The following is a 115,343-nucleotide window of genomic DNA, read 5'->3' as shown; positions in this document are numbered from 1 at the left end:
CCGTCGTCATCGACTTTCCCGGGAACTTAACGACGCACTCATCCGGTGACGAGGGGAGCTACGGAGGCGTCCGCTCGTGGATTGCGAGTCTAGACAGACAGGAATGGATTGCCGTTCCGCAATATAATCAACCCCTCATCCGCATCCAGCGAGACGGGACGACGTCTCGAATCGACTCCTTGGAATCACCACATCGAGCGGACCTTGTATCATATGATGCCAACCGAGACGTGATGCTCTGGCGTGATTCGTACAAAGATGAATGGGCGTTGACGGATCTTAAAGGAACGGTCAAAAGGACGTATCCGGTCATTTCGGGACAACGTCTGATATTAGGGACGAACCTTGATGAATTGATTGCATTCAACACGTCCGACAAGTCGATTACACACCTCTCACTCGAGACGGGGGAGGAACTAGGAAAAACAACGTATCCGAATGAATCGTTGTCCATCGACTTTGAGTCGAAGACGGATCGACTCTTTATGAAAGGCTCGAATCATTTGTACGTCTACGATTTAGCAACCCGAACCATTCAAACGCTCAACTTGAACAGGCAAGTCCACTATGATATCACGTCACTCGTCTATCACGATGGGCTTTACTATGGTGTGACGTTTAATGATTCGATGGTCACGATTGATTTAGTGGAAGGTCGCATCACGGAGACGAGTTTGCGCACGCGCAATACGAATAGCCAGTTCGATTTGATCGAGAATGGGTACTTCGTACAAGACGAGCAGTGGATCCTGTCAATCGAAAGTTTCGGGAAAAAGCCGAAAGAAATGTACACGTGGTTGAAAGCTACTGGCAACTCGGAAGAGGGGCATACGTGGCTCAGTCATGCGTATCAACTCATGGCGACCGTCACAACCGTTGATGGGACCGAGCATAAGCTACCTGTTGCTGAATTGCCGACGGATATGACACGAGTAGAGTCGGCGCAACAGTTCGCAGAGGGATATACCATTCCATCATTTGACCAATCGTTCTCCTCAACGGTACATGTCGCCATGTTGAAAAATTGGAGATTGTTTAAACCGGTCACACAACTCCCACTTCAAGTGGACACTTCTTTTGCCAATGGGGCGGTCGGAGATATCAAGGGAACGACTGTACCAAATGCAACAGTATATATCTCCTGTGAGAAAGCGGCATATGCCACATGTGCTGGTCCGGTACAGGCTGATGAAGCCGGTCGCTTTACACTCTCGAGCGGGATCATCGAAGGAAACCAGACGATTGAGTTGTATGTTTCTGATACGTGGGAATACCGTGAGGCGACAAAAGCATCGGTGAAGCAGAAGTTTGTAATCGGACAGCCGGTCATCAACGACCCGACGAAAGTTCTGACAGATACACGAATTGAAGGGGTGTCCGTCCAGACTGAACCTCACGCAAAAGTGGAAGTCCGTCAATTGAATTCTAAAACAGATTTTACGGTGAAAGAAGTCGAAGCAGACGAGAATGGGGTCGCGCAATTGACGACGTATGATTCCAGCCAACCTTGGTCGTACCGTGTCTTCTTCCGTGTCCTTGGAACGGAACGTCCTTACGAGATGGTGTATGTCACGAAAGACTATCCAATGCCGTCTATCGCATGGACGAAGCTTCCAAAGACAGGAGATACGACGATCACCGTCTATAACGACAAGCTCGATCCGGTATTGGCTGTTTCACGTGATGGAAGAGCAGAGTCGGCGAAACGGTTGACAAAGGGTCTCAACGTCATCAACTTGAAAGAACCATTACGGGAAGGACAGACCATCAAGCTCGTGGCCAGCTTCCGTCCTGAACTCGCCCAGACGTTTGAGAAAAAAGTGACGAGTGACGCCCCGAAGACCTTGACGGTGAAGGACGTTCTCCTCACGTCATCATCCGCGACGTTCACGTTGACACACGATTCAAACACGGATATCTACTTCGCGACGTCAAGCGGCACTTCATTCTATTCGCGTGTAGTGGGGACGAACCGATATCACATTCCGGCAAAACCGGGAACGACGGTCGTCATCCATTCCGCATACGGTTCAAAGAAAAAGACGCTCACATATAAGCTGCCGAGTGCGGCGATTCCATCGGTGACCTTGACGGACGAACAGACGAAACGGGTCGGGAAGACGTTGCCGAATGCGACCGTGACGCTAAAGAACGGTTCGAAAGTCATCGCGACGACGAAATCGAATGCGAGTGGGTCGTATACGCTCACGTTCAGCCGTCCACGTACCGGAACGAAGCTCTATTTCGAGGCGAAGTCGGGAATTCATCGTGATGCGAAATCAGTTGTGGTCAAGTCGGGGATCCGTCCGACAATCAGCACAGGGACTATCCGATCGACGACAAAATCGGTAGCAGTGCGTACGAACGTCCCTTATGGCACGGTGTATGTTTACAAGGGAAGTAAAATCATCGCTAAAAAATCAATCGGCTCCACGACGACAAACGTCTACATCGGATTGCAGCGACGTGGGACGAAACTGACTTTCAAAGTGGTGACACCAGCCAACCGAACGAATCAAACGACTAAATCAGTCTATTAATCGAGGAAGGTGACTCTTGCAGTTTTGAGTCACCTTTTTTAAGTTTGGTCAATTCCCTTCATTATTTTCTGAAAATTGTCGATAGTATAGAAAATACTGCATGATTGAGAGGGGAATACATAGATGGAATGGAAATCAACATGGTCTAAGGCACTCAGCCGGATCAAACGAAAACCGACATGGACGTGGAAACCGACACTCAAATGGAAGCGTAGAGAGAAGCGTGAACGCACGACATCTTTCGGAGCGAACGTCGGGAAGAACTTGACAATTCGTCAAAAATTGTGGGGACTCGTTCTTATATCGCTTGTCATGGTCATTGGCGTCGGCGGATACGCGCTATTTTCAATGAGTGACGCGAACCGTCAAGCAGATGACATCGTCAACAACTGGAATAAAGGGCTCGATTACGCTCACGAACTTAATACGCTCGCCGCAAACTACAGAACGCTCGAGCTCGACCATATCGTCTCAGATGATGCGACGATGAAAGAAGAACTCATGACGCAGATGAAAGAGATTCGTGATGAGATCAATACGATTGCACCGAAGTATGAAGGACGTGCTGTAAACGCAGAGGACAAAGAGCTATTCAATAACTTCTCGCGTCAATGGGAGATGTATCAGCGCGTCTCCGACAACATGTTGACATTCAGTTCGACAGGCAACACGGGGATGGCACGTTCATATTATGATGCTCAATCACAATCGACATATGATAACTTCACACAAAAATTAGCCAATCTTGTCGACTACAACTCAGAAGGGTCACAACGTGTCGGTCAAAACATGGAACGAGAATTCATGCAGTCCCTTATGGCGTTGATTGCCGTGACGGTCGGGGCCGTGGCGATTCTCTTATTCCTAGGGTTCAGTTTGTTACGTTCAATCATTCGACCGATGCAAACGTTGCAGACACGCTTTGATGAACTCGCGACACAAGGTGGGGATTTGACGATGACGATTCCCGTCACGTCAAACGATGAAATCGCACAAGTCAGTCGTTCGTTCAACACGTTCCTCGCGACACTTCGTGAAATCATGATCGATGTCGATGAGACGGCAAAAGTCGTTCTCTCGTCTTCTAAAGACGTATCAGCCGAAGTGACGCGACTCAGTCACTATATGGAAGAGACGTCTGGAACGGTCGAAGAATTGACGGCGGGTATGGAAGAGACGGCGGCCTCTTCGCAAGAAATGAGTGCTTCGACGACAGAGATGGGCAGTTCGATTGATTCTATCGTCGACTTATCGAATGAGAGTGCCGATACGGCGAACCGTGTCGAGACACGGGCGCATGCGATGCGTGAACAAGCCGTCGTCTCGAAGACAGAGGCTGTGACCATCATTGAGAAGAAACAAGTCGAGCTCGCGGAAGCCATTAAAGGGGCCCAATCGGTCGAAGAGATTCGCGTCTTGACGACGGCCATTCTCGCAATCGCCGACCAGACGAACTTACTCGCACTGAACGCGTCGATTGAAGCGGCACGGGCAGGAGATGCCGGACGCGGATTTGCGGTCGTCGCATCGGAAATTCGTAAACTTGCGGAGAACTCACGTCAGACGGTCAACGAGATTCGTGACGTATCGAACACCGTCATCGATTCTGTCGAACGACTCAATACGAGTTCGGAGGACATGTTGACCTTCTTGAACACGAAAGTCATCGCAGACTACGATCGTCTCGAAGATGCTGCGACGCAATATGAACAGGACGCGACGGTATTCGGTGAGACGGCGAAGACGTTTGAAGGCAAGGCCCTTCAACTTCGTCACATGACGGACAACATTCTCGGTGTGATACAGGAAGTGGCAACGACCGTGACAGAAGGTGCGGACGGTACGCAGTCGATTTCAGAGAAGGTTCAGCTCTCGGTCGAGCGTTTCAATGATGTGCAAACGAAGATGGATGAAACTGAGAAACGCGCGACAGAACTATCGAATCGTGTGGCACAATTCAAGCTATAAGCAAGTCTCAGAACCAGGCAGATGTCTGGTTCTTTTTTATGAATTTTTTGAAACATTTACAGTTCAGATTTTTTAATAAGGGGTCAATGTGTTAGATAATTTCAAATTGTTGGTACAAATTAGGCGGTCTCGTCCGATAAAAAAAGAGCAACACATCATCATAGAGAGAAAAAGAGGTGAAAGAGGACTTGTTCCTCGAAAGTAGTGAAAAAATTGCAAAAAAATTGACGTTAACCCAAAAGTTGTTGGGCGCTGTTGGAATGGTTTTAGTTTTAGTGGCTTTCGGAATGTTATACAATTTGTCGTCACTTCACAATGCAACAAGCCGATACGAAGAAATGATTGCAAAAGATGTTATGCGAATGAAAGCGGCTGACGCACTATCACTCGGAATGACACGTCAAGCTTACGGGTTGAGAGGGTACATGTTAAATCAGGATTCGTCTCATTTAGACAAAGAACGATTGGGCTCGACTGGAAAAGAAACGGCATTACGTGAGTTGATTACGTTGGCAAATTCAAAAGAAGAAAAAGAATCCTTTGAAAAACTTCTTGAGTTTGCTCTTAACTACGACGAACTATCAGAAGAACTCGTAGCGGCGATCGATGCCGGGAACGAAAGAGAGGTGGATCGTCTCGGACTTGAAGAAATGCCGGATGTTACTGTTTTCATCACTGAGCAAGGTGAAATGATTCAAGAGAGTACAGCGGCTGACATGCTGACGAAAAAGGACGAACTTGAACAGTATAGTAACAAAGCGCTGTATTACGCGGCAATCATAGCAATCGTTATATTTGTCATGACGACACTAGCCGGATATGGACTGTACGTCATGGTGACACGACCGCTTCGTCAGTTAGCGAAACAAGTGGACATTGTGGCCCAGGGAGATTTGACAGGAAATGATTTAATGGTTTACACGCAAGACGAAATCGGGCAATTGATGACCGGCTTCAATCGCATGAAAGGGAACTTGCGCGAACTCATTGAACGAGTCACACAAAACGCACAAGAAATCACAGCCCAGTCGGAAGAACTGTACGCAAGCACGGAAGAGATGGCCTCGCAGACAGAGGAGACGACACGTCTCATCGATCGTGTCGTGGAAGACACGGTCGCGCAAGCTAAAGAAGCGACAGGAACGTCTCAAGCTGTAGCTGCTGCAGATGAAGGGATCGGACGGATTGCCGGTTCAATCGGCTCGATTGACGATGACGTATCACAGAGTTTGAAGCTAGCCGAAGAAGGTGGCGCGACGATGACCCAGGCGAAAGACGAAGTGCTCGCACTGGAACGGGAGACACGTCTGACAGGAGAATCGATTTCGGAACTGAAGCAACAGTCCGATGAGATTGCCCTTATTACCGAGGTCATCCAATCGATCACGGACCAGACGAACTTATTGGCATTGAATGCGGCCATCGAAGCGGCACGTGCCGGCGAACAAGGGAAAGGCTTCGCCGTCGTCGCAGAAGAAGTACGTAAACTTGCCGAGCAGTCGAAACAGTCGGCGACACAAATCGCCGGGTTGATCGAGTCGATTCAAGCACAGTCGAATGCCGTCCTCGACCAACACGTCGTCAGTGCGAAACGCGTCGAGACGAACACGTTATTGCTCGAACGGGCGACACGTGCGTTCGAACAGATCGTCACGCAGCTCGAGACATCGGTCGACAATACGTCACACATTCGTATCGCCTCGCATGAAATTGCAGAGACGACGAGACAAGTCGCGACATCTTCTCTTCAAATGTCACAAGACAGTGAAGGGATGGCCAACACGATGCGTACGGTCGGCGAGACAGCTGATTCCCAACTCGCCATGATCCAAGAGTTGAACGGGGTCGCCGAGTCGCTCGGCAATATGACGAGTGACCTGCAGACGTTGATTGGGCGGTTCACGACTTAAATGGTTGCAACATGGACGTAATGACTCAAATGTTCTAACATACTTATCATAATCAAAAAACCACCGTTTTTTGATAGTGAATAAACGAACGGCATACGCTGCGTTACAGTTATTTTTGATCCGAAACGGATATAAACTGAGATTAGATGAGACAGAAGCCATTCTGTTTTGTGTTCGACGGCGACAGAATCAATTGAAATTTCGCAGCTCGCAATTCAAATCGAAAGGTACTGTATCAAGAAATAAGACGCTCCACTAAAGTCCTGTCTCTTCGGAGTCAGGACCTTTTTGTTCACATCGAAACGATTCGTCATCCAAAAAGTAGGGAATGAACAACAAGGTAAACGACAAAAAGGAGTGGATCATATGAAGTATACGGTCATTACAGGTGCTAGCTCAGGAATCGGGTATGAAGCAGCGAAACTACTAGCCGAAAAAGGAAAGTCGCTCGTGCTCGTCGCAAGACGAAAAGAAGAGCTCGAGTCGCTACGTGATGAAATCAAATCCATCGCGCCTGATTGCGATGTCATAATCAAATCGACCGATCTGTCTTACAGCGAGAACGTCTACGGACTATATGAGTCGCTCGCGGACCTCGATATCGAGACGTGGGTCAACAACGCCGGGTTTGGGGATGCCGGACAAATCAAAGATGTAGATTTAGGTAAGATTGAGAATATGATTCGTCTGAATATCGAGGCGCTCACCGTCTTATCGAGTCTATACGTCCGGGACTATCACGACGTCGAAGGGGCGCAACTGTTGAACGTGTCGTCTGTCGGGGGATATCGCATCGTCCCGAATTCGGTCACATATTGTGCGACGAAGTTCTTCGTCAGTGCATATACGGAAGGACTCGCACAGGAATTGAAGCAGAATGGTGCCAAACTTCGAGCGAAAGTGCTCGCACCGGCCGCGACGGAGACGAGCTTCGCCGACCGGGCACGCGATACGGAAGGATTCGACTACAGCGAGAACGTCGCGAAGTATCACACGGCGCGGGAGATGGCAGAGTTCTTATATGACTTACTCGAAGGGGACGAAGTTGTCGGGATTGTCGACCCCGAGGATTATTCGTTCAGCCTACGCGGACCGATTAAACCGTATGCCGGATAAACAAAAACATCACGCCGTGCTGGCGTGATGTTTTTTATGACGTCGGTACAGAGTAACCACCCGTGAAGCGGTGGGTCAAACGACGTGTCCAGTACCGCATCCGGAGGCGCCATACATAGAGTTGTGACGTATTCGGAAGGACGACGTTGTTAACATATTCTGCGAACATATGACGGAACATATGTCCCTCACTTTTGTCATAGGTCGCACTCCACATCCCGTGGTTCTCGACTTCGAGTAGCATCCAAATCATCTCTTCAGTGAGCGGGTCTTCGTCTGCGAGCTCGGCTGAGAGGGCAGCAAAGCGCTGGCTGCAGATGGCGGCATATAAAGAATGGGCGTGTGGATTATGTGGGTTGGCGTTCAAATAGCCACTCGCCGTTTTCATGAGTTCATCGACCATGTCGAGGGGGATATCATCGTATACTTGGAAAAATTCGAGAAGCATGGGTACCGTATCAGGACCTAATCCGGCAAGTCGGACATAATGCATGACGTGCAGCCCGGCTTCTCCGTAGAATTTTCGGTCAAAGTAATGAATCGCGATAGCACGGTGCATGATCGGTACGTCCGGATAGAGCTCGACACCACGAATGAAATGTTGTTCTGCCTCGAACGTGAATCCCGTATCTTCACTGACGATGCCGTTCAGCATGTGAAGGATATAATGATCACCAAGTTCGCTTGCTGTATCGAGCCATTGTTTGGCTTTTGCGATGTTACCATCACGGATATGTGGATACGCGCGCATAGCAGGAAAGAATGGATCATTCGGAAAGGCAGTCTCGCCACGTGTCGCTAATGCATCGATTGCTGCAACGTTATACTCGTCAGTCAATTCTGCGAGGAGCATCATCTCAAGGAACGTGCGTTGGAACTCTGGGGTGTGTATATCGATGGTTTGTGTCATACGGTGTCCTCCTCACAAGTACTGGTGTCGCTCTATTATACTTGTTCTCGAAACGAGGGAGTAGCATCTTTTGCAAAAACGGGAAATGGAAAGTATAGCCGGGAAGGAGGGGATGACATGGCGACGTTCACAGGGTATATCGCAGAGGTGATGGAGGGGAAAATCAGGGTCACTCCGACTCGAGAGGCGGATCCGTTTGATGGGATCGTGTTTCATCTGGAGGAACACTTTTCTGAAGAGAAACCGTTTCTCGTCGGTCAATCTGTAAGAGTCGAGCATGATGGGCAAATGACGCGTTCCTTGCCACCGCAAACGACGGCGCGTCGGGTCGATGTGTTATGATGGGGACGAGGTGAACGATATGGGACAACGGAATTTTTTGTGGCTCGGAGCCGTCATCGGCTTCAGTGCTCTCGTCGTCTGGTTGTTGCAAGATGCGCTCCCGTTTTGGGCGTTGTCGATTCTACTTCTCGGACTCGGTGCGGTGCTCGGCAATCTCCAACGACGTTTCACACGCGACGAATAACAAGCACTCCATCATTCAGATGGGGTGCTTGTGTCGTTTTCTTTTTCAATCGGATCTTCCGGAGTGTCTTCGATAATCGAATCTTCCTCACCACTTGGTTCGAGCGTCGTCGGTTCTTCTGGCTCCGCTGGCTCTTCCGGTTCGGCCGGATCCTCTGGTTCCGTTACAGGAGGATCGTCTTCGATCGGATCTTCCGTTTCTGGTGAATCCGTCGGTTCCTCTGGTTTACTCGGTGGTTCCGCAGGTTCTTCCGGCGTCACTTCAGGTGTCGTCGGTTCCGTTTCTTCCACGACCTCTTCTTCAACTTTTTCCTCAACCGGGACTTCCGGTTCAGTGATAGGCGGTGATTCGGGTGAAGTCTCTGGAACGCTTGGCGTTTGCGGAATATAGACAGGTTCGTCGGTCAAGTCAGGCGTGACGGGCTCAACCGGTGCAAGTTCGACCGGTGGTGGAGCCGGCGCATCTTTTTCGATGAATGTTCGAACGTCCCGTTCAAATAATGCGGTCGGCAAGGCGATTCCACGTAAATGGATGGCAACGATTCGCCCGGATGCCGAAAGGAGCGGACTACCATACCCATGGCGTGGCAAATCAAAGTTCCGGATATAGCCGTTCTCAGCAAAAGTGACTGTGCCGTTGATTCGTTCTTTCATCGTCAGCGTCGTCAGCGTCTCGTCCTCCGCGGCGATGGCTTGCGTGAATAAGAATGGTGTATGTTCGGTCTCTTCGATGCGAACGACGGCAATCAGATTCGTGCGACCGACGACGGTACCGGAGACGGCCACTCCGTCATGATACATGATGATGTTCGTCAAACCGGCCACGTTCGAGGCGGCCGTGACGACATCGCGTGAGCTCACCAAAAATCCCGTCCCGTAACTGACGGTGAAAAGGCTCTCTCGCAACGTATCGAAGTCGACGGGTGTCGTTTCATCAGCGGAAACGGTATCTTCGCCGATTCGTAAGTCGACTTGGTCTGCGAGCGAGTCAGTCGAATGTAACATATCTGTGAAATAGGCGTGTCCGATGTAGGTGACAAAAGCAATGAGTGCGATAGCGAATGGGGTGGCAAATAACCAAATCGTGCGACGTGAGCGACGGCCACACGTCGGACAGACCGTTTTCGATCGTGTCTTCTTTCCGCAGTGGGGACAAGTCACAGGGGCACCTTCTTTCTAAAAAGTTCGATGCTATGCTTATTCCTTCATTTGGAAAGAGGTAAACAAAAATTTTGGAGGGTACCACGATCGAACGTTCATGATAGAATCATCAAAAGGTATAGGGGGAAATCCATTGAAATTCATCATCTTATTCGGTCCGCAAGCCGTCGGCAAGATGACGGTCGGGCAGGCGCTCGCTGATAAAACCGGACTGAAATTATTCCATAACCATATGACGATTGACCTCGTCGGGCCGTTCTTCAATTACGGGACGCCTGAAGGGAAGCGACTCGTCCAACACTTTCGCCAAGAACTGTTCGAGGCGGTCGCCAAGAGTGATTTACCCGGCATGATTTTCACGTTCGTCTGGGCGTTCGATATGCAGGAGGACTGGGATTACGTGAAGAAGGTGACGGACTTGTTCGAGTCACACGGGGCGGACATTTACTACGTCGAGCTCGAGGCCGAGATAGAGGAACGCCTTGCGCGCAATATGACGGAGAACCGCCTCACGCATAAACCGTCGAAGCGTGACATTGCTTGGTCCGAAGCGGAACTGAAGCAGACGGCAACGATGTACCGATTGAACTCACGTCCGGGGGAATTAGACGTCGAGCATTATCTCCGGATCGATAACACGAACTTAAGTCCAGAGGAGACAGCGGCACAGATTCAACAAGCATTCGACCTATGAAAAAGCGAGTCCCCACATGGGAACTCGCTTTTGTCATGCCCACCAATCGGGGCGTTCATAGTCGACCAACACCTGTTTTTCGAGGAGGCGTGGTACGAGGTATGAGGTGGCGTTTGGAAGACGATCATCGAGGTCGGCCGGATGGACCATCACTTCGATGGATCCTCCTGGTTCGATGGCATCGAGCGTCGCATGGGAGACACCGTCCGCGTAGAACTGATCACTGAACCGTTCGGTCACCCACAAGTCCCGGCGCGTCCCGAGATTCGTTAAGGCCCGAAACGTTGTGTCGTATTCTTCAGCGAGGCGAATGATGACGTCATGGAGGACCGGCCAGCCGTGAATGTGATGGTGGCTGTCGAGATGGTCGAGTGGGAGTCCTGTCGCAAGAAACGCTTCGATTTGGGCTTTCCACTCGAGATAGACGAGCTCCGGGTCAGGCGAGTCTTCAGTCAAGAAGCGGCTCGTGTAGCGGAACGTGCCGTCTTCTTTCGTGAGAGGGGTACTCGTCTCGGCGAGCGGCTTGCCCCAGGACAAGACGAGATGGACCCCGACGCGGAGCGACGGATGTTGGTTCGCGAGTCTGACCGCTTCTTCGACGGCATACCCGTTCATGATCATCGTCGCCGAATTGACGATTCCATTCACATGACTGTCGAGCGTGCCGGCGTTCACACCCGTCGTCAATCCAAAATCATCGGCGTTGACGAGAACGAACGTTTTAGGCATTGACGAGACCGAGTGCCTGGTCGAGGACCAGGTCCCCTTTCATCATTCCATACGCCATGTTGTCGATGACCGCCACCGGGACGTCGACGGACGATTTGATTTTCCCTTCGAGGTAGCGGACTTGTGGTCCGATCAAGATGACGTCGACGTTCGTCTGTTCTTTCAAACGAGACTCTGGAATCGCGTCAATCGATGCATCGAGTCCACGTGTAGCAGCTTCTTTCCGCATCTTTTCCACTAAAATTGATGTCGACATTCCTGCCGAGCAGACGAGTAAGATGTTCATGTCGTTTCCTCCAATCGATTCAAACGGGTGATCATATCAATCATTTCGACGGCGAGCTCTTTCACAGTCATCGCCGTCATAAGATGGTCTTGCGCGTGGACGAGGAGGACGCTCATGTCGCTCGTCGTCCCCCGTGCCTCTTCTTGTAACAGTTCAGTTTGAAGTTTATGAGCGTCTAAGAAGGCCGCATCGGCTTCTTTCAACTTTGCCGTCGCCTCGTCCGCCTCACCGCGTTTCGCAGCAGCGATGGCCTCGAATGCAGATGAACGGGCATTTCCGGCATGCAAGATAATCATAAACGAGAGTTCTTGGATGGTTTCGGTTTTCACGAAATCTTTTCTCCTTCCTCAGCTGTAGCTTTATTTTTATTGATTTCGGCGGTCATCGCTTTCGCTCCTGCCATGACGAATGGAATATACATCGCTGTCGCAATCGACAAGTTGACGATTTGAAGCAAGATACCGCGGACGCTACCGCCTGTTACCAAATAGCCACTGATGATCGGTGGCGTTGTCCAAGGGACGATGGCGACCGTCTTCGGAACCATGCCTGTCGAGAGCGCGACGTACGAGATGATCGTGAGCGTGACCGGTACTAGGATAAACGGTACGAGCATGATCGGGTTCAATACGATCGGAAGACCGAAGATGACCGGTTCGTTGATGTTGAAGAGACTGGCTGGTGTCGACAGTTTTGCCACTTGGTGATACGGGTGATTCCGTTGTTTGCGGACGACGATGAAGATGGCGAGTAAGAGTGCGAACGTCGTACCCGATCCACCCATGAAGACGAACGCATCCAAGAACGGTTTTGTGACCGTGTATGGTACATCAAACGCCGACGTTCCGGCTTGGAAGGCAGCCAAGTTTTGCTCGATGAGCGGGAGATAGACCGGTTCGATGACCGAGCCGATGATGTTCGTCCCGTGAAGCCCGAAGAACCAAAGGATGTGGTTCAAGAAGGCGATGAGCAAGGCAGCCGGGAGTGAGTCGCCGAATCCTTGGAGCGGTTGTTGGATTGCTTTAAAGATGACTTCAAATACACTGAGTTCGACGACGAGCGTCATGAAGAGCTGGAATCCTGCGACGACCGTCAAGATGATCATCGATGGGATGAGCGCTTGGAATGAACGAGTGACCCCACCTGGTACACCTTCTGGCATCTTGATCGTCAGTTTTGTATTGATGAGGTAGCGGAACATTTCTGTGACGGCAATCGATACGATGATGGCGACGAAGAGCCCTTGTGCACCGAGCCATGCGAAGTTGAGACCCCAGTCAGCCGTGACCGGTACGAGCATGATATATGAGGCGAGCGACAAAATACCCGCCGCGAGCCCGTCAATCCCGTATGAACGGGCCAAGTTATACCCGATCGAGAAGGCGATCAGGAGCCCGAGTATCGCGAAGGACGCGTTCCAAATACTCCCACCGAGTCCTTGCCAATTGCCTTCGCCGAACATACTGTTCATCGACCCGACGAAGTCGAGTGAGAGACCACCGATATTGACGGCTGGGAAGTTGTTGATGAGGACCGCGAGCGACCCGACGATGATGAGTGGCATGACGGAAACGAATCCGTCACGGATGGCGACTAAGTGCCTTTGGGACCCGATACGTCCCGCGATTTCAATAAACTTGTTCATGAATAGACCTCCTTCTTGAATTGGGGTAGGTACGCCTCGTGCGCTGTGAACAGCTCCTTAAGAAGCGGGTCGATCCGTTTCTCGTCCTGGATGAGCGGGTTCATGAGGCAGGCAAGATAGGCGTCCTCGTACGTGCCGGATACAGCCGCTTGGATGGCGAGCTGTTCAAACGTTTTTAAGTTCGTGATGAGTCCACGGATCGGGAGCGGCAACGCGCCGATGGAGATGGGGCGAGGACCGGACTTCGTGATGACGGCGTTCACTTCGATGACCGCATCGTCTGGTAAATCCCGAATTGTGCCGTTATTGAGCGTGTTGACCGTCTGGATGTCACCGCGGTCGTTGTGAATCGAGTCCATCAAGTTGCAGGCGGCGTCTGAATAGTAGGCGCCTCCACGTTTTTCAAGCTCTTCCGGTTTGACGGCGAGATCGACGTCTTTGTATTTCTCGAACAATTGCGCCTCGACTTGTTGCACGACTTCGGCACGGGTGCCGTTTTGTTCGTACGCTTCGAGGTCTTTTTTCAACACATCTTTCGTCTGGAAGTAGTACTGGTGATACGGGTTCGGTAACATGCCGAGTGACGATAGGAACGATTCGCTCCAACCGAGACCGACGATGTTCGCCGGCGAGTAGTCGTTGCCTGCGTTGAGCGAGGCGAGGACGTCATTCGTCCGGTCCACCCCGTCGACCCATACGTGACGGCCGAAGACGAAGTGGTTCAATCCGATAAATTCAATCGCGACTCGTTCGACAGGCGTCTCGAGAATCTCAGCGACCGAGTTTCGCATGTTGAACGGGATGTTGCAGACACCGATGACCTTCTTATGAGATGAGTGCTTGAGTACGGCCTCGGTGACGATGCCCGCCGGATTGGTGAAGTTGACGAGCCAGGCATCCGGACAAATCTCGGCGACTTCGTTTGCCAAGTCGATCAAGACAGGGATGGTACGGAACGCTTTGAATAATCCACCTGCGCCGTTCGTCTCTTGCCCGATGAAGCCATGCTTGAGCGGGATGCGTTCATCGAGCGCGCGTGCCTTCAGTCCACCGACCCGAATCTGTGTGGATACAAAATCTGCGCCGACGAGTGCGGCTCTTCGGTCGAGCGTCCAACTGAGTGTGATTTCAGCGTTTGACTTCTCGATCATCCGCTCTGCGAGACGACCGACGATCTCTAGTTTCTCCCTCCCTTCTTCGATATCGACGAGCACGATCTCCCGAACGGGGAACGTCGCTTGCCGATCGATCAATCCTTCGATGATTTCCGGGGTGTAACTGGATCCACCGCCGATGATGACGACCTTGACTGCCATGGTGCCAACTCCTCCTTTTGAAAGCGATTTCTTTTTGTCGTAACAAATATAACAAATGATACAACTTACTGCAATATAAAAAATACAAATGATACAAATTAGTTTTTGTATTTGCATTTGTATGATTGCTGTATCACAATAAAGGAACCAACCTAACGTAAAGGAGATGGAGATATGTCGCAATCGACGCTCCAAACCGCAATCAAGGATGAACTGTTGTCCCGCATCAAGAGTGGGCACTATAAAGAAGGGGAAAAATTTCCGACCGAGTACGCGCTTTGCGAGGAGTTCGATGTGAGCCGGACGACGGTACGGGGTGCCCTCAACCAGTTGACGACGGAAGGGTATCTGGTCCGTCAACAAGGTCGCGGGACGTTCGTCGCCGGGAAGAAAGTACAACAGACGTTGTCGTATACGCCGAACAACTATGCGGCACAGCTCGCCGTTCAAGGGAAACGTGGGCAAGTCGCATTGATCGACATCTCGGTCATCTCGGCATCAGGTCAAATCGCTTCTGTGTTTGAAGCGGAAGACAACGCCCCGATTCAAAAGATTGAGCGGATCCGTCATGCGGACGGCGAACCGACGCAGTATGAGGTCTCGTTCATCCCGTGGCAAATCGCACCGGGGATCACGAAGGAGCAGGCCGAGCATTCGCTCTTCCGGACACTGGCGGAGGTCCACGACGTTCATGTCGCGAAGACGACGGAGGCATTGGAGATTGCCTTAGCTGACGAGAAGGTGAGTGCGTTCCTCGACTGTCCACTCGGGTCGCCGTGCTTCCATATCGAGACGGTGACAGAGGATGAGTCGGGACGAGCGATTGAATACTCACGCTCCTACTTCCGTGGGGATAAGACGAGCTTCGTCATCGAACGGGATTATAACTAACAAAAGCGCCCGACTGTTTCGTGTGGAAACGGTCGAGCGCTTTGTTCGTTTCACCTATAACAAAAAGATTCATGGTCATTTTGAGTGTAAATGACTATGTTTAAGGATAAATGAACATGTTTAAACACGATAAACATGTTCATTTTGTTCTGAGATGACTATGTTTATCAAGGAAATGAGTACGAAATGAACACATTATACGGACAAGGGATTTCAAAATGTAACTCGAATGTTGGATCGATGACATAATTCGAAAAGATGGTCTAGCGTAGATTTTATTTGTATAACATTTATTCTCCGTCCAATTCTTTCATCATCTCTTCAAATAAGATCGCTTTCGGTTCCTTTTGATAATGATGCATCGTTTCGTGATATCGATTTACGTCTCTTTCGTTTTGAATATGTTCAATCATCACATCGCGAATGAAAGTAGACAGGTGCAGCTGTTTCGCTTCTACATATTCCTTGATGACTCTCGCATCTTCTTCATTGAGATGGATATTTATAGTTTCCATCACAGACACCCCCTTAATCTGATTATAACCGATTGTATACTGCATTCTGGACCACCTCATCCGCTCTTTTCTGTACACTAGAACCAGGAGGCGAGAGAAGCATGTCAATCATTGAATTCAAAGATGTGAGTCATCAAGACATCCTGCACCATGTGTCCGGGACGTTTCGGGAAGGACGGGTCACGACGTTCGTCGGACCGAGCGGCGCCGGCAAGACGACGTGTCTGAAGCATATCAACGGATTGCTGTCACCAGACACGGGCACGATTCTATTTAAAGGGGAAGACATCGCGGAGATGGACATCCTCGAGCTACGAAAGAAAATCGGGATGGCGTTCCAAAGTGCACCGATGATTCAAGGGACGGTGTACGACAACTTGAATCTACCGAAAGCCATCTTCGACGAAACACTCGACCGTGACCGAGCCGCTGAGCTATTGCATCGTGTCGACTTGAGTGAGGCGCTCCTCGACCAACCCGTCAAATCACTGTCGGGCGGGGAACGAAGTCGGGTCGCCATCGCCCGGACGCTCGTCAACAAACCAGACGTGCTCTTGCTCGATGAGATCACGGCGAGCCTCGATTACCGGACGGTGAAAGAAATCGAGCGACTCATCCGAAAACTGCAACAATCATATGGAGTGACCGTCATCTGGATCACCCATGACCTTGATCAGGCGCGGCGGGTAAGTGACGACATGTGGTTTTTGAAAGATGGGGAATTGCTTGCGTATGGGGACGCATCGTTCATCGATGAGTCGGACGATCCCGTCATCCAAAGATTCGTCAGGGGGGAAGATTGATGTCATATATTGAACTCGCGACGGCACTCATCTTCGTCGTCATCCCACTCGCCTTGACGCTCGTCCTACGACTTGGACTCGAGCGTGATATTATCATCGCGACGGTCCGCTCCATCATTCAACTGTTGATCATCGGCTATATCCTGACGTTCGTCTTTGAGAGCGACAGTCCCATCTTCATGCTGTTGATGATCTTACTCATGATTGTCGCCGCGACACAAAACACCCGACGGAAAGGGGACGGGATTCCAGGCATCATGTGGATCATCGTCTTGACGCTCGTGACGATCGAAGCGCTGACAATGGGACTCCTGCTCGGGCTCGGTATCATCCCATTTGAGCCGGAAAAAGTCATTCCAATCAGCGGGATGGTTATCGGGAACAGCATGGTGTTATCACTCTTGTTCTTGAACAAGTTCAAAGACGAGGTCGAGCGGAGTGATGACGTCATTGAACTCATTCTTTCACTCGGCGGCACACCAAAAGTGGCCATCGACAATAGCTTGAAGAATGCGATTCGCACGAGCATGATCCCGACCGTCGAGGCCCAAAAGACGATGGGGCTCGTCCAGCTACCGGGGATGATGAGCGGTCTGATTATCGGGGGAGCCGACCCGATGGAAGCGGTCCTGTACCAACTCTTGATCCTCTTCTTGATTTTGACGACCGCCTCAATCTCGGCGACGCTCGTCGGCTATCTGGCGTACCCGCGTTTGTTCAACGAGAAGATGCAGTATATCGGACTGACCTATCGGAAGGGGAAATGAGCATGATCACAGGGATTCATCATGTGCAGCTCACGATTCCAATTGGAGCGGAGCGAGAGGCGAAGGCGTTCTATTGTGAGTTTCTCGGTCTACGTGAAATCGAGAAGCCGGAGTCACTGAAAGGACGTGGCGGATTTTGGCTTCAGGTCGGCGACCGTTCCGTCCATGTCGGGGCAGAGGACGACGTGGAACGACAGAAGACGAAAGCGCATATCGCATACGCGGTGACGGATTTAGGTCATTGGAAGGAAGCGCTTCGAGTTCCGAGACCCGTTCGGCAATCGGGTCGAGATGATTCAAGCACTCTGACGAAAGGGAGCATCCACTGCGGATGCTCCCTTTGTCGTTCTTCAAGAAATACCGAACAGGCGAGTCACTTGCTCCCATTCGGACGGATAGGCGTTGCTGCCATGATGCTCATGAATGAGTGTCCCGTTCGTGTATACGCTGAGGCTCCACTGTGTGCCGTCTAGCGTGCGAACCCCTTCGAGTTCTTCGAAAACGGTTGGCCACCAATTCGTTCCAAGCAGGTGAAACGCGACGCGCATCTGTTTCGCTTCCTCTCCCTCGTAGTATTCGAATTCAAAGGGCTCGGTGATGGATCGGTCGGATCGCTCGATGTGACGAAGGACGGTGCCCCTCTCAAAAAAGGTGATTGTACTCACATCATACGTGCCGAACCCACCGACGCGGAAGATGACCTCGACCATCGATTCCTGAGGACGACCGGCCGCCTGAAGGGCGCGCTTTTGGAGCGGATGTTCGACGAAAGAAGAGGGAATGTGATAAAGGGCGCGAAACGTTTTGTCTTTCATGAAACTTCAACCTTTCCCGGGTATAAGATGCCCCAAGTATAGCGGAATCTTCTGATCGAGGTAGACAAAATAAAGGACAAGGTACGAAAAAAGCACCTCCTGAAGAGATGCTTCGTTGTCAATACACTTCGTACGTCTGTCCAGTCTGCGCGCCTTCGACGCTCTTCACATAGGCGAGGGCGACCCGTTCACCCGGTACCGCCTCGTAACCACGGAAATAAGGACCATACGAATCGAGTGCTTCGACGAGGACGTTCGGACTGACGTGGTTGATGCGGATACCCCGTGGCATCTCAATCGCTGCACCGGTCACGAATCCTTTGATCGCACCGTTCGCCAGTGCCGCCGATGCACCTTCCTTGATCGGATCGTCCATCAAGATTCCGCTCGTCAATGTAAAGCTGCCGCCATCGTTCACATAATCGAGCCCGAGAAGGACGAGGTTGACCTGTCCTTTGATCTTGCTGTCGATACTCTTCTGATTATCTGCCGGCGTCATCTCGGAAAGCGGACCGAAATGCGTGCTGCCCGCCGTACTGATGACCGCGTCGACCCGTCCGACCGTCTCATACATGTGGCGGATGCTGTCTTCAGAAGTGAGGTCGACTTGCACGTCTGCCCCGTTACGCCCAGCCCGGATGATCGTATGTGTTTTCTCCAACTCTTTCGCGACGGCCTGACCGACCGTGCCGCTTGCCCCAACGAGTAAAATATTCATGTGAAAACTGCCCCTTTCGTCACGCTTAGATTCCACTTCAGAGTAGCGGATGACGAGGACGTTCTGCAATCAAGTTGCCTCTGGCGGGACGACCGTACCTTGATGGAATCGCATCTTCCAACGTCCGTCCACGAATACCCAAATCGAGCTGCGGCGTGTTTCGCGCTTCAGTATCGGTTAAACGAGATGATACGTCACCAAAACGTGACCTCCCGTCAACGGATGCAGCGTGAATTCGGATAACACGGCCTCGATCGGGTCGAGCTGGAGTGTCGTCTGATTCCAATCTTGATACAGCAATCGTCCCGAGCTACCGATTTCAAAGAAGTCGTCGGTCAACAGTTCACGCAATCGCTCCGTCGACTGCCTGACTTCCGTCGTGAGTAACGCTTCTTCTAGTGTTTGAAGATGATCTGCCCACTCGTTCATGTTACGACTGCCTCTCTTCGTTGATTCATCACGATGACGCCGAGGACGATCAACAAGAGACCGATTCCGTTCAACGCCGAAAGAACTTCCCCGTACACGAACACCCCGATGAGTCCTGTCGCCACCGTCCCGAGTCCAGCCCAGATGCTATAGGCGATACTGAGTGGAATCGTCTTCAACACGATGCCCATGAGGGTGAACGAGGCGGCGAAACTGACCAAGAGGATGACACTCGGCACAAGGTTCGTGAATCCATCCGACAGTTTCAACATCGACGTCCCGAGTACCTCAAATCCGATAGAAAAGAACAGTAAAAGATAGGCTTTCATTTCGATTCACCTCACACTTTCATCAAGACGAGCCCGATGATGACGAGCCCGATCCCTGCAATTTTTTGACGACTGATCTGTTCCCGGAAGACGACGAATCCGATCACCGCCGTGAGTGCCGTCCCGACCCCGCTCCAAAACGCATATGCGAAGCTGAGCGGAATGGTGAAGAGGGCGAGTGACAACAAATAAAACGCCGTCCCATAACCGAAGGCGACCCCGAGAATCGGAAGTCGGCTCGTCGAGGTGGCGTTTACTTTCAACATGCTCGACCCGAACAGTTCTGAGGCGATGGCCCCGACCAAATAGATGAATCCCATATTACAATCCTCCTTGAACCAACTCGTCACATGCCTCCCGAATGAGTGTCGCCGCACGGTCCTTGAACGATTCGCTATACCCATACAAGACAGCGAACCAAAAGCCGTCACAGAGGAGACGAAGTTTTAAAATCGCATCCTGGTCCGGTCCATCTGCAGTGAATCGCTCGTTCCAACCGGTCGACACGTCACTCCAGATCGATTCGCTCGTTGCATCCTCTTGTGAGGAGATGAAGACGGCGACGAGGTCCATATCTCCGTGATCGACATCATCCAATGTGGCCTGTGCATAGGCACGGGTGAACGGGTACGGACCGTCCGATAGATGGGCAGTGATTCGTTTCTCGAACGTCTCGATGGCGAGCTCGTTCATCTGACGCAACAAATTGGCCTTGCTGTCGAAATGATAGAGGACACCGGCTTTCGTGATGCCTGCTTTCGTCGCCAATCGTTCGAGCGACAACTGACTGATCCCGTCCTCTCGAATCATCTGGGCGGCTGTTTGTAGCAACAATTGTTTTTTATTCATGATCAAACACCTCACTTTACTATACTGACCGTTCAGTAAAGTCATCCTATCAAATATTGATTGAGGTTGTCTAGCGAAATGATGGATGGAATAATGTGGGAAAGGGGGAGCTGACATGGGTTCACATTTGATGCATCTCGTCATCGCGAACGAGATGTTGCCAGCATTATCAGAGGTGGACGAGGTCGCATTTTTGCTTGGAAGTCTTGCACCGGATGCAACGACGGAGAAAGGAGATTCGCATTACTATGCGGGGAGACATGATGATTTGTCACGTCGTCTCGATCTCGAACAGTACTGGCGTGATAGTGAGGATGAGGAGATGTCATTTCGACTCGGTTACTACGCCCATCTCGTCGCGGATGAAATCTGGTTGCAGGGGTTTTATAAAGGTTGGTTGAAAGAGCTCATCATCCAGGACCCGTCAAAACAAGCAGCCTATTATGCGGACTTTGATGCGTACAATACTCGTCTCTCGGACCGACTCGGGACGTTCGATTTTGAACGGCTGAAAGGAAATCCAGAGCTCGTTGAACTGGTCGAGAAAGTCGAGCGGGACGCCGCGATGACGGAGGAGGGGACGTACACGATGTTCCTCCCGCACCAGTTCGATGGCTATGTGGATACGTGTGTCCGCCGTTGCCTGGAGATGGTCAAACGGAAGCGGGCGATGCGCGTATGAACAAGCGATACGCACCGTTATATGCGACGCTCGGACTATTTATTTTGACAATCATCACTTTCTTCACGCTGAACGGCCGGGTATTTCCGAACCTCGAGTTGATGACGGTCATCTGGGTATATCTGGCGATTGACATCGCCTTGTTCGCCACGTTGATATGGGGTCTGTTCATGAAGGATCGAATCATTAAAATCTACACGCTGCTTGCGACAATCGGATTGATGATTCCATTGTCGATTTGGACTTTCTTGTTGCTGTTGGCGAACGGGATCTCGGAGGCATGAGTGGGATGGAACTGCCTAAACCAACTCCATTTTTGATGCGCCGCGTGCCGTTTTTCATCTTGTATGCCCTTTGCGGTCCGCTTGCGCTTCTCATCTTGATTATTTACTGGCGGGACACACCGACTAACGATCGAGGACCGTATTTATTTTTCTCGGTCGTGTTCTCGCTGTTCTTCATCACGAAAATCATACCGGACGGATTATTGAGGATCGTGATTTTCTCAGCGACGTATACGCTCGTCTTATTTGTCACATATATCATTCTCGATCGAAAACGAAATCGTCATGACAATGAGTGACTTTGAAAGTGGACCTCTCCGCTTTCTTTTTTTGTGTGTGCATCTATGGAAAGAAAAATTTTCCTATCCGAATGTTGTCAAATTGGCATTGCGTATCTTAATTTTGTTTGTTATGCTACTTGATGAAAACGACAATGATAATCATTATCATCGATAACGAGAGTGCGATACTAGACATACATAACCAACGTGGCTCGTTTTTGGTGCGAGGATCATTGAAACTTACATACAGAGGAGATGGATGAAGTGGGGAAATTCAAGATTTCACTCATGTTGACGTTGCTCGTCTTCGTACTCGCCGCATGTGGCGGAACGAGTGAGACGAAGAAAGAAGAAAACGTCGACGGCGCAACAAAGACAGAGACGGTCGAGATTACGGATGCACATGGCACGATCGAGGTACCGGTCAATCCGGAGAAGGTCGTCGCCCTGGATAACCGGACGTTCGAAACATTGGCAGCATGGGACATCGACTTGGTGGCGGCACCAATCGGACTCCTTCCGGCTGATTCACCATATGCATCAGACAAAGACATCAGTGATGTCGGCATGCACTTCGAGCCGAACTTAGAGGCGATTGCGGGAGTTGACCCGGACGTCGTCATCGTCGGTCAACGTTTCGCGGATTACTACGAGGACATCAAAAAGTTGGTACCGGAAGCAGCGGTCATCGATTTGAACATCGAGATCCCAGAAGATTCAGGTACACCGGGTGAGATTTTAGTCAAAGGATTGACAGACACGACGCTCACACTCGGAAAAATCTTTGACAAAAACACAGAAGCCGAAGCCATCGTTGCTGACCTCGACAAGTCGATCGAAGACGTGAAAGCGGCATACAACGGAGAAGATACAATCATGTCGGTCATCGTATCGGGCGGAGACATCGGGTTCTCAGCACCGGTGACGGGACGCGTGTTCGGACCGATGTACGACATCTTCGGATGGGTCCCAGCCCTTGAAGTCGAGAAGACGACAGGTGACCACGAAGGTGACGAAGTATCCGTCGAAGCCATCGCGGAAAGCAATCCGGACTGGTTGTTCGTCCTCGACCGTGACGCACCACTAGGTGACGCAGAAGGCGCAGTACCAGCAGAAGACGTGATCGACAACGCACCGGCGCTTCAAAAGACGACGGCTGTGACGAAAGAGCAAATCGTCTATGCCCCGAAAGACACGTACTTGAACGAATCGATTCAAACGTACGCGGAATTTTTCAACAGTGTCACGGAAGCGCTCGCGAAGTAAGGTTCCGTCATGCAAAAACCATTGACAGCCAGGGTTGAGACGATGTCTCAGCCCTCCTTTTCTAGATTGTGGACGAAGTCGTTCGTGTTCACCGTGATCATCGTCCTCGGTTTGGCGGTGCTGTCGCTCTTTACCGGGGTGTACGATCTGTCACGGACAGACGGCTTCGATATGTTTTGGATCACCCGAGTCCCACGGACGGTCGCCCTCATGCTGACGGGTGCGGCGATGGCGATGGCGGGGCTCGTCATGCAGCTCATCACGCAAAACCGACTCGTCGAACCGACGACGACGGGGACGCTCGAATGGGCGGGTCTCGGACTGCTCACTGTTTATTTACTCGTACCGGCACCGAGCCTCATGATGCGGATGACCGGGGCAATCGTCTTCGCATTCATCGGGACGATGGTCTTCTTCTGGTTCTTACGTTCGGTCAAACTCCGTTCGTCGCTCATCGTGCCGATCATCGGGCTCATGTTAGGGGCGGTCATCTCCGCCGTCTCGACGTTCCTCGGTCTGTTCTTCCGGGCGAGCCAGGCGATCGAGGGCTGGTTCGTCGGTTCGTTCGCCTCGGTACAAATCGGGCGCTACGAGTATCTGTGGGTCATCATCGTCGTGACGGTGCTCATCTTTGTACTGGCGAATCGCCTGACGCTCGCGGGGCTCGGGGAAGACATCGCGACGAGCCTCGGCGTGAACTATAACCAGCTCATGATGATGGCGACGGGGCTGATCGCCTTATCGGTCGGTGTCGTGGCGACGGTCATCGGGAATTTACCGTTCCTTGGACTCATCGTCCCGAACCTCGTCTCGATGTTCCGCGGGGATGATTTGCGCAGTAACCTGCCATGGGTCTGTCTTGTCGGGATGGGGGCGATCCTCGTCAGTGACTTGATCTCACGGACGATCATCATGCCGTTCGAACTCCCGGTCTCACTGATTCTCGGGACGGTCGGGGCAATCGTCTTCATCATGATCTTGATGCGACAACGGAAGAAGGGAGGGGTTCGATGAGTACGGTCATGGAACGAGACGGTGTCGAAGTATCAATCGGGGAATTGAGAGAAGAACGTCATGCTTCAGCGTTTCAATCGAAACGGGCGAGCAGGCGCTATTGGCTCTTCTTAAGTGCCTTCATTCTCGGCGGACTGTTGTGTGCGCTCGGGCTTCTCCTTTATAACAATCCGGTCCCGATGGACTCTCCGTCATTCGTGCCGGTCGTGGAACGGCGAATCGTCGCCATCGTCACGATGTTGATTGCGGCACTCTGTCAAAGTCTTGCGACGGTCGCATTCCACTCCGTGACGAACAACCGTATCATCACGCCATCGCTACTTGGATTCGACGCGCTCTATTCGACGATTCAGACGAGCATGGTCTTCTTCTTCGGGGCCGGGGCGTTGATCGGCTTCTCGGGGACAAGCGCCTTCTTGACACAGGTCGGCCTCATGGTGACGATGAGTCTCCTCCTTTACGGATGGCTCTTGTCAGGGAAATACGCCAACCTGCAGCTCATGCTGCTCATCGGGATCATCATCGGGACGGGTCTGAACTCGGTGTCATCGTTCATGCGCCGCATGCTCGCCCCGTCCGAGTTCGATATCCTGCAGGCGCGGCTGTTCGGTTCGGTGACGAATGCCGACGTGGCGTACTTTCCCATCGTCATCCCGATCGTCGTCATCGCCGGGACACTCTTGTTCCTGTTCTCGAATCGATTGAATATCGTCGCACTCGGTAAGGACGTCGCGACGACGTTCGGGGTGAACCATCGGAGGAGTGTCATCTACACGCTCGTCCTGATCTCACTCCTCATGTCCGTCTCGACGGCGCTCATCGGGCCGCTCACGTTCTTTGGATTCTTAGTCGCGACGCTCAGCTATCAGGTCGCCTCGACGTATGACCATAAGTACGTCTTTCCGATGGCGTTCGCTCTAGGGTTCTTCGTCCTGACGAGCGCATATTTCTTTATGTATCACATATTCCAGACGCCAAGTGTCGTCTCCGTCATCATCGAACTGTTCGGTGGACTCATCTTCTTGGCCGTCATTTTAAGGAAGAGGTCGCTATGATTCAAATCGAACAAGTCAAAAAATCGTATACAGACGACGTCCACATCGGACCGCTCACGCTCGACATCCCGAAAGCCGGGTTCACCTCACTCATTGGACCGAACGGGGCGGGCAAGTCGACGACGCTCATGATGATCGGACGGTTGCTCAACTTAGACGAGGGGCAGATCCAAGTCGCCGGGATGGACGTGTCGAGCACGAAGTCAAAAGACTTGGCAAAAATCATCACGATCCTGCGTCAAGAGAACCACTTCGTGACGAGGCTCACCGTCCGGCAACTCGCTGGGTTCGGCCGTTTCCCGTACTCGAAAGGACGCCTCACGAAAGAGGACGAGGCGATTATCTCGAAATATATCGACTTCCTCGACTTGACCACGCTCGAGAACCGCTATCTCGACGAGCTCTCAGGGGGACAAAGGCAGCGTGCGTATGTGGCGATGGTGCTCTGTCAGGAGACGGAATACGTCCTCCTCGATGAGCCGCTCAATAACTTGGACATCGCCCGCTCGGTACAGATGATGGAGTATTTGCGTCACGTCGCCGACGAGTTCGGACGGACGATCGTCACGGTGCTCCACGACATCAACTTCGCGGCGAAATATTCGGATCGCATCTGTGCGATGAAAGACGGGCAGATTGCTGCGTTCGGAACGGTCGATGAAATCATGGACGCGAAGATTTTATCCGATATTTTTGAGACGAAACTGGATATCATCGAAGGTCCGTATGGGCCAATTGCGGTGTATTAACGAAAGGGAGGATTCACATGAAAATTGACTGGACACCAATCACCAAAGTAGTGGCGGAGGCACCGGATACATACACGTTCCATCTCGCCATGCCACCTGAATTTACGTGGCAGGAAGGGGCGCACACGCATCTCGCGCTCGAAGGGTTCAACGCCGGGGATATGCCGGACCGGAGCCTCGTCCGCCATATGTCGATCTCGACGTTGCCAAACGAAGGGGCGATCGGGATCACGACCCGCATCAAATCCGAATGCTCGACGTTCAAATCAATCCTTCGCGACATGGTACCGGGGGACAAGGTTGCCTTGTTCAAGACACATTCGAACGTCCCGCTCGAACGGAGTGGGAAGAATGTCTACTTGTTATCGGCTGGGGTCGGACTCGCGACATTCCGTCCGGTCGTCCTCGACTATTTAGCGAACAGGGAAGGTGTTTCGCATCTCCATTCGTTGAACGTCGACTCGTCGAAAGCGTATCTGTTCGGTGACGTCTTCGAATCGAACGAGCATTTCACCTCGGAGTTCGTCCCGAGTCGGAAAGACTACTATGAACGCGTGGAGATGATGGCATCCGACAAGGACGGCTTGTTCTATATCGTCGGCAGTGATGAGCTGTTGCGTGAAACGATCCAGGTGCTCCGGTCGAACGGGGTAGCATGTGACAACATCAAGCTCGACAAGCATGATTTTCAGCGAGAAGACTTTTTAGGCTGACACTCAAACCGGGGACACGTGCCCCGGTTTTTTCGTGCACAGTTGGACGAAGCGCTCGAAGATGCCACGTCCGTCCGGCGTCCCAATCGACTCGGGGTGGAACTGGACACCGTACGTCGGATGGGTCGGGTGTTCGAGTGCCATGATGACGCCGTCTGTCGTCTCCGCCGTGACTGTCAGTTCGGTCTCTTGTACGACGAGCGAGTGATAGCGCATGACGTCCATCGACAATCCTTCGAAGAGGACACCAGGAACCGTATTGATCCGTGAGACTTTGCCATGCATCACCTCGTTCGCCCGTCCGACGATCCCGCCGAACGCCTCGGCGATGACCTGGTGACCGAGACAGACCCCGAGAATCGGGATGTAACCGGACAGTTGTCGCACGACCGCGAGCGAGACACCGGCGTCTTGTGGACCACCGGGACCGGGGGAGAGGATGATGCCGTCCGGGTTCATGCGACGGATTTCTTCTATTGTATGTTCATCGTTCCGGATGACACAGACGTCACTGAAGCGGGCGACGTCCTGATAGACGTTATACGTGAACGAATCGTAGTTATCGATAAGGAGAATCATGCGAACACCTCCAAAAGGGATTTGGCTTTATGCAGCGTCTCTTCATATTCCGATACAGGGTCCGAGTCATAGACGATGCCGGCGCCGGCTTGAACGTGGGCCGTGTCACCTTGGACGACCATCGTCCGGATGGCGAGGGCGAAGTCGAATCCACCACGGACGTCGAGATAGCCGACCGCCCCGGCGTACACTTCCCGTTTCACCGTCTCGAGCTCGTCAATCAACTGCATCGCCCGAATCTTTGGAGCCCCGGAGACGGTACCGGCTGGAAGACAGGCACGGAGGGCGTCGATTGGCGTCACATCGTCACGTAAATCCCCTTCGACTTCCGAGACGAGATGCATCACGTTTTTGAATCGTTCGAGCTCGATGTGTTTCGGGATGGTGACTGTACCGACTTTGGCGACCCGTCCGATATCGTTTCGTCCGAGATCGAGGAGCATCCGGTGCTCGGCGAGTTCTTTCTCGTCCTTTAGAAGTGACTCCGCGTGACGCATATCTTCCTCGACCGTCTTCCCACGAGGGCGTGTCCCGGCAATCGGATTCGTCGTCACTTTGCCGTTCTCGACGCGGACGAGACTCTCCGGGGAGGCCCCGAGGACGATTGCTTCCCCGAGGTCGATGTAGAACAAGTACGGACTCGGATTTTGTTTCCGTAGCGTCCGATAAAAGTGGAACGGGTCCCCGGTGAACGTCGCGTCGATTCGTTGCGACAAGACGAGTTGGAACACCTCGCCTGCGAGGATTGCCTCTTTCGCCTGGAGCACACGGTCGATGAATTCATCCTTCGGTGTCAAAATCTGCTCGCTCGTCCGGACGACCGGTTCGAGGGCGTGCGTCTCCGGTGTCTCGAGCTGTACGCGGATGGACTCGAGTCGCATCGTAGCATCCGTCTCACTCGTATCAAGCAAGATGACCTGTTCTTCGAGGTGGTCGTATAAGACGACCGTCTCATAGCGCTGGAAGAGGGCGTCCGGCAAATCACGCGTCACGGTCGGTGTGTTCGGGATCGGTTCATACACCCGAAGCAAGTCGTAGCCGATATAGCCGACGGCACCGCCGATGAACGGGTACGGGGCAGTGAAGTCGTCACGGGTGATGCGTTCGGATAAGGCATGGAGCGGGTCGTCCGCATAAATTGTCCCTGTTGCATCTGTCACGTCGTTCCCATCGACCAGGATCGTTTCGACCGGATTCGCAGCGATGATCGAGTAGCGGCCATGTTTGCCTTCCGCGCGACTCTCGAGTAATACCTTTCGTTCACCTTGCAGTCGGTGGAAGATTGCCACCGGTGTGAGTTCGTCACCATTGATCATAAGTTGTTGCATCCACATCTCCTCCTTAAACTAAAAAAATCTCCCCGTCCCGCATGCCCGATCGGACATGAAGGACGAGGAGATTCCCCCGTGTTGCCACCTTCGTTGAAAGACGCCTTGTCTTCCCACTCATCGCGAACCATCATTCGCTGTCCCCGATAACGGGAGGACCCGTCAGAGCCTACATGTCGGTCTGAACGCTCAAAAGCCCATTCACGCAAGGCACGACACCGGTTCGCATCGACCACCGGCTTTCTGAAGACGTCCCTTCGCGCTACTCTTCTTTCTCATCGCGAGTTCGTATGAATGTTATCGTTACTTTAACGGGATAAAGATGCATTGTCAAGCATCATTTGACCGAAGGGTGCTCCACCTGACGTTTGCCGATGAACGTGAACGTGATCCCCAACGCCAGGAGGGGAAGGAACCACCACTTTGTAAAGAAGAAGAGGGTGCCCCGATACATGAACCACTCTAGGACTCAATAGGCGAAAAGCGTGATCAAGGGAGCGGCGTACAAACGCTTCAGGCGCAGTGCGATGGCGACCCCTAGTCCGATTGTCAACGTTGGGACGATCACGAGTTGCCATAGGAACGGGTCGATATAGTGAAACATGGAGTGTCCTCCTTTAATGATGAATCACGACACATCAGGCAGATTTCGATGTTTTGCGTGGGCCGACGAGCACGAACGAGACGAAGAGCGAGAAGAATGCGTTGATGATTGTGAATGAACTGAACGACTCTATACTCAAGAAGCTCTCGTTGTAATACACCATTGCCATCGTTTTTTCGATGATTCCATTCAATAGGAGGGTCACAACTGGACCAATCCAGAACCGTTTCGTTCTCCAAGCAGTTAGGACACCGATCCCGATTGTCAAAATCGGGACAATGACGAGCTGCCATAAAAATGGATCAATAAACTCAAACATGGAGATTCCTCCTTATAACGATTTGTACCCGAGGAAGTACGGACGCCACATCGGGTCGTGCACCGAGTTGATTTGAAGCATCTCGCCCCCGGCATGGATGAAGAACTCGTCATCGAGCATGATGCCGATATGGGACGGACCGGATTTGTACGTGCCGGCGAAGAAGATGATATCCCCGCGACGACCATTCGTGACGCCCGTCCGTTTGTTCTTGAAGTGTCCGCTATACCAATAGCCTGACACGTTCGTGCGACCGCCGACTTTCCCGGCCTGATTCGTCGCATAATGGATGAGACCGGAACAGTCGAACCCGCCGTTCAGCGGTGACTGCGAGCCCCATGTGTATGGTGTCCCGAGATGTTTCACGGCGGCGTTGATCAGACGCTCTTTTTGCGAGGTGTCGCGTTTCTTCAACAAGGCGTCCTGTTTGATGCGGACGTCTTTTGTCTTGACGTAGACGGGGCGCCAGTCGTACTGGATGAGATACGAGTCGCCACTCTTCCCACGTGGGTAGATGCGACGTCCGGCATCGAGATACCCGATCGGACGGCTGTCGTTCGGGTTGGCATAGAACGGTGTCTTTTTCGTCGTCCCGTAGTGGGCGGCCGTATAGACGCTCGCCGGTTGGATCGCCTTCGGTTTCGTCTCGGCGATATACGGGTTCAACACGTAGACGCGTTTCCCGGACGGAAGACGGACGTGCCAGAAGTCGGCATCGATCGAGCGAAGCCCGACGAGTTTCGTTCCGCGTGGCAACGTGCCTGCCGGACGACCGTACGCGACGTCAGCCGAGAAGTACGGTGTCCCGTTGAACTGCGTATAGAAGACCGTTCCTGCCTTCGGTTTCGCGGTCGGTTTCGAGACGGCGAGGTAGCCCGTCGCGACATAGCGATACGTCCCGTTCAGACGGATGCGCGTGTAGTATCCACTCGTCCCGAACGTTTCGACGACTTGTCCACGCTTCAAGGAACCGACTTGTTTCACGACAGACGTCGAGGCGTACACTTCGACCTCGTTATAACGAGAGTACCGCATGCCCGTCGATTCGAAGCGAGGCGGTTTTTTCGTGCTCGTCACGCTCGTCGGGATGAAGTAGTAGTTGCCTTGCGTAAAGATGCGGGTATAGTTGCCCTTCGTCCCGTAAATGGTGACGAGTTGTCCGCGCTTCAGGCTGAGAGATGTCTTCGAGGACAGGACCGTCCGTGCGTAGACCGGCGTGTCTTTCGTGATGTATCGTTCACCCGTTTTGAGCGGTGCCGGTTTTGTCGTGCCGAGCGATTTCGTCTCGACGAACAGGAACTGGCCGCGCGTATAGATGCGTGTGAAGTCGCCGTCCGTCCCGTAGATGGTGACGAGCTGACTTCGTTTCAGCGACCCGACGACTTGTTTCTTGTCCGTGTCCTGATAGATGTTGATCGCGGCGAGCGCATAGCGGCTGCCTGTCTTCGTGTAGCGTGGCATCTTGTCTGCGAGCACGTCGCGTTTCATGTAGACGTATGCGCCGTCCTTGAAGAGGCGGGCCATGTCTCCGATGGTGCCATAGACGCTCGTCTGTTCACCGCGGACGAGGGAGCCGATAATCTTGCCGGACGCATCGGTGTAAGGCGATGTCGTCAAGACGAACTGGGTGCCCGTCTTGATCGGACGAGTGCTCGTCGCCTCAAGGGCGACATAGCCGAAGCCGTCCGCCGTCTCGATACGAAGCATCGAACCGACGACCAAACCGTCGAGCGTCTGCCCGGCTTCGAGTTCAGCGATTGTTTCCCCGTCTGGAGCGGATAAGACGACCGCGCCTGCTTTCGCGTAGCGGGTCACTGCTTCCGGCATCGTCTCCCCGAGGGCGTCACGGGCGACATACGTCCCGTCCGTCGTGAGAAGGCGATCGCCTTCGAGGTCGAAGACGTCGACGGCTGTCCCGATTGGGAGTGTTGCGACCGGATTGCCGGCAGCATCGAGCGTATCCGTTTCCGTTTGGATGTAACGTGTGACGGCGTGCACCAAGGCGTCATTTCGGACGAATCCGTTTTGCGCGTCGACCGTGACTGACGTATGCGTCTCGGTCACGTTATGGATCTCGACTCGTTGCGGCTCATCCGTCACGAGTAGGACGATCGATTCCTCCGGGTCGGCATAGAGGGTCGTGCCGACACGAAACATGGCATCTGACCCGACCGCTTGAGCGGTGAGTGTCCAAGAGAATGTAAAGAGTAAGAGCAAACTGAAGATTCGTTTCAACATTTCCACCTCGATTCATGAAATTTACAGTTTTTAGTATATATGTAGTCGATGTGAAATAGGTTGCATATTTCGATAAGAGGGAAATGATTGAGTCATTCGATGTTCTGCATTCCACTCGTTCGCTGTTCGTCATCTGTGCTATGATGGACGGGGAAAGGAAGGGACAACTATGGAGACACTCAACATGAAACAACTTTCTGACGACCGGTCGGCCCATCAAGTGGCCGGCGATCTCGACGCGATGCGGGCGCTCATGCACGACTCGTTCCGATATGTCGATTCGAGCGGGCGTCAGTTCGATAAAGAGACGTTCTTGGACCAGTACGTCGACCCGACGGCGATTCAATGGATCGCACAGGAGACGGTGACGTTCGACGAGACGGTACGCGGCGACCTCGCCGTCGTCCAACTCTTGTTAGAAGAAAAGTTCATCCTCGGCACGAACGCGTACGAAGGTCGCTTCTGGATGCTTCATCTTTATACGAAAGAAGATGGCGTCTGGTTATGGCAAGGCGGACAAGCGACGATGATCAACGAAGGATAATAAGCGTTTAGACACTCCACATTAAGGGAGTGTCTTTTTTATTAAATGAAGGAAATGTGAATTTGAAAAATATATGCCTATTTTAGAAAAATTATGTACCTTTTTGAAAAAGGACAGATTATAATAATTTTGTAAACGATTGTCATTATTCCTGAGGAGGACCCAAATTCATTATGAAGCAACCAAAATATGCAGCTCTTTTCTTAGCGACTACGCTCGCATTCGGAGGAATCATTCCTTCAACAGTCGTCAACGCGGAGACGACTGAAGACGTCACAGCACCTGACGCCCCTGTATTATCAGCACCACTCCACACGTCGAACTCACTCACGATCACAGGTGAGGTCGCAGCGAAAGCGGAGATCATGATCAACAGTAAGACGTACGTCCGTACGATCTTAGAAGGTGGCGAGGCCATCTTTAAGATGTCCCCGCAGTCAATCGGCAAAGTGATCGATGTCCGTCTCGTCGACTCGAGCGGCAACATCAGTGAGACGACGCGTGCGATCGTCGCAGAAGACCCGGAAGCACGTCCTGACGCACCGGTCATCAAACCGTTGACGGAGACATCGCGCGAAGTGCGTGTCCTCGGGGAGCCGGGACAATACGTCGAGCTCACGATCGGCGACAAGACGTATAAAGGGAAGTTCGATGCGAACGGTCTCTATCGTCGTGGGATTGTAGCTCAACCTGCTTACTCGTGGCTCTCAGCGAAGACGGTCACGACGAAAGGCGCGACGAGCGACGTGTCAAAACGTAGCGTCTACAAAGACCGGTACGCACCAAAACCGGCAACGTTGACGAAATCGGTGACGGCATCGATGCGTGGCGTTTACGGTAAGGCAGAACCATATTCGACGGCCATCGTCACAATCGGCAGCAAAACGTATACGGCACCGGTCATGTCACACGGTGGGTTCATCGTCCCGATCCCTGCTCAAAAGATGGGACAGAAGATGTCACTCGTCATCCGCGACGGTGCAGGCAACGTCAGTAAACCAAAAGCGATCACGGTGCAACATGCACTCTATCATGACTTCCATCGCTTTTATATTGAAGGTGTGAAGCTCACGTTCCCGAAAGCGACGTTCTATGCGAACTCGGAGACGAAATATGCGGAGACGTTCACGCCGTTCTTCTTCGGTCATCCGACGAAAGCGGGCATGCAGTTCCTTCTCAGTTATTATGCGGAAGATGGAGAACTTGCTGGATTTGAAAGCTTCAAGCTTCGTGTCGGCAAAGCGACATATACGCAAAAAATCGATGAGCTCGATGTCGGCTACGTGGAGCATGAAGACGGTTCAATCGAAGAATCGACATTCTTCGTTCCGAATGCGAAACTCATCAACTTCGTCGACAAGTATGTCCGTCCGGAAAACCGGATCGTCGTCACAATCGAAGGTAGCGAATTCGACCTCGAGTTCAACTTATCAGGTGCGGAAAAACGCGCCTTCATCCAATCGCTTCAATACGCAGGTTACTAATTGAAGGACCGGTGGAGATACCGGTCTTTTGTATGCGAAGATCTCTCTCGTTATAGGAAGAAAGACGATTCGACGAATGGGTTGAAACATTGTCGAAACATTTTTGTTACATTTTTGAAACATGAACCGATAAATACCGTAGAACGATGTGGGGCATATGCTCCAGAACAAACGAAAGAGGGGAAAACATGAAAGCACGATTCAAGCAGTTCGTGGCGATGGTGACGGTTCTCGTCCTCGTCCTCTCGTTCCTGCCGCCAGCACTCGCTGACAGCGGAGACGGGATGATCAATGCCACATTACTCACTCCGGGGGAAGCCCTCGAGTTCACGACCGGCACGGACCCGGTCAACACGTATTGGTTCAAGATGGAACGAGAGACGTCCGCGATGACACATATGGAAGTCACGTTCGAATCTTCGAAGCTCGCGAACATCAGCGTCTACCCGAGTGCCGACATGGCGGCGAAGGATGAGACGTTCGACCGTTACCGCGCGAGCGCGACGAAGGAAGAGGAAGAACAGACGGCCAAGATCGACTTCCCGTTCGCATGGGAAGGTCCATACTACATCAAGGTCGAGTATATGCCGATGGAACTCGGCGAAGAGATGATGGACATGCCGACAGAAGAGGTACCGGAAGGCGAAGAGCCACCGGCACCAGACCTCTCGATGTTCGCGTCCGACATCAAGCTCGTCGTCAACCCGGTCAAACTCCCGGTCAAATACGAGCAGGTCGGCGGCGACATGTGTGCCGTCGAATCGATCGTCCAACCGGCACCGGAACGTGACTCGATGCTCAAGCTCATCCGTCGCGTCCAAAGTGAAGTACTCGGCACGTCACAGGAAGGTCGCGACTTGTCGGCCCTTTACTACCGTGCCTCACCGTATATCGTCAAGGCGATCACGTTTGACGGCGAGAAGCGCAAAGCAGCACTCACCGACTTGAAGACGCTCCGTCCGTTGTTGACGGCACTCGTCGACAAGAAGGCGTATACGCTCAAAACCCAGGACGCCTCGGCGATCAACCGTCTCCACGCCTTGGTCGACGCAAGCGTACCGACCGCGTTGCAAGGCGAAATCGGCGAGATCGCGACAGCGCTCGAGATGGACTCGCTCGCCGGGACCCCGGTGACGGACCTCTTCGGCAAAATCGGAATGACGATCCAAACGGACGGCAGTGACGCACCGCGTTACATCGTCAAATACAAATCGTCACCGAGCACGTCGATCGGCAAGATGAACGCGATGAGCGACGTCTCGGCCGAGCGCATCGCCATCGGGAAGCCGTCTGACTACTTCGCGCTCGTCGATGTAGAAGAAGCGTCGACGAAGATGCAGGCACAGGCGAAGTCGACGCTCGAGTCGGACCGTAACGTCGAGTATATCGAGCCGGTCCAGACGTATCAGTCGTTCGCGACCGACGTCAGCCTCGACTACCAATGGGCGATCAACCAGAAGTCGGTCCTCGAGCCGTTCGCGAATGCAGGGATCGGCCTCGACAAGTATGAGGCGTTGAACTTGCCGAAACGGTCGATCAAAGTGGCCGTCCTCGACACTGGGGTCGACCATCGTCTCCTTGACCTAAAAGGCAAGGTCGATGTCGCAAACGCGAAGAACTTCGTCGACCCGAACGGGGAAGGCGACGCGATCGATGACCACGGTCACGGGACACACGTCGCCGGCGTCATCGGCGCGACACGTGACAACGGCGTCTCGATGCGCGGGATCGTCCCGAACGTCTCGATTCTGCCGGTGAAAGTGCTCGATGCGGGCGGTTCTGGCGACACGGACCAAATCGCACTCGGGATCAAGTATGCAGTCGACGCAGGGGCGAAAGTCATCAACATGAGCCTCGGCGGCAACGAGAGCCGTACGCTCGGTTACATGTTGAAGTATGCGTATGACCGTGGCGTCGTCATCGTGGCGGCGACAGGGAACGATGCGCAGTCACGCGTATCGTATCCGGCATCATCGAAATATACGATCTCGGTCGGCGCGACGAACGCCTTCGGGATCGTCTCGGATTACTCGAACTACGGTATCGGTGTCGATGTCGTCGCACCGGGCTCGAAAGTGGCGAGTCTCATACCGGACGGGAACGTCGTCTATATGGACGGGACGAGTATGGCGACACCACATGTCGCTGCAGCCGTCGCGCTCCTCAAGTCGTATCACCCGGATCTTTCGGTCGAAGACGTACGGACGCTCTTGCAGCGGACGGCGGACCCGATCGCCTTCTCGGGGGGGGACGCACCGTACGACCCACGCATGAGTGACGGGTTCGAGTATGTGTTAGAAGAATTGGGCATGACGCTCCCGGTGTATTACAACCCGGTGAGCGGATTCGGGAAGGCGAACGTCTACCGCGCCGAGTCGATGCTCAAATTGAACGCCTCTGGCGCGAAAGCACAGGACAACTCGTCGACGTTCAAGGCGAAAGTCGCGTCGGGGACAACGGTCCGTGTGTATAAAGGAGAGAAGTTGATCGGACGAGGCACGTCGAAACAGACGATTGCGGCCTTCTCGATTCAACCGCAAAAAGCAGGAGTGGTCCTTCGCGTCGTCTATACGAACGGGAAGTATGAGACGAGCGAACGCGTCGTCGTCAAAGCCGGCGCACGTCCAGGGCAACCGAAAGTGAACACGCTCCGTTCTTTCGCGAAGTCGGTCACGGGTCGCGGCGAAGCCGGGATGCGTGTCGTCGTCCGCAACAGTAAGTATCAGTTATTAGGACGCGGAACGGTCCTTCCGAACGGTACGTTCTCTGTGAAGACACGTGCGCTCAAAAAGAGTGAGACGATCAACGTCCACATCGAGGACTTGAAAGGTCGCCCGGGCAAGATGACGAAGGTGACTGTACGATAAGACTATATGATAGAAGAGAGACGGGTATGCCGAGTGATCGGGATACCCGTTTTTTGGTCTTTCGAGGAAATGAGCAAAATAAAAAGGGGATGAACCCCTTTTTGTCAGTAGGCGATTGTCTCGCCTCTTTGGGTGTAGGAGAGATAGACGTTCGAAGCGTTGATGAAGTCGATATCTTGTTTGGTGTAAGGGGTATCAAGCTCGATCCATCCTTCCTCGACTTGATACAAGATCACTGCATGCGTGACTCCGTCCCCGATGATGGCGTTGTCGATTCCGGCCAAGTCGTAGACGAGCGACTTGACTTGTGCACCCGCATCGCAGTCTGTTTTGCGACGGAATAAGTCATCGTAGGCAGACTTGACGCGGTCATCCCCGACGACGGCGTCTGCTTCGTATTTAGAGCTCAAATGAATATAGAAGCGATGGACCCGGTTCATTTTTTCATAAGTTTTGAACGAGATGTCGCCACGAAAGACATGTTCTAATGACATCTCGGCACTCAAGAGACCCGCATTGTCGCGTGAACGAAACGATGGGTCGTTCCGGTCTTTCGTCCCTCTCTCGCCGTCTAAGACGCGATAGACGTATTCATCAAGACCGAACTCAGGCGAATCATACTTCGCATCAAATTCCGCCTTCACCCGTTTATAGACCGCATCGTACTCTGCCTGCGTATCGACCCCGTATGTGTGACTTCCATATACCGTCCGAGAGATTTGTTTGTTTGAAAGTGGCGTACTTACATATTTAGAAGGCAGCCAACCGGTCTTCCCGCCGACGCGCACGCGGGACCACTTGCCATATTCCCCGGTCTTGACGGCGCGATCTCCGAAGCGGACCATTGTGATCTGTTTTCCTTTCGTCGACCACGTCGAGAACAAGGAAGTCGTTTGTTTCACGAGATGAGTGTCAGTCGAGGAAGGTACGGCTGGCATGAGCGCATCTGACGGGACCCATCCCGTTCTTCCTTTATAGGTGATTTTCGTCCAACTGCCGGACGTCGCATTTTGATAGACGGTCGTACCGAACGTGAGCGGGAAGACGAGCTTCGCCTGCTTCGACCGTGAGGCGTACACTTTCGTATATTCCGTTGTCACACGTTCAGTCGTTGCGGTCACCGATGAGGATTTGGCTTGAACGGTTAAATCGAGTGAAGGGACGAACCCGTTCGGTGAGAGGACGAGACATCCGATCAATCCGAACGAGATGGATGCTTTTATTAAGTGTCGCATAGTGGAATCTCCTTTAAGTTTTCATTGATTTCAGTATAGGGCAATCTATGACAAAACATCTGTCACGTTTCAGACGAAAAGGGAACCGTTTTTTCAGTTTCTCGTGACGGGATCAGCGATAAACGAATCGAACCAGTTCAAAAATCTTAGATAGGCAAATAGTCCCCGCAGCCATAATCAATCCGAACCAGCCATCTGTCCCCTTGTAGTTGGAATAAGGAATGATATTTTGGATAACTTTGGTTTTGTGAAAGAGGTCAATGATTTTTAATTTGGAAATATGTATGGATTAGAATGGACTTTAAAAATCGATATTGTAAATTAAATACTATAGTCAATTAATGGTATAAAAATGGTTTTCAACGAGTATTTTTGTCTAAATCGCATAAAATCAACAAAAATCGACTCATTTCGACATTTCCAAAATAGGTAAATCTAAAAATGAATTAAACTAAAATCTCCAAAATTCAAAAACGTTACCATTTTTGCGAAAAAAACGCTTGTGTCGCTTGGAAGTGTTATGTATATTATGGATGTAAGGTTTTCCAAGAACAGTCTTGGTAATTTGTGCAAGATGATTCTTGAAAAGACTTCTACCGGGGGAGAACGCCTGGTCTATAGAAGAGTCGGTTACATAAACATTCGTACTTTATTCATTGTTATGGATACATGACTCCGAACGAGATCGGTTGGGCAAGGACGGTAGAAAAACCTATCTACCTAAGGGAGGATTTTCATCAGATGGCTAAGAAGAAACAATTCGTTACTGCAGCGGCAGCGTTCGCAGTAGCAGCATCAGCAGTAGCGCCTGCAATTACGGCAGACGCAGCAACAAAGACAGTACGTCTTTCATCAGATTATGTACGCGTAGGGGACCTCGACGCGACACTCGACAAAACTTACAACGGTGGAGAAATTCACTGGTACAAGTCTTCAGTAGACTTGAACAAACTCGGTGTATTCCAAACTGCTAAAGGTTTTGTTAAAGGCCAAGGCATCCGTGTTGAGAAGCGCGTCCGCGTCTTGAACCACGCACAAGAAATCAAACCGACTTCTGAGTTCGTATTCGAGCAAGGCGTTCCTGTTTCAGGGATCCGCGTTCAACCTGTACTCTTCGCTGACGGCGTAGAATACATGAAGCCACTCTTCGTAGCTGGTTTCGAAACTGAAGAAGTTGGAGAGTTCGAAGGAACACTCACTTACTCAAACAAAGCTTACGGTACTGTAACGAAAACTGTTAAGTATAAAGTAGTTGCTACTGAAGTTGAGATCTCTAACGTATCTTCTTCAGTTGACCAAGCTGCTGAAGTTCTCTCAGTTAACGCTGACGTGAAGAACCTCAAAGACGGTGAAAAAGTTGAACTCGTTGTTTACCCAGGTAAAGACACTTCAGCTACACCAATCAAAGAAGAAGCAATGGTGAAAGACGGCAAGTTGACTGTTTCTAAGAAACTCCCTGCTGGTACTCACTCATTCCAACTCGTTTCTGGTGATGTGAAAACTGAAATCATGGACTTCACTATCGAAGCTCCAATGGTTAAAGAAGTTAAGGCGATTAACTCTAAAGAGTTGACGATCTCATTCAACAAACCTGCTGACAAAGCAACTCTTATTGACTCAAATGGTTTGTTACTTTCTGGAAAATTAACAGCTACAGGCATTGACACTTCAAACGTAACTTTGGATGGAGCTCGTGCTTCACTTAGTGCGGATGGAATGACATTGACATTGGCTCCAACTTCTGGATCATTCAATGGTAAGTATGTTGTACGTCTCCTTAACGAACAAGTTAAGACGGCAGCGGGCGTATTCTTCGCTTCATACACTTCACCAGTATTCACTGCTGAAGATACAATTCGTCCAACATTCGCTGGTGTTACTTACAAAGCAACTGGTGAAGCGGTATTCTCATTCAGCGAACCATTAAACATTGACGCTGCAGCAGTACGTACTGCTCTCACAATTACAGGTCCAACATTCGTTGATAAGACAGCGCTCACTGTCGAAGTTGCCGATGATATGAAGTCATTTGCGATTGTATTGCCTGAAGCAATGACTAAAGATGCTAACTACACATTTGCCCTTACAGGTTTGAAAGACTTTGCAGGTAACATCATCAACCCTAACCCAGTTACAGCTAATGTTGTTAAAACTGTACGTGACGATGTGAAACCATCAGCAACTTCAATTGTTGCAACTGATGTTAACAAAGTTCAAGTAACATTCTCTGAAAAAATCCGTCCTTACTCGTCAACTGATACGGATAACAATGCAGTTATCACTGCTAGCAATGCTACAGTAAACCCTGAGTACGTGTTGGATTCAACTGGAACAGTTGCAACATTTACTTTGACAGGAGCTGGAACAGAAGCGGCAGCATTACGTACTGTAACTGTCACAGCTGCTAAAGACTTGGCTGGTAACCCGTTATCTGCTAACTTCTCACGTTTGATTCAATTCGCTGTGGATACGGTAGCACCAGGCTATGTTAGCCACGAAGTAGTAACTGAATCTGGAAACCGTTACCTTGTTGTGAAGTTCAATGAGAAACTTCGTTCAGACATTGGTACGTTCACTGGATCATATGTTGATTCGAACAGCATCACTAAATCTTTAACTGGAGTTGGTACTCCTGTTCTCGCAACTGATGAAATGTCAGTCAAGATTCCACTTTACACTGGAACAGGTGAATCTAAAGTTGTTGCTCCTGCTGGTAACTACACTCTTAACTTGTCTACTGGATTCGTTGAAGATGTTAAGTCTGGTGCTGCTGAAGGTAACAAATCTGTTGCACGCTCAATCACGTTCACACTTGGTGGCGTAGTTGACAGCACTAAACCGGCAGTGGTTGGAAACTTAGCTCAATCAGCAGATAACAAAAAAATCACTGTTAACTTCGATCGTGATGTTACAGCTGCTACAGCACTTAACCTTGCTAACTACTCAATCGATGGAGTATCATCACCATTCTCTGGAGCAATCTTCAAAGGAGATGCACGAACTGTTGAGTTGACATTACGTGACGGAGCTATTGCAACAAACGGATTCCGTAACTACACAATCCAAAACGTTGCAACTGCTGCTGGTTCGGTAATGGAAGTGAAAAACGGATCGTTTGAATTCAAAGAAAACATTGCTCCAACACTTACTTCGGCTCGTTTAATTGCTGAAGATAAGATTGAAATCACATTCAGTGAAGCATTGACACAAACGGCTGTCGGAGGAGACTTCGAAATCTTCCAAGGTTCTTCAACTGTCGCACTCGCTGAGACTACTGAAGTATTAACTGCTAACAAAGTCGTCGTAACTTTAGGTGCACCACTTACTTCGGTAACTGGTTTGGTTGTTAAACCAGAATCAACAATTGATTTGACTGACCTTAACGGAAACCTTGTTAACTTCACTGGTTCAGTTAACGTAACAAACTAATAAAATCAATTAGTTTGTTAGCCCCACCTTCTTAGTTGAAGTGTGGGGCTTTCTTTTTCAAATATATATTATTCCTCTGATACACCCTGATCATCGCTGCTCAGGGTGCTTTTTTATGTCCAAAGGAGGAAAAACAATGAAACCGAATCAATCAGCAAAGCGTGTCGACATCGTCAGCATCAAACTCGTCAAAGAAGGGAGTGTCCGCTATAAGGGCCGGACCATCCACAGACCGGATGACGGCTATACACTCATGAAAGAATTCTTGGATGGGCTTGACCGTGAACACTTCCTCGTCGTCAGCCTCGACACGAAGAATCAGCCCGTCTCCGTCAACGTCTGCCATATCGGGAGCCTGAACGCGAGCCTCGTTCATCCGAGAGAGGTGTTGAAGGTCGCAATCCTGTCGAACGCGGCCGCTGTGATGGTGGGACACAATCACCCGAGTGGGAGCACGGAACCGTCACGAGAAGATCTCGAGGTGACGAAACGTCTGAGAGAGGCATGTGAACTGATGGGCATCCATCTGCTCGACCATCTGATCATCGGTGATGAGACTTATTTATCGCTTCGAGAGAGTGGTCATCTATGAACTCATCGGAAGAAGTACGAGACTGGTTATTCGAAACGATACAGGCATCAGGGAAACGACCGATAGAAGACACATGGTCGATGGAGGCGTTCACGCTTTACCTCGACGAGGTCGACGAGATGTATGTACCGTTGTCACTTCGAGAAGGGTTACCCGAGCGACTATTGTTCGAGACGCACATCGTGACGGATGAGGTTGGAGAAGAGTGGACAGGATTCGTCGGAAGAAGGGTCTCGGATAAACAAATCGTGTTACGTGTGTTGATGTGCGGCGAAAAGAAGCCACTGGCGAAACGAGAGGAGGGATGACATGACGACATTTCATCGATTGATCATCGACGGGGAGACGTACTATCGGGAAGTGAACGAGTCGACAGACATGTATCACGGCGAGCTACTCGAACAGGAGGAGGTGATCGAGATCCTTCTTGCCGAACATGTCTCACAAGAAATCGATGTGGACGGGGACAAAGTGCGCCGCTATATCGAATCGATCCCGACACCGCTATACCGACAGGTGACCCGTGACTACCTCGATCATCTCGAGCGCATGGTCGAATCGTACAACTGAGCTCACGACAAAAGTGCCACAGGACGACCCAAAACTCACGACAGAAGTCGTCAAAAGGTGAGCGTATTTGGAAAAGTGATGGACCCGAAGGGAAGGGGACGCGTTCTCATCGACCAGACTCACGACAGAACAATAGAACTGTCGTGAGTGGGAAAGGGGGTGAGGCGTCGATGTGGGAGCGTATCTTGGTCCCGGTGCTCGTCACGGTCATCACGGAGTTGGCAAAAGAGGCGGTCGAGGGTGACTGGGCGAAACGATTCAAATGACGATATGGACGCGGGGCTTTCGTGCCCCTCCGTCCGTGAAAGGAGGATATCAGATGATTGAAGATTTTAAGGTATGGCTTGTCAATCGAGGTCTGGCCGAGAAGACGATCGAATCATACACAAGCGACGTAAGAGGATACTATCGATTCTTGAAAGAGAAAATAGCTAATGAAGCACAAGGTCATGAGCTTACACGTTTCCACTTTCTACGCTATCGGGACGAACTCGTCGAAGAACGAAGGGCGATTACCACAATCAATAAGAAGATCAACAGTCTGAAAGTATACAACGACTACCTGAACGAGACGGGGATGATTGAGGAGGCGTGTATCGATTTGAGACGTGACCAGATAAGGATGGCATCAGGGAGTGACCATCAAGTGACGGCGCTCAGTGAAAGAGAAGTCGAGCGTCTCCTTTTTTTCCTCGAGGACACGAAGAAAGTAAGCATCCGGAACAAGTTAGCCGTCTATCTACTTCTCTATACCGGCGTCCGTGTGACGGAACTGGTCAGCATCCGTTTAAACGATATTGACGGTCTGACCCATACCTTAACGGTGCGAGGGAAAGGCGGAAAGGTGCGAGAAATCAGCTTGAGACACGACGTGATGGTGTTGATTGACCGATATGTGAAGGGCGAGCGGATGCTGTCACGTCATTCCGAAAGCCAATATTTACTTCTCAGTCAACGAGGAGGAAGACTACATCGGGACGCGATACGTGATTGGCTAGCAAAAATAACGGATGACGTCGGGGTACAACATCTTCACCCGCATCTATTTCGTCACACGTTCGCGACGCGGCTAATAAGAAAGGGAGTTGACCTCACGACGGTCAGTCGATTGACAGGACATGCCTCGGTCAATATGACAGCTAAATATTATATTCAAACGACTAAGGAGGAGAAGCTAGCTGCTGTAGAGAAATTGTGATGTGACCAGTGGCCGTATAAAGTTTACAAAAAGGGGTTGTCCCATCATGAATAATCATCGCGAAAACTTAAATGAAACAAATAATCTGGAAGTCCAACGTCAAGCTCTCGAATCCATCAGTTTACTTTTGAGTGGGAATGTGACATCAAGTATGCTTCATGTAGAAAAGTTTTTTGATTTGATTAGTAAAGTCGAGAATCCGACAAGATTGTTGCTACTTCAAAATCTTTTACCAGAACTGATTAATAAAGTCCCTGGGCTCGAAGTTGAAATTGTGCAGGAATACGTTTTCTTTTTAGAAGCTTCCAAGGGAATAATGGAAAATATGAATGAAACTACGATATCTTTACGTAAATTCGCAAAAGAATATATGGATAGATTAGATCCGAATCAAAAAAAAGATGATGATATACACAAATTGAAGAACAGAGAATATGAAAAAATTTGGCGGTTGTTTACGTCCATGAATTACAAGAATATTGAGAATTATGAATTCAGGAGACTTAAAGAACTAGAAATGACAAAGTCACCAGATGAGGCGGAGAGACGACGAGCGAAAATTCAAAGGAAGGAAGGAGTGAAAATTCTACCATCCCAATTGCATGAATTAAAAACATTTACGGAGTTGAAACTTGGAACGATACAAAATGAGTCGATTGAACTGACGTACAAGCGATTCATCACTGAGAAGGGAAAAATAAAGAAAGTATCATTTGAGCAATTCGAGGAACTAACGTTGTTCTTGCGTGAACGCATCGAGAAGGATTTTGAAGTAGCGTACAAAAACATACAGTACTATAAGCTTGAAAACAATATGGGTTTTGAGACAGTCAACGCAATAGCTAAGTCAATAGAAGAAAATATGTTGAACGCATCCGAATCTGATAAAAGACGTGCGATTATGGATCTGTTGCAGGTCTTGTTAATCCCAATCCTGACTTATCGTGAATCATATATCGACCTTTACTTTAAGGATAAGAGTACAGACAAAATAGTGTGGAAAAAGAATATTTATCTAATTCTATACGCCATTATGACTGTTGTCCATATCAGAAAGTGCACAAATAGTCTTGTCGCCTTGAAATCCGATTCATGTGATATGAAACGATTTAAAACTATCTATTCGATTGACTCTATCGCTAATGGCTACCGTCCGAACCAGAAAGAAGAGAATTTTGGCGACTTTAGTCAAAAGACCTTTCAACTGGTCATGGAAGGTATACAGGAGTATAAAAACCTTAATCATAAGAGAATGAGCAAGAAGAATAATATTTGAACGAATTGATGGTCTAGTCTCTTATAGAGATTAGACCATTTTTAAAATGATAAAAATTTTTAAAAAATTAGCACCCTTTAACCCGAAATTTATTAAAAATTCCAAAGAGCCAAGGGTCTATCACTCCTTTAATATTTAGAGCAAGAACTGACAAAAGACTCGGTTCAATAAATGATAAGGGAGCAATTCAATTATGAAATTCTCAAGACAACAGCAAGCATCATTCAAATTACCGGAAGAGGGGCACTACGGCGCGACCATCATCGACATCAAAGAGGTCGAGCCAATCAATAACCCGATGTATGGGGAGACGGACCGGGTCGACGTGTACTTCGACCTCGGAAGTGGCTATCGTCTGAAGAAGAACATGCTGGTGTATGCGGGGGGGAACTCGATGTTCGAGAAACTTGTCGACTCGACGCTCGGGGACGTGGAAGAGATTGATGTGACGGAGCTCGTCGGACGGACCTGTGGGGTCGAGATTGAGCACAATGTGCACAAGGGGAAGACGTATGCCAATGTCGTGGATGTGTTCAATGATGCATGGTTCGAGAATTATGACGAACAAGACGAACTGCCAGAATGAACACATGGGATGGAGGGGAGCAAAGCGCCTCCCCGTCCACTCTAAACGACGGAGGGAACAGGAATGCAAAACACAGCAAATGTGACAGGCAAGTATATCAATCGAGAGGATATCGAGCATGGCCAACAATATAAAATCAATGATTTCATGCTCAAACCGACGGGGCTGTATATCAAGGATGAGCAAAGACCGACAGGGGAGCGATGGCTATGTGACCCGTTGTTCATCAGCGAGACGGTCCAAAACCTCGACACGAAAGACGTCCATCTCGGGCTCACCTACCTCTATAAGGGAAGCTATCAGAACATCGAAATCGGGATGGGGCAGATTTCTCCGAACGAGCTGCAGAAGCTTATGGCGAAAGGGGTCGACCTGCCCCACGAGGCGGTCCGGCTGATCGCGACGTTCTTACGGAAGCAACAAAAGTTCGCACCGCATCGGGAAAAGTATCATCTCGTCGGCTGGCACAAGCATGAAGGCGACAAAGGTGAGCTAGTCTTCCGACACCATCACATGATCGGGCAAGGCGGCGTCCTGAGACCCGAGAACGACAGCGAGAACGGCAACTATGAACTGGCCCCGAAAGGTGAGCTAAGGACATGGTGCGAGATGGTCCGGACGCATGTCAGGGGACATGCCCCGCTCGAGGCGATCCTCGCGACAGGGTTCGCATCGGCCATCGTCGGATATCTGGCACGCCGTTATGACGATGTGGACACATTCGTGACGCACCTCGCCGGGAACAGCACGCAAGGGAAGACGACCGCTGCACTGCTCGCGGTGTCTCCGTTCGGGATGCCGTCGCAGCGTAAGAAGGGACTCGGCAAGACATGGAACGGGACGACGAACGCACTCCTGAACATGCTGGGAGGGAATTACGGTATCCCGATCGTGCTCGACGAGCTCTCGATGAACAATACCGAATCGTTGACCGACGTCCTCTATGTGCTCGCCTCCGGGCAGGAGAAGTCACGACTGACCGACACCATCCAACAACGGAAACAGGGGACATGGGCGCTCGGCATCATCTCGACAGGGGAACAGTCCATCTTCGCACGCACCAACCGCAACATCGGGCTGACGGTGAGGATCTTTGAGCTGTCACAGGTGCAATGGACGCTATCAGCACACCATGCGGACGCGATCCGTGGGGTCATTCAAGACCATTATGGACACGCTGGACAGACGTTCATCGAGAACATCCTTCAAGTAGGACATGAACGAATCGACGAGACGTGGAAGCGATGGCAGGAAACATGTAAGGACGCGCTCGTGGACACACCATTTCGGGACCGTGTGGCGAAGAAGTATGCCATCATCTTGACGGCGGCGGAACTGGCGAACGAGGCGCTTGATATCGACCTCTCGACGGAACGTATCCTCGGTTTCCTGAAAGAACAGGAGGAGACGGCGAACGACCAACGGGATATCGGTCTGAAGGCATGGAGACAAATCATCGAACGTGTCATCGAGCACCAGAATCACTTCAAGGTCGAGGGGCGACGACATGATAACCAGAAGACATGGGGAAAAATCTTCGACCGGGAAGACCACTTCGAGGTCGCGATCTTGAAATCTGTACTGGAACGACATTTGAAAGAGCTCGGCTATGACGAACCGAAAGTGGTGCTGAAGGAGTGGCGCGCAAGAAGGTGGTTGCTGACGGAGGGGGACCGACCGACGAAACGGACGCGGATCTTTGAAGCAGACGAGACGAGCGAACGGAAGGCGGCTCTCGGACAGAGTCGTGTGCCACGAAAGTTGGAGGACACGACCTATAACCTACGGGTTGAGCGACAAGAGCTCGAGGAACTGATGTGAGCATGGGCATGTAACCAAATAGGAGGCAACGGAATGAGACAATCAAACGAGACGAACGACCTGTTGTTCGGACAGGCGATACAGGACTTCTTGGACTGGGCGAAACGGAAAGGGATGCGCGAACAGACGCTGAGAGGATACAAGGTCGACATGAACCAGTTCCAACGGTGGCTCGCGATTGAGTGGAACGGTCCCATCTTCGTCGATGAGGTCGAACTGAAGGACATCGAGGGGTTCATCGACTATCTGGCAAAAGAAAAGAATAGCAAACCGCGTACCATCAACCGGAAGATCAACGCCCTGTCGACGTTCTTCAAGACGATGCGCAAGAAACGTGTCATCGACGAGAATCCGATGGAGGACTTCGAGCGAATAAAAGTGCCTCATAGCGAACGGGTGTATCTGACAGGGGAAGAGATCGAACGAATCATCCAAGCGGTCGACCATCCCGTCCTCCATTACTTCGTCCTGATGATGGCCTATACAGGTATCCGAGTGAACGAATGTATCCATCTGACGCTCGACGATGTGAACCTCGAGGAGCGCTATATCGACGTCATCAACGGGAAGGGCGGAAAGAACCGACGTGTCCCGATGAACGATCGACTGGTCGGACACATGCGTGACTACCTCGAGACGTCACGGCCGGAGACCGACTCTCTCTATTTCTTCGCACTGAAACGGACGGGGACGGTGAGCGAGCAGTATGTGAACCGGGTGCTCAAAGAGGCGACGGAGAAGATCGGCTTCAAGAAGCACGTCACGAGCCATATCCTGCGCCATTCGTTCGCTAGTCATCTCGTCAAACAGGACACGCACGTCGCGGTCATCCAACGACTGCTCGGGCATGCGGATGTCCGGACGACCTCTGTCTATATGCATGTGCAACAGGACGACCTTGCGGACGCCATCAATCGAATCAAATTTTAAAGGAGGTCGTGCGAATGGATGCGAGTCAGAATGTGAGCTACGACGATCCGAAAATCCAGAAGACACTTGAGCTACTCGAGTCAGGTAAGACGAAGCAAGAGATCGCGGATTACTTCGGTCATGGCTGGTCGGGCGTGGATATGTATTTTAGACGGAAAGGGTTCCGATGGGACGGCAAGACATTCATCCCTCGAACCGAAAAGAAGACGAGCGCACAGGAAGAGTCGAAACATCTCGCGACCAAGGCGGGACAAGTCATCCGTCAATTGAATCAGAGTGAGAAGAACATCCGTCAAATCGCGAGACGGAACGGGTTCGAGACCGTGGACGAGCTCGGAGAGTACATGCTTGGCCAAGGATATCGCTGGAACAACGAGATCGAGAACTATGAATATACGGAAGTCGCGAAGGTCGAGAAGGAGAGAACAGGCCCTCGATATGAAGATAAGACGAGTACGATGGACGATCAATACGTCGAGCTCCTTCAATTTCTCGCATCCAATCGGGAGAAACTCGAGGCATTGCTCGGAGAGACACAGGACGGGACATTGCCACGTTATCGGTTCAGGGGGGCAAAGGCGAACAAGACGCTCGCCTTCCCGACCTCTTTGATGACCCTCTTGAGTGACTTCAGCAACGAGTTCAATGTGACGCAACGTGACGTCGTTGAGGTGGCACTTGCGGAATTCTTTATGAAGTACGGTTATGCAGAACAGCTCGACGGGGCACTACGAGGATAGCAAGGGAGACCTTGCTATCTTTTTTTTGAGACAACGTTTGAAAAGCCGACCACGGACTTAATTAGGTTACTGACGACGATGGATAGGCAATGACCGGCTTCAAACGTCGCGAGCATGAACGTGAAGAGCGTCAACACGTCAATCTGTTGGAATCCCTTATGTGCATAGAAGTAGATTAATCCTGCCAAGAGCCCGTAGCCGAATAGTTTTAATATGGTGAAGGCAAGATGACTTACAGCATCAAAATCCATCTTCTCTTGTGACAAGGTCACTTTTAACAAGACACTGAAGATCGTGAAGATTACGGTTAAGATTAAAAAGTAATCCAGTAGGCTAACGTCGACTTTTAATATTTCTTCTGTGTTCATAACACACGTCCCTTCCATCGAATTGATATTTAGTAGACTCTTCAAAAAGGATAACGATTCCGCTTTGTTTCTGAAATGCCTATTTTGAAAAACGGGGGGAATGCTTTTGGAAGCGCTCGTTTCAACGAATAGGGATGATCACGACGGTTATTTAAAGATACGCCTTGGGTCTGATGGGGAAAAGGGGGAAATGCCGTATGATGGACGTACAAGACGAATTACATAACGACAATTGTTGCTTCAATAGCGTTCAAACAGGGACGTGATATAGCCCTTAGCACTTGGTCCAGATGACGAGTTTCTTCTATATAAGATGAACGCATGCGGAATGTGGCGTTTGTACGATAGGTCTGAACTAAGATTCAAGGTGCTCATTTTAATGAACAAGGAGAGGTAGACACATGGGACACTTCAAAAACGAGGACATCAGCAAGTTCATCCAAGACCGAATGACATGCAAGCACGAACGGATGAGAAAAGAATATCTCGGTGGGATACAGACCGGCGACCGGGAATGTGAAGACTGTGGGATGACGTTTTCACCAGCTGAATACCAAAAGATGAGGGCCGCCGAATAACGGCAAGCCCTCGATTTGAACTAGGTGTCAAATCACGTAATAGTAACCTGCAATCTCAGTCTTACAAAGTAATCGATTTGTAGGACGAGTTGCTAGGATTTCAAGACGTTCTGCGACAAGCGCCTTAATCTCTTGATCGGTGAACTGCTCCATCTCGAGGAATACACCGCATGAATCAATCGATATAGGAGCTAGCCCGCTATACTCATTTTCCCCAAAAAGGTTGGCAACGTTAAATGACACGTTCTTTCCGTCGAGTAACAAAGCTGTGGAGATGATCACCTCGTCTACTCTCTTGACGACCTTTGACTTTAACAAATCGCTGTACTTTCGTAGCTTTTTCATCTAATTTCCCTCCTTTCTCTGTATTTCCGCAACAAATCTTATACAGCAGGAAATGTAACGGATATGACTATATCCACACTGCCTTTCCTTTTCCCAACATCAATTTAGAAGTGGGTATTTAAAACTTCATATCGCATTCATAAAATCAACTCCCATATTGTTTTTCAGCCGCCAATCACTGCTCCCAGTGGGAACGATATTGAACAACTGACTCCTCTATAATTCATCTCGCGATTCATCTCAAAAAATACTGAATTCTCATAGAATTTTTGTTCCATTCACTATTTTTTTCTGAACTCCCTCGTGTTTTAAACAATTCAACCTAGAAAACAATGGCAGTCACCCTTCCGTTTTCTTCTTCTCTCAAAATATTATTCAAAGCCACATTTACTTGAACTATCGAGTGCTAATGATGAGAACAGAAACTGATTCGATTCATAAGACGCTGGACAAAGAATTCGTTATCATGAGGATAAAGATTCGATTTGTGGAGGTAAGATGGAATGCAATGTTGCACGATGTGCTTTAGTAATACGAATATCCAAAGTTATATAGACGAGTATGATGAGATTGGAACTTGCGACTATTGTGAAAGTGAGGGAGTTGCAGTACTCGAGGTATCTGCATTGGGAGACTACGTCCGAACCTGCCTTCAGAAGGGGTATGAAAATCCAAGTACCAGTGATGTTCCTTATCCTTTGTTGGAGTCAAACGTGCAAACGGTCATGGAAGTTTTAGACTGCGAGGAAGATATCTTTTCGGAAAAACTGGACTGGGATATTAGAACGCAGCTTGTATCGGCTTTGCTGAATGAAAGTGCGCCATCCTATCGAGATATTGCACAAGGAGCCGTTGATGAATTTATAGATGAAGAAACTGAAGTTGTTTTGAAAGGTGTGCTTTATGGAGGTGGTGATTTTTATTTTCATACGTGGGAAGGATTCAAAGATCTCGTCATGCACGGAAATCGTTTCTTTGATTTGTCCGAAAACCAAGTGAGAGTAGATATTCTAGAGACTTTTGGTTCATTTTTCAGTGAAATGGAAATGGAGTTGAATGAAGGGAAAACGCTTTTTAGAGCTCGAAAAAATATGCCGAGCGGGTTAGATATATTAGATAGAATCGAACCCGAAATTGGACCACCACCTGCAAATAGGGCTATTGGACTGAGGATGAACCCGACAGGTATATCCTATCTATATCTGGCTGAAGACATAAAAACATGTAAGGATGAAATAAAAGCTGATAAAGATGAGACGATAGGAGTTGGACAATTTGAAATTATTCAATCACTGAGGTTGATAGATTTAAGTCGGGTCCCGAGACTAAAAAACACTTCTATCTTTTCACCGGATTACAATCATGAGTTGCACTGGGTGCGTTATTTCTTGAAGCACTTTTGTGAGGAAATATCAAAACCGGTCGAAGAGAATCATGACCTTGAATATGTGCCGACACAGCTTCTGTGCGAGTATATCCGGTTCAAAGGATACGATGGTATTCGATATCGAAGCAGTTTGACGAGGAAAGACTGCTATACCTTGTTCTGTGGACAACAGAAACAAGGTGTTACAGATTGTTCTAAGAATGCTTTCATCAAAGATTTCAGGGATTGGGTTAAGCTCGTAAAATTCCAACAATATGAGATCAAGACTGTCGATATAGAAAGTGTCACGACATATAGTTCAACGGGGAGCGGGAGGATCTCCCCGAATTAAGAACTATGGTTATCAAGGAGATGCCCGATTCCCCGAAGTCCCGATGTACTTAGGAGCGTTCTTTCTTCATGTCTTTAAGTGATACGGAGATAGTCAGTTAACCCCACGGACTCTCTTTGAGTCCTGTGGGGTGGGGATTTCGGGATAACGGGATTTGGAAGTGAGGCTTGAAATTTAATCTATGTATAATAGGGGTACAAACGGGAAGACGGGATGAGAATTGATTTTTTCTTTGTCGAGATTCACTCGTTTTTTCCTATGCTCGTCAACAAATCATATGGATTTCACTCGCATAAAAACCTATTTTGTCTACGGATGATTGATATTACTCAAGTTTCGGGAGGTGAATGGGGAGGGAATTGCTCGTTACATTTAGGCGATTAACGCTAAAGAAATCGTCATCAAATTTAACAAAGCTATCGACAAAGATGGAATCATCGAAGCCACTGGAGCTAACGCTGGTACTCTTGTTGATAACAAGTTGGTAATCAACTCACTTGACAGCTCAGCAGTTACAGCTAACTCTGCTATCGCAACTTTGAGCGCTGACAAAATGGAGCTTACAATCAAAGCTTCTGGCGCTGAGAAGTTCTCAGGTCGTTACGACATCAAACTTGCAAAAGGTGATGTGAAAACTGCTGCTGGACAAGATATCGCTGCATATTCTGAAACAATCAAAATCGAAGATACGGTTGCTCCGTCAATCGTTGGTACAGAGCAACTCACTGCTAGCACAGTAAAAGTTAAGTTCTCTGAGCCTATCGCTGATCTTGGTGCTGTTACGTTCAAAACAGCTTCAGGCGCTACAGTTTCAGGCACAGGAAATGGAGTAACCCTTTCTTCTGCATTCGTCGCTGGTTCTAAAGAAGTAGTATATGTATTGGGTAGCGATGTAGCTGCTAACTCTGTAGTCACAGCTACATTTGTAGGCGCTAAAGATTACGCTGGTCTTCTTCTCTCACCTAACCCTACATCTGTATCACTCACTAAAGGTGCTGCTGATGGTACAAAACCAACTGTTTCTGAAATCACTCCAGTAAGCCCGGTTAAATTTGCTGTTAAGTTCAGTGAGCTAGTCTCAGACCTTGCTGCAGCGGACTTCACAATCACAGCTCAAACTGGATCGGCTACAGTCTCGAACATCGAGCAAGACGAGACTGACAAGACTAAGTACTACGTAACATTGTCTGCTCCAATCCAAGGATTGACAACTATCGCTCTTGCAAACCAAGCTGTTACTGACATGACTGGTGAACGAAGTGAAGCGGTTAGCCGTATCGTCACATTTGCACAAGATACAGTTGCTCCAAAAGTGGACAGCGCTGTTGTTGTTCGCGGAACAGATAACAAAGAATACTTGGAAGTGACATTCTCAGAAGAGGTAACTAAAAAGTCAGGTCTAGATAACTTGGCTGTTTCAGGATCGAAAACAGCAGACTTCGTTACTTCTACGTTGACTGGTTACAATGTTGCTGCTTCGAATCTTGTTCCTGTTTCAGGGTCAAAAACTAAATTCCGTATCGAACTCGCTCAGTTGTTAACTGGTGTTGATACTGAAAATGCTTCTTACAACCTTACTATCACTGGTAAAGATGCAACTACTACAAATATTGCTTTGGTAGAAGATGTTGTAAACTTAGATAGTTCAGCTTCATTCCAAGCACAATTCACACGCTCTAAAGATGGTACAGTTGCTTCGACTAACAAAGCAACTATCAATAAAGATGAAGATAACGATGGTACAGTGACAACTTCTGAGAATGGTATTGTAGTCAGTGGGAACAACACTGTTACAGTAATGTTTAATGGAGAGTTAGACGGCGCTTCTGCAGTTAACGTAAACAACTACAAGATTGATGGCGCGATTGTAGAGAAAGTTGTTCTCAATCCTGCTACAGGTACTGCACCTAATGTTAAACAAACTGTAACTCTCACATTGAAAGATGGTTCAAACTCTTACACTGGAGCACGCTATGTTACGGTTAGCGGTGTGAAAGCGAAAAATGGTCTCGCTATGGATGAGTACAAAACTACTGAATCATTCAATGAGAATGTTCGTCCTGTAATTACAAGTGCTAAACTTGTTGGACTCGACAAAGTAGTTGTTACTTTCTCTGAAGGACTTGCTGCAGCTGGTGCTACTTCTACTGACGATTTTGAATTGCTCATCGGTGGACAAAAAGTTTCATCTAATGACTTGGTAACAACTCCAGTTGTTTCTGCTGATGCTAAATCATTAGAATTGACTCTCGAAGGCAATGTTACTGCTGCTAACGTTCAAAGTGGATTGACTCTTAAAGTTCTTGACACTATTGATCTTGAGGACTTGGCTGGAAACTTTGTTTCTGGAGGACAAGTAACAATCACTAATTAATAATTTTCTCACAGCGTCCCATCGTATGATGGGGCGTTTTTTTATTTTCAAATATATATTATTCCTTTGATACACCCTGTCCATCGTGGATCAGGGTGCTTTTTTTATGTCCAAAGGAGGAGAAACGATGAAACCGAATCAACCTGCAAAGCGTGTCGACATCGTCAGCATCAAACTCGTAAAAGAAGGGGGTGTCCGCTATAAGGGGCGGACCATACATCGACCGGATGACGGCTATACGCTCATGAAAGAATTCTTGGAGGGGATCGACCGGGAGCATTTCCTCGTCGTCAGTCTCGACACGAAAAATCAGCCCGTATCCGTCAACGTCTGCCATATCGGGAGCCTGAACGCAAGTATCGTCCATCCTAGAGAGGTGCTGAAGGTCGCGATCCTATCGAACGCGGCCGCCGCGATGATCGGGTATAACCACCCGAGTGGAAACACGGAATCGTCACGAGTAAATCTCGAGGTAACGAAACGTCTAAGAGAGGCATGTGAATTGATGGATATCCATTTGCGAGAACATCTGATCATCAATGATGAGACGTATCGCGCACTTTGAGAGTGAGTAGCTATAAGCTCACAGTAGAAAAAACAGATTCAACATTTGTAGAGAATCATGTTCGATATGATGAGCTTTTGATAAACTGAAGAGGAGTTGAAAATATTGTAAATGGTATGGTGATGATATGGGATGGATCCAATCAGTACGTCGATTCTTTATGATACGACGTGTCTTACCGCATTTGAAACATGACGTGAATGTTTTACAAATCGGCTTGGACAATTTGAAGGAGCAGATTAAGGTGTGGGAATCTTCTAAGTCACTCATTTCTCCAGAAGAAGTGATGCAGGAGAAAGGACGCTTTCATCATGTTTATGAACTAAGTGAGCGAGGATTCCTACTAGATGAAACGACACACACCAAACTGAAACATGAGGACGGTTCACTCCCATCTTCAGTCGTTTCATTGAATACGGCGTACGTTCGTTTATCAGGTGAGTTGTTGAATGTTTGGCGAGAACTCGATGAACGGGTCGAACGGATCAATCAACGACTCCGTACATATTATGAACAAATTGCTTCTTTTCAACAAGACGTCGAAGCGGCGCGACGCCACTATATCGGGGACTCATTACGGAAACGACTTCTCGGTGATTATCGAGACGTATACGACTTCTTCAAGGATGACTCTATTCCAGAAGCGACTTCGTTCATACAACTTTATCGAGGCCTTAATCGACAGGTGGAAGACTGGAATGAAACGTATGTGACCGAAGAGTTGAAGCGCACCCAATCCTTCTTTGACTCAATCGATGGGAAGTCGCTCGATGCCCAACAACGACGTGCGGTCATCGTCAATGAGGATGCGAATCTCGTCGTCGCAGGTGCCGGTTCGGGGAAGACATTGACAATCGCTGCAAAAGTGAAATATTTGGTTGAACGAAAACAAGTACAACCTCATGAAATCTTACTAATTTCGTTCACTAAAAAGTCAGCCGAAGAGATGAAGGAGCGAATCTGCGAACGGCTTCATATCCCGGTGGAGGTTAAGACGTTTCATGGGCTCGGGATGGGGATCATTGCCGATGGTCGAAAACAAAAACCTCAAGTCGAGGACGAATTGAAAAAAGTTATCCGTGATTATTGTATGCATCAGTTCTATGAACATCCGCATCGTATGAAAGAACTGATCGACTTCTTCGGTTACTATTTCTACATTCCAAAAGGGATTGAAGAGTTTGATTCGGCCGGGGAATATCACGACTACAATAAGCATGTGGATTTAGAACCGCTACGCAGTAAAGTATGGAAATCCCTCTCAGCTGCTGAGATGATTACCGCACAACAAAGACAGAAGATCACGATTCAAGAAGAGAAGGTCAAGAGTCTCGAAGAGGTCATGATTGCGAACTTCTTATTCTTGAATGGCATTGAATATGAATACGAGCAGAATTACCCTCATCAGACAGCGACTCGGTATCATCGTCAGTATCAACCAGACTTTTATCTGCCAGAATACGATTTGTACTTAGAGCACTTCGGAATCAACCGGAACAATCGCGCCCCTTGGCTCAGTCCAATAGAGGAACAGAAGTATCTCGACGGTATGGAATGGAAACGACAGCTGCATCATGAACACGGGACGAAGCTGATGGAGACGTATTCATATTACCGGCAAGAAGGGAATTTGTTAGATCAACTACGGTTGAAATTATTGAAGCAAGGTGTCGTCTTCCGGGAAGTGGACCCGAAAGTAGTATTCGAAAAGTTATATCGTACGAAGCAAAAGAGTCATTTCAACGACTTCGTCGATTTTGTGTCGAGCTTTCTTCAATTGTTCAAATCGAATCATTATACGGAGTCTCAATTTGATATCTTCGTACAGAGTTTAAATAAGAAGGACTTGTTTCATTATCAACGCGCACTTCTCTTCTTCCGTCTCGTCAAACCGATGTACCGGATGTATGAGGATCATCTACGACGAACGAACAAAATCGATTTCAATGACATGATCAACGAAGCGACTTCGATTGTTTCGTCCGATGCTGTTCATTTGCCGTACAAATACATCATCATCGATGAGTATCAGGATATCTCCGTCAGTCGCTATCGTCTGATTGAAGCCATCCGGAAGAAGACGGGATCAACCGTCATGTGCGTGGGAGATGACTGGCAGTCCATCTATCGGTTTGCGGGGTCTGATTTGAGTCTGTTCACCGATTTTGAACGTTATTTTGGCAAGAGTGCTCTTCTTAAAATTGAGAACACGTACCGCAACTCACAACAATTAATCGATATCGCTGGTCGATTCGTGATGAAGAACAAGCATCAAATCCGAAAGAACCTCTCTTCGGGAAAACGATTGGCTACACCTGTTCGCGTGATGGGAATCAAGGGGAAGAACGACTTTGAAATCGCCTTACGTAGAGCGCTTGATCAAATCGTTCAATCACATGGTCCGGAGTCGGATGTACTGCTCGTCGGACGGAATAACTTTGACATCAAGTCAATTGAGGGAAGCGCTTCGTTTCGAGTGAAGCATTTGAAAGATGAAGTGCAAGTGACCGACCGGACGCATCCGAATCTTCGAATCTCCTTTTTGACGGCTCACCGTTCAAAGGGACTTGAAGCAGAGAACGTGATCTTGATCAATACGGCAAACAGTAAGAACGGCTTCCCGAATAAGATCATGGATGACCCGTTATTGTCATTCGTCCTTCAGAAACAAGAAGAGTTGGAGTTTGGGGAAGAACGTCGTTTGTTCTATGTGGCGTTGACACGGACGAAACATACGACGTATGTGCTGACGCCGGATGACCGCATGTCGACGTTTGTCCAAGAGTTGATCAAGGAGCAACAAGTCCCATATGAGATGGGAATCGAGGAGGGCAAGAGCATACGGAATAATCCAAAATGCCCTCGTTGTTTAGATGGTCACTTGGTCATTCGTGAACAGACAAACCGAAAGTCAACGTTTGTCGGTTGCAGTCACTACCCAGGTTGCGACTATACAGCCAATCATCCAAGTATTATTCATGATCCGATTGTCTGTCTCTCATGCAGAGGATATCTTGTGCTACGGAACGGGAAGAATGGTAAGTTTTATGGATGTTTGAACTTCCCGCTCTGTAAACATACGATGGAACGAGAAGATGTGGAGCAGATGAAGCGGGTTGAGAAAAGAATGAAATGAAGGGAGGGAATCGCCGATGGCGGTTCTTTTCTTTTGATATTTGAACTACGAATTAAGAGGTGGGAGAAATGTTTGAGGGGTCGAAATATCAATTAAGATGAATTCTATGATATATGCAATCGATGTGGTAGGTCCCAAACCATCAAGAGGGACTGAATTGGGTTTATCTTTGTGCGTTGCATTCGTGAGACTTGATATTGGATCAAAAGCAACGATGGTAGTGGAGCTTAAAAGTTTCGTGGTTACGGTGTTCAGTCTCAAAAAAACGACAATCAAACAACTAAACGCCCAATCGTTAGTCGAACTCAAACGGGTTCGTCTTTTATGTGTCTGAGCATTTTGTCACTTCCTGTCGAACGAAAGACCTATATCCGACACAATTAATTCCCCTTTTTTATTAAAAACAAACAGAATGTTTGTTACAATAACGTTACACTAATGTTAGATATAGGTATTAATTGAATTCCAATCCATAATACAATGTTCTGTTTCCACACAATTCAAGTGAAGGAATTGGAATATTGAATCAGTCTACTCATCTATTACGAAGGAGCTGTGTCCATTGAACGATGTTCTCTTCTATGTCTTATTGTTGCTGGCGCTTCCGACCCTCGGTTTTATCTTAAATTCGTTTGTCACCCTGTCACGATTTGTGAAACAGCGGATCCATCGTCGTTTCCCATTCACGGAGCAACTGTCCTTCCGTTCGAAATGATGAAAGATTATTGTCTATTTGCCTGTTCTTGACAGATTCCGCTAGATCCTCTCACGCCACTTACGATGAGGGGTTTTACGCATTCATTTCAGCACATTCATTCCCATAAAATTTAAAAATCAGACATCGTCCACGCATCCCTTATGCTAAGGTTGAAGCGTAAGACTTCACTGATAATGGCAAAACTACGCGAAAGCGAGTGACGCAAAGCTATAGGGCCTGTAAAATGGCAGCCAGTTTCCAAAGGAGGTTCGTCTCGTGAAGAAATTCTTCGCAGGGATGTTGGTATTGTTGTTCGCACTGATTGTGGTGCGACCTGCCGTCGCAGATGCGGCGAGCGCGCGTGTCGATACACGAACGGGGAAAGTCGACGTGTACATCTCAAATAAGGACAAAGGATCGTTCAAGTTCGAGGTGCGACAAGGCAAGCAGGTCCGTACTTACGATGTCTATAGAGGGAAGAATCATTTCAACGTCAACTATGGGAATGGGGACTATTCATTCACGCTTTACCAGTCATCGGACGGGAAACGCTATAAACGCGTCTACCGCCTTCAGAAAACGGTCCGCCTCGTCCATTCGACGGCACCGTATCTTCATTCCACCCAAAATGTTTCCATTGATTCTGCGACGTCGCGTCTCGCCTCGTCGTTGTCACGCTCATCTTACTCCACTTCGACACAAACGCTCGTGACGAGCCGTCACGTCAACCGACTCGTTGACTATGACGACAACAAGCTCATGAAGCTCTCATCGACTTATCTGCCGAATAACGCCGACACGATTCGGACGAAACGGGGGATCTGCTATGACTTCGCGTCACTAAACGCAGCACTCCTTCGTGCCCAAGGCATCCCGACCCGTCTCGTGATGGGGACGGCGAAAGGCGTCGACGGCTATCATGCGTGGAACGAAGTGTTCGTGAGTGGCAAGTGGCGTGTCATCGATGTGACGCGTGACGTGACCGAGCGACGGACGACGACGTATCGTATCACCTCTGACTATCGTGCCACACTCTATGACTGAATGGCGACCAAGGTCCCTTCCGAGAAGGTGGCCTTTTTTTGGTATGTTCTTTGAGGCGAATCTCCTTGTTCAACGTTTGTGATGTCTGCAAACAAAGACGCAGGAGGAAACGCACATGAAACGATGGTTATCCATGGTCTTGACCATATTGCTCGTCATGCAGCCGTTCGCTGTCTCGCGAATGGCGTACGCGGAAGGGGACCCGGTCATCACGGACCCGCAGCCACCGGACAGCCCGGTCATGACGATCACCGACAATATTTTGAAATCGTACACGATTCGGACGACGACAACGGAAAACGTTGAGGTGAGTACGGTCACGACCGATTCGATCGTCGAGATCAACTACAATTGGGCGATCTCGAACGGGCACAGTTACACGGACGGGTCGACGTTCACGTTCCAGATGCCGAGTGAGTTGAAGGTGTATGACGCGGTCACGAACGCACCGCTCAACTTCAACGGGCAGTCGATGGGGACGTACTCGCTCGCCCTCGACGGGACGGCGACGATGAGATTCAACGACAACGTCTACAAATACTCAAACATCGAAGGGACGATTCAAGCCCTGACACAAGTGAAAGAGACGACCGAGATCTCCGAAGAGCGGACGGTCACGATCACCCCAATCGAAAACCAGCTCTCGCAAACGTTACCGGTCGGATTGAAGACGCCGGGGAAAGACATCACGAAAGCCGGTGTCGCCGACCGACCGTACAACCCGAGCTCGATCGAATGGACGGTCGAGTTGAATAAAGGGCTGAAACAGATTGAGGATGCCCGCTGGACGGACGTGATCCCTGCAGGTCTGGCGTATCGCGCCGACAGCATGGAAGTGACGCGGCTCGTCATGGCGATGAACGGGAGCGTCATCCGTGAAGAACCAGTGACGGGGCTCACGGTCGACACGACGGATGGTCTCGCCATCGACTTCGGGACGATCCAAAACGCTTATCGCCTCACCTTTATCACGGATATCCTCGATGAAGAGGTGGCGACGTTCAACAACGTCACGAACCTCGAAGGGACGTCGTTCGATAAGGCGACGGCCTCGGCGACGGTTGCTGCCGGACGAGGCACGGAGCTCGAGAAGCGGACGGACGGCTATGACGATGTCACCCAGACGATCACGTGGGAGTCAGACATCAACTTCCGTCAACGGAATATGGGCTCGCTCACGGTGAAGGACTTGTTCACCGACACGCATGAACTAGACGGGCTCACGTTATATGAAGTGACGCTCGATGCCAATGGGAACATTGCGAATCGGGTAGCCGTTCCCGTGACGACAAGCAAAATCACGGACACAGGGCTCGAAGGGTTCACGTTCGACCTGCCGAAGAACGGGACGGCGTATCAGCTTGAGTATACGACCCGGGCGAAAAATCGCGTCGTCTCCTCGGGCAACGTGACGAACACGATCGAAGTGAACGGCTGGAAGAGGTCGGCGACTCGTTCGATCGGACAAGCCGTCTTACGAAAGACGCACAAAGCGCCCGATTATGCGGCGGAAACAATCGAGTGGACGCTCGAGTTGAACCGGGACAAACGCGTGATGAACGATGTCGTCATCACGGACACGTTCCCGAACGAGGGCTTGACGTTCATCGAGGACTCGCTGACAATCAGTGGATTGACGAAAGGGACGGACTACACGGTCACGCCTGACGCGAACGGCTTCGCCATCCGTTTCAACGTGCAATTGACCGATACACATGACATCACGTATGAAACGACGTTCGATTACCGCGAGCGTCTGGACGCGAACAATACGAGCTTCGTCAACGAGGCGACCGTCGACTGGGTCGATGAATCATCGAACGGACGCACGGTGACGACGACGGATTCTGTGCAACCGGCCTCGAACACGCGCAACAACGGATTCAAAGGGGGCACGTATAACGCTGTCACGAAAGACATCACTTGGAAAGTCGGGATCAACTACCACGAGTATGCGACGACGAACCTGACCGTCACCGATACGTGGGAAGGGACGCAAATACCGGACAAGGATTCCTTCACCGTCGCGAAGATGACGCGTGGAAGTGGGGCGAACGCCTACTCGGTCGATGCGACCCCGATCCCGGCGTCCGCGTATAACGTCGTGTGGAGTGACACAGGCTTCGTGTTGACGTTCAACGAGCCGACGGATGACGCGTATGTCATCACGTACGACACGAACATCGACGATACGAAAATCGCGCCATCGTATAAAAACACGGCCGTCGTCACAGACGGGGCGACCGAGCTCGGCAATTTGCCGGCGACGGTGACGATTCGTCACGGTGGCGAATATAACGAGAAACGAGGCGTCCAGCAAGGGAAGCTCATCGCCTGGACGATCGACATCAACTTCGGACAATCATCGCTACAAAACGTCGTCATTCGTGACGTCCCATCGAACAATCAGGACGTCCTGCTCGATTCGCTGAGCGTCTATGAGACGACGGTCGCCCCGAACGGTACGGTGACGAAGGCAGGGAAGCTGTCGACGGATGCGTACACGGTCAGAGCGATCCAAGAGATGGGCGAGTTCGAACTATCGTTCGACGACCCGATCGATCGTCCGTACATTTTAGAATATGACTCATATATCCTGGCCGCGGTCGGCACAGACATCACGAACGACGTCTATGTGACGGCGGATGAGGTATCCGAGAACACGACGACGAAACAATCGAAGGTCCGAGTCGCCCGTACGTCCGGAATGGGGACGGCGAGTGGAGAACTCGGTGAATTGACGATTACGAAGACGGATGAGTTGAGCGAGAAGAACTTAAGTGGGGCCTCGTTCGACTTGGTTGACACAGGTAGTGGCCGTACCGTCCGTCGCGGCACGACAGGAACCGATGGGACCTTGACGTTCGGTCGTCTCCTGTACGGGGACTATCGTCTAGTCGAGACGAAAGCGCCGGACGGTTACTTGATTGCGACGGCATCCCGAAATATCACCATCGCGAAAGTGAAGGAAGCGACGACCGTCAAAAACGACACGATCCGTCAAGACGTCGAATTGACGAAGACGTCGACTTCCGGCAAGGTACTCGAAGGAGCGGAGTTCAGTTTATATAATGCCGCCGATACGCTCGTCAGCGAAGGGCTCGTGACGGACAAGGACGGCAAAATCACCGTGACCGACCTCGAGCCGGGCATGTATTACTTCGTTGAGACGAAGGCGCCGACGGGTCACTTGTTCGATGCGAAGAAGCATGGCTTCTCCATCGTGAAAGATCAACTGACGACAACGACAGTCGGTGTACAGAACCAGCCGTTCAAGTCAATCGAATTGACGAAAGTCGACTGGAAGACGGGCTTGGCGCTCCCAGGTGCCGTCTTTGACTTGAAAGACACGAACGGAAACACGCTCCGCACGGGGCTCGCGGCCGATGCGTTCGGTGTCCTATTGATCGAGGACCTCGACCTCGGCACGTACCAGCTCGTCGAGACGAAGGCGCCGGACGGATACGTGTTACCTGAAAAGGCGTATACGTTCACGGTGACGCTCGAGAGTGACGCCGTTCAAAAGGACAACGTCAAAAACGAGACGATGAAGCGTGTGAAGTTGACGAAAGTGGATAAAGACACGAACGCCACGCTTCAAGGCGCAGTCTTCACGTTATACAACAGTAAGAACGAAGTCGTCCGTGACGACGTGACGACGGGAGCAGACGGGACGGTCGTCGTCGATCACCTAGACATCGGTACGTACACGTTCGTCGAGAAGACCGCACCGACCGGCTACATCTTAGACAAGACGCCTCATGCGTTCACGGTCGAGTACGGGCAAGACGTCGATGAACAGATCACCATCACAAACGAACAGCAAAAATCGGTCCGTCTCATCAAGACGGACGTGATCAACGGGTCACGCCTCGCCAATGCGACGTTCTCGCTCTATCGACAGGACGGTGTCCTCGTCGAGGCGGGCTTGAAGACGGATGCAAACGGGGAGATTTTGGTCGACCGATTGAACCCGGGCGAGTACTACTTCCAAGAGACGGTTGCACCGCCTGGATACATGCTAGACATGACGGCACGTCCGTTCACGCTCGTACGCGGGACGAACGATATCACAGAAGTGATTGCGACGAACGATTCATACAAATCGGTCCGGATGACGAAAGTCGACTCGGAGACGGGCGACCGTCTAGCGGGGGCGACGTTCAATCTCGTCAATTCGTTCGGGACGACGATCCGCGAGGGACTCGTGACGGACGCGACAGGTGAGATTTATGTCGGCGGGCTCACACCGGGCAGCTATGCGTTCGTCGAGACGAAAGCGCCGGACGGTTACTTGCTCGATTCGAAAGAGCACACGTTCAGCGTGGCATCTCGTCAAGCAACACCGACGACACTCACTGTCACGAACGAACAGAAAAAGTCAGTCCGTCTCACGAAGACGGACGTCACGACGGGCGATGTGCTTCCGAGCGCGACGTTTGACTTGATTGATGCTTCGGGTGACGTCGTCCGTGCAGGACTTGTCACAGATGCGTCTGGAGAGATCTTCGTTCGCGACCTCGAACCGGGCGACTACGCGTTCGTCGAGACGAAGGCACCAGAAGGTTATATCTTAGATACGGCAAAACACGAGTTCACGCTCACACGCGGAACGAATGAAGTCCTCGCGGTCGATGTGACGAACGACCTGTACAAATCGGTGCGACTCGTCAAGACGGACAGCGAGACCGGTAATGTGTTGGCCGGTGCGACGTTCAAGCTGTTGAACGGTGATAGCGAAGTCGTGAAAGCGGATCTCGTCACGAATGAAGACGGAGAGATTGTCGTCGAGGGGCTCGTTTCAGGTGACTATCAGTTCGTCGAGACGAAGGCACCGAAGGGGTACTTCTTAGATGAGACACCGCATCCGTTCACGTTTGAGCGGGGTGACGTCGAGAAGACGGTCGCGGTCGAAAACGACCGCATCAAGACACTCCTCGTCAAGAAGGTCGACAGTGAGACGGGTGAACCGCTCGAAGGGGCCACGTTCACGTTGACCGATTCAACCGGTAAGGTGATCACTCTCACGACGGATGCGTCGGGTGAAGCGCGCGTGACCGACTTGAGACTCGGCACGTACACGCTCACGGAAACCGAGGCGCCGTTCGGCTATGAGTTGGACGAGACCCCACGGACGATCCGATTCGAGCGTGGTGGTGCGAACGAGCAACAGATCACTGTAGAAAACACAGCAGAGTATTTCGAATTTGAAGAGACAGAAATCCCTGGCGGTGCCGGAGGAGGCGGTTACGATGACGCCGACTCTGAATCGACACTCGGTGCGGGCGACAGCAAGAAACCGACATTGACGGAGCGACTCCCATTCTTAGGTGGCGAATCGTCGAATGGTTGGTTGATCGGCTTGGTGCTTCTCGCCATCGGGGTCGGATTCCTGTGGATGACAAGACGGAAGACGGCATAAACATGAAAACAGGTCCTTTACGCGAACATGGCGTAAAGGACCTGTTTGTTTACATCGGCACACTGATCTGTTTCGTCTCTTTATTCGAGAGCGTGTACGTCACGATATAGTTCGAACCGGATACTTTCACACTCGCCGACCGGATCGTCGTCTTCGACTGGTCGAGTCGGATGAGCGTGAGGTAGCGCACGTCTTTCCCGGTGTTATACGAGATGACTTGGGGACGCGGCTTCCATTCGTAATCCTCGACGGCGACGAAACTTGTGCTGTTGCGCATCGATGAATTTTTCAGGTTGAGCTGCATGAGCTGGATCGTCCGGCCGTTCGAGTCGCCATAGACGACGTTCTGGGTCGCCATCGAGCTCTGGAGCAGTTTCAGGCCTTCCGCGAGGTGGAATCGCTGCACGAACTTCTCCTGTGTCGGGGAGCTGATCCGGTCGTAGACGACGAGCGTCTGTGCCTTGTCATAGACGAGCGTCCGGCGATGGGTTGCCCCTTTACCGATGAGCTTGCTTTCGCCCATCGCGAGGAGTGACGGACCGAGGTTTTTGACGGTGACGATCTTACTCTTCTCACGCATCGACGCGCTCAAGTCGAGATTCGAAGCGTCACGATGGACCGTATTATGGGCATCGACCCCGAAGACGCGCTGACGCTCCGGACGGTTCGTATACCCGTAGCGTCCCGTCTCGATGATGAAGTCGCGACCGAGCCCGTACAGGTCGATGCTCAAATCGTCGGCGTGCTTATGGGCACTACTGTGATAGCCCGCCGTCATCATCACTTGCGTCGCCTGATTGAAGGCACGCGGTGGGGCAGACCAATACTCGCGCATGAAGCTATACTGCGTGCTGATCTTCTTCACTGTGAGCGGTGGGCGTGACCCTTCTGTCCCTCCCGAGACCGCGTAGGCGAGCTGTGGGAAGTCGTCGATATGTGGGATGATCGATGTCGTGCGCCGAGCCCCGGACGTGTCCCCGAAAATCGGGAGCGTCCCGTTCGGCTTGACCATATACGTCAGCTGTTTCGGCATATATTCGACACGTTTCATGCTCGACGGGAGCGTGAAGCGGTTCTCGTCCGCCCAGATGACGAAGCGGTCGAGCACGTGATACATATACGCCTGATAGCCTGGTGAATGCTCGAGATGGACGGCGTCCGATGTGATGCTGTGGCGAATCTGTTTGTCGAGCCGGCTGTCAGCGATGGTTTTCCATCTCGCGCTTTGGTCGAACTGCGGGAACGTCTGCGCGATCGCCGTGAGCGCCATGTCCTGGAACACGCCGTGGTTATGTTCATACTTATAAAAACTCGATGTCGCGAGCAACGTGCCGTGCTCATGGAGCGTCCGCAGCATGAGACCCGTGAATGCCGTGTCTTTGTAAAGGGACGACGACTTATACACATCCCAGAAGTTCAACAAGTGGAATGTACGGACCGATGTGCCGTGGTCATTATATGGCCAGCGGTACTGTTTGTAGTTGGCGACGGGGTGGGCTTTCGTCCAACTCTTCACGACGCGCATCCCGTATTTCAAATATGAGGTGTCACCCGTCGCATTGTAGGCTTGCGTCAATTGGTTCAACACCGTCAAATAGTGGATCTGAAACGGATACGAGTTGTTTGAGGAGCTCGGGATACTCCGATGCCAATCGAACGTGTCGATATTTTTGACCGACAGACGATGCGGCGTGGACGGGACATACCAATCCCCGCGAAGGGCCCGGTTCGCGTAATCGATCGCCCTCGCTTCGGTGAGACGTTCATATTCGTACGGGGCGTGCGGCGCCATCTGTCGCATGTATTCATGCGCCAGTCGTGCTGTCCCGCTCGACGTTAAGTTTGAACGGGTGATGGCGTCAGCGAGTAAGAGCTTCGCCTGACTCTTCTTTATGTAGACCTTCTTTCCACCGCTCAGGGCGACATAGTACCAGCCGGACGTACTGATCGCCGCATAGCGCTTCGTCGTCGAATAGGTCGCCACTTTCGTCAGCTTCCCGCTTTTCATCTCATAGACGATGGCGTTCGGGATGGAGCGGATGTGGAACGGGTTCGTCGCAGCCTGAACGGAGTCGATCGGGGTGACAGATCCCCACGCACCGATCAAGACGAGGACGAGTAAGATTCGTTTCATAGATACACCTCAAAAATTGGATTTACTTCTTTTTCAAAGTATACCATGAGGTGAGGTTATTTCCTTAATTTTCTATATTTTAAATTTCGAATAAGGACTGTATTTGACCTGTCAAAAAAATAGACTACCGAGACGGCGATTAGATTGAAGTGATAAAGTGACTCGGTGAGGACAGTCCAAAGCGTACAGATTGTGAAGGGGGAAATACATTGAAACATGTTAGCTTGTTCCTACTACTTTTCTTTATTACTGCGATGTTTATATACGTCGTATCTTTAACCGCGCCGCAACTTCTCGTGCCGATCGTGTATCTTGCGATTGGCGCATTAATTGGAATCATCGGGTATCTATTGAAGGTATATGTGATGAAAAGATGATTAAAACTCCGGTCGCTCGTGGACCGGATTTTTTATGTTCCTGTATTCACTCCAACGTCAATCGCTCCACCGCATCACGCAAATGATCCTCGCGCACACGGATATAGCGCCGGGTCGTCTTCGGCTCGCTATGACCGAGCAGTTCGGACAAAGTTGTCTCCTTGACGCCCTTGTCATAGAGATGCGACGTGAAGGCGTGCCTTAGCGTGTGCGACGTGACGGATGTACCGAGCACGTCCTCGGCGGCGCGTTTCAGGTGACGGTTGATCGTCGTCTTGCAGATGAGCTCGCCGCGAGCACTCGGGAAGACGTATGGCGAATCGATACATCTCCGCTCTTCCTCAAGGTACGTCGTCATCATCGCATGAGCCGCATCGTTTAGCGGGACCTTGCGTGGTTTCCCCGTCTTTGATTCATGGATGTACAGGAGACGCGCATTCAAATCGATGGCGTCGAGGGTCAACTGTCGCACTTCATTGATGCGCATCCCCGTATGCAACTGAAGCGTCAGAAAGGTTCGATACAATGGGACATCGATCGCATCGATGACGCGGTGTAAGTCGCTTGGTGTGGGGACGTCCGAAGGTGGACGTTCCGTCACTTTCACACGAAGGTGATGGAACGGATTGTGCGTGACGAGCTGCTCGGTGATGGCCCAGTCATACAAGCCACGGAGTGCGCTCAAGTAATTGTTGATCGTCACTGGTTGACATCCTTCGGAGCGGAGGGCGTTGATATACGGCATGACGTCCTGTCTCGTCTTGAAGTCATCGAGGGTTCGGTTCTGTCCCATGATTCTTTCGAACCGGGCGAACTTATACATGGCCTGGCTGACCGTGTTGTCCGATTTTCCGGTCATGCGTAAGTAGTGGACGTGTTGATCGACAGCGTCTTTCATGTGTAAGGTCATCTTCATTCTCCTCTTACTCGTTGTCCTCACGGAGCATCCGCTGGAGTTCGGCCTTGTAGGCACGGAGGCGGCTCGGGGAGTATCCGAGCGAGGCTTCAGTTCCGTGAAGCATATGGCAGAGTAAGGTGAAATGACGATTTGGTAAAGTGGAACGCTTCTCGTCTAGCCAGAGGGACAGCGGCACTTCGCTCTTGTCGATTTGCTCGGGGAGTCGTTCACTCGTCACCTCGTGCTGGAGCGTCTTCGCCTGCTTGGCACGCTCGTTTAAGATTGCCCCACGGATGCGGATGAAACAGTATGTTTTCCCTAGCGTCTTGCCGTCTTGGATGGCTCGCCATAGGGCGATTCGTGCCGTCTGGGCGGCATCGTCGACTTCGTTCGGATGGAGATGGAGTTGACGGATGACGTAAAAGATCATCGGTTCCCACTCTTTGATTTGTTCGTTTGCGTCTGGCATGATGGGCTGCTTTCCCGCGCGCGTCTCAAGTTTCCTAGGTGGTTACAGCATAATGGTTGTTATAGAGAATCCCTGCTTTTGATCCATAAGGCTTGGCGCAAATGGGATACAGCATTTTAAGACTACTTCCGGTTTGATTTGACGAAACGACACGGTTGGCGAGGTGCGAAAACCGCATAACAACCATTATAGGAGGAAAAACAGTGATTTTTCAGATAAAAGGTGAATGGTATCCAACTTTTAGTTGTTTAAACTTTATTTAATGGATATAATTTACAGGATAAAATTAAACAGAAACTGTGAGGAATATCATGAAACCTTTGTATACACGATTGTCGAGCTGCGTGCTGAGCGGGATGCTCCTGTTCGCCCCGGTCACGGCCGAAGCGACGGCAAACTCGGACTTTAACGCCCGTGTCGCCCCTTCGACGACGCTCCATCAAATGAAAGACAAGAAGTTGGTCCCGCTCCAGACGACGAACGCGACGAAAGAGTATCGCATCGTCCGCCCGTCCGGCTGGTATTATCTGGCCATGTCTGGCGGCAAACGCATCTACGTGAAGAAGAGTCAAGCCGAGGTCGTCCCGGCCCGCTCGTTGACGAAGTCACGGATCCAATCGACGACGAACCGTCCGCTCATTCATACATACATGAAAGAGACCGATGCCCACATCCCATACGAGTATGATCGTTTGACGACCGAAGAAGCGAAAATGTATGCGGACCGAGCGCTCGCCGGCAACTGGTACATCCCGGCGGAGCCGAAACAATTGTCGGTGCCAAACATCGACACGTTCAACTGGCATAAGGACGTGCCGGCTGTCGACAACAACTCGTTCCCGTTCCAAATCCACTATATGACGGTGTTGAACCAATTGACGCAGGCGTATAACGACTCAGGCGACCTCGCCTATCTCCAATATGGCGAGCGTCTCGTCAAAAGCTGGACGAAAGCGCATCCGGCCTATAACTACAAGCGACTCAAATGGGGATACAACGACCAGGGGACAGCGCTTCGCGTCTTCCATCTATTGAACTTCTGGGACGTGTACAAACAGACGTCGCTCAACAAGGACCCGGCGTTCACCGAGCTCATCTTGAAGACGCTGTATGAGCACGGCGAGATTTTAGCATCCGCTGACTTCTATAAAAAAGAGCACAACCATGGAATCTTCCAAGACATGGCGCTCACGGCGATCGCACAGACGTTCCCAGAGTTCGACAAGAGCAAGACGTGGCAGTCGCTCGCGAGCTCGCGTCTACAGGCCCAACTCGCTTTCAGCATCTCGCCGGACGGGGTTCATCTCGAACATTCGCCGTACTATCATGTATACGTGTATCATACGTTGTCACGGTTTATCGAATGGGCTGACGCCAACGCCTTCGTCTTGCCGTCACGGTCGGGTTATATCGAAAAGATGCCGGACCAGCTCACCTATATGTTGAAGCCGAACCGGACGCTCCCGATCTTCGGTGATACGACAGGCTATTTAAAAGCGATGAACATCATTCCGAATACCGAGAACTATCCGGAACTCTCCTACGCCGTCAGTGGTGGGGCGGAGGGGACGGTGCCGCAACTGTTGACGAAACAACTTGGCGACCAGTACAGCTTCATGCGTGAATATTGGTCACGTCCACCGGAGTCGTTCTCGGGAGCGACCCAAGTGATGATGACGGCGGGGTACCATAGTACCGCCCACAAGCACGCCGATGACTTGAGCATCGACCTGTACGGGCTCGCCCGTGACTTCATCGTCGAGACGGGACGCTTTGGCTACTCGACGGACCCACGACGACGGGAAGTGCTCAAGGTCGAGGCGCACAACACCGTGCACCGCTACGGGGATGGTCTTGACTTGAGTGCGAGTATGGTCGGCAAGAGCCGGATCGTATCGGTCGAAGACAAGGGCGATACGAGTATCGCCATCGGGGAGAGTGCCCTCGTCGGGAAAGGCGCGACCCATCGCCGAACGCTCGTCTATGACAAGGCGAAGACGCTCGTCGTCTACGACAAGATCACTTCTCAGGCCCCGGATATGTTCGTGCAGCGATTCCATCTCGGTGACGGCTTGAAGCCTTACGCCGGCTCGACGGACGCTCAGAACGTGACGTTCCGGGACGACAAGCGCCGGACGATCCAGTTGATGCAGCTCGAGACGGACGAAGAGTCGTACATGTCGATTCAGCCGAGTCACTTGTCTGTCCGCAACTTCGAATGGAAGCCGCGTGAACAAGTCGTCTCGATCGAGTATGGGGATGACGTCCGTTACCTCACGCTCATCCGGATTGACCGGACGAGCACGTCAATCGTCGACGCCTCGTTAGCCGAGCAACCGGAGCAATACGTCGTCACGTATACGCTCTCGAACGGCACGACGAATACGATCAACGTACCGAAATGAGCATGGCCCAGCGAAAGCTGGGCTTTTTTGTGTGAACGACTGGGTAACTCTTGAATCCCACCATTTGCTAAGGTAGAATTTTCAAGTATAACAAATGACAAGTGAGGGAACGAATGGAACATTCAATCGCAAGACTCGTCGCCCAATTTGGCGGCTCGCTCGCGGCACGGGGAAGCCACGTATGGGACGTCGTCATCTCGGCGGGGACGATGCTGTATCAATGGAAAGGAAGACGGGTCGTGCCGGATATGCGACTCGAGACGACCGGGACCGGACGACTTATCCGTCCGTATGGGGAGTATCATGTCGTGCGTCTGAACGGGAAACAGTCGCTCGTCATGTCGTCCGATGCGATGCTCGCCATGACGCGCCCGCTCACGAAGGCGAGACTGTCCGACCGGATGGAGCGCCTGCTCGTGCATCAGTACATCCAGGACAAACGGCCGATCGCCCCGTATCGATATGAACGGCTGACGGACGATCAGGCCGTCTGTTTTGCGGACGGTGTCTTACAAGGCAGCTGGTACATCCCGGCCGCGCCCGATGCGTTACGTGTCGCGGACGTCGATGCGTTCGATTGGGATCAGATGGTGCCGCGGGTGGACAACAACTCTTTCCGTCTCCAGCTCCATTATTTGACGACCGTCCATCAGCTGACCCGTGCCTTCGAGGTGACGGGAGAGACGGCTTATGTGGAACACGCCGCTCGCATCGTCGATAGCTGGCACGCGTGTCATCCAGTTTTTGCGGTCAACCGGAAGCGCGAGGCGTACCATGAGCACGGCACGGCGATCCGCGTGTTCCATCTGCTCGGGTTCTTTGAGGCGTACCGATGCGCCGACATCGAGCGTGACCCATCGATGACAGAGAAGCTGTTGAAGATGTTGTACGACCACGCCGTCCTGTTGGCGACGCCGACGTTTTATCGGCCGCGTCATAATCACGGGATGTTCCAGGATATGGCGCTCTTCGCGGTCGCTTCCTGTTTCCCAGAGTTCGACCGGAGCCCGGAATGGGAACGGATCGCCCGCGCGCGTCTCGATGCCCAGATTGACACGAGTCTCGCCGCAGACGGGACGCATCTCGAGCATTCGCCGGGCTATCACGTGTACGTCTATCATATGTTGAGCCGCTTCGTCGACTGGGCGAACGTGAACGGCTTCCCGTTGTCCGACCGGTTTGACGTCATCGACGCGATGCCGGAACGCCTCGTCCATCTGATCAAGCCGAACCGGACCCTCCCGATGGTCGGGGACACGGGCGGTCAGATTCGGGGACGGCATCTGATTCCGCGTGTCGACTCGTATCCGTCACTCGACTATGCGTTGAGCGGGGGACAGGAAGGGGTTTGTCCGTCTGAACGGATGGTGAACCTCGGCTCGAACTATGCCGTCATGCGTGAATATTGGGCGCATTTAAAGCGTCCCTTCAGTGATGCGACACATATTTTGATGACGGCGGGCTATCACGGCGCAGCCCACAAGCATGCGGACGATCTGAGTCTCGAGTTGTATGGGCTCGGTCGCGACTTCATCGTCGAGATGGGGCGATATGGGTATGCGGACTGCGAGGAACGCTCGGAGGCGATGCGCGTCACGTCACACAACACGGTGCATCGTCTCGGGGACGAGCTCGACTTGTCGGTCGAGCGGATCGGGGAGAGCGGCATCGTATCCGTCGAACCAATCGGGAAGCAAGTGGTGGCGACAGGGGTGAGCCGTCTCATCGGAAAAGGTGCCCTCCACACTCGGAAGGTCGTCTACGATCAGGCGCGGACGATCGTCGTTTTTGACCACATCACGTCACCAGAACCGGACCTGTTCGTCCAGCGCTTCCATGTGGCACCGGGTCTCGACCTCGTCGAAGGATCACCGGAGTCCCAGAACGTCTGGTTCATGGACACGTCGAATCGTGCGATGCAGATCGTCCAACTCATGACGGGGGACGAATCGTACATGACCATCGAAGAAAGTCACGTGTCGGCTCGCGATTTCGAATGGGTGAGCCGTCCACAGGTCGTATCCATCGAATGTGGGACGGACGTCCGCTTCTTGACGCTCATCCGCCTCGACCGGACGAATTCACGCATCGTCAAGACGCAAGTGGAAGAAACAGGGGATAGGTACATCGTCTCATATTGGCTTGAGAGCGGGACAAAGCACGTCATCCGGGTCCCGTATTGACTCGATTATAAAAAAAAGACGAATTTGAGTTTTTCCTTGATGATTTTTACCAACGATATTACAATAATTGTATAAGAGTCATGTATATCATTTACATATGCGATAATGTTTGGATGCATTTAGGGATAAAGTCACATCACCTTTTGAACTAATTCTAAGCAGGGCGCATGGAGGAGGACCAAATGAGTCGTAAGGAAAGACGGATCAAAAAAAGAATGATGAGTGGGCTTCAGGTAACGCTTGTCGCGATGTTGCTTTTGGCGGGGATGTTTTGGACGCGCGCGGCGGACGATGCGGAAGCGAATGACTTCATTCTCCCGTCGACGACCGGCGAACAGTTGACGTTCAGCGGGATGGCGCTACGCCTTGACCCGAAAAAAGGACCTTACATCCATGGGAATGCTTCCCATTTCCCACGTGGATTTAAAGAGGTGTACATCGATCAAAACCGCGGTTATTTGACGGTCAAGCGCGACCGTTTCGATTCGGTCGTCTCGATTATCACTGACCCGGATGAGACACTCACGGCCCGTGGAATCACGATCGGCTCGTCTGGCGGTGGCGTCATCACGAACCTATACTTCTATCAGAACGGGCGCTTGCTCAACTTGGCAGACCCGAACGATTACGCGCTCGTAGCGGGCGTATACTCGAACGTCTGGTTGACGATTATCAGTCAGCCGAACGGACAATGACATCCTCAGCCGAGGATGTCATTTTTTGTAGGCTTTATTTGTAAACGGCGTTTTTGTAGCCGAATGATTGGATCGTGAGGTTGGTCAATCGCTTCGTATCATATAGTGGGAAGATGACGGTTTCAGACGACTTCCAGCCACCGAGGTTGATCTTGTCCGTCGAGACCGGTCCGCCCGTACGATGGTTCGCATTCACGTCGACGTTGAAGAAGTGGATGTTACGTAACCACTCCTTGTCACCCGAACGGACGGCGACATATGTCCGAGACCCAGATTCGACCACTTTCGCCTCATAGGCAGGCGGCTCTTGTTGATAGGCAGAGAGTGGCTTGTCATTGATGGAGACGAGTTCGATCCGAGATTGCGAGTCGTTCGGGCGCGCGACTGCTTTCGTCTCCATCACGAGGCTACGCGTCGTGTTGCCGTCGATGGTGACAATCCGAGTCGATCCGACAGGGAAATCGTAAATAAATGCCTGGCCTTTCTCTTGGCTGACATACCACTCTTTCTTCTCGATGAGTGGACGTTTGAAACGGATTGTCTGTAATGTGCCATCCGTGACCATGGCGGTGACGGCACGTGCATATTGACTGGAATACGATGCGTTGTCGACATGGTCATGGAACGTCTGGACCGTCAGTTGACGATCTGACGTATGAACGTAGGCCGGTGTCGTCTGTTTCGTCATCATGACCGCATCGACGAGACGGACGATGTCTTTCAGGTCGGTCGCCGAGTTGACGAGGCGTTTGTTCGGTCCAGCCGCCTCATTTTGGCGAAGTGCCGTCACATAGTCGCCGACACGCGCTTTCGTGTAGGAGATGTTTAGCGTGTCGAGTGTAGTCGTGACCGATGCTTCGTTCACGTTCGAGAACATCTTGTCGATGGCGAGTTCGGCTTTCCCCATCTTCTTCCCGCGAATCGTCTTCGATGGCTTGATTGAACCGATGACACCGTTCTTTCCTCCGAGGACATGCGTCTTCGTCGGTGCCGCGACGGTACGGACGTTGAGCGTATTCGTCCCACGTACGACGACATCTGTGTTGCGAATGTTTAAGAAGCCGACCTCTCCCGAGTACCGAACGGGGATCTCATACGAATATTCCGTATCTTTTGAGATGTCCCACCGTTCAATCGTTCCTTTTCCGGCAATCTGGACTTCCCCTGCTGTATGGAGCTGTTCGATCTGACCGTTCAAGGTGAGCGTTTGTTTACCATCATCAAACGGTGGATAATGCGCATATGTATTCGCGACGACTTGACGGAGCGGTCCAGCCGTCGTCAACGTGAAGTTCGGTGACATCGGATTCCAAGGGATGGATAAGCTGTCGATCCGACTCGCTGCCGCTTTGTCGATGACGAGCGAGCTGGCAGGTTGACTGAGCGGGAAGAAACTGAGCTTTTTCCAACCGATTAACGTCCGACCATTTGTTTTCGGTACGACCAGCATGCTTTTGAGGGCTGTGCCATTTTTTTGAAAGAATGGCTTGAGCGCCGAATCAATCTTATAGCTGACTCCGGAGATGCTGACGATGTCCGTGCCCTTATAACTCATGACTTCGTTCATATCATATGAAGCGATCGGTGTCTCGAGCGGCATGACGGAGCGCATGGAGAGATACCCTTTCGTTTTGCCGATTTGGACGTGGGCCCACGAGTTCGTCTTGCTGAGGAGCTCGACTTTCGTGTTCGCCTTCACCGTCATCAAGGTCTTGGCACCTTTTTGCGTCGATGCTTTTAGGTGAGTGGATTGGACCGTCTTATACACCGGTGATGCCGCCTCGACTGATTGCATCCCGAATAGGACGAACAATAAAATAGTAAAACCTAGAATTTTTTTATACATATGTGTACATCCTTCAATCTAAAAGTCATTATATACCAAATGATTTCGGCATCTCGAGTTACTTTGTCATAAAGAGGGAATCGTTTTTTGTGGAAATTGTAAAAAGGTTAAAAATCTTCAATTTGTGATTGTTTATTGGACGCTTTTCCGTTACGTTAGAACTAGAGCGAATTGTACACATGGGGGAAAAACGGACGACTTTGGGGCAATGGGATTACACATAAGTCGAACGATGTAAGCGCTTTCCTTCCTGTGTCCTGTTCGCAAATCCGAAAGGGGAACTGAACATGGCAAAGAAATCATCACGTAAATTGTATACAGCGCTTGCCGTAGCAGCTGTATCGACGGCTTCACTCACACCGGCTGCTGTCACAGAAGCTGCACCGAAAGTACCGGTCGCGAAAGCGAAATCGGCGTACGTATACAAAGGGGATTTAGATGCAGCACTCGACGCTACATACAAAGGGGCACGAGTTCACTGGTACAAATCAAGTGTCGACCTTGAAAAACTTGGAACGTTCCAAACCGCACGTGGGATTGTCCTCGGTAAAGGGATGTATATCGAGAAGCGTGTTCGCGTCCTCGACCATCCGATTGAAATTCTCCCACCGTCTGAGCCGCTCGTGTTCAAACAAGGGAAACCAGCGCTCGGTATCTTGAAACAAGACGTACGATTCGCAAGCGGTACTTACGAAAAACCGGTTCGTTGGAGCGGAATCAACACAGATGAAGTCGGCGAATTCGTCGCGACGGCTACATACAAAAACCGTGGAAAAACAATCACACTCGAAGTCCCGTATACAGTAGAAGGATACAAGCTTTCGATCATGCACACGAACGACACGCACGCGGCGCTCAAGTACGCACCGAACCGTGCGACGGCGATCAAGCAAGTTCGTGCCGAGAAGCCGGATAGCCTCTTGATCGACGCAGGGGACGTCTTCTCAGGATCGCTCTACTTCAACGAGTTCAAAGGTCAAGCCGACCTCAAGCTCATGAACTACATGAAATACGACTTGATGGTACCAGGTAACCATGAATTCGACCTCGGTACAGAGCAAGGACATAAAGAACTTGCTGACTTCGTCCGCTATGCGAACTTCCCGTTCGTCAGCTCGAACGTGGACTATTCAAAAGACCAGTACATGAAGAACCTCTACCGCGACGAAACGACACATAAAGCGTACAATGGTCGCTTATATGAAGGTGTCATCAAAGTCGTCGACGGGGAGAAGGTCGGATTCTTCGGTTTGACGACGGAAGAAACGGCGTCAATCGCAAGTCCGGGACCGATCGAGTTCCAAAGTTACATCGCTGAAGCGCAAAAAGCGGTCGACGCATTCGAAGAGATGGGAATCGATCAAATCGTAGCTGTCTCGCACCTTGGCTATAACGACAATCCAGCGTTCGATAACGATTTGTTGCTTGCTGAAAACGTCGACGGAATCGACATCATCGTCGGTGGACACACGCATACTCGTTTGAAAGAGCCTGTCCTTATCACAGAAGGAAAAGCAGAGCCAACGGTCATCGTTCAAGCGGATCAATACAGCAATTTCCTCGGAACGGTTGATGTTGAGTTCGACAAAGACGGAAAAGTCATCAAACATGCGGGTAGCTTGATTGATGTGAAAGCACTTCAACCGGACCCATACGCGGTCTCACTTCTCGCACCATTCAAAGAAGTCGTGGATGCAATCAGTGAAGACCCGATTGGTGTGTCACTCACAGCACCACTCGAAAACCCGCGTGATGAAGGTACTGTGACTGCTCCAAGTGTACGCAAAAACGAAACGGCACTTGGTAACTTGATCACAGACGGCATGTTCACAAAAGCGAAAAAATATGATGCAGACGTGATTGGTGCCGTTCAAAACGGTGGTGGAATCCGTGCGGCAATCGATGCGGGTCCTGTCACGACAGGTGAAGTGTTGACGACATTACCGTTCGGAAACACGCTTGCCATCATGGACTTGAAAGGTAGCGAGTTGAAAGCGGCGTTTGAGCGCAGTGTTGGTATTTACCCAATCGAGAACGGTGGATTCCTCCACGTATCTGGATTCAAAGTGTTGTTCGACAGCTCAAAACCGGCTGGCGAGCGCATCGTTAGCTTGCAGTACAACAACGGCACAGATTTCGTCGATGTTGAAGATGCGACAAGCTACAAAGTGGCAACGAACTTCTTCACAGCGCAAGGTGGAGACAACTATGTTGAGTTTGAAACGGCATTCAAAGACGGCCGTGTCAACGACCTCGGTCTCATCGATTGGGAGAACTTCCGCGATCACTTGATCAGCCTCGGTGAAGAAGTCACACCGGCTGTTGAAGGACGAATCGTCGACGTCAACGCAGCAGAGTAAGTGAATAACTGTTTTGGGGATGAATTTCTAAAGAGAAATTGCCCCATGACTATAGATGGACACTCGTTTCAAGCTACTTGGAACGGGTGTCTATTTTATTGAGATGCTCCAATCGAATTAAATTCATAACTAGTTGTTGAACAAGTAGAAGAGCGGGTATAATATAATTAAGTTTCGTTTGTTTCGTTTGTTTCGAAAGTGAGGATGAGATTTATGCTGAAAGATTATAAAAATCATAAAGATGACATTACGAAAGTGCTTGAACGGGATGCTCAACTTGAAAAAATAGAGGTCGCTGCCGAATTGAATGATGACCTAAAGCATCACAGTGCTATTCGCCGTGCGATCAATGCGCTTAAAGAATATGAGCAAAGCCTTGATATCAAATTGTCAGAACAAGAAGAAGCAATCGTGAGTCAATATACCGTTTCAGAAAACCTCATCCATCTGTTGCCGAAATATCTTACTGTTACAGAGGTCGGAAAATTACTCTCCATCTCTCCTCAAATGGTAAGACGGAAGTGTATGGCAAATGAAATTGAAGCGCATCGTACATTGAACGGAAAAGGGAAATGGCGAATCCCTTCCTCACAATTTGTGAGTCATCCTGACCTAGAAGAACTTTTGCTTGAACTTCAAGAGCAACGACAATCGTCCGAACGACTCGCTTCTGTATTATTACAAGATGCAGATGAAGTGAAAGAGTGAAGTCATAATCGTCAAATACGTGATTGATACAAATGTGATTCGTGATTTGAGCGCACGTTCTAATGACGTTGATGCACAAAAACATCAGAAGCAGTGTCAATACTTTTGGAAAAAATCAAAGAGGATTCTAATGTGATTTTGCTGATTCCAGAAGAGGTGAAAGTAGAACTAGATGTACAACTATTGGCAGAAATCCCACCGAAACCGAATGAACGTCAACGTATTCTCGATGCTGTGAACGATTGTCAAATCGTCCATTTATATCTATTCTTGTCCGAAGCGGATGAAGAGGTTCTGTATGATACGGGTACGGGCAAATATCTATTCATCTCTACTGAATTGCATGAGGCAGTACTGTCAGATGAAGAATTTTCAACGAGACTGGAAGATTACTTTGAGGCTTGGAATCAACTTGATTAGACGTTTTGACATGTCACCATATTGAGAGGGGTATTCCTCGGGACGGATCCATGTGTGGGTCCGTCTTTTTTGATGTAGAACGCCGATTTCTACAGTTGTCATCAAATTGCGACCGACATGTAACTCTGTTAAGATACGATAAGATGAAGAAATACTGATTACTTAAAAAAGGTGGAGCGGACGTATGGATGTAAAAGCGACGCTACGCGACGTGCAAGCGCATATCGCGTGGTTAAAAGAAGAAAAAGAACGAGTCAACCGAAAAGAGGTGTTAGACGGGGATGACTTGATTACCTTAGATGAACTTCCTTCTTTGTCGAGACAGGCGCAACGCCCGCGTCTAGATGACAAACTGTTCGAGGAACAACAATCCGCATTGCAAGAAGAATTAGAAGCCGCCCGGAAGCGCCTCCCTGAACTGGATGTGACACGCATCCAGTCGAACGGGAGCAGTTTTTATGAGAAGGCGAACGTGCATGTCGCGTTCGTCGGACCGGTCAAGCGGGCCCGTGAGCTCGAACGTCTTTGTCACACCCATTACTTTGAGAACGTGACAGGTTTTTTAGAGTTGCTTGAAGCAGAAGACATTGACTTCCTGCTCATCTCGGCGGCGCTCACTGAAGACGAGACGACCGCATTCCATCACATGGGGACACCACGCTCGCACTCCCGTCACTGGCTCGGCAATCTCATTCGCAAGGCGAAGCAAAAGGACATCCGTGTCGTCTTCGAGACGACGCTCGATACGAATCATTTCGACCGCTTCTCTTCACTTGCCGCACAATGTGATTATATCTTCACGGCGAACGAGGAGCGGGTGACAGATTATATAGAAGAAGTCGGACATGAACGGGTCTTTGTCATTCGTCCTGGTGTCGACCCGCTGCATTTCAACCCGATCGGGATGACGCGTGGCAAGACGGACCGCGTCGTCGTGACGAATCATTTCCCTGTATATCGTTTCGCCAAAGATTTGGAGACGCTCGCGCAAGGCGTCCGCGATGCGAATAAAGAGCTCTATGTGATACGTGAGGCGAATGAATCGAAAGCGTCACTCGCACCGAAATCGCTTCAAGATGTCCTCGTCCATGGGGACCCTGAGGATATGGAGAAGCTGAAAGAGACATCGAACTGGGTCCTTCACGTCAACGAAGTGAAGCATAGTCCGACGATGAGTGCACAAGCCATCTATAACGCGCAGGCTCGCGGACAACTCGTCTTGACGAATTACAACGTCGCCGTCAACAACGACTTCCCGAACGTGTTCATCGCGACGAGTGCCTTGGACGCGCAAGGAATCCTAGAAATGTTCAAGACGGACGAAGAGCGTCTGGAGCATCAGCTGTCCGGTGTCCGTACGATTTTCTCGAACCATACGATGTATGACCGCTTCAGCGAGATGATGTTCGTTCTCGGCATCCACCACGAAGTCCGTCGCGACGTCCTCGTCATCGGTCGCGGTGATGTGACGGCGACGCGCGAACAGTTCGAACGCCAATCGTATCCACATAAACGCTTCGTCGCCGAAGCGGACTTACAAGAGGTCGACCTACGCACTGCCGACTTTGTGACAGTGTTTGACGACCGTCACCACTATCTCGACTACTATGTAGAAGACATGGTCAACGCCTTCAAGTACACGGACGTCTCGTTCGTGACGAAAGGGCAGGACACAATCCATGAGTTCGTGGAAGACTATGCTGACGTGGGCTTGACGATGTTTGTAGCAGGTGACGTGTCGCTTGAGACGATTCAAGAAGGCCGCCGTATCGAAGGACAAGGCTATGCCATCGATCATTTCGAACTGCTCGCGGCAGACGATGTGCTCGTCCCGAACGAAGCGGGCGACTATCAGCTTTCGATGATCGTCCCGATTTACAATAACGGTCGCTATCTATTTAACAAATGCTTCTCTAGTCTTCGCCGCAGCTCGATGTTTGAAGACATGGAGATCTGGCTCGTTGACGACGGTTCGACGGATCAAAAGACGATCGGCTATATCGAGCGCCTCGTCCGGAAGTATCCGAACGTCTACACGTACTCGTTCAACGATGGCGGGAGCGGCAGCGCCTCACGTCCACGAAACAAAGGGGTGGAGCTCGCGACGACGCCATACATCGCCTTCCTTGACCCGGACAATGAAGCGGTCAACGACGGCTATGCGGCACTGTTCCGTGTCATGAAAGAGGATGATGCGCTCGATCTCTCTGTCGGCAGCATGTTGAAGCTTGCGAACCGTGAAGCGATGATCGAACTAGAAGACCTCGAGAAAGATGGCGTTCGTGTCATCGAAGACCCGCGGGCATACTTGCTCGAGCACAACTTCAAGGTGCAGAGTATCCAGACGATGGTCATCAAAAAAGACTTCATCGAGAAGCACGATTTGAAACAGGTCATCGGCGCCGTCGGCCAAGACTCGCTCTTCTTCCAAGAGATGTTCTTAAGCGCGGGACGGGTCGCCCTGCTCGACTTGACGATTCATGACTATTACGCGGCCGTCGCCGGTTCGACGGTCAATACGATCACGAAGAAATACTTTATGAAGTGTGTCATCCGGGAGACGGCACGGGCGAAAGCGTTCGCTCGCGAAGGCGTACTCGACCAATACCGTTCGACTCGATTCGAGCGTTTCTTCTCGATGTGGTATCTGGTCTTCTTACGTCGCAGCAAGCCGGAAGAGTTTTTCGACAACGCCGGGATGCTTTATGAAATCATCGAACAGTATCGTCCGATGGAACTAGAGACGCCGATCGTGAAACAGTTCGTCGACTTATATGAATCAGGACAAAAAGAAGAATTGAAGCGTCTCTATTTTGACGCATACTTGTGAGGTGAGACCATGAGCAATGAACTTGAAAAAGAAATCGGATTGTTGAAGCAGCGAATCAAACTTCAAGAAGAAGAGATTCGTCATTTGAAACATGATGAACGGTTGTTACGACAAAAACATCGTCGCCTCGTTCAAAAGTATGGCGACCTTCTCTATACGTTTGAGTGGACCGTGAAGACGTTTGAGAAGAAAGAACAAGCGCTAACAGACGTGAAACGAAAATACGATGTGTTGAACAAGAAGTATCGTCGCCTTGTGCAATCAAAAGCTGGTAAAGCGATTTTGAAAGCGCAGGCTGTCGCACGACGCATTCGCAAATAAAGAATCGAATTCGAGAGAATCGATGATTTGGAGGATATGAGGATGGATTGGCAGAAAAAAGCACGTCGCGCCGCTTACCTTGGGGTACAACGGTCGAAGCGACTCGGTCGTAAAGTGTTGAAGCGACCGAACAAATCGCATCAACTACGAGAAGTCGTACCGAACTGGTATACACGTTCACCTTACGTACATGTCGAAGGGACGGACCTTGTTTTTACCGGGGACGAAGCGGTCAAGCTTACCTATCGTCCTAAACGTGAAAGTGACATCATCTCGGCGAACGATTTGGTCGAATCAGGTCAAAAGACGTTCACGGCCCTAATGCGCGTCAAATCACGTGAAGGATTGATGCCGACGCTACAGTTGGAAATCGTTCGAAAAGGTGGCAGAAAGCGTTTTGTGACCGTACAGGACGGCGACCAAGTCGATGTGACACTCGGAATGGGTGAACAGATCGTCCGGGCGCACTTGAATGTGGAAGGGAAAGGGGCGTTCAGCCTCGTCGAGCTCACGCTCGGGACCCTATCGCTCTGGACGGTAGAAGGGACGGCCGCGAACATTTCGGTCGACGCCTTTGATTTCCGTTATCCGCTTACGTCGACGTCACTCCGCTCCCTCAAACCACAAAGTGAGATTGCTCACTTCGACGCTGACACGCTCGTCGTACGCGCCGAAGGGAACCAATATACACATTACGGTGTCGACGAGATCGCATTGCCACACGTCGATACGGAACGTGGCATCGATTTTGAGACAGGTGACATGGATGACGACTTGTATCGGTTCTACTTAAAAGGGGACCGCACGGGGACAGCGGACGCGTCGCTATTCATTGCGACGTATACAGTGTCCGGGCAGGATCGTTTGATCGAAGTGCCACTCGGACTGAGCGGTATCGTCCGCATCGCACCGTCACACCGTTCCATCCGTTATTTCGTTCGCGTGAACGGGGCGGGGACGCTCGAGAACTTGAACATCGGGATGATTCGCGAGAAGAGTGTCCGTCGTGAGGACATCTTGTCGCTCAAGCCGGACATGTGGACGATCCCGGCACCGGACCTCATCAAATTGAAGAGCCGTGATGACCAGCTCGTCGTCAACTTGAAAGGTGAGGACGATCAGCGCCGCTACATCTCGTACGCCGAGATGAACAACAGCTTCAAGTTGCTCCCGACAGAGTTCCCGTATGAAGTGAAGGCGAACAGTCGCTATCGCGTCACGCTCGACGGTATCGCCGATGAAGATGCGAACGTCGTCCTCTACATCATCGCCTACTCGGCGACAGAGCGTCAGATTATGCAACAAGTTCAAATCGGAAGCGAGAAAGTCTTCTATTTCGACCGGGGCATCCGTTTCCTTCGTTTCGCCCTCCGTGTCGACGGTGTCGGAGAGGCGCGTGTCGACCGCATCCGTGTGGCCGAGGAACTCGTCAGCGACGGTACGGAAAACCCGACGTGGATGGACGTGCGCGAGGCACGCTTCTTCGCACCGGTCCCGCGTGAACTTCACGAACTGAAGGTCGCGGCCATCTTCGATGAGTTCACGATGGCATCATATAAGCCAGAATGTCAGCTCATCACGTTCACACCAGACAACTGGAAGACGGTACTCCTCGATGAGCAACCGGACGTCCTCGTCGTCGAATCGGCGTGGAAAGGGAACGCCGGCGCTTGGGAGAAGAAAATCGTCAAATACGGTACGAACACATGGGAAGAGCTCGACGCGCTTCTCGCTTGGTGCCGTTATCACAATATCCCGACCGTCTTCTGGAATAAAGAAGACCCGATTCACTATGACCGTTTCATCGAGACGGCGAAGCGATTCGACTATGTGTATACGACAGACATGAACCGCGTCCCGAACTATAAAGAAGATTGTGGTCATGACCGGGTCGATGCGTTACCGTTCGCGGCCCAGCCGAAAGAACATAACCCGATCCGCTTACCGGGGACTCGCGAGCCTTACGCGTGTTTCGCCGGTTCGTATTATGCGAACCGTCACGAATCGCGTAAAGCCGACATGGACCGCCTATTCGCGGCGGCAGACAAGTACGGTCTTGCGATTTACGACCGCAACTATGCGATCAATCAACGCGGGGAGAGCGACCAGCTCCAATTCCCAGAACAGTTCCGCCACTCGATTCGCGGCAGTTTGAAATATAACCAGATTGCCAAAGCGTATAAAGGGTATAAAGTCATGTTGAACGTCAACTCGGTAAACGATTCACCGACGATGTTCTCGCGTCGCGTCTTCGAAGGACTCGCCTGTGCGACACCGGTCGTCAGCACACGTTCGGTCGGGGTCGACGCCATGCTTGGGGATTACGTCTTCCTCGACGACGGCGAATCGGACCTAGACGAGACGTTCCGCCGTTTGATGACGGATGACTCATTCTACGAGGACATCGCGATGCGCGGTATGCGTCACGTGTTGACGTATCACACGTACACGCAGCGTCTGGCGAAAATCGTCCAAGACGTCGGCATCCCGTACCGTGTCGACCACGAGAAGATTGCCGTCGTCGCCTTCATCAAGTCGCGCGAAGAGGCAGAGCGTGTCGTCAGTCAGTTCGAGGCACAGAACTACGAGCATAAACACCTCATGATGTTCCTTGATAAGTTCGAGGACCACATCGACGTATACAATACGTACAATACACCGTCGATTTCGACGTATATGCGTAGCTACTTGACGCACTACACGTCGTTCACGGAGATGGTTGAGTCGTACGCTTGGGTCGCTCACTTGAAGTCGGACGATTATTACGGCCCGAACTACTTGAGCGATTATCTGCTCGCGGCACGCTATGCGGAAGCGGACATTCTCACGAAAGAGGATTACTATACGTATGACGGCAAGCTCGTCAAACAAGATCACGATGAGTCGTATCGCTACGTGTTTGACGCGACCCCGTCCCGCTCGCTCGTGCAGCCGTCGGCCCTCCGTTTCTATACGGTCGAGGAGGCCCTCCACATCTTTGAAGCGGACGAGAGCTTGAACGAACTTGCCCGTTCCGGCAAGCGCATCTTCAGTGTCGACCCATATCAATATGTGAAAGCCGGTGCCGCCATGGATGAAGCGGACCGCCAGGAGGTGACGTTATGACGAAGCAACCGCTACGGATCCTCGTATACGGGGACGTCAATTTGAACTTGATCGACGGATCGGCCATCTGGCTCACGTCGGTCGTGCATATGTTGAACCAGGACCCGAACATCGAGGTCGACGTGCTCTTGAAGCGCTCGATCGTGAAGCCGGAAGTGACGGCATCGATCAAACAGCTTGACCGTGTCAACTTCATCGACGTGTTCACGGAAGACTCGACGAAGAAAGACGAGCCGTATTATGAGAAGAAGGTGCTCCAGCCGGAAGAGGCGGCCCAACTCATCCACGAGCTCGTCGAGACGAAGCAGTACGACATGACGTTCATCCGCGGATTCCAGCTCGCCTATGCGCTCTCGGATTATGAACATACAATGAAAAAGACGTGGACGTATCTCACAGACTTCACGCATGACTCGTCGGCCGCGTCACAAGAAGAATTGGCGCGTCTGAAGAAGATTGCGGATCGTTCGGCACGCATGCTTTGTCAGACAGCAGAGATGAAGGCGTACTTCGAGACGTTTTTACAGACACCGAAGCCGTTCCTCATCTTGAACCCGATGATCCCGAACATGCGCGAGGCAACGCCTGCGTTCAAGCGTCAGGCGAAACGCCTCGTCTATACGGGTAAATTCGCGCCGCTCTGGTACTCGACCGAGATTCTCGACGCGCTCGAGAAAGTACGGGTCCGGATGCCGGACGTCGAGTTGAAGGTGGCGGGGGACAAGTTCAACCAAGACCCGAACAACCCGAATTTCCGTAAAGAAGTGACACACCGTCTCCAAACGGATGCGGGCGTTCACTGGTTGAAAGGCATCCCGCGTGCGGACGTCGAGACGCTCATCGAAGAGAGCGACATCGGCATCTCGTGGCGCCACCCGGACCTCGACGACAGTCTCGAATTGTCGACGAAGCTATTAGAATATGGGGCGCTCGGGAAGCCGGTCCTCCTCAACCGCAACAAGATGCACGAGATGTTGCTCGGGTCGAGCTATCCGCTCTTCGTCAACTCGGAAGACGAGTTCGTTGAAAAAGTCGAGCTCGCCTTCACGCATCCGGCCATCTATAAGGATGCGGCGGAACGTCTTTACAACATGGCGAAGCACTATACGTTCGCCAGTACGTTCGAGCGTCTCCGTGACGCGATTTGGGAGATGCAGAAGACAACGATCCTCTTCGCCGGTCATGATTTGAAATTCATTCGCATGTTCATGGAACGTTTCGAGGCCGACCCGAACTATCGGATCCTTGTCGACGAGTGGGACGGACACAAGATTCATGACGTGAATCACAGTAAGGCGTGTCTCGCGCAGGCAGATGTCATTTTCTGTGAGTGGGGACTCGGCAACGCCGTCTGGTACTCGCAACATAAGTTGCCGCACCAGCGTCTCATCGTCCGGATTCATCGTCAGGAAAAAGAGACACCGTTTCCTCGGGAATATGCGCTCGACAACATCGACCGCATCATCCTCGTCTCACCGTATATGTTAGAAGAGATGCACCGTCTCTTCAGCATCCCGCGTCACCAGATGACGGTCATCTACAACGCCGTCGATGCGGACAAACTCGACAAGCCGAAACGAGCGGACGATTTGACGTTCCGTCTCGGTATGATCGGGATGAACCCGAAATTGAAACGTCCAGACCTCGCGCTCGATGTGCTCGAAGAACTATTGAAGACGGACAAACGGTATCAGCTCCACTTCAAAGGGCACCATCCAAAAGATGTCTATTGGATCGGCAAACGGGAAGAAGAGAGTGCGTACTACGAAGCGTTATTGAAACGGATCGACGAATCGGACCTTCTTCGTGACCACGTCCACTTCGATGGACATGGCAATGACGTCGACACATGGCTCCAATCGATCGGCTTCGTCTTCTCGACGAGTGATTTGGAGAGCTTCCATCTCGCACCGGCCGAAGCGATGGCATCGGGGGCGTATCCGCTCATCCGTCACTGGACGGGTGCGGAGACGATTTATCCGGACGAACTGCTCGTCACGGATACGTCGAAATTTGTCGATACGATCCTCTCTTATAAAGAAGATACCGAGAAGCTGATGACGGACGCGAAAGTCTATCAAGTATACGCCCGTAAACATTTTGCGCTCGATCGTCTCTATCGAGAGATGGAACAAATCATTCTAGGCAAAACACACGAACAATTTGCGACGACATTGTCATGAAAATGTAATTGCACCAAAGAATTGTTCAAGAGTATAATGAGTATTGTTTTATTATCGAATGTGAAATAAAATGATGGACAATGCGCTATTTAAAAAGCGCGTCAAAACATTTGGAGGTTACCACACAATGAAAGTATGTACAGTAGGTCTTGGATATATCGGATTACCGACATCGGCTGTCTTTGCGAACTATGGCGTCGACGTCGTCGGAGTCGATATCTCACAACATGTTGTTGATAAATTGAACCGTGGAGAAATCCACATTGAAGAGCCAGGTCTCGGCGAAATGGTCGCAGACGTCGTGGCAAAAGGGAAATTCCGCGCATCACTCTCACCAGAGAAAGCTGATGCCTTCATCATCGCCGTACCAACACCAAACAACGACGACGAGCACAAATCATGTGACTTGACGTACGTCTTGGATGCGACACGTAAAGTGTTGCCATTCGTTGAAAAAGGCAACGTCATCATCGTCGAATCGACAATCGCGCCACGTACGATGGACGACTTCGTCAAACCACTCGTCGAAGAAGCTGGATTCACTGTCGGTGAAGACATCTTCCTCGTACACTGCCCAGAGCGTGTATTGCCTGGACAAATCCTTGATGAGCTCGTGCACAATAACCGGATCGTCGGTGGGATCACGACTGAATGTGCAGAAGCAGGCGCACGCGTCTACGGTACATTCGTTGAAGGAGAGATCGTGAAAACGGATGCGAAGACGGCAGAAATGTCAAAACTCATGGAAAACACGTTCCGTGACGTCAACATCGCACTCGCGAACGAACTCGCGAAAGTATGTAACGACCTAGACATCAACGTTCTTGACGTCATCGAGATGGCGAACAAGCACCCACGTGTCAACTTGCACAGCCCAGGTCCTGGTGTCGGTGGACACTGCCTCGCGGTCGACCCGTACTTCATCGTCGCGAAATCACCGGATCTTGCGAAAATCATCAACTTGTCACGTGAGACGAACGTCTCGATGCCACACTACGTCGCAGACAACGTTCAGAAGTTGACAGCTGGAATCGAAGACGCGAAAGTCGCAGTCTTTGGTGTGACGTACAAAGGAAACGTCGACGACATGCGTGAGAGCCCAGCGGTTGAAATCGCTGAAATCTTGCTTGACCGTGGCGTAAACATTTCGGTTCACGATTCACACGTTGAAAAATCAACGTCAAGCCGTTTCGAGCTCGTTTCAAAAGAAGAAGCACTCAAAGACGCGGACCTCGTCCTCGTCCTCGTTGACCACAATGAGTTCAAAGTCCTCGACTTTGCAGAACTCAACGCATCAATGCGTCGTCCGATGATCTTCGACACACGTAACATCGTGAAACCAAACGGTGAAGACGTAGCGGTCGTCAACTACGGCAACCTCTACAAATATACAAAGGAAACGAATCTCGTTCTTTGATTCAGGTGAATGAACATGTTTAAATCCGCGAAAGCTATTCTTTCAGAGCTAAAATCGAGCTTGTATTTGATTTTCCGTCTCGCGACATATGAGACGCGAAGCAACAACTCGATGCAGTACCTCGGATTTTTATGGGAGTTCGTGACACCGTTATTGCAGATTGGAGTTTACTGGTTCGTATTTGGATTTGGTATTCGAAGCGGCAGGCCGATTGATGGCGTGCCGTTTCTGCCATGGTTGGTCGCGGGGATTGTCGTCTGGTTCTTTATCGCCTCGGCCATCACCTCGACGGCCCGGTCCGTCTATTCAAAAATCGGCATGGTCTCCAAAATGAGCTTCCCAATCTCAACGATTCCGGCATACGTCTTGCTCGCACTCTTCTATCGCCACGTGGCGTTAGTCGGTGTATCGTTTATCTTAATGTGGGCATTCGGATTCCCGATGGGGCTGCATTCTTTATGGTTTATCTACTTGGCGTTCAGTGCACTCGCGCTTCTTTATTCACTCGCCTTGATTACGTCCGCGCTCACGACGATCGTGCGCGATCTTCAAAACCTTCTTCAATCGATGATGCGGATGTTGATGTATTTGACGCCGATTTTTTGGGTACCGCCGGCGAATCTCGCGAGTATCCTACAAATCAATCCGCTCTATTATTTAGTCGAAGGGTATCGGTCGATGTTCCTCGGAAGCGACTGGTTGGCGACTAACTGGGCGTACGGTCTCTATTACTGGGCCATCGTCCTCGTTCTCTTCTTCGCCGGGTCGATGATTCATTTACGTTTCCGTCGACACTTCATCGATTACATTTGAGGAGGACCTTATGTACCAGGTTAAATTTGAAAACGTATCGAAACGATATACGCTCTATAACAAGCCATCTGATAAGCTGAAGGAGATTTTCTTCAGTAAAGCAAGTGGCAAACAGTTTTACGCACTTCGCAATGTCACGTTTGAAGTTCCTCCTGGAGAAGTGGTCGGGATCATCGGCATTAACGGGTCAGGCAAGTCGACGATGTCGAACTTGCTGGCTGATGTGATGCCACCGACCCACGGGAAAATCGAACTTCATGGAAAGACAGCGCTGATTGCCATTTCTTCAGGATTGAACGGCAACTTGACGGGGCTCGAGAACATCGAGCTCAAAGGGTTGATGCTCGGGATGACGAAACAAGAAATTATCGATTTGACACCGGCCATCATTGAGTTCGCCGATATCGGTGACTTTATCAGTCAACCGGTCAAAACGTATTCGAGTGGGATGAAGTCCCGCCTTGGATTCGCCATCTCAATCAATGTCGACCCGGACATTCTCGTCATCGATGAGGCGCTCTCAGTCGGGGACCAAACGTTCACCGACAAGTGCCTCGCCAAGATGAACGAGTTTAAAGATCAAGGGAAGACGATTTTCTTCATCAGTCACTCGGTCTCACAAGTCCGCCAATTCTGTACGCTCGGCCTCTGGCTCGAGTTCGGAGAAGTGCGCGAGTACGGACCGGTCAATGAAGTCGTTGGGGAATACAACAAGTTTTTGAAATGGTTCCGCAACTTGTCAAAAGAACAGCAGGATTCGTTCAAAGCCGACAAGCTCAAACGTCGTACGACGGTCGTCGATGCGACGGAGCTCGGGGAGACGTATATCTTGCCACCTTTGACAGAAGAACAACTACAAACACGTCATTCGTCGGTCGCTGTATCGAGCGAAGCGTGAGCAATTGGGAGGAGGAAGCACGGTGAAGTCAGACCGTGCGAAACGACCTATGAAAAAAGTCATGACCGTCTTTGGGACGCGACCAGAAGCCATCAAAATGGCACCACTCGTACTTGAGTTGAAAAAACGTGAAGGGGTAGAACCGATTGTCGTCGTGACAGCACAGCACCGTCAAATGCTTGACCAAGTGCTCGAGCTGTTCGAAATCAAACCGGACTACGACCTTGACATCATGAAAGACAAGCAGACGCTTTACGATGTCACGTCACGTGTATTGAAAGGGATGGGCGAAGTCATCGCTGAAACGAAGCCAGACATCGTCTTAGTCCATGGGGACACGACGACGACATTCGCGGCGTCACTTGCAGCCTTCTACAACCAAGTCGCAGTCGGTCACGTTGAGGCTGGCCTGCGCACACACAACAAATATTCACCATTCCCGGAAGAGATGAACCGCCAATTGACGGGTGTCATGGCTGACCTTCATTTCGCGCCGACGGAAACGTCGCGTGACAACCTCCTTCGTGAAGGCAAAAATGAAGAGATGATCTTCGTCACAGGTAATACGGCGATCGATGCACTCAAGACGACAGTACGCGATGACTATGCGAGCGAACTGCTCGACAGCATCCGTTCGCAAGGTCGTCGTCTCGTCATGCTGACGGCACACCGTCGTGAAAACTTGGGCGAGCCGATGCGCAACATGTTCCGCGCGGTACGTCGTTTAATCGAAAAATATGACGATATCGAAGTCGTGTATCCCGTGCATATGAACCCGGTCGTCCGTGAACTCGCCAACGAGATCCTTCACGATGTCGAACGTGTCCACTTGATCGAACCACTCGACGTCTTCGACTTCCATAACTACGCGGCGACGTCGCACTTGATCTTGACAGATTCAGGTGGTGTCCAAGAAGAAGCACCATCTCTCGGTGTCCCTGTCCTCGTTCTTCGTGACACGACAGAACGCCCAGAAGGTGTGGCGGCAGGAACGCTCAAACTCGCAGGGATTGAAGAAGAGAATATCTTCTCACTTGCGGACGAGCTCTTGTCGGACGAAGCGGCATACAAAGCGATGTCACAAGCATCAAACCCTTACGGTGATGGTGAGGCGTCACGTCGAATCGTCGATGCTATCCTTGCCAACTAAATGAAAGCGAATAGAGTTGTTTTGTGCCCAGCACAGCAACTCTTTTCTATATCATCATTATCATCATTCTAATGATTCGGAGGTGCTTGTATGTCAACGAAACGAATTCGTCCGGCGATTTATCATTACTATCCACGCGGGACGCAAAAAAATCATTTAACGATGCGTGAAGAAGAGTACAAGACAGAAGTCACATTTTTACCACAAGCGTTATCGGACTCCATTTACGTCCAATTGTTTGATTTAAAGTTTGAGATTCCACCGTCTAAAATCTTTTTAGCAGACGCTAAAATGGATGAAGGCGAAGAAATGGAAGTGCAGACATCGGTTTATGTCGAAGGCGATCGCACCGTTCGATTTGAACTATATGTGATGCAGTATTCAGACGAAGAACGTCTTTCAAACAAACGCTTTTCACTCACATTGAATCCGGGGAATAATCCGATTGAAGAAGTCGTAAAACAGATGGAAGGGGCCAAGTATTTCAAGATGTCGTACAAATACATCGTCGAGACGCTCGAACCGACCACAGTACGCTTCGATGACCTCTATGTAACGTTCCGCTGAACGTAGCAAGTCTTAAGGGAGAAAGGGACCATTCGGTATGTTATTTAGTTCCACGGTATTTCTATTTTATTTCTTGCCGGTCGTACTATTGCTTTACTTCGTATCACCACGCTGGCTGAAGAATACAATCTTACTCATTTCGAGTTTGTTCTTCTATGCATGGGGAGAACCACGATTCGTCCTCATCATGCTCGCATCGATCGTCATGAACTATGCGTTCGGCTTCATGGTCGACAAGTATCGTGAAGATGCAAAGAAGATCAAATGGACGATGACGCTCATGCTTCTCGGGAACCTCGGGATGCTCGGTGTCTTCAAATATGCGAGCTTCTTCGTCGAGAACGTCAACTCGGTATTCGGCTTCTCGCTGAATGACCCGGACATTCCACTTCCGCTTGGAATCTCGTTCTTCACGTTCCAAGCGATGAGTTACGTCATCGACGTATATCGGAACGATGGACGCTTACAGAAGAACTTGTTTGATTTGGCGCTCTATGTATCGTTCTTCCCGCAGTTGATTGCCGGACCGATCGTTCGTTATCAAACGGTCGCCGATGAGATCGTGGATCGCCGTGAGACGGTCGATGACTTCGTTTCAGGGATCCAACGTTTCGTCATTGGTTTAGGGAAGAAGATGATTTTGGCGAACAGTTGTGGGTATGTGGCGGACCAAGTGTTCAGTCAATCGGCCGGGGACCTGTCGACGACACTCGCTTGGATCGGAATCATCGCCTACTCGCTCCAAATTTATTTTGATTTCTCAGGTTATTCGGATATGGCCATCGGACTCGGACGGATGTTCGGGTTCCATTTCCTTGAGAACTTCAATTATCCGTACATTTCGAAATCGGTGTCTGAATTTTGGCGTCGTTGGCACATCTCGCTCGGAAGCTGGTTCCGAGACTACGTGTACATTCCACTCGGCGGGAATCGCCAAGGTCCATGGAAGACGTATCGCAACTTGACGATCGTTTGGTTATTGACCGGCGTATGGCACGGGGCGAGTTGGACATTCATCGCTTGGGGTCTCTACTATGGGGTCTTCATCATGTTCGAACGGGCATTTCTTGGGAAATGGATCGCAGCATGGCCGGCGTGGCTCGCTCATGCGTTCACGTTGTTCGTCGTCGTCATCGGTTGGGTCTTCTTCCGAGCTGATAACTTCACGTACGCCATCGACTATCTTCAAGTCATGTTCGGCTTACACGGTGGCGAAGTGTTCGACCAAACGGCTTATTACTATCTCGTTCAATACGGAACGGTCCTTCTGTTGGCAACTGTCGCAGCGACACCGCTTCCGAAAATGCTAGTCGCTCATTTCTTGCGTCACGAGGTGGATTCAGATCGACCAGTCCTCGCCGCAAGCGCAGGTCTTGCACGAGCAGCCTATATTTTGCTCATCTTCGGCATTTCGATTTCGTATGTCGTGTCGAGCACATTCAACCCGTTTATTTATTTCCGGTTCTAAGGAGGGCTGACGATGGAACAACAAACCAAAAGCGAACAAGTCCGTTCGAAAGGACGGCGCATCTCTTGGGTGGTCAACAGTATCCTCTTGCTCGGCTTCCTTGGCACCCTTTTTTATGGGCTCGCCGTCTATGCGTTCGGGACGGAGCAGGAACGTTCTGACAGCGAGGGTCGAATGCTGGCACAACGCCCCGAACCTTCTGTCGAAACCATTATAGACGGGTCGTATATGGAAGAGTTCGAAGCCTCGGCGAACGACCAGGTGTTTGAGCGAAACTTGTGGATTGAGACGCAAGCTTGGGTACAACGTAACGTACTGCAACAACAGATGAATAACGGCGTCATCAGCATCGATGGATTCTTATATGGTCCCGATGCGAACGAAAGTCAGTATTCATCGCTCGGCGTATTTTTTAAAGCATTCAAAAAAGAGATGGACGATGCCGGCATCCCATCTTACTTCGCCTCGGCACCAAGTAAGCCGGTCTATGCGACACGACAAAACATCTTCCCGGCTTATATCGAGTCGGCGGATGCGGAGAATCGTGACGAGTTACACGAACGGATCGAAGAGAACGGCATCCCGCTAATCGATTTAGAGGATACACTCGGTGACAAACCGGGTGAGGATATCTATTTCAAAACCGATCACCATTGGCGAGCAGAAGGAGCATTCCTCGCATACGGCCAAATCATGGACCGTCTAGGCGAACAGTTCCCGGGCGCACCGGTGTTGACGGCTGACGATATGGACGTGAAGACGGTCGACGGGACGTTCTACGGCTCACATGCCCGGGAAATCTCGATGCCGTACGTCGAATCGGCGGACACGTTCACGTATCTTGAACCGAAAGACGGATTCACGACGACGGTCTGTCGAAACGGTGACGACTGTGGACACGGTGTCCTCGACAAGGACGTCTTAAAAAACACAGACGACTTCACGAACTATTACAACTTGTTCATGGGTGACAACTATGCCCTTGCAAAAATCACGCAGGACAATCCGAAAAATGACGATCATCTCCTCGTACTGAAAGACTCTTATGCGAACCCGATGCTCGGCTATCTCGGCGAGTCGTTCGGAACGGTATCGGCACTCGATGTCCGCTATTTTGATGACTACGATGTCAGCATTGCGGAATATGCGGAAGAGAACGATGTCGACGCGGTTCTGTTCTTACACAATGACCGAATCACAGGGCTCGGTTCGATGTATCAAGAAGGTCTATGATTGAATCGACCTTTAGAAAAGGCAGGTGCTCGTAGTGAACATATTACTTCCAGTCTTCTTTCACTCCGCGATGGGTGGGCTTCATCGGCACATCTTATCATCTGTGAAAGTGCTCATCCGAGAGGAGCATGAGGTGACCGTCGTCTGTAAGCCAGGTCCTTTTGCCGAAGAGATAGAGGCGCTCGGCGGTCAGGTCATCCGAACAGACTATTCCAACGAGGACATCAAACGTGTGATTGATGAGGTGCGGACACAACCGTTCGATGTCGTGTATGCGCATCCTTTCGATTCGCGTCAACTCGGTATCGCGGTGGCAGAGGCGAACGCCATCCCGTTCGTTCTCGTCATTCATGGCATGTATGTGGATGAGATCGAGCAGTACCATTCTAGCGTCACACGCGTGGTCGCTGTCTCGGAACAAATCGCGACCCATCTTACCGACCATTGTCCTGCAGTCGAATCGAAACTCATCGTCATTCCGAATGGGGTCGATGCCGCGTTCATTCCGATGGAGGCGCGACCTTCTTCAGAGCGTGTCACGGGCTTATTCACCTCGCGGCTAGATGCCGACAAATTGTTTATCCTTGATGTGTTTCTTGACGCGTTGGAAGACGAGCGAGTTCAGCGTTTACCAATCGACTGGCTCATCGTCGGAGACGGGACGCAACGAGAAAAGTATGCATCTCGCTATGAGGAAGCGCTTGAAGGGACTGACCAGACAATCAAATGGCTCGGTTGGCTAGACCAAAGCGACCTCCCTGATGCGATGCATCGCGCCGATTTCGTTATCGGCCCAGGGCGTTCTGCGCTCGAAGGGATGGCGGTCGGCAAACCGACCATTGCCGTCGGGAGCAAAAGCTATCAAGGTCTGGTCACGCCTTCGACGTGGACAGATATCGCGAGCACGAACTTTGGCGGTATCGGGACGAAATACGACGGATACACCTCGGGACAAATCGGGGATGCGATTCTCGAATTGATGGATGAGGCAACGAGACGGGAGCTTGCTCGGTTCTCGTCCGCGCTCGTCGATGAACATTTCCGGGATGAACAGTCGCAACAACGTCTTCTCGATGTGCTCGAGCAAGTGGTGAAAGAGGGCACGTCAGAGATGGATCTAATCGAGTGCTATCCATTCATTCGTTACGATCAACTTCATGCTCGTCGCTCGAATCGGATCTGTACATGGAAGTTGACAGATCGGGAGCAACGACTTGAAGCGATGCGTGATGAATTGGAGGCGACCAAGCAAAAGCTTGAACAACTTCGGTCGACGAACGAGGAACAGTCTTCTGAAATCAACAGGCTACGAATAAAACTTCAACGATGGTCAGATGAGAGTAAATAAAAAATAGCGGAGCCAGCAAGTGACTCCGCTATTTTAGTTAATGGGTCGTGAAGCGAGCCGGTCCAATCGAAGAGACAAGACGTGTCGCGGCACGTAAGCAATCAAGCTGTCTCGTATAGACACTGCTCACGTCGGCAAATGCAGAGGGGAGATGACCTGAATCGAGGGGACCTTGTCGCATGTAAGGCGATTCTCCAGCGCCAAGCGGCATCGGATGAATCACGAACTTATAGTGAGACGGGTCGAGCTCGATGACTTCAATCTCTGCAAACAGTCGTGCGTCGCGTGTATACGAGAAGCGGGTGGATAACCATTTATCTGAATCTGTCATGGGTCACCAGTCCTCCCTCAAGAAGTCTTACCTCTCTCATCATAAAACAATTTTCGGTTATTTGAAATGGGAATTTCATATTAATGACAAAATAATTACTTTAATTTGTAAAAGGGTGGATTCGTGCATTCGAGTCTGTCTTTGAGTATGGTTAGAAGAGAATGCTTAAGTAAGAGGTGACAACATGAGAAAGAACGCGATAGGGACATATCGGTTCGTCATCATTCTAGGTGCGAAAGTGAATGGGACAAGACCGTCCCGAGCCCTCCAACATCGGATTGACGTGGCCGCTGCGTATGCAAAGGCACATCCCCACGTGGAATTGATTGCGACAGGTGGACAAGGACCGGATGAAGGGATGGCAGAGGCGCTCGTAATCGAACGGGAACTGATAGCAAAAGGGGTTGACCCGGCTAGGATCTGTATCGAAACCACATCCACTTCGACAGTTGAGAACTTTGAGCACACTCGTCCATTTTGGGAGGGAGAAGCGGGCGTGACGATCGTGACGAATGATTTTCATGTTCCACGTGCTCGTCTCATTGCCAAGCTCTATTTCCAGCTCGAGAGCGATGCCCTTTATGCACCGACTCCGCCACTGGCAAAAGGGAGATATATAATCCGTGAAGGACTGGCGTATGTGAAGTTACTTGGTCGTTATGTATTCAATCGAACATGAACGAGGAAAGGGTGGAAGATTCCACTCTTTTTTCATTTGCTTTTATTGTAAATAAGAACCGAAATATTTATATAAAATATGGTAAAATAATTCTTATTATGCTATAGAGAGGTGAGTTATGGACTGTCCTAATTGTTCAAAAGAAGTGAGTGCCACGCAACAGTTCTGCCCAAATTGCGGCACGAAAGTGGAACCAGTTACTTCAATGGAAGCAACGAAACCGACATCACCCGTTGAATCGAAGGTACCACCTTCCAAAAAACGAGTCGGAAAAGGGTTAATGGTAACGGCATTATCTTTGCTATTGATCGCAGGTGCGACGTATTTTGGATTTTATCAATTCATGTATACCCCAGAAAAACAAATCGAACAGATTCGCACCGCTGTCACGAGTGAAGATGCAAAAGCCCTCGCCCCATTATTGCGATTGAAAGAAGGAAAAGTGACGGAGGCACAGGCGGCGGCCTTATTGACAGGGTTGAGCCAAGCCGAATTGACAGAAGCGACAGTGGGTTATCTAGATCGTGCCAGTCGTTCCATCGGAGCATCGAATGAGGGTCTTCCGCTTCGTTTACGGGAGATTGGCAAAACGTATGGAGTGTTCAAGCGATATGGTCTTGAGTTGATTCCTCAGACGATGTATGTATCGAGTAACTTTGATGCCATCACGGTCTCTTTACCAGACCCTTATGGGAAAGAAAAACTGGAGTCTGAAGGAAATCAAGTCGTTATTCGTGATGCTTTTCCTGGAATGGTCGAAGTATCTGTGAAATACGATGGGCAATATGGTGAGGATCAAGCAGTTAAAACATTCAACAGTCTTGAATCATCGAACCAAGACGAGCCGTTCATGGTCGCGTTCAAAGGACTTAGTGTCGAATTGGACCAAACGTACAATGATGCACCGTTGTTTGTGAATGGAGAAGACTCAGGTAAGACGGTCGGAGAATGGAAGACGTACGGACCGGTGCCGAAACAAGGGGTTTCTTTGAGCACGTACATTGAGATGCCATGGGGGATGGTCGAGTCTAAACAAGTACTTGCCAAACCTGGTGGCAAACCGGTCAAATTTGAACCGAAAGTCGATGCAGACACAATTGCCTTCACCGAGAATATCATTACTCGCCACGCCGAGGAGTGGGTGAATTTCATGTATTACGAAGACTTGAGTGCATTGACGGTTGTGACGGATGAAACATACTTGGCCAAACAAAGAAAAACATACGACATCATGCAGGCGGAAAACCAAGAATGGTACGGCTCATTCGATGGAGTCGAAGTCATCAACCAAAAAACGAAGCTCACAAAGTGGAATAAGAAAATGGCGATTGAAACGGAAGCGGTCGTTGGCATTAACAGTCAATTCATGACGGATGGCGAAGAGGATGCGCCGCAACGCTTGGTCAAATCGAGATTTCGCTATGTCATTACCGAGCCGTTTGACGACGGGACATATCATATCGTGGAAGCGACATACTTAGAATAGGAGAGATGGACATGACGATGTGGCAACAACAGTCAGCACTATTAGATGCTGCGGAGAGTATTAAGGACTTACAGGCGCGCATGGAAAAATCAAAGAAGGCTCGGGGGCAATTGCTCCTTGAGCTCGGGCAACAGCAGTATCGTCAGTTGATGCAGCAAGGACGTGCGGAAGAAGTAGCTCAGATTATGGAACAGGACGTGCTCATCTACGAGGCAAGTCGTCGCATCCGAGACATGCAGGAAGCACTAAAACCACACCGATGCACATCGTGTGATGCTCCGCTTGAAAAGGACGCGAAATTCTGTGGATCGTGTGGCACGCCGGTCCCTCAACCGGATGTCCGTCCGAAACAAGCATGTAATGCCTGCGGTTCCCCACAACCACTTGATGCCTCGTACTGTACATGCTGTGGAGGGAAGATGGAGGTGACCGCATGAGGTACTGTCACCAATGTGGTCATGCGAATGAAGACCACAATCAATATTGTGAGCGGGATGGTGTCCAACTGGAAGTAACGGATACGACCTATCGTTTCGATGTATCAACCGGTCAATTTTGCACGAGTTGCGGCACTGCCCGAGCATCACATGAACTGTATTGTCATGCCTGCGGGCAAACGGCATTAGAACCAGCGACGAGTGTCAATCGTGTGGAGGAGTCACTTCGCACAGTCGCCGCGACCGGAACACAAGTGATGTCGCAGTTGAGAAGAGTGGCCGGAAAACGAGACGGCGTAACGAAACTTTCATTTTCAACCGAATCGTTCCGCTCGTTACGTGTGAATCAGACGGATGTTGTCCGTGGGTCACTCTTTGGTATTGGATTTTTACTCATTCTCCTGTTGATTGCAGGAAGTTTGGTCGCGATGCTACCGGCAGAGACCATTCCATCGCTTGCGAATGAACTCGAGATTAACATCTCTTCATTTAATGCGACGATGTTCCTCGCTTTTCTCATCGGGGCGAAAGTGTATTGGTCTGTCACGACAGAACAAGTGAATCAATTTATCGCAAGTCTCGGTGCAGGCATCGGAGATTTCTTGAGAATCGAAGGATCTGTGGATGCCCAGTTCGGGAACTATTTTATGATGTATGGCGGAATATTCCTCATGATTACCATTGTGTTTTTATTGATTCGACATACATCGACCATGAGCGATGTGCTCAGTCGGATGGCGGGATTCATTGTGACGGTGCTCGTCGGATATGGGTTGGTTTATGCATTTGCTTTTCATCCGCCGCTATTCGAGGTGGCGTGGTTTAAAACGATTAGTTCAACATCTTTGATGCTTCTCTTCACACTTGGATTGGCCTATTTGATTACGATGCCGTTTCAGGGAGAGTGGAAGATTGCACAACAAGGCGTTCGTGGTTTGTTAACGGTCACGCTCGTATCCACAGTTGTCGGAATCGGTTACTTTGGATTCCAGCTTAGTAAAATTGACGAAGGTGAGCGTCTTGAGTTTGTCGATAGTGAAGAAATGTTGTATTTGACCGGACAAGCCGCGAGCATGAACTGGCAAACGATCGGGCATGGGGGAGAACAGTCTTTAATGCTCCAGTCCCCATTAGGTTCCTATGAAATCGGGATGTCTCTGTTTGGGGATACGGCCCCACAAAAAATCACGAATTCGATTGAGACGGTAAGCGAAGGATTTGGTGGGGTAGAAGACCTCTTGTGGCAATCGTTTTCAAACGATGAGGGACCGGTGAATTCAATTGGTAAATCTGCTGATATGTTGACTGTCTCACCAATGATTTTTGGCACGTTGACAGAGATGTATGAGGCAGAACTCGCAAATGATGACGCACGCTATGATGCATTGTACCAAGAAGGTGTCTTTTCGTGGTTACTGATTTTGTTAGTCTTGAACATTGTGATTTATGCCATGTTTGCGAAGGGGCATATCCATTCTTGGAAATCGGGGATCTGGTTCATCGCTCCGGCTATAATTGGTTTTATTGTCTGGCAGTGGTTCTTGAATAACGGCATGTTCGTTGAATTGAGCGACATCCCGATTCTTGGTGTTGCCACGGACGGATTGAGTATCGCGGGAACGTTCATCGCGCTCGTCTTAATCACGATTGGAGCACTCCTCGGTTGGGGAATGAAAAAACTGAACATTAATTAAAAAAACAAGCACGGACAGTTTCATGTCCGTGCTTGTTTTTAGTACTCTTCTTCACGGGATAACTCTTTGGAACCTAGGTTTTTCACAATCTTCATTTTCCCGTCCTCATATCGGACCGCATACGTCGTTTCAAACGTCGCTCTCACACTAGAGTCATCTTTGATGATGCGATACTCTTCATTGGTGGTGACCGTCGCAGTTTCATCATCTTCGATGGAGTCGCGGTTCTCTCCGTTTACTTTGATCGAGATGACCTCCGTATTTAGTTGGTCCTCCTCGATTCCTTTGGCGAAGAGCGTGTTGTTCAAGTAATCGAGTGTTTGTGCTTGGAACGTCGACCCCTCAGCAAGAAATGATTCTACTTCGGATGTGTTTTTTGAATAGGTCGCACTTGTGAATGCATCAATAAAAGAATACATGAATAGATCGACATCTCCATAAGAAATAGGGTCATAAAACACGCCGGTTTCTGTATCCGTATCCGGTAAGGAGGCTTCTTCCTCGACTTCAGGTGCCGCTTCGGACTCTTCTTCCTCCGTCGAAGCGGAAAATGATTGTTGTACGTCTTTAGCCGTTGTTGCTTCCTTCGACGTGAGAGGCTCATTCCACTCCGACCAGATCCACGCACCGACTCCAATCAATACGACTAGTGCGATTGGTACTCCCCATTTCCAAAGAGAAGGGCGGTCGGATGTTGCGGCCTCTATTTTTGTTCCGCATTGCGAACAGTGAGATTGTCCCCGTTTTAGCGTCGCACCGCATGCTGTACATTTATTCATCCAAATCACTCTTTCCATTTTTTAGTATTATTTTACCTCTTTTACGATGGTTCTGAAACGAGAGATTATGTATTTGAGTCAATCAAAAACTAGGCCCTTGCACCCGCAAGAGCCTAGTTGGATTGACAGCCGATTTTTTCGTTCAGCACGTGACCGAACGCCTCGGCCCCTTTAATATTCAAGTGGACCCCGTCACTTTCGAAATAAGCTTCTTTTCCGATTGACTTCTGATGCCAATCGATGAGGGCAACATTATCATGAAGTTCACTTGCCCGGGCAAGTTTTTCGTTGACCTCGCTCTCCCATGGACGAGGGACGCGTGTGTTGATCAAATAGATTTCATCTGCTCGCTCGAACTGCTTGAGCAGTGTGTCGAGCTGCTCCATTTTGAACGCGCCGTTCGTCCCGAGGTGAAGAAACACAACATGACCAGGGGCGTTATACGATTGATACTCGGACGCGAGCGGAATCGCATCTCGAACTTGTCGTCCGATTTCAGCGTCGATTTTCATGTTCGGGAAGGCATCTGCCAAATATTCGTTCAACCCGAGCATGACCGAGTCGCCAATCGCGAGGGCCGGTGGACATGTCCGTTCGTCTGGTGCTTCAGGTGACGGCTTGTTCTCTTCTGTTGGTTCATCTTCTGACGGTACTTCTTTCGCGTCTTCGGATTCCGGTTCTTTTGTAACGTCCGGGGTCTCGTCTTTTGGCATCGGCACTTTCACGACCGGAATCTCATCTTGAGCCGGTTTTGATTCAGAGAACGCCAAAATAGTCAGATTTCCGACGAGGACAAGCGAGAGCGCGGTCGCACAGGCTGTGGCAGCGAAACGAGCACTCGGATGCGTCGGTGTCGATACGAGTTGACGGAACGAAGCGATGAATCCATTCCGGCGAATCGGTGTTTCGATGAAGCGGTACGATAATTCGGCAATCAAGAGTGTGAGTGCGATTTGCCCAGCCGCGAGTAGTGGCGAAAACGTTCCGAGTCGCTCCAGTGGTGTGGACAAGATGATGACCGGATAGTGCCATAAGTAAATTCCATACGTCCGCGTACCGATGATACGAAGCCAAGCGCTTCCAAATAACCGTGACCAGATCGTCGCCGGATGAGCGACAGCGGCAATCAAAAGGGCGGATAAGAACGCGACAAGTAAGAATCCACCATAATAGAGGAACGTGTCGTAGGCGTTTACGTTGACGATGATCCCGATAATTGCGATCAATGAGATTGCACCGACTACGTTTAAAATGTGCCGTCCGATGTTCGGAATCACTTCTTTAAATGTATCCGGTCTCCAACCGAATGCGAGAATGGCTCCCATGAGAAGACCGAATAACCGTGTGTCTGTCCCGTAGTAGACGCGGCTCGGGTCTGCGTCCGGTACATAGCGGAACGCCATCCAGGCAGCGGAGACGAATAGAAGCGCGGCAAGCAGTTGAAGCAACCGTTTTCGGAATGTGAGGCCGACGAGTAATAGTAACGGCCAGACCGCATAAAACTGTTCTTCTATTGAAAGAGACCATAAATTTTGGAGCGGTGACGGCTTACCGAAGCTCTCGAAGTACGAGACTTCATGGAAGATATACCACCAGTTATTCACATAAGCGAGCGCGGCCAGTGAATCTTGTCGCACGGTATCGAGTAAGGAACGGTCAAAGAGCGTGACATACGTCATCACGAGCGACAGCATCAAAATGAGTGCGGGCAACAGACGGCGGAAACGTGCGATGTAAAACTTTTTTAAGTCAATCGTGCCGGTCTTCGTCCATTCACGAATCAATATACCGGTGATCAAATAACCGGATAGGACGAAGAAGACATCGACACCGAGGAATCCCCCGGATATGTAAGGTACATTTAAATGATATAAAATCACAGCCAGAACGGCGAACGTGCGCAAGCCGTCGAGACCAGGCATATACGTTGTATGTTTGAGTGGTTTCATGCCCCCACTTCCTTTCTAGTTTAAAGCGGACATTTCCCTTTTTTTAGAATCCATTCTTCAGTATAACGAGTGGGGGAGAGGGAATGGTTTCAAAAGATTAACAATCAAGGAACGTCATATCCATTGAAAAAAGGGACACAAGGTCCCTTTGTCACTACATCATGTTAATCAACGTTCCACCAAGCACCCCGGCAATCACGAGAGCCCACGGTGGTAACTTCCAATAGGCAATCATCACGAACAGGAAGGCGGCAAAGACGAAGTCGATCGTATCGTTGACGGTACTCGTGAAAATCGGGCTGTAAAACGCCGCAATCAAGATTCCGACTACTGCCGCATTGACCCCGATGAGGGCGCCGGCGACTTTCGGGTTGTGACGAAGCGCGTCCCAGAACGGGAGTGCCCCAAGGATGAGCAAGAATGCCGGCAGGAAAATGGCGAACGTCGCGAGGATTCCACCCGGTACGCCGTTAATTACCGTTCCTAGATAAGAAGCGAACGTGAAGAGCGGTCCAGGGACGGCTTGAGCTGCACCGTATCCCGCTAGAAAGGCTTCTTCACTGAGGAAGCCAGCTGGGACAAGTTCACGTTCGAGTAATGGCAAGACGACGTGACCGCCACCGAAGACGAGAGCTCCGGCCCGGTAAAAACTGTCAAACAAGGCGATGGTCTGATTCTCGAACGTCTCCCGTAAAATCGGCAAGATGACGAGAAGTGCTCCGAATACCGACAATAAAATGGCCCCGAGTCGTTTCGAAATCGGGAACGTACTCGATTTTGCGTCGAGACGGTCCGGCTTGAATAAAAGGAATCCTGCAAGTGCCGCGAGGAGAATGAACAGCACCTGACTGAATGTCGTCTGCCAAAGCAAAATACCGGCTAGGGCAAAAAAGGCGATTGTCCGTGTCTTCGTATCTGGTGTCAATTTGCTCGCCATTCCTAAGATGGCGTGGGCGACAATCGCGACGGCGACGATTTTCAAGCCGTATAGCCATCCTGCATCGGAGACGTCTAGTCCCGACAACAGTAAGGCGAACAGCATGAGGACGACGACCGACGGGGTCGTGAATCCGATGAACGAGGTGATTCCACCTAAAATACCCCCACGGACGATCCCAATTCCAATTCCGACTTGTGAACTCGCCGGTCCCGGTAAAAATTGACACAAAGCGACGAGGTCGGCATATGCTTTCTCGTCCATCCATTTCCGTCTTCTTACGTACTCCTCATGGAAATAACCGAGGTGGGCGACCGGGCCACCGAACGAGGTCAGGCCGAGCCGAGTCGAAACGAATAAAATTTCTAGTATCGTTTTGAACGTCACACGTTGTGTCGTCATATCTTCACTCCTTGATTTCTTTGAATAACTCGTATGCTTTTTGACGGGCTTCTTGTAATACGGAGAGCCCTTTTTCTGTCGTCATGTAATTTTTGCGGACGTGTCCATCGACCGTCTCAATTTCACGAATCAAGAGTCCCTCTTTCTCCATCCCGTGTAAAATCGGATAGAGCGTACCGGCACTAATCTCATATCCATGTTCGCGTAGTTCATCGACCATCCATGCCCCGTATACGGGATGTTCCGCGGCGTGGTGCAAAATATGGATATGGATGAATCCGAGAAATAACTTCCGTAGGACGCGGTCTTCCATACGTATCAACTCCTTGTTATCGAAATTCGATATCGGTTTTCGAAATCAGTCTATCAAACGTTTTAGAGAGAGGCAAGGGAACGACGTGCAGTTTACAAAAAATTAAAAATGGATAGTTGGGAATGACTTCGTGAAAAATAGGGAAAGTATCACAAATGAGATAAACTAAGGGAGAGATTTTAATTGCTGAGGAGGAAGTGACGTGACAAACCCTATTCATTCTTCATACGATACATTGTTGCGCCATATGCCCCAAGGCTATGTCGAGTTTAAAGTGATTTACGACAATGCTTCGGAGCCGACTGACTATGAGTTCTTTGAAGTGAATCCTGCCTTTGAGAAGATTATGAAAGCAAAACGGAAACACTTTATCGGAAAAAAAGTGTCTAGCGCCCTAAAAGACTTTGAATATAGCGAACGTGAATGGATGATTCAAGTGGCACATGTCGTTAGCGAAGGTGGAACGGTGACGTTTGAACATTTCTCTCGACGAAATAAATCATGGTTCGAAATGTCCGTATTTAGTGAACGTGAAGGCTTTGTGTCCGTCATGTTTCATGATATCACGCCCCACGTCCAGGAAAACAATGCGCTCAAGCAACTTGTGAACGTGTCCCATCGGTTCGTCTCGACTGGTAGTGATTTATTGATGAATCAACAATTTCTCGACCAGATTCGCGATTTCACAGGTGCGAAAGCGGTCGCGCTCAATTTGATTGAGAAAGATGGAGTGTCGTACACAACGGTCGCCTTATCGGGTATGGATGAAATGTTAGAGAGAAGTCTCGATGTACTCGGTTTCCACCCGGTCGGGAAGAAGTGGCCGATGACCGAGAAACGGCGAGAACTGTTCAATCGTCCAAATCCGCTTATATTTGATGGAATCGATCCGTTGATTGACGGTGCGCTTCCAAAACGCCTCGTCAAAAACTTGCTTCGGATTTTCTCGCTCGGAGAGGTCGTTCTATTCAAAATTGAAAAAGATGGAGTTCTATACGGTGACTTGACGATTGTGATGCAAGAAGGAAAAGTGGCGAACCGCCTAGGACTTGTCGAATTGTATCTCGTCCATGTCCTAGAACAGTTAGTAAAAGCGGATCATCAAGTGGGTGAGACGAAAAAGTCGATGTTCGATGGGTTCGCCACTCTCGACTTGGAATGCATCATGGCATTCAATACGCGACAAGCACTCCATTTAAATGACACATGGGAGCGAGTTTTAGGATATTCGCTTGATGAGTTGGAGAACATCGAATTTCTTAGTCTGATTCATCCGGACGATGACGTCATCACGGATGCTGCGTTTGCGGAACTGGAGGAACGGGGAGAGTTGTTCCGTTTTGTCAATCGCTTCCGGACGATTGATGACACGTATCGTTCCATTGAGTGGCACTGCAAACTTCAAGGGGATTATATTTATGCGGTCGCTAAAGACGTGACGGATCGGGTTCAGTTAGAAGAAAAATTAGCCGAACGAGATCGTCTGTTGACGAAGCTATCCAATCAAGTCCCGGGTGCCATCTATCAGTTCGAGTTGTTGCCTGATGGTAGTTTCAACTTCCCGTTTTTCAGCAAAGGATTTGAAGATATGATAGGGATTTCGGCAGATGCGGTACGGGCAGATGCGAGTCTAGTGTTTCGACGAATGCATCCGGATGATTATCCGAATGTCATGCAATCAATCGATGAATCTTACCGTAATTTGACAATTTGGGATGCAGAGTTTCGTGTGTTGACCGAGGATGGTCGGTCGATTTGGATTTTAGGGTCATCCCGGCCGGAGAAAATTTCAGACGGGCATGTGTTGTGGCACGGCTATATCGGGGATGTCACGGAGAAGAAAACATACGAGAAAGAGATTGAATACCTCAGTTATCACGATCAGTTGACGGGTATCAAAAACCGACGTTACTTTGAAGAGGCGTTGGAGCGTTATGATGATGAGCAGTACTATCCACTCTCCCTCATCGTCATCGATATTAATGGGTTAAAGCTCACGAATGATGCGTTTGGGCACTTAGTCGGCGACCAGTTACTTGTCGAAGCAGCGAACATTTTACGTAATGAACTGCGATCAAAAGATGAAGTGGCACGTGTAGGTGGTGACGAGTTTGTCGTCATCTCTCCAAACACGACGCTCGATGAGGCGAAACAACTGTCGGACCGCCTCGGTCGTCTCTTCCTCGACAAGACTGTGGAAGGGTTACCAATCTCCGCATCATTCGGTGAAGCGGTCAAACACGATATGAGTATCGAATTGACCGAGGTGTTTAACTTAGCAGAAGATCGGATGTACCACCATAAGGTTTCTGAAAAGCAGAGTCGACGCCACCATTCCATTCAGATTATCATGCGAACACTTTACGAGAAGATTCCACGTGAGGAGGCACATTCTCAACGTGTCGCCAATTTAGCGGGACAACTCGCCGAGGCGATGGGGTTCACGAGTGCCGAGGTGAATGAGATTCGAACGGCCGCCATTCTGCATGACATCGGGAAAGTGGCGATCAGCAACGATATTTTAGACAAATCAGGTGCGTTGACCGAATCCGAGTGGCATGAAATCAAACGTCACCCCGAGATTAGTTACAACATTTTAAGTACAGTACCTGAATACATCGCCTTGTCTGAAATCGTTTTGGCGCACCATGAACGATGGGACGGGAAGGGGTACCCGAAAGGATTGAGTGAATATGAAATCCCGCTCGCTTCCCGCATCATCTCCATCGCTGATACATTCGATGTGATGGTGACAGGCCGACCTTATCGGCAAGCGAAGACGATTGATGAGGCGCTCGCTGTCATCCTTGAAGAGGCGGGCAAGCAGTTTGACCCTTCACTCGTCGATGTCTTCTTTGAAAAAGTCGTTCCGACGCTCCAACAATAAAGCAAAGCGAGGTCTCCAGATGAATAGGAGACCTCGCTTTTTTAGATGGTGAGTGGTCGTTTTTTCAACACAAGAATGGTGAACAGGAAAACAAGTCCGGTCATACCAATCATGACGAGGATGGAGAGGAAAGGGAACTGCCCCTCGTACATCGTGATGACGCCGTTGTTCAACCAATACGTCGGTAAGAAACGACCGACCAGCTTCAATGAATCCGGTAGCCACAAAAGGCTAATAAATGCCCCGCCGGTGATGGCGGATGCCATCGTGACGGAGATTTGAAAGATATTCGCCTTCTCCCGATTCGTCGCAAATACAGCGATGAGACCCCCGAACGCCAGACAGACAAGCAGATAGGATGCGAACAATGCGAATATGGTCGGGAGATGCGTCCATACGTCTTGGCCATATAAAGCAAGGCTCACACCAATCAACAGCATCACATAGACGAAGCCGACGAGATAAAAGGCGAGGAGAAGGGATGCGAAATAGCCCCGAGGTGTCACAGGTGTAGCGAACAAACGCGTATAAATCTTCTCGTCCCGGTCGTCTGCGACAAACATCGGGATGAATTGGAGAAATGTTGACATCATGATGAATGACAACAGACCGAAAAAGGCTTGGGTACGGGCGGTCGTGGCGACACTGTCTTGGAATGGTTCATTCGAGAGTGTGTAGCCGTTCGTCGTTTCTTGTGACGCAAGTTGTTCGAACGTGGTTTCATCATACCTACTCGCTTCAAGCAGTTGACGTTCGCGCGACAAGTGACCGTTGAGCGCCTGTTCAATCAAAGATGCGTCACTCCCGGCAATCGCGGAGAAGGAAAGTCGGGGCATATCGCCAGCGAAGGCACGTTCTGTAAAGTTCTCAGGGATGAGGAGGACGATGTCTTCTCCTTCTAACAGAACGTCCTCTTCATTCGTTTCAAGCAAGGTGACCCGACCGAACCGTTCGGCTTCCTCGATCAGACGCTCGGCAAGGATTCCGCCGTCTTGGTCGACGACACCGATGGATGCGTTCAGGCTTGACGTTCCCCCGACAAAGGACAAGATGAGTGCGAAACCGAACATTGACACGAATGTGAATACCCATAGTCCTTTCTTCCTTAGCATTCGTTTGGCTACGTGTCTAATGAGCACCATGACGTTTCACCCCTTTCGAGAGAATATAGCTGACCGCAATCAAGACGAGTAAATGAATTCCGAGCAGTCCGAGGCTCTGCCAGTACATACTCATGTCACCTTCGCGAAGTAGTACGGACAGCATCCCGTCCCGCATAAAGATCGGCATGAACACATAAGCGGTCCACGGTGCATAGTTCAGCGTCACCTGATCAAAGCCGGGGACGTAGCCGCCTGATAAGATCATGATGATGGCGACGAAGCCGTTGACGATCGCATCTTTCGTCGTCGTGCTCAACTTCGGAAGGTTGACGATGACAAATCCAATGGTGACCCCGTATGCGGTCAACCCAAACCAGGAGAGGATCAAATATCCGAATTGAACGTTTTCTAAATCAAAGGTCCGATAGACGAAATGACTGAACCAAAACAGGAGGATGAGTTGTAGCAAAATGATGACATAGCGGCTGAACGTCCGCGCGAGCCGATATTGAACTGTGCGGACAGGTGCCGCCTGAATGCGTAAATAACTTCCGGTGTTTGGCTGTTCTTCTCGTGCCATCGCCGTGATATAGAACGATCCGAATAGAGCCGTCATGATGGAGATGGTGACGGTGAAATATTCAAGCGAGGTCGGGGTGCGTCCAGCTAAGTCGACACTCTCCGTATCAAGCCACGTTTCATTCTCGTACGGGGCCGATACACCTGCTTCTGCAAGCGTAATCTGTTGATTGGCAATTGCCGTATATTGCCCGAGGATGGCATCTAAGACGTCGAACTCAACAGTCGTCGGTTCTTCATAAAAGAGCGTGATGTCCCTCCTGTCGAGCTGTAAGATGACATCTGCCTCCCCGTCGTTCACGCCACGTTCGGCAGACTTGATGTCTTCGTATGGGACGAGGCGGATGAACGCCTGAATATCCTCTTCGTTTAAAAAGTTCTCGAGCGGCTCGCGGTACTGATCGGTCGACGATTCGACGTAGGCGACATTCGTGACCGGCAGTTTGAACGTGTCACTGAAGACGGCCGAGAGCATCGTCCCGAGGCCGAAGATGAGAATGAGTGGGAAGATGAGCATCCAAAAGATCGTGGTGCGGTCCCTTAGTCGCTGTTTCACATCGTATTTGATGAAAGTCCACATGAGAAGCCCTCCTATTCTCGAAGCGTCTTCCCGGTCAATGCCAAAAAGACGGTATTGAGGGAAGGACGGTCGACCGTGATGGACGTGAAGTGTACATGTTCATGATGTAGCGTCTCAAGGAGCGGTGCGAGCGGGGTATCTTTATCTAATGAAACTTCGATGTACGGTTCTGTATACTCCACTTTTTGAACATGTTCGAGTGCGTCAAGTCGCTCGAGCAAGTGTGGAGTAAGCGCATCGACTTTGATTCGGGCCGTTTCGAGTGTCATCACACGGTCTTTCAACTCGTCTTGCGTCCCTTCGGCAATGATTTTCCCTTCATCGACTATGGCGATTCGGTCGCAAAGGAGCTCGACCTCTTCCATATAGTGTGAGGTGTAGATGATGGTGGCCCCGCGACGATTCAGTTCACGGATATTCTCTAAAATCGTGTTACGCGACTGCGGGTCGATGGCGACGGTCGGTTCATCCATGAAGATGAGCTCAGGTTCATGAACGATTCCACAGGCGATATTGAGGCGGCGGAGTAGACCACCGGATAATTCAGGTGGACGTTTCTTTTGGTGAGCATCGAGTTCGACGAAGGCAATGGCGGACTCGGTCTTTTGTTTCGCTTCTTTTGGACTGAATCCATACAGTTCGGCGAAGAATTGGATGTTTTCATAGACAGTCAGCTGATCATAGACAGAGACGTGTTGTGGCACAATGCCGACACGGCGTTTAATGGCCAGTTCGTCTTTTGGCATCGATTGTCCGAATATATGAATCGACCCGGAATCTGCCTCGTACAGATTTAACATGACAGAGATGGCGGTCGTCTTACCGGCACCGTTCGGACCGAGCAGGCCGAATAGTTCACCTTCTTCGACTTGAAGACTGAGGTCATTTAATGCTGTCGTGTCCCCGAATCGTTTCGTGACATGGTCGAGCGAGATGATTGGCATGTGTGTACTCCTTTCTTATATAAAATAATTCTCATTATGCTACTCAATGGTTTTCGCTGATTGTCATGAATTTACCTGTCCGGATTCATCGAAATATGTAATAATCTAAGTATTCAGATAATTATTGTGTTGAAATGAGGGATTGGGATGAAAGGATGGCAATTCAATAAACAAGAGGGGGCATTGTTCCCAGACGAAGTTGTGCTTTCCGCGTTTTGTACAGTCGAACCGAAACGTATGGATTCGACGTTACCGTTTTACTATGACGAGTCGATTTTTCGATTCACGAATAAAGAAGAGACGTTCTACTTTAAAATATCCCCGAGCTATCACGAGTTTGAGATCAGTGTCAAGAATCAGGATGGGGAATTAGTCTATTATCAACTGCTTCGAACGGTCAGCAAAGTCGAGATTTTAGAAGACCGGCGGGACCATGCGGAGTTGTTGATCGTACTCGCGGAAGACCGGAAGCGGACCGTGACGTCAATCGAGTTGACCGTCCGACCGCGTTTTCGTGTGCTTGTGAAGGAACATGAGGTGTGAGAATCGTATCGTTCAGAGCGGATGAGAATCCGCTCTTTTTGTTTGGTTAAAAAAAGACAGCCACGAGGTGACTGTCCCTTCATCGGTTATTTCGTCAAAAAGATTTGAACATGGATGGTCGACCCGTGGGCATCGGTCGCTTTGCCGATTCCTAGATGGGTATAATTCGCCTTCAAGATGTTCGCGCGATGTCCGCTACTGTTCATCCAAGCATCGACCGCACGGGCCGGATCGCTTGCCCCTTTATAGATGTTCTCGCCCCAGCCACGGTACGAGACGCCGTAAGCGTCTAACGTATCGCCTGGTGTGCCGTTCCCGTTGAGCGTGTGTGAGAATTGATCGGTACGTGCCATCTCCTCTGCCCGGACTTGGGCGACACGATTCGCCTCGCTCGAAGCAGCGAGAAGAGAGAGGCCGGCAGCCTTCCGCTCTTTATTCGTCTCGGTCAATACGTTGACGGGCGATGTGAAACGGACGTGTTTGGCGAGGATATACCCCGTGTACGTTCCGTAACGTACCTTATACCATCGTGTCGTACCGGTATAACGGTAAGAGACGGTCTCGAGTTCGGTGCCTTGACGAACGAACTTGACACCTGATGACGTCGTCAGTGGACGTGACTTTAAGTAGACGCTCGATGGTTTGACATACGTCGATTTCGTAAACTTCACCTCGGCAGTGGACAACCGGACATACTTTGCCGGCAAATAGGCGTAGCCGCTGCCCCATTGAATCTTATACCAACGCACGCCGTCCAATTGAAACGAAGTACGGACACGCATCGATCCGTCCCGTGGGATGAGTGCAAGACGCTTCGCGCTCAGTGAAGGGGATTGTCGGACATTGAGTTGACTGATTTTTGTCACGTAACCCGTCGTGTTGATCGACGTCTCGTAATAAGCGTGCACCCGATTCGTACCGAGCGGTGATCCGATGATACCGAGGGTCAGAATCATCGTGAGTAGTAGAGGTATGTGTTTTTTCAACTGATCGACTCCTTTTGTGGGACTCCTTCTATTTTATATTATGTGAGTGTTGTTTAGTTCTACATTTCATGATGGATTATAAAATATAATATTGTTCATTTTTTTGACAATATTTATATGGATTTTCGTGGTTTCAAAGCATATAATCATATTATAGAACGCCGTTCCGTATAGTGGGATTTAAAATCACGTTAAAATATTGGTACGATTTTATTTTTTTCTTGCTAAATGTAACCGCATTCTTTTTTGGAGAAGTAGCCATAAACTATATAAAAGGGAGATGTAACAAGCATGGAAACTAGATATTCAACGCATCCAACGCAGGCGACCAAATTTAGCACAGAAGAATTGCGAAGCAATTATTTAGTAGAAGACCTCTTTGTTTTAGGGGAAATCAAACTAGTTTATTCAATGGAGGATCGAATCATAGTAGGTGGTATTACTCCTGAGAATGAACCACTTTTTCTAAAAGGTGATGAGCACATCAAAGCTACGTATTTTCTTGAAAGAAGAGAAGTAGGAATTTTTAACGTAGGTGGCAAAGGAAAAGTTACCGTCGATGATGATTTTTACGATATGGAAAACAAAGATTGTTTATACGTTGGACTAGGGAAGAAAAAATTGTCATTTGAGAGCGAATCATCTGAAAATCCTGCGAAATATTATGTATTCTCAGCTCCCGCACATAAAGAGTACCCAGTCCAACACGTGTCGTTTAGTGCAATCGAAGGTGATCGATTAGGGAGCGCGGAGAATGCGAATAAACGAGTCATTCGTCGATTTATTCATGCAGAAGGTATTCAAAGCTGTCAAATTGTCATGGGAATGACTCAATTAGATGCAGGAAGTGTTTGGAATTCTGTTCCCACTCATACACATGACCGAAGAACAGAAGTATATCTGTATATCGATTTAGATGATAATGCCCGCCTATTTCATTTCATGGGAGATCCGCTTGAGACTAGACATTTGATTATGAAAAATGAACAAGCCGTAATTTCACCTCCATGGTCAATTCACTGTGGTTCAGCAACTAGCAACTATGCATTTGTTTGGGGAATGGCAGGCGATAATAAGGACATTAGTGATGCAATTTCAGTCGATTTGAAGGAAATGAAATAAAAATTCAGCGACTCAAAAATTAATAGAGCAAAGGACGTGTCGAGATGATTACGGGTAAATTGACAGATTTGAAATCAAATGAAATGTTGGGTGAAAGAGTACAAAAAGTACTATCTGTTTTAAAGGAAATTGATTTTTCTGAATATGCTCCAGGGCGTCATGAGTTAGAAGACGATTCTTTCTTTTTCTTAAATGAATTTCAAACGAAGGAAGCAAC

Annotated in this window: 101 protein-coding genes, 1 pseudogene, 1 riboswitch and 1 other annotated feature (2 of these 104 cut by a window edge); of the genes and pseudogenes, 67 read left to right on the top strand and 35 right to left on the bottom strand. The window is 50.2% G+C overall.

What is annotated here, in order from left to right; all coding sequences use genetic code 11:
* The 4 genes from KNO98_RS06355 to KNO98_RS06340 all read left to right on the top strand — a co-directional run.
* A protein-coding gene (locus tag KNO98_RS06355; protein WP_214699905.1) for a hypothetical protein crosses the window boundary here: on the top strand, positions 1–2,540 show its 3' portion. It extends 193 nt beyond the left edge of the window; only the last 2,540 of its 2,733 coding nucleotides appear in the window; its start codon lies beyond the left edge, outside the window; it ends in the stop codon at positions 2,538–2,540.
* A 123-nt stretch (positions 2,541–2,663) separates the two neighbouring features.
* Positions 2,664–4,508, top strand: coding sequence for a methyl-accepting chemotaxis protein (locus KNO98_RS06350; protein WP_214699904.1), 1,845 nt, complete (start codon positions 2,664–2,666; stop codon positions 4,506–4,508).
* 287 nt (positions 4,509–4,795) lie between these two features.
* A complete protein-coding gene (locus KNO98_RS06345) occupies positions 4,796–6,418 on the top strand; it encodes a methyl-accepting chemotaxis protein (protein WP_251129958.1) in 1,623 nt (540 codons plus the stop codon).
* A 366-nt stretch (positions 6,419–6,784) separates the two neighbouring features.
* On the top strand, positions 6,785–7,534 hold the full coding sequence (locus KNO98_RS06340) for an SDR family NAD(P)-dependent oxidoreductase (protein WP_214699902.1): 750 nt from the start codon (positions 6,785–6,787) through the stop codon (positions 7,532–7,534).
* A 34-nt stretch (positions 7,535–7,568) separates the two neighbouring features.
* Here the strand turns inward: KNO98_RS06340 and KNO98_RS06335 are convergent, their stop codons facing one another.
* Positions 7,569–8,444, bottom strand: coding sequence for a hypothetical protein (locus tag KNO98_RS06335; protein WP_214699900.1), 876 nt, complete (start codon positions 8,442–8,444; stop codon positions 7,569–7,571).
* Between the two features lie 117 nt (positions 8,445–8,561).
* Here KNO98_RS06335 and KNO98_RS06330 point away from each other — a divergent pair, with 117 nt between their 5' ends.
* On the top strand, positions 8,562–8,786 hold the full coding sequence (locus tag KNO98_RS06330) for a DUF3221 domain-containing protein (RefSeq protein WP_214699898.1): 225 nt from the start codon (positions 8,562–8,564) through the stop codon (positions 8,784–8,786).
* A gap of 19 nt (positions 8,787–8,805) precedes the next feature.
* Positions 8,806–8,970 (top strand): hypothetical protein, encoded by a 165-nt coding sequence (locus tag KNO98_RS06325; protein ID WP_026825234.1) that lies wholly within the window; start codon positions 8,806–8,808, stop codon positions 8,968–8,970.
* 11 nt (positions 8,971–8,981) lie between these two features.
* Here the strand turns inward: KNO98_RS06325 and KNO98_RS06320 are convergent, their stop codons facing one another.
* On the bottom strand, positions 8,982–10,130 hold the full coding sequence (locus KNO98_RS06320; RefSeq protein WP_214699896.1) for a S1 family serine peptidase: 1,149 nt from the start codon (positions 10,128–10,130) through the stop codon (positions 8,982–8,984).
* 133 nt (positions 10,131–10,263) lie between these two features.
* On the opposite strand from KNO98_RS06320, the gene KNO98_RS06315 reads away from it, so the two are divergent.
* A complete protein-coding gene (locus KNO98_RS06315; protein WP_214699894.1) occupies positions 10,264–10,824 on the top strand; it encodes an AAA family ATPase in 561 nt (186 codons plus the stop codon).
* A gap of 33 nt (positions 10,825–10,857) precedes the next feature.
* Here KNO98_RS06315 and KNO98_RS06310 read toward each other — a convergent pair whose 3' ends face one another.
* The 5 genes from KNO98_RS06310 to KNO98_RS06290 are packed head-to-tail and all read right to left on the bottom strand — an operon-like array spanning position 10,858 to position 14,800.
* On the bottom strand, positions 10,858–11,553 hold the full coding sequence (locus KNO98_RS06310; protein WP_214699893.1) for a carbohydrate deacetylase: 696 nt from the start codon (positions 11,551–11,553) through the stop codon (positions 10,858–10,860).
* Entirely contained in the window at positions 11,546–11,839 is a 294-nt protein-coding gene (locus KNO98_RS06305; protein ID WP_026825237.1) for a PTS sugar transporter subunit IIB, read from the bottom strand. The genes KNO98_RS06310 and KNO98_RS06305 overlap by 8 nt, the downstream gene beginning before the upstream one ends.
* Positions 11,836–12,168 (bottom strand): PTS sugar transporter subunit IIA, encoded by a 333-nt coding sequence (locus tag KNO98_RS06300; protein WP_026825238.1) that lies wholly within the window; start codon positions 12,166–12,168, stop codon positions 11,836–11,838. The genes KNO98_RS06305 and KNO98_RS06300 overlap by 4 nt, the downstream gene beginning before the upstream one ends.
* On the bottom strand, positions 12,165–13,484 hold the full coding sequence (locus tag KNO98_RS06295; protein ID WP_214699891.1) for a PTS sugar transporter subunit IIC: 1,320 nt from the start codon (positions 13,482–13,484) through the stop codon (positions 12,165–12,167). Before KNO98_RS06295 ends, KNO98_RS06300 begins: the two co-directional genes overlap by 4 nt.
* The gene (locus KNO98_RS06290; protein ID WP_026825240.1) at positions 13,481–14,800 is read right to left on the bottom strand and encodes a 6-phospho-beta-glucosidase; all 1,320 of its coding nucleotides are present in this window, start codon (positions 14,798–14,800) and stop codon (positions 13,481–13,483) included. The genes KNO98_RS06295 and KNO98_RS06290 overlap by 4 nt, the downstream gene beginning before the upstream one ends.
* Before the next feature lie 174 nt (positions 14,801–14,974).
* Here KNO98_RS06290 and KNO98_RS06285 point away from each other — a divergent pair, with 174 nt between their 5' ends.
* A complete protein-coding gene (locus tag KNO98_RS06285; protein ID WP_214699889.1) occupies positions 14,975–15,691 on the top strand; it encodes a GntR family transcriptional regulator in 717 nt (238 codons plus the stop codon).
* Positions 15,692–15,981: 290 nt separating this feature from the next.
* Here KNO98_RS06285 and relB read toward each other — a convergent pair whose 3' ends face one another.
* A complete protein-coding gene (gene relB, locus KNO98_RS06280; RefSeq protein ID WP_214699887.1) occupies positions 15,982–16,206 on the bottom strand; it encodes a type II toxin-antitoxin system RelB family antitoxin in 225 nt (74 codons plus the stop codon).
* A gap of 101 nt (positions 16,207–16,307) precedes the next feature.
* On the opposite strand from relB, the gene KNO98_RS06275 reads away from it, so the two are divergent.
* The 3 genes and pseudogenes from KNO98_RS06275 (at position 16,308) to KNO98_RS06265 (ending at position 18,085) form a co-directional block, all read left to right on the top strand.
* A complete protein-coding gene (locus KNO98_RS06275; RefSeq protein WP_214699885.1) occupies positions 16,308–17,009 on the top strand; it encodes an ABC transporter ATP-binding protein in 702 nt (233 codons plus the stop codon).
* The gene (locus tag KNO98_RS06270; protein ID WP_214699883.1) at positions 17,009–17,776 is read left to right on the top strand and encodes an ABC transporter permease; all 768 of its coding nucleotides are present in this window, start codon (positions 17,009–17,011) and stop codon (positions 17,774–17,776) included. Before KNO98_RS06275 ends, KNO98_RS06270 begins: the two co-directional genes overlap by 1 nt.
* Positions 17,777–17,778: 2 nt before the next feature.
* Positions 17,779–18,085, top strand: a pseudogene (locus KNO98_RS06265) (VOC family protein).
* 41 nt (positions 18,086–18,126) lie between these two features.
* Here KNO98_RS06265 and KNO98_RS06260 read toward each other — a convergent pair.
* From KNO98_RS06260 to KNO98_RS06235, 6 genes are all read right to left on the bottom strand, one after another.
* Positions 18,127–18,591, bottom strand: a complete 465-nt coding sequence (locus KNO98_RS06260; protein ID WP_214699881.1) for a hypothetical protein — start codon at positions 18,589–18,591, stop codon at positions 18,127–18,129.
* A 118-nt stretch (positions 18,592–18,709) separates the two neighbouring features.
* A complete protein-coding gene (locus KNO98_RS06255) occupies positions 18,710–19,309 on the bottom strand; it encodes a short chain dehydrogenase (protein WP_214699879.1) in 600 nt (199 codons plus the stop codon).
* A gap of 177 nt (positions 19,310–19,486) precedes the next feature.
* Positions 19,487–19,738 carry a nuclear transport factor 2 family protein gene (locus KNO98_RS06250; RefSeq protein WP_214699877.1) on the bottom strand — a complete coding sequence of 84 codons (252 nt, stop codon included), beginning with the start codon at positions 19,736–19,738 and terminating at the stop codon, positions 19,487–19,489.
* Positions 19,735–20,067: a DMT family transporter gene (locus tag KNO98_RS06245; protein ID WP_214699875.1), complete on the bottom strand. Its 333-nt coding sequence runs from the start codon at positions 20,065–20,067 to the stop codon at positions 19,735–19,737. Before KNO98_RS06245 ends, KNO98_RS06250 begins: the two co-directional genes overlap by 4 nt.
* Positions 20,068–20,078: 11 nt before the next feature.
* Positions 20,079–20,387, bottom strand: a complete 309-nt coding sequence (locus KNO98_RS06240; protein WP_214699873.1) for a DMT family transporter — start codon at positions 20,385–20,387, stop codon at positions 20,079–20,081.
* 1 nt (position 20,388) lies between these two features.
* Entirely contained in the window at positions 20,389–20,916 is a 528-nt protein-coding gene (locus tag KNO98_RS06235) for a TetR/AcrR family transcriptional regulator (protein ID WP_214699871.1), read from the bottom strand.
* Between the two features lie 115 nt (positions 20,917–21,031).
* Between KNO98_RS06235 and KNO98_RS06230 the strand changes: the two genes are divergently transcribed.
* The 8 genes from KNO98_RS06230 to KNO98_RS06195 all read left to right on the top strand — a co-directional run bounded on the left by KNO98_RS06230 (position 21,032) and on the right by KNO98_RS06195 (position 26,960).
* The gene (locus KNO98_RS06230; RefSeq protein WP_214699869.1) at positions 21,032–21,598 is read left to right on the top strand and encodes a zinc dependent phospholipase C family protein; all 567 of its coding nucleotides are present in this window, start codon (positions 21,032–21,034) and stop codon (positions 21,596–21,598) included.
* Positions 21,595–21,882 carry a hypothetical protein gene (locus KNO98_RS06225; RefSeq protein ID WP_214699867.1) on the top strand — a complete coding sequence of 96 codons (288 nt, stop codon included), beginning with the start codon at positions 21,595–21,597 and terminating at the stop codon, positions 21,880–21,882. The genes KNO98_RS06230 and KNO98_RS06225 overlap by 4 nt, the downstream gene beginning before the upstream one ends.
* Before the next feature lie 5 nt (positions 21,883–21,887).
* A complete protein-coding gene (locus tag KNO98_RS06220; protein ID WP_214699865.1) occupies positions 21,888–22,181 on the top strand; it encodes a hypothetical protein in 294 nt (97 codons plus the stop codon).
* Between the two features lie 237 nt (positions 22,182–22,418).
* Positions 22,419–23,429 carry a siderophore ABC transporter substrate-binding protein gene (locus KNO98_RS06215; RefSeq protein WP_214699863.1) on the top strand — a complete coding sequence of 337 codons (1,011 nt, stop codon included), beginning with the start codon at positions 22,419–22,421 and terminating at the stop codon, positions 23,427–23,429.
* A 9-nt stretch (positions 23,430–23,438) separates the two neighbouring features.
* A complete protein-coding gene (locus KNO98_RS06210) occupies positions 23,439–24,443 on the top strand; it encodes an ABC transporter permease (RefSeq protein ID WP_214699861.1) in 1,005 nt (334 codons plus the stop codon).
* Positions 24,440–25,498 (top strand): iron chelate uptake ABC transporter family permease subunit, encoded by a 1,059-nt coding sequence (locus KNO98_RS06205; RefSeq protein ID WP_047794929.1) that lies wholly within the window; start codon positions 24,440–24,442, stop codon positions 25,496–25,498. The genes KNO98_RS06210 and KNO98_RS06205 overlap by 4 nt, the downstream gene beginning before the upstream one ends.
* Entirely contained in the window at positions 25,495–26,247 is a 753-nt protein-coding gene (locus tag KNO98_RS06200) for an iron ABC transporter ATP-binding protein (RefSeq protein WP_214699859.1), read from the top strand. The genes KNO98_RS06205 and KNO98_RS06200 overlap by 4 nt, the downstream gene beginning before the upstream one ends.
* A 17-nt stretch (positions 26,248–26,264) precedes the next feature.
* Positions 26,265–26,960 carry a ferredoxin reductase domain-containing protein gene (locus KNO98_RS06195; protein WP_214699857.1) on the top strand — a complete coding sequence of 232 codons (696 nt, stop codon included), beginning with the start codon at positions 26,265–26,267 and terminating at the stop codon, positions 26,958–26,960.
* Positions 26,961–26,963: 3 nt separating this feature from the next.
* Here KNO98_RS06195 and KNO98_RS06190 read toward each other — a convergent pair whose 3' ends face one another.
* The 5 genes from KNO98_RS06190 to KNO98_RS06175 all read right to left on the bottom strand — a co-directional run bounded on the left by KNO98_RS06190 (position 26,964) and on the right by KNO98_RS06175 (position 32,028).
* On the bottom strand, positions 26,964–27,539 hold the full coding sequence (locus KNO98_RS06190) for an anthranilate synthase component II (RefSeq protein WP_214699855.1): 576 nt from the start codon (positions 27,537–27,539) through the stop codon (positions 26,964–26,966).
* Positions 27,536–28,867, bottom strand: a complete 1,332-nt coding sequence (gene trpE, locus KNO98_RS06185) for an anthranilate synthase component I (protein ID WP_214699853.1) — start codon at positions 28,865–28,867, stop codon at positions 27,536–27,538. The genes KNO98_RS06190 and trpE overlap by 4 nt, the downstream gene beginning before the upstream one ends.
* A 55-nt stretch (positions 28,868–28,922) precedes the next feature.
* Positions 28,923–29,155: a binding site (T-box leader), on the bottom strand.
* A 181-nt stretch (positions 29,156–29,336) separates the two neighbouring features.
* On the bottom strand, positions 29,337–29,471 hold the full coding sequence (locus tag KNO98_RS14765) for a hypothetical protein (protein WP_256442693.1): 135 nt from the start codon (positions 29,469–29,471) through the stop codon (positions 29,337–29,339).
* 34 nt (positions 29,472–29,505) lie between these two features.
* Positions 29,506–29,790 carry a hypothetical protein gene (locus KNO98_RS06180; RefSeq protein ID WP_214699852.1) on the bottom strand — a complete coding sequence of 95 codons (285 nt, stop codon included), beginning with the start codon at positions 29,788–29,790 and terminating at the stop codon, positions 29,506–29,508.
* Positions 29,791–29,802: 12 nt separating this feature from the next.
* Complete coding sequence (locus KNO98_RS06175; protein WP_251129956.1) at positions 29,803–32,028, bottom strand: C40 family peptidase; 2,226 nt, start codon at positions 32,026–32,028, stop codon at positions 29,803–29,805.
* A gap of 169 nt (positions 32,029–32,197) precedes the next feature.
* On the opposite strand from KNO98_RS06175, the gene KNO98_RS06170 reads away from it, so the two are divergent.
* From KNO98_RS06170 to KNO98_RS06160, 3 genes are all read left to right on the top strand, one after another.
* Positions 32,198–32,572, top strand: a complete 375-nt coding sequence (locus tag KNO98_RS06170) for a nuclear transport factor 2 family protein (protein ID WP_026825263.1) — start codon at positions 32,198–32,200, stop codon at positions 32,570–32,572.
* 173 nt (positions 32,573–32,745) lie between these two features.
* Positions 32,746–34,056 (top strand): Ig-like domain-containing protein, encoded by a 1,311-nt coding sequence (locus KNO98_RS06165; RefSeq protein ID WP_214699848.1) that lies wholly within the window; start codon positions 32,746–32,748, stop codon positions 34,054–34,056.
* A gap of 188 nt (positions 34,057–34,244) precedes the next feature.
* Positions 34,245–36,923 (top strand): S8 family peptidase, encoded by a 2,679-nt coding sequence (locus KNO98_RS06160; protein WP_214699846.1) that lies wholly within the window; start codon positions 34,245–34,247, stop codon positions 36,921–36,923.
* Positions 36,924–37,027: 104 nt separating this feature from the next.
* Here KNO98_RS06160 and KNO98_RS06155 read toward each other — a convergent pair whose 3' ends face one another.
* Entirely contained in the window at positions 37,028–38,158 is a 1,131-nt protein-coding gene (locus KNO98_RS06155; protein WP_214699844.1) for an SH3 domain-containing protein, read from the bottom strand.
* A 741-nt stretch (positions 38,159–38,899) separates the two neighbouring features.
* Here KNO98_RS06155 and KNO98_RS06150 point away from each other — a divergent pair.
* The 10 genes from KNO98_RS06150 to KNO98_RS06105 all read left to right on the top strand — a co-directional run bounded on the left by KNO98_RS06150 (position 38,900) and on the right by KNO98_RS06105 (position 49,300).
* Entirely contained in the window at positions 38,900–41,587 is a 2,688-nt protein-coding gene (locus KNO98_RS06150; protein WP_214699842.1) for an Ig-like domain-containing domain, read from the top strand.
* Between the two features lie 136 nt (positions 41,588–41,723).
* Positions 41,724–42,179, top strand: coding sequence for a JAB domain-containing protein (locus tag KNO98_RS06145; RefSeq protein WP_214699840.1), 456 nt, complete (start codon positions 41,724–41,726; stop codon positions 42,177–42,179).
* Positions 42,176–42,487, top strand: coding sequence for a hypothetical protein (locus tag KNO98_RS06140; protein ID WP_214699838.1), 312 nt, complete (start codon positions 42,176–42,178; stop codon positions 42,485–42,487). The genes KNO98_RS06145 and KNO98_RS06140 overlap by 4 nt, the downstream gene beginning before the upstream one ends.
* A gap of 1 nt (position 42,488) precedes the next feature.
* Positions 42,489–42,749: a hypothetical protein gene (locus KNO98_RS06135; protein ID WP_214699836.1), complete on the top strand. Its 261-nt coding sequence runs from the start codon at positions 42,489–42,491 to the stop codon at positions 42,747–42,749.
* Positions 42,750–43,068: 319 nt separating this feature from the next.
* Positions 43,069–43,947, top strand: coding sequence for a tyrosine-type recombinase/integrase (locus KNO98_RS06130; RefSeq protein WP_214699834.1), 879 nt, complete (start codon positions 43,069–43,071; stop codon positions 43,945–43,947).
* A 46-nt stretch (positions 43,948–43,993) separates the two neighbouring features.
* Positions 43,994–45,223, top strand: coding sequence for a hypothetical protein (locus KNO98_RS06125; protein WP_214699832.1), 1,230 nt, complete (start codon positions 43,994–43,996; stop codon positions 45,221–45,223).
* A 193-nt stretch (positions 45,224–45,416) separates the two neighbouring features.
* Positions 45,417–45,809, top strand: coding sequence for a hypothetical protein (locus tag KNO98_RS06120; RefSeq protein WP_214699830.1), 393 nt, complete (start codon positions 45,417–45,419; stop codon positions 45,807–45,809).
* Between the two features lie 63 nt (positions 45,810–45,872).
* On the top strand, positions 45,873–47,630 hold the full coding sequence (locus tag KNO98_RS06115) for a DUF927 domain-containing protein (protein WP_214699828.1): 1,758 nt from the start codon (positions 45,873–45,875) through the stop codon (positions 47,628–47,630).
* A 33-nt stretch (positions 47,631–47,663) separates the two neighbouring features.
* Positions 47,664–48,560 (top strand): tyrosine-type recombinase/integrase, encoded by an 897-nt coding sequence (locus tag KNO98_RS06110; RefSeq protein ID WP_214699826.1) that lies wholly within the window; start codon positions 47,664–47,666, stop codon positions 48,558–48,560.
* 14 nt (positions 48,561–48,574) lie between these two features.
* Positions 48,575–49,300, top strand: coding sequence for a hypothetical protein (locus KNO98_RS06105; protein ID WP_214699824.1), 726 nt, complete (start codon positions 48,575–48,577; stop codon positions 49,298–49,300).
* A 14-nt stretch (positions 49,301–49,314) separates the two neighbouring features.
* Here the strand turns inward: KNO98_RS06105 and KNO98_RS06100 are convergent, their stop codons facing one another.
* Positions 49,315–49,668 (bottom strand): hypothetical protein, encoded by a 354-nt coding sequence (locus tag KNO98_RS06100; protein ID WP_214699822.1) that lies wholly within the window; start codon positions 49,666–49,668, stop codon positions 49,315–49,317.
* A gap of 401 nt (positions 49,669–50,069) precedes the next feature.
* Between KNO98_RS06100 and KNO98_RS06095 the strand changes: the two genes are divergently transcribed.
* The gene (locus KNO98_RS06095) at positions 50,070–50,246 is read left to right on the top strand and encodes a hypothetical protein (protein ID WP_214699820.1); all 177 of its coding nucleotides are present in this window, start codon (positions 50,070–50,072) and stop codon (positions 50,244–50,246) included.
* Positions 50,247–50,273: 27 nt separating this feature from the next.
* On the opposite strand, the gene KNO98_RS06090 is transcribed toward KNO98_RS06095, so the two are convergent.
* Positions 50,274–50,591 (bottom strand): hypothetical protein, encoded by a 318-nt coding sequence (locus tag KNO98_RS06090; RefSeq protein ID WP_214699818.1) that lies wholly within the window; start codon positions 50,589–50,591, stop codon positions 50,274–50,276.
* A 503-nt stretch (positions 50,592–51,094) separates the two neighbouring features.
* Between KNO98_RS06090 and KNO98_RS06085 the strand changes: the two genes are divergently transcribed.
* The 7 genes from KNO98_RS06085 (at position 51,095) to KNO98_RS06055 (ending at position 65,547) form a co-directional block, all read left to right on the top strand.
* Entirely contained in the window at positions 51,095–52,309 is a 1,215-nt protein-coding gene (locus tag KNO98_RS06085; RefSeq protein WP_214699816.1) for an RES family NAD+ phosphorylase, read from the top strand.
* Positions 52,310–52,862: 553 nt separating this feature from the next.
* Positions 52,863–54,683: a hypothetical protein gene (locus KNO98_RS06080; protein WP_214699814.1), complete on the top strand. Its 1,821-nt coding sequence runs from the start codon at positions 52,863–52,865 to the stop codon at positions 54,681–54,683.
* Positions 54,684–54,810: 127 nt separating this feature from the next.
* Entirely contained in the window at positions 54,811–55,248 is a 438-nt protein-coding gene (locus tag KNO98_RS06075; protein ID WP_214699812.1) for a JAB domain-containing protein, read from the top strand.
* Between the two features lie 127 nt (positions 55,249–55,375).
* On the top strand, positions 55,376–58,384 hold the full coding sequence (locus tag KNO98_RS06070) for a UvrD-helicase domain-containing protein (protein ID WP_214699810.1): 3,009 nt from the start codon (positions 55,376–55,378) through the stop codon (positions 58,382–58,384).
* A gap of 562 nt (positions 58,385–58,946) precedes the next feature.
* Positions 58,947–59,099 carry a hypothetical protein gene (locus tag KNO98_RS06065; protein ID WP_214699808.1) on the top strand — a complete coding sequence of 51 codons (153 nt, stop codon included), beginning with the start codon at positions 58,947–58,949 and terminating at the stop codon, positions 59,097–59,099.
* 168 nt (positions 59,100–59,267) lie between these two features.
* Positions 59,268–59,344: riboswitch (cyclic di-GMP riboswitch) on the top strand.
* A 13-nt stretch (positions 59,345–59,357) separates the two neighbouring features.
* Positions 59,358–60,125, top strand: coding sequence for a transglutaminase-like domain-containing protein (locus KNO98_RS06060; RefSeq protein ID WP_214699806.1), 768 nt, complete (start codon positions 59,358–59,360; stop codon positions 60,123–60,125).
* 115 nt (positions 60,126–60,240) lie between these two features.
* Positions 60,241–65,547 carry a SpaA isopeptide-forming pilin-related protein gene (locus tag KNO98_RS06055; RefSeq protein ID WP_214699804.1) on the top strand — a complete coding sequence of 1,769 codons (5,307 nt, stop codon included), beginning with the start codon at positions 60,241–60,243 and terminating at the stop codon, positions 65,545–65,547.
* A 49-nt stretch (positions 65,548–65,596) separates the two neighbouring features.
* Here KNO98_RS06055 and KNO98_RS06050 read toward each other — a convergent pair whose 3' ends face one another.
* Entirely contained in the window at positions 65,597–67,681 is a 2,085-nt protein-coding gene (locus KNO98_RS06050) for a heparinase II/III family protein (RefSeq protein WP_214699802.1), read from the bottom strand.
* 209 nt (positions 67,682–67,890) lie between these two features.
* Here KNO98_RS06050 and KNO98_RS06045 point away from each other — a divergent pair, with 209 nt between their 5' ends.
* On the top strand, positions 67,891–68,058 hold the full coding sequence (locus KNO98_RS06045; protein ID WP_214699800.1) for a hypothetical protein: 168 nt from the start codon (positions 67,891–67,893) through the stop codon (positions 68,056–68,058).
* Between the two features lie 46 nt (positions 68,059–68,104).
* Here the strand turns inward: KNO98_RS06045 and KNO98_RS06040 are convergent, their stop codons facing one another.
* Together KNO98_RS06040 and KNO98_RS06035 are read right to left on the bottom strand one after the other, a co-directional pair.
* A complete protein-coding gene (locus KNO98_RS06040; protein ID WP_214699798.1) occupies positions 68,105–68,968 on the bottom strand; it encodes a tyrosine-type recombinase/integrase in 864 nt (287 codons plus the stop codon).
* Between the two features lie 13 nt (positions 68,969–68,981).
* Positions 68,982–69,425, bottom strand: a complete 444-nt coding sequence (locus tag KNO98_RS06035) for a sigma factor (RefSeq protein ID WP_214699796.1) — start codon at positions 69,423–69,425, stop codon at positions 68,982–68,984.
* Positions 69,426–69,736: 311 nt separating this feature from the next.
* Between KNO98_RS06035 and KNO98_RS06030 the strand changes: the two genes are divergently transcribed.
* From KNO98_RS06030 to KNO98_RS06020, 3 genes are all read left to right on the top strand, one after another.
* A complete protein-coding gene (locus KNO98_RS06030) occupies positions 69,737–71,830 on the top strand; it encodes a heparinase II/III family protein (RefSeq protein ID WP_214699794.1) in 2,094 nt (697 codons plus the stop codon).
* A 113-nt stretch (positions 71,831–71,943) separates the two neighbouring features.
* Positions 71,944–74,013, top strand: coding sequence for a heparinase II/III family protein (locus KNO98_RS06025; protein WP_214699792.1), 2,070 nt, complete (start codon positions 71,944–71,946; stop codon positions 74,011–74,013).
* 182 nt (positions 74,014–74,195) lie between these two features.
* On the top strand, positions 74,196–74,708 hold the full coding sequence (locus KNO98_RS06020) for a hypothetical protein (RefSeq protein ID WP_214699790.1): 513 nt from the start codon (positions 74,196–74,198) through the stop codon (positions 74,706–74,708).
* Positions 74,709–74,742: 34 nt separating this feature from the next.
* On the opposite strand, the gene KNO98_RS06015 is transcribed toward KNO98_RS06020, so the two are convergent.
* Positions 74,743–76,554 carry a hypothetical protein gene (locus KNO98_RS06015; protein WP_214699788.1) on the bottom strand — a complete coding sequence of 604 codons (1,812 nt, stop codon included), beginning with the start codon at positions 76,552–76,554 and terminating at the stop codon, positions 74,743–74,745.
* A gap of 287 nt (positions 76,555–76,841) precedes the next feature.
* Between KNO98_RS06015 and KNO98_RS06010 the strand changes: the two genes are divergently transcribed.
* The 15 genes from KNO98_RS06010 (at position 76,842) to KNO98_RS05940 (ending at position 97,375) form a co-directional block, all read left to right on the top strand.
* Positions 76,842–78,914: a bifunctional metallophosphatase/5'-nucleotidase gene (locus KNO98_RS06010; RefSeq protein WP_214699786.1), complete on the top strand. Its 2,073-nt coding sequence runs from the start codon at positions 76,842–76,844 to the stop codon at positions 78,912–78,914.
* Between the two features lie 213 nt (positions 78,915–79,127).
* Entirely contained in the window at positions 79,128–79,622 is a 495-nt protein-coding gene (locus KNO98_RS06005) for a helix-turn-helix domain-containing protein (RefSeq protein WP_214699784.1), read from the top strand.
* A 132-nt stretch (positions 79,623–79,754) separates the two neighbouring features.
* Positions 79,755–80,042, top strand: a complete 288-nt coding sequence (locus KNO98_RS06000; RefSeq protein WP_214699782.1) for a hypothetical protein — start codon at positions 79,755–79,757, stop codon at positions 80,040–80,042.
* A 184-nt stretch (positions 80,043–80,226) separates the two neighbouring features.
* Positions 80,227–82,872, top strand: coding sequence for a glycosyltransferase (locus KNO98_RS05995; RefSeq protein WP_214699780.1), 2,646 nt, complete (start codon positions 80,227–80,229; stop codon positions 82,870–82,872).
* 9 nt (positions 82,873–82,881) lie between these two features.
* Positions 82,882–83,193, top strand: coding sequence for a hypothetical protein (locus KNO98_RS05990; protein WP_026825281.1), 312 nt, complete (start codon positions 82,882–82,884; stop codon positions 83,191–83,193).
* A 42-nt stretch (positions 83,194–83,235) separates the two neighbouring features.
* Complete coding sequence (locus KNO98_RS05985; RefSeq protein WP_214699778.1) at positions 83,236–86,298, top strand: CgeB family protein; 3,063 nt, start codon at positions 83,236–83,238, stop codon at positions 86,296–86,298.
* Positions 86,295–88,481, top strand: a complete 2,187-nt coding sequence (locus KNO98_RS05980) for a glycosyltransferase (protein ID WP_214699776.1) — start codon at positions 86,295–86,297, stop codon at positions 88,479–88,481. Before KNO98_RS05985 ends, KNO98_RS05980 begins: the two co-directional genes overlap by 4 nt.
* Positions 88,482–88,608: 127 nt before the next feature.
* On the top strand, positions 88,609–89,898 hold the full coding sequence (locus KNO98_RS05975) for a nucleotide sugar dehydrogenase (protein WP_026825284.1): 1,290 nt from the start codon (positions 88,609–88,611) through the stop codon (positions 89,896–89,898).
* Between the two features lie 15 nt (positions 89,899–89,913).
* On the top strand, positions 89,914–90,711 hold the full coding sequence (locus KNO98_RS05970; RefSeq protein WP_026825285.1) for an ABC transporter permease: 798 nt from the start codon (positions 89,914–89,916) through the stop codon (positions 90,709–90,711).
* 10 nt (positions 90,712–90,721) lie between these two features.
* Complete coding sequence (gene tagH / locus KNO98_RS05965) at positions 90,722–91,609, top strand: teichoic acids export ABC transporter ATP-binding subunit TagH (protein WP_034770888.1); 888 nt, start codon at positions 90,722–90,724, stop codon at positions 91,607–91,609.
* Positions 91,610–91,658: 49 nt separating this feature from the next.
* Entirely contained in the window at positions 91,659–92,759 is a 1,101-nt protein-coding gene (gene wecB / locus KNO98_RS05960; protein ID WP_214699969.1) for a non-hydrolyzing UDP-N-acetylglucosamine 2-epimerase, read from the top strand.
* 90 nt (positions 92,760–92,849) lie between these two features.
* The gene (locus KNO98_RS05955; RefSeq protein ID WP_214699774.1) at positions 92,850–93,326 is read left to right on the top strand and encodes a hypothetical protein; all 477 of its coding nucleotides are present in this window, start codon (positions 92,850–92,852) and stop codon (positions 93,324–93,326) included.
* A gap of 37 nt (positions 93,327–93,363) precedes the next feature.
* A complete protein-coding gene (locus KNO98_RS05950; RefSeq protein WP_214699772.1) occupies positions 93,364–94,794 on the top strand; it encodes an MBOAT family O-acyltransferase in 1,431 nt (476 codons plus the stop codon).
* Positions 94,795–94,806: 12 nt separating this feature from the next.
* A complete protein-coding gene (locus tag KNO98_RS05945) occupies positions 94,807–96,027 on the top strand; it encodes a DHHW family protein (protein ID WP_214699770.1) in 1,221 nt (406 codons plus the stop codon).
* Positions 96,028–96,061: 34 nt separating this feature from the next.
* Positions 96,062–97,375: a glycosyltransferase family 4 protein gene (locus tag KNO98_RS05940; protein ID WP_214699768.1), complete on the top strand. Its 1,314-nt coding sequence runs from the start codon at positions 96,062–96,064 to the stop codon at positions 97,373–97,375.
* A gap of 37 nt (positions 97,376–97,412) precedes the next feature.
* Here the strand turns inward: KNO98_RS05940 and KNO98_RS05935 are convergent, their stop codons facing one another.
* Positions 97,413–97,706, bottom strand: a complete 294-nt coding sequence (locus tag KNO98_RS05935; protein ID WP_026825291.1) for a hypothetical protein — start codon at positions 97,704–97,706, stop codon at positions 97,413–97,415.
* Between the two features lie 184 nt (positions 97,707–97,890).
* On the opposite strand from KNO98_RS05935, the gene KNO98_RS05930 reads away from it, so the two are divergent.
* The 4 genes from KNO98_RS05930 to KNO98_RS05915 all read left to right on the top strand — a co-directional run bounded on the left by KNO98_RS05930 (position 97,891) and on the right by KNO98_RS05915 (position 102,002).
* A complete protein-coding gene (locus tag KNO98_RS05930) occupies positions 97,891–98,385 on the top strand; it encodes a YdcF family protein (protein WP_026825292.1) in 495 nt (164 codons plus the stop codon).
* Between the two features lie 118 nt (positions 98,386–98,503).
* Positions 98,504–99,871 (top strand): TcaA 3rd/4th domain-containing protein, encoded by a 1,368-nt coding sequence (locus KNO98_RS05925; RefSeq protein WP_214699766.1) that lies wholly within the window; start codon positions 98,504–98,506, stop codon positions 99,869–99,871.
* An 11-nt stretch (positions 99,872–99,882) separates the two neighbouring features.
* On the top strand, positions 99,883–100,308 hold the full coding sequence (locus KNO98_RS05920) for a zinc ribbon domain-containing protein (protein WP_214699764.1): 426 nt from the start codon (positions 99,883–99,885) through the stop codon (positions 100,306–100,308).
* Entirely contained in the window at positions 100,305–102,002 is a 1,698-nt protein-coding gene (locus KNO98_RS05915) for a zinc ribbon domain-containing protein (RefSeq protein WP_214699762.1), read from the top strand. The genes KNO98_RS05920 and KNO98_RS05915 overlap by 4 nt, the downstream gene beginning before the upstream one ends.
* A 38-nt stretch (positions 102,003–102,040) precedes the next feature.
* On the opposite strand, the gene KNO98_RS05910 is transcribed toward KNO98_RS05915, so the two are convergent.
* The 4 genes from KNO98_RS05910 to KNO98_RS05895 form a co-directional block, all read right to left on the bottom strand.
* The gene (locus KNO98_RS05910; protein WP_214699760.1) at positions 102,041–102,781 is read right to left on the bottom strand and encodes a zinc ribbon domain-containing protein; all 741 of its coding nucleotides are present in this window, start codon (positions 102,779–102,781) and stop codon (positions 102,041–102,043) included.
* A 113-nt stretch (positions 102,782–102,894) separates the two neighbouring features.
* Positions 102,895–104,730 (bottom strand): acyltransferase family protein, encoded by a 1,836-nt coding sequence (locus tag KNO98_RS05905; protein WP_214699758.1) that lies wholly within the window; start codon positions 104,728–104,730, stop codon positions 102,895–102,897.
* A 154-nt stretch (positions 104,731–104,884) separates the two neighbouring features.
* Positions 104,885–106,069, bottom strand: coding sequence for a chromate efflux transporter (gene chrA / locus KNO98_RS05900; RefSeq protein ID WP_214699756.1), 1,185 nt, complete (start codon positions 106,067–106,069; stop codon positions 104,885–104,887).
* Positions 106,070–106,073: 4 nt separating this feature from the next.
* Complete coding sequence (locus KNO98_RS05895) at positions 106,074–106,382, bottom strand: PadR family transcriptional regulator (RefSeq protein WP_214699754.1); 309 nt, start codon at positions 106,380–106,382, stop codon at positions 106,074–106,076.
* 202 nt (positions 106,383–106,584) lie between these two features.
* Here KNO98_RS05895 and KNO98_RS05890 point away from each other — a divergent pair, with 202 nt between their 5' ends.
* On the top strand, positions 106,585–109,269 hold the full coding sequence (locus KNO98_RS05890; protein WP_371742752.1) for an HD domain-containing phosphohydrolase: 2,685 nt from the start codon (positions 106,585–106,587) through the stop codon (positions 109,267–109,269).
* 41 nt (positions 109,270–109,310) lie between these two features.
* Here the strand turns inward: KNO98_RS05890 and KNO98_RS05885 are convergent, their stop codons facing one another.
* The 3 genes from KNO98_RS05885 to KNO98_RS05875 are packed head-to-tail and all read right to left on the bottom strand — an operon-like array spanning position 109,311 to position 112,475.
* Positions 109,311–110,411 carry an ABC transporter permease gene (locus tag KNO98_RS05885; protein ID WP_214699752.1) on the bottom strand — a complete coding sequence of 367 codons (1,101 nt, stop codon included), beginning with the start codon at positions 110,409–110,411 and terminating at the stop codon, positions 109,311–109,313.
* Positions 110,398–111,531, bottom strand: a complete 1,134-nt coding sequence (locus KNO98_RS05880; RefSeq protein WP_214699750.1) for an ABC transporter permease — start codon at positions 111,529–111,531, stop codon at positions 110,398–110,400. Before KNO98_RS05880 ends, KNO98_RS05885 begins: the two co-directional genes overlap by 14 nt.
* 11 nt (positions 111,532–111,542) lie before the next feature.
* A complete protein-coding gene (locus KNO98_RS05875) occupies positions 111,543–112,475 on the bottom strand; it encodes an ABC transporter ATP-binding protein (protein WP_214699747.1) in 933 nt (310 codons plus the stop codon).
* A gap of 147 nt (positions 112,476–112,622) precedes the next feature.
* Here KNO98_RS05875 and KNO98_RS05870 point away from each other — a divergent pair, with 147 nt between their 5' ends.
* Entirely contained in the window at positions 112,623–113,018 is a 396-nt protein-coding gene (locus KNO98_RS05870; protein WP_026825305.1) for a hypothetical protein, read from the top strand.
* A gap of 86 nt (positions 113,019–113,104) precedes the next feature.
* On the opposite strand, the gene KNO98_RS05865 is transcribed toward KNO98_RS05870, so the two are convergent.
* Complete coding sequence (locus tag KNO98_RS05865; RefSeq protein ID WP_214699745.1) at positions 113,105–114,004, bottom strand: CAP domain-containing protein; 900 nt, start codon at positions 114,002–114,004, stop codon at positions 113,105–113,107.
* Between the two features lie 291 nt (positions 114,005–114,295).
* Between KNO98_RS05865 and kduI the strand changes: the two genes are divergently transcribed.
* On the top strand, positions 114,296–115,126 hold the full coding sequence (gene kduI / locus KNO98_RS05860; RefSeq protein ID WP_214699743.1) for a 5-dehydro-4-deoxy-D-glucuronate isomerase: 831 nt from the start codon (positions 114,296–114,298) through the stop codon (positions 115,124–115,126).
* Between the two features lie 44 nt (positions 115,127–115,170).
* Positions 115,171–115,343, top strand: partial view of a NanQ anomerase/TabA/YiaL family protein gene (locus KNO98_RS05855; protein WP_214699741.1) — the 5' portion only. 277 nt of this gene lie beyond the right edge of the window; 173 of the gene's 450 nt are visible here — the first part of the coding sequence; its start codon is at positions 115,171–115,173; its stop codon lies off the right edge, out of view.

It is taken from the genome of Exiguobacterium sp. s57, from assembly GCF_018617685.1.
Lineage (GTDB): Bacteria > Bacillota > Bacilli > Exiguobacteriales > Exiguobacteriaceae > Exiguobacterium > Exiguobacterium marinum.
This window is presented reverse-complemented; position numbering and strand designations above follow the sequence as displayed.

Coding starts and splice junctions, on each gene's coding strand:
- KNO98_RS06125 (WP_214699832.1), top strand. CDS start 43,994: ATGAATAATCATCGCGAAAACTTAAATGAAACAAATAATCTGGAAGTC.
- KNO98_RS06035 (WP_214699796.1), bottom strand. CDS start 69,425: ATGCCAGACGCAAACGAACAAATCAAAGAGTGGGAACCGATGATCTTT.
- KNO98_RS05970 (WP_026825285.1), top strand. CDS start 89,914: ATGTTTAAATCCGCGAAAGCTATTCTTTCAGAGCTAAAATCGAGCTTG.
- KNO98_RS06050 (WP_214699802.1), bottom strand. CDS start 67,681: ATGAAACGAATCTTACTCGTCCTCGTCTTGATCGGTGCGTGGGGATCT.
- KNO98_RS06030 (WP_214699794.1), top strand. CDS start 69,737: ATGAAACCTTTGTATACACGATTGTCGAGCTGCGTGCTGAGCGGGATG.
- KNO98_RS06160 (WP_214699846.1), top strand. CDS start 34,245: ATGAAAGCACGATTCAAGCAGTTCGTGGCGATGGTGACGGTTCTCGTC.
- KNO98_RS06305 (WP_026825237.1), bottom strand. CDS start 11,839: ATGAACATCTTACTCGTCTGCTCGGCAGGAATGTCGACATCAATTTTA.
- KNO98_RS06010 (WP_214699786.1), top strand. CDS start 76,842: ATGGCAAAGAAATCATCACGTAAATTGTATACAGCGCTTGCCGTAGCA.
- KNO98_RS06225 (WP_214699867.1), top strand. CDS start 21,595: ATGAACAAGCGATACGCACCGTTATATGCGACGCTCGGACTATTTATT.
- KNO98_RS06195 (WP_214699857.1), top strand. CDS start 26,265: ATGAAAATTGACTGGACACCAATCACCAAAGTAGTGGCGGAGGCACCG.
- KNO98_RS06210 (WP_214699861.1), top strand. CDS start 23,439: ATGCAAAAACCATTGACAGCCAGGGTTGAGACGATGTCTCAGCCCTCC.
- KNO98_RS05915 (WP_214699762.1), top strand. CDS start 100,305: ATGAGGTACTGTCACCAATGTGGTCATGCGAATGAAGACCACAATCAA.
- tagH (WP_034770888.1), top strand. CDS start 90,722: ATGTACCAGGTTAAATTTGAAAACGTATCGAAACGATATACGCTCTAT.
- KNO98_RS06220 (WP_214699865.1), top strand. CDS start 21,888: ATGGAACTGCCTAAACCAACTCCATTTTTGATGCGCCGCGTGCCGTTT.
- KNO98_RS06205 (WP_047794929.1), top strand. CDS start 24,440: ATGAGTACGGTCATGGAACGAGACGGTGTCGAAGTATCAATCGGGGAA.
- KNO98_RS06200 (WP_214699859.1), top strand. CDS start 25,495: ATGATTCAAATCGAACAAGTCAAAAAATCGTATACAGACGACGTCCAC.
- KNO98_RS06340 (WP_214699902.1), top strand. CDS start 6,785: ATGAAGTATACGGTCATTACAGGTGCTAGCTCAGGAATCGGGTATGAA.
- KNO98_RS06055 (WP_214699804.1), top strand. CDS start 60,241: ATGAAACGATGGTTATCCATGGTCTTGACCATATTGCTCGTCATGCAG.
- KNO98_RS06100 (WP_214699822.1), bottom strand. CDS start 49,668: ATGAACACAGAAGAAATATTAAAAGTCGACGTTAGCCTACTGGATTAC.
- KNO98_RS06235 (WP_214699871.1), bottom strand. CDS start 20,916: ATGAATAAAAAACAATTGTTGCTACAAACAGCCGCCCAGATGATTCGA.
- KNO98_RS06215 (WP_214699863.1), top strand. CDS start 22,419: ATGGATGAAGTGGGGAAATTCAAGATTTCACTCATGTTGACGTTGCTC.
- KNO98_RS06295 (WP_214699891.1), bottom strand. CDS start 13,484: ATGAACAAGTTTATTGAAATCGCGGGACGTATCGGGTCCCAAAGGCAC.
- KNO98_RS05980 (WP_214699776.1), top strand. CDS start 86,295: ATGACGAAGCAACCGCTACGGATCCTCGTATACGGGGACGTCAATTTG.
- KNO98_RS06270 (WP_214699883.1), top strand. CDS start 17,009: ATGTCATATATTGAACTCGCGACGGCACTCATCTTCGTCGTCATCCCA.
- KNO98_RS06250 (WP_214699877.1), bottom strand. CDS start 19,738: ATGAACGAGTGGGCAGATCATCTTCAAACACTAGAAGAAGCGTTACTC.
- KNO98_RS06350 (WP_214699904.1), top strand. CDS start 2,664: ATGGAATGGAAATCAACATGGTCTAAGGCACTCAGCCGGATCAAACGA.
- KNO98_RS06040 (WP_214699798.1), bottom strand. CDS start 68,968: ATGACCTTACACATGAAAGACGCTGTCGATCAACACGTCCACTACTTA.
- KNO98_RS06260 (WP_214699881.1), bottom strand. CDS start 18,591: ATGAAAGACAAAACGTTTCGCGCCCTTTATCACATTCCCTCTTCTTTC.
- KNO98_RS05920 (WP_214699764.1), top strand. CDS start 99,883: ATGACGATGTGGCAACAACAGTCAGCACTATTAGATGCTGCGGAGAGT.
- KNO98_RS06330 (WP_214699898.1), top strand. CDS start 8,562: ATGGCGACGTTCACAGGGTATATCGCAGAGGTGATGGAGGGGAAAATC.
- KNO98_RS06135 (WP_214699836.1), top strand. CDS start 42,489: ATGACGACATTTCATCGATTGATCATCGACGGGGAGACGTACTATCGG.
- KNO98_RS05910 (WP_214699760.1), bottom strand. CDS start 102,781: ATGAATAAATGTACAGCATGCGGTGCGACGCTAAAACGGGGACAATCT.
- KNO98_RS06230 (WP_214699869.1), top strand. CDS start 21,032: ATGGGTTCACATTTGATGCATCTCGTCATCGCGAACGAGATGTTGCCA.
- KNO98_RS06170 (WP_026825263.1), top strand. CDS start 32,198: ATGGAGACACTCAACATGAAACAACTTTCTGACGACCGGTCGGCCCAT.
- KNO98_RS06090 (WP_214699818.1), bottom strand. CDS start 50,591: ATGAAAAAGCTACGAAAGTACAGCGATTTGTTAAAGTCAAAGGTCGTC.
- wecB (WP_214699969.1), top strand. CDS start 91,659: ATGAAAAAAGTCATGACCGTCTTTGGGACGCGACCAGAAGCCATCAAA.
- kduI (WP_214699743.1), top strand. CDS start 114,296: ATGGAAACTAGATATTCAACGCATCCAACGCAGGCGACCAAATTTAGC.
- KNO98_RS05990 (WP_026825281.1), top strand. CDS start 82,882: ATGAGCAATGAACTTGAAAAAGAAATCGGATTGTTGAAGCAGCGAATC.
- KNO98_RS06095 (WP_214699820.1), top strand. CDS start 50,070: ATGGGACACTTCAAAAACGAGGACATCAGCAAGTTCATCCAAGACCGA.
- KNO98_RS06150 (WP_214699842.1), top strand. CDS start 38,900: ATGGCTAAGAAGAAACAATTCGTTACTGCAGCGGCAGCGTTCGCAGTA.
- KNO98_RS05975 (WP_026825284.1), top strand. CDS start 88,609: ATGAAAGTATGTACAGTAGGTCTTGGATATATCGGATTACCGACATCG.
- KNO98_RS06075 (WP_214699812.1), top strand. CDS start 54,811: ATGAAACCGAATCAACCTGCAAAGCGTGTCGACATCGTCAGCATCAAA.
- KNO98_RS05905 (WP_214699758.1), bottom strand. CDS start 104,730: ATGAAACCACTCAAACATACAACGTATATGCCTGGTCTCGACGGCTTG.
- KNO98_RS05950 (WP_214699772.1), top strand. CDS start 93,364: ATGTTATTTAGTTCCACGGTATTTCTATTTTATTTCTTGCCGGTCGTA.
- KNO98_RS06145 (WP_214699840.1), top strand. CDS start 41,724: ATGAAACCGAATCAATCAGCAAAGCGTGTCGACATCGTCAGCATCAAA.
- KNO98_RS06345 (WP_251129958.1), top strand. CDS start 4,796: ATGTTATACAATTTGTCGTCACTTCACAATGCAACAAGCCGATACGAA.
- KNO98_RS06140 (WP_214699838.1), top strand. CDS start 42,176: ATGAACTCATCGGAAGAAGTACGAGACTGGTTATTCGAAACGATACAG.
- KNO98_RS05875 (WP_214699747.1), bottom strand. CDS start 112,475: ATGCCAATCATCTCGCTCGACCATGTCACGAAACGATTCGGGGACACG.
- trpE (WP_214699853.1), bottom strand. CDS start 28,867: ATGCAACAACTTATGATCAATGGTGACGAACTCACACCGGTGGCAATC.
- KNO98_RS06310 (WP_214699893.1), bottom strand. CDS start 11,553: ATGCCTAAAACGTTCGTTCTCGTCAACGCCGATGATTTTGGATTGACG.
- KNO98_RS06020 (WP_214699790.1), top strand. CDS start 74,196: ATGAGTCGTAAGGAAAGACGGATCAAAAAAAGAATGATGAGTGGGCTT.
- KNO98_RS05985 (WP_214699778.1), top strand. CDS start 83,236: ATGGATTGGCAGAAAAAAGCACGTCGCGCCGCTTACCTTGGGGTACAA.
- KNO98_RS06190 (WP_214699855.1), bottom strand. CDS start 27,539: ATGATTCTCCTTATCGATAACTACGATTCGTTCACGTATAACGTCTAT.
- KNO98_RS06015 (WP_214699788.1), bottom strand. CDS start 76,554: ATGTATAAAAAAATTCTAGGTTTTACTATTTTATTGTTCGTCCTATTC.
- KNO98_RS05945 (WP_214699770.1), top strand. CDS start 94,807: ATGGAACAACAAACCAAAAGCGAACAAGTCCGTTCGAAAGGACGGCGC.
- KNO98_RS05935 (WP_026825291.1), bottom strand. CDS start 97,706: ATGACAGATTCAGATAAATGGTTATCCACCCGCTTCTCGTATACACGC.
- KNO98_RS05885 (WP_214699752.1), bottom strand. CDS start 110,411: ATGGTGCTCATTAGACACGTAGCCAAACGAATGCTAAGGAAGAAAGGA.
- KNO98_RS06245 (WP_214699875.1), bottom strand. CDS start 20,067: ATGAAAGCCTATCTTTTACTGTTCTTTTCTATCGGATTTGAGGTACTC.
- KNO98_RS06175 (WP_251129956.1), bottom strand. CDS start 32,028: ATGTTGAAACGAATCTTCAGTTTGCTCTTACTCTTTACATTCTCTTGG.
- KNO98_RS05925 (WP_214699766.1), top strand. CDS start 98,504: ATGGACTGTCCTAATTGTTCAAAAGAAGTGAGTGCCACGCAACAGTTC.
- KNO98_RS06285 (WP_214699889.1), top strand. CDS start 14,975: ATGTCGCAATCGACGCTCCAAACCGCAATCAAGGATGAACTGTTGTCC.
- KNO98_RS06155 (WP_214699844.1), bottom strand. CDS start 38,158: ATGCGACACTTAATAAAAGCATCCATCTCGTTCGGATTGATCGGATGT.
- KNO98_RS05880 (WP_214699750.1), bottom strand. CDS start 111,531: ATGTGGACTTTCATCAAATACGATGTGAAACAGCGACTAAGGGACCGC.
- KNO98_RS05930 (WP_026825292.1), top strand. CDS start 97,891: ATGAGAAAGAACGCGATAGGGACATATCGGTTCGTCATCATTCTAGGT.
- KNO98_RS05995 (WP_214699780.1), top strand. CDS start 80,227: ATGGATGTAAAAGCGACGCTACGCGACGTGCAAGCGCATATCGCGTGG.
- KNO98_RS06130 (WP_214699834.1), top strand. CDS start 43,069: ATGATTGAAGATTTTAAGGTATGGCTTGTCAATCGAGGTCTGGCCGAG.
- KNO98_RS06165 (WP_214699848.1), top strand. CDS start 32,746: ATGAAGCAACCAAAATATGCAGCTCTTTTCTTAGCGACTACGCTCGCA.
- KNO98_RS06105 (WP_214699824.1), top strand. CDS start 48,575: ATGGATGCGAGTCAGAATGTGAGCTACGACGATCCGAAAATCCAGAAG.
- KNO98_RS06005 (WP_214699784.1), top strand. CDS start 79,128: ATGCTGAAAGATTATAAAAATCATAAAGATGACATTACGAAAGTGCTT.
- relB (WP_214699887.1), bottom strand. CDS start 16,206: ATGGAAACTATAAATATCCATCTCAATGAAGAAGATGCGAGAGTCATC.
- chrA (WP_214699756.1), bottom strand. CDS start 106,069: ATGACGACACAACGTGTGACGTTCAAAACGATACTAGAAATTTTATTC.
- KNO98_RS06335 (WP_214699900.1), bottom strand. CDS start 8,444: ATGACACAAACCATCGATATACACACCCCAGAGTTCCAACGCACGTTC.
- KNO98_RS06255 (WP_214699879.1), bottom strand. CDS start 19,309: ATGAATATTTTACTCGTTGGGGCAAGCGGCACGGTCGGTCAGGCCGTC.
- KNO98_RS06180 (WP_214699852.1), bottom strand. CDS start 29,790: ATGTTTGAGTTTATTGATCCATTTTTATGGCAGCTCGTCATTGTCCCG.
- KNO98_RS05870 (WP_026825305.1), top strand. CDS start 112,623: ATGAAAGGATGGCAATTCAATAAACAAGAGGGGGCATTGTTCCCAGAC.
- KNO98_RS06120 (WP_214699830.1), top strand. CDS start 45,417: ATGAAATTCTCAAGACAACAGCAAGCATCATTCAAATTACCGGAAGAG.
- KNO98_RS06085 (WP_214699816.1), top strand. CDS start 51,095: ATGCAATGTTGCACGATGTGCTTTAGTAATACGAATATCCAAAGTTAT.
- KNO98_RS06110 (WP_214699826.1), top strand. CDS start 47,664: ATGAGACAATCAAACGAGACGAACGACCTGTTGTTCGGACAGGCGATA.
- KNO98_RS06290 (WP_026825240.1), bottom strand. CDS start 14,800: ATGGCAGTCAAGGTCGTCATCATCGGCGGTGGATCCAGTTACACCCCG.
- KNO98_RS14765 (WP_256442693.1), bottom strand. CDS start 29,471: ATGTTTCACTATATCGACCCGTTCCTATGGCAACTCGTGATCGTCCCA.
- KNO98_RS06080 (WP_214699814.1), top strand. CDS start 52,863: ATGGAGCTTACAATCAAAGCTTCTGGCGCTGAGAAGTTCTCAGGTCGT.
- KNO98_RS06325 (WP_026825234.1), top strand. CDS start 8,806: ATGGGACAACGGAATTTTTTGTGGCTCGGAGCCGTCATCGGCTTCAGT.
- KNO98_RS06070 (WP_214699810.1), top strand. CDS start 55,376: ATGGGATGGATCCAATCAGTACGTCGATTCTTTATGATACGACGTGTC.
- KNO98_RS06115 (WP_214699828.1), top strand. CDS start 45,873: ATGCAAAACACAGCAAATGTGACAGGCAAGTATATCAATCGAGAGGAT.
- KNO98_RS05895 (WP_214699754.1), bottom strand. CDS start 106,382: ATGGAAGACCGCGTCCTACGGAAGTTATTTCTCGGATTCATCCATATC.
- KNO98_RS06240 (WP_214699873.1), bottom strand. CDS start 20,387: ATGGGATTCATCTATTTGGTCGGGGCCATCGCCTCAGAACTGTTCGGG.
- KNO98_RS05955 (WP_214699774.1), top strand. CDS start 92,850: ATGTCAACGAAACGAATTCGTCCGGCGATTTATCATTACTATCCACGC.
- KNO98_RS06275 (WP_214699885.1), top strand. CDS start 16,308: ATGTCAATCATTGAATTCAAAGATGTGAGTCATCAAGACATCCTGCAC.
- KNO98_RS06025 (WP_214699792.1), top strand. CDS start 71,944: ATGGAACATTCAATCGCAAGACTCGTCGCCCAATTTGGCGGCTCGCTC.